Annotated in this window: 104 protein-coding genes, 2 tRNA genes and 3 pseudogenes (1 of these 109 running past the window's edge); 17 read left to right on the top strand and 92 right to left on the bottom strand. The window is 59.3% G+C overall.

Annotated features, from left to right (window positions below; genetic code table 11):
• The 61 genes and pseudogenes from motD to ACCD02_RS15115 all read right to left on the bottom strand — a co-directional run.
• Positions 1-156: the start of a flagellar motor protein MotD gene (gene motD, locus ACCD02_RS15415; protein ID WP_413303231.1), read on the bottom strand. The gene continues 732 nt to the left of window position 1, outside the view; 156 of the gene's 888 nt are visible here — the first part of the coding sequence; its start codon is at positions 154-156; its stop codon lies beyond the left edge, outside the window.
• 5 nt (positions 157-161) lie between these two features.
• Positions 162-902 (bottom strand): flagellar motor protein, encoded by a 741-nt coding sequence (locus tag ACCD02_RS15410; RefSeq protein ID WP_259105409.1) that lies wholly within the window; start codon positions 900-902, stop codon positions 162-164.
• Entirely contained in the window at positions 902-2,065 is a 1,164-nt protein-coding gene (locus tag ACCD02_RS15405; RefSeq protein WP_413303229.1) for a protein-glutamate methylesterase/protein-glutamine glutaminase, read from the bottom strand. The genes ACCD02_RS15410 and ACCD02_RS15405 overlap by 1 nt, the downstream gene beginning before the upstream one ends.
• 53 nt (positions 2,066-2,118) lie before the next feature.
• A complete protein-coding gene (locus ACCD02_RS15400) occupies positions 2,119-4,404 on the bottom strand; it encodes a chemotaxis protein CheA (protein ID WP_413303227.1) in 2,286 nt (761 codons plus the stop codon).
• Between the two features lie 33 nt (positions 4,405-4,437).
• Entirely contained in the window at positions 4,438-5,226 is a 789-nt protein-coding gene (locus tag ACCD02_RS15395; protein ID WP_413303225.1) for a protein phosphatase CheZ, read from the bottom strand.
• A gap of 19 nt (positions 5,227-5,245) precedes the next feature.
• Positions 5,246-5,620 carry a chemotaxis response regulator CheY gene (locus tag ACCD02_RS15390; RefSeq protein WP_259105415.1) on the bottom strand — a complete coding sequence of 125 codons (375 nt, stop codon included), beginning with the start codon at positions 5,618-5,620 and terminating at the stop codon, positions 5,246-5,248.
• A gap of 258 nt (positions 5,621-5,878) precedes the next feature.
• On the bottom strand, positions 5,879-6,622 hold the full coding sequence (fliA, locus tag ACCD02_RS15385) for an RNA polymerase sigma factor FliA (protein ID WP_259105417.1): 744 nt from the start codon (positions 6,620-6,622) through the stop codon (positions 5,879-5,881).
• Positions 6,619-7,452, bottom strand: coding sequence for a flagellar synthesis regulator FleN (gene fleN / locus ACCD02_RS15380; protein ID WP_259105418.1), 834 nt, complete (start codon positions 7,450-7,452; stop codon positions 6,619-6,621). The genes fliA and fleN overlap by 4 nt, the downstream gene beginning before the upstream one ends.
• 115 nt (positions 7,453-7,567) lie before the next feature.
• Positions 7,568-8,896 (bottom strand): flagellar biosynthesis protein FlhF, encoded by a 1,329-nt coding sequence (gene flhF, locus ACCD02_RS15375; RefSeq protein ID WP_413303222.1) that lies wholly within the window; start codon positions 8,894-8,896, stop codon positions 7,568-7,570.
• A gap of 11 nt (positions 8,897-8,907) precedes the next feature.
• Positions 8,908-11,037, bottom strand: a complete 2,130-nt coding sequence (flhA, locus tag ACCD02_RS15370; RefSeq protein WP_413303219.1) for a flagellar biosynthesis protein FlhA — start codon at positions 11,035-11,037, stop codon at positions 8,908-8,910.
• A 285-nt stretch (positions 11,038-11,322) separates the two neighbouring features.
• Positions 11,323-12,459: a flagellar biosynthesis protein FlhB gene (gene flhB, locus ACCD02_RS15365; protein WP_413303217.1), complete on the bottom strand. Its 1,137-nt coding sequence runs from the start codon at positions 12,457-12,459 to the stop codon at positions 11,323-11,325.
• 1 nt (position 12,460) lies between these two features.
• Complete coding sequence (fliR, locus tag ACCD02_RS15360) at positions 12,461-13,246, bottom strand: flagellar biosynthetic protein FliR (RefSeq protein WP_413303214.1); 786 nt, start codon at positions 13,244-13,246, stop codon at positions 12,461-12,463.
• A 6-nt stretch (positions 13,247-13,252) separates the two neighbouring features.
• Entirely contained in the window at positions 13,253-13,522 is a 270-nt protein-coding gene (gene fliQ / locus ACCD02_RS15355) for a flagellar biosynthesis protein FliQ (RefSeq protein ID WP_259105430.1), read from the bottom strand.
• A 172-nt stretch (positions 13,523-13,694) separates the two neighbouring features.
• Positions 13,695-14,453: a flagellar type III secretion system pore protein FliP gene (gene fliP, locus ACCD02_RS15350; RefSeq protein ID WP_413303211.1), complete on the bottom strand. Its 759-nt coding sequence runs from the start codon at positions 14,451-14,453 to the stop codon at positions 13,695-13,697.
• Complete coding sequence (fliO, locus tag ACCD02_RS15345) at positions 14,453-14,956, bottom strand: flagellar biosynthetic protein FliO (protein WP_413303208.1); 504 nt, start codon at positions 14,954-14,956, stop codon at positions 14,453-14,455. Before fliO ends, fliP begins: the two co-directional genes overlap by 1 nt.
• The gene (gene fliN / locus ACCD02_RS15340; protein ID WP_413303206.1) at positions 14,957-15,421 is read right to left on the bottom strand and encodes a flagellar motor switch protein FliN; all 465 of its coding nucleotides are present in this window, start codon (positions 15,419-15,421) and stop codon (positions 14,957-14,959) included.
• A gap of 62 nt (positions 15,422-15,483) precedes the next feature.
• Positions 15,484-16,452, bottom strand: a complete 969-nt coding sequence (gene fliM / locus ACCD02_RS15335) for a flagellar motor switch protein FliM (RefSeq protein WP_259105439.1) — start codon at positions 16,450-16,452, stop codon at positions 15,484-15,486.
• Positions 16,453-16,461: 9 nt separating this feature from the next.
• Positions 16,462-16,965, bottom strand: coding sequence for a flagellar basal body-associated protein FliL (gene fliL, locus ACCD02_RS15330; RefSeq protein ID WP_413303203.1), 504 nt, complete (start codon positions 16,963-16,965; stop codon positions 16,462-16,464).
• Between the two features lie 311 nt (positions 16,966-17,276).
• Positions 17,277-18,770: a flagellar hook-length control protein FliK gene (locus ACCD02_RS15325; RefSeq protein WP_413303201.1), complete on the bottom strand. Its 1,494-nt coding sequence runs from the start codon at positions 18,768-18,770 to the stop codon at positions 17,277-17,279.
• 90 nt (positions 18,771-18,860) lie between these two features.
• A complete protein-coding gene (locus ACCD02_RS15320; RefSeq protein ID WP_413303427.1) occupies positions 18,861-19,175 on the bottom strand; it encodes an Hpt domain-containing protein in 315 nt (104 codons plus the stop codon).
• An 81-nt stretch (positions 19,176-19,256) separates the two neighbouring features.
• On the bottom strand, positions 19,257-20,963 hold the full coding sequence (locus ACCD02_RS15315) for a SpoIIE family protein phosphatase (protein WP_413303199.1): 1,707 nt from the start codon (positions 20,961-20,963) through the stop codon (positions 19,257-19,259).
• 3 nt (positions 20,964-20,966) lie between these two features.
• Positions 20,967-21,269: an STAS domain-containing protein gene (locus ACCD02_RS15310; RefSeq protein ID WP_413303196.1), complete on the bottom strand. Its 303-nt coding sequence runs from the start codon at positions 21,267-21,269 to the stop codon at positions 20,967-20,969.
• Positions 21,270-21,470: 201 nt separating this feature from the next.
• A complete protein-coding gene (gene fliJ / locus ACCD02_RS15305; protein ID WP_413303194.1) occupies positions 21,471-21,920 on the bottom strand; it encodes a flagellar export protein FliJ in 450 nt (149 codons plus the stop codon).
• Between the two features lie 6 nt (positions 21,921-21,926).
• The gene (gene fliI, locus ACCD02_RS15300) at positions 21,927-23,285 is read right to left on the bottom strand and encodes a flagellar protein export ATPase FliI (protein WP_413303192.1); all 1,359 of its coding nucleotides are present in this window, start codon (positions 23,283-23,285) and stop codon (positions 21,927-21,929) included.
• Positions 23,275-24,087 carry a flagellar assembly protein FliH gene (gene fliH / locus ACCD02_RS15295; protein ID WP_413303190.1) on the bottom strand — a complete coding sequence of 271 codons (813 nt, stop codon included), beginning with the start codon at positions 24,085-24,087 and terminating at the stop codon, positions 23,275-23,277. The genes fliI and fliH overlap by 11 nt, the downstream gene beginning before the upstream one ends.
• A gap of 43 nt (positions 24,088-24,130) precedes the next feature.
• Positions 24,131-25,147, bottom strand: coding sequence for a flagellar motor switch protein FliG (fliG, locus tag ACCD02_RS15290; protein WP_259105455.1), 1,017 nt, complete (start codon positions 25,145-25,147; stop codon positions 24,131-24,133).
• A complete protein-coding gene (fliF, locus tag ACCD02_RS15285) occupies positions 25,140-26,933 on the bottom strand; it encodes a flagellar basal-body MS-ring/collar protein FliF (protein ID WP_413303187.1) in 1,794 nt (597 codons plus the stop codon). Before fliF ends, fliG begins: the two co-directional genes overlap by 8 nt.
• 14 nt (positions 26,934-26,947) lie before the next feature.
• Positions 26,948-27,274, bottom strand: coding sequence for a flagellar hook-basal body complex protein FliE (gene fliE, locus ACCD02_RS15280; RefSeq protein ID WP_259105458.1), 327 nt, complete (start codon positions 27,272-27,274; stop codon positions 26,948-26,950).
• Between the two features lie 266 nt (positions 27,275-27,540).
• A complete protein-coding gene (locus ACCD02_RS15275; RefSeq protein WP_413303425.1) occupies positions 27,541-28,956 on the bottom strand; it encodes a sigma-54-dependent transcriptional regulator in 1,416 nt (471 codons plus the stop codon).
• Entirely contained in the window at positions 28,953-30,164 is a 1,212-nt protein-coding gene (locus ACCD02_RS15270; RefSeq protein ID WP_413303184.1) for a sensor histidine kinase, read from the bottom strand. The genes ACCD02_RS15275 and ACCD02_RS15270 overlap by 4 nt, the downstream gene beginning before the upstream one ends.
• 124 nt (positions 30,165-30,288) lie before the next feature.
• Positions 30,289-31,764 carry a transcriptional regulator FleQ gene (gene fleQ / locus ACCD02_RS15265; protein WP_413303181.1) on the bottom strand — a complete coding sequence of 492 codons (1,476 nt, stop codon included), beginning with the start codon at positions 31,762-31,764 and terminating at the stop codon, positions 30,289-30,291.
• A 166-nt stretch (positions 31,765-31,930) separates the two neighbouring features.
• A complete protein-coding gene (gene fliT / locus ACCD02_RS15260) occupies positions 31,931-32,227 on the bottom strand; it encodes a flagellar protein FliT (RefSeq protein WP_413303179.1) in 297 nt (98 codons plus the stop codon).
• Between the two features lie 10 nt (positions 32,228-32,237).
• Entirely contained in the window at positions 32,238-32,636 is a 399-nt protein-coding gene (gene fliS, locus ACCD02_RS15255) for a flagellar export chaperone FliS (RefSeq protein ID WP_413303177.1), read from the bottom strand.
• Positions 32,637-32,794: 158 nt separating this feature from the next.
• On the bottom strand, positions 32,795-34,270 hold the full coding sequence (gene fliD / locus ACCD02_RS15250; protein WP_413303175.1) for a flagellar filament capping protein FliD: 1,476 nt from the start codon (positions 34,268-34,270) through the stop codon (positions 32,795-32,797).
• 80 nt (positions 34,271-34,350) lie between these two features.
• Positions 34,351-34,755 (bottom strand): flagellar protein FlaG, encoded by a 405-nt coding sequence (locus tag ACCD02_RS15245; RefSeq protein ID WP_413303172.1) that lies wholly within the window; start codon positions 34,753-34,755, stop codon positions 34,351-34,353.
• 72 nt (positions 34,756-34,827) lie between these two features.
• Positions 34,828-35,676, bottom strand: coding sequence for a flagellin domain-containing protein (locus tag ACCD02_RS15240; protein ID WP_259105470.1), 849 nt, complete (start codon positions 35,674-35,676; stop codon positions 34,828-34,830).
• Positions 35,677-36,046: 370 nt separating this feature from the next.
• Complete coding sequence (locus tag ACCD02_RS15235; RefSeq protein WP_413303169.1) at positions 36,047-36,898, bottom strand: flagellin domain-containing protein; 852 nt, start codon at positions 36,896-36,898, stop codon at positions 36,047-36,049.
• 318 nt (positions 36,899-37,216) lie between these two features.
• Complete coding sequence (locus ACCD02_RS15230) at positions 37,217-37,474, bottom strand: hypothetical protein (protein WP_413303167.1); 258 nt, start codon at positions 37,472-37,474, stop codon at positions 37,217-37,219.
• The gene (locus tag ACCD02_RS15225; protein ID WP_413303165.1) at positions 37,471-38,766 is read right to left on the bottom strand and encodes a motility associated factor glycosyltransferase family protein; all 1,296 of its coding nucleotides are present in this window, start codon (positions 38,764-38,766) and stop codon (positions 37,471-37,473) included. Before ACCD02_RS15225 ends, ACCD02_RS15230 begins: the two co-directional genes overlap by 4 nt.
• Before the next feature lie 55 nt (positions 38,767-38,821).
• Entirely contained in the window at positions 38,822-39,748 is a 927-nt protein-coding gene (locus tag ACCD02_RS15220) for a ketoacyl-ACP synthase III (RefSeq protein ID WP_413303162.1), read from the bottom strand.
• 415 nt (positions 39,749-40,163) lie between these two features.
• The gene (gene pseI, locus ACCD02_RS15215) at positions 40,164-41,216 is read right to left on the bottom strand and encodes a pseudaminic acid synthase (protein ID WP_413303160.1); all 1,053 of its coding nucleotides are present in this window, start codon (positions 41,214-41,216) and stop codon (positions 40,164-40,166) included.
• Between the two features lie 36 nt (positions 41,217-41,252).
• Positions 41,253-42,296: pseudogene (gene pseG / locus ACCD02_RS15210) on the bottom strand (UDP-2,4-diacetamido-2,4,6-trideoxy-beta-L-altropyranose hydrolase); the annotation flags it as partial.
• On the bottom strand, positions 42,293-43,003 hold the full coding sequence (gene pseF, locus ACCD02_RS15205; RefSeq protein WP_413303157.1) for a pseudaminic acid cytidylyltransferase: 711 nt from the start codon (positions 43,001-43,003) through the stop codon (positions 42,293-42,295). The pseudogene pseG and the gene pseF, both read right to left, overlap by 4 nt.
• 2 nt (positions 43,004-43,005) lie before the next feature.
• Complete coding sequence (pseC, locus tag ACCD02_RS15200) at positions 43,006-44,163, bottom strand: UDP-4-amino-4,6-dideoxy-N-acetyl-beta-L-altrosamine transaminase (RefSeq protein WP_413303155.1); 1,158 nt, start codon at positions 44,161-44,163, stop codon at positions 43,006-43,008.
• Positions 44,160-45,161 carry a UDP-N-acetylglucosamine 4,6-dehydratase (inverting) gene (pseB, locus tag ACCD02_RS15195; protein WP_413303152.1) on the bottom strand — a complete coding sequence of 334 codons (1,002 nt, stop codon included), beginning with the start codon at positions 45,159-45,161 and terminating at the stop codon, positions 44,160-44,162. The genes pseC and pseB overlap by 4 nt, the downstream gene beginning before the upstream one ends.
• A gap of 28 nt (positions 45,162-45,189) precedes the next feature.
• The gene (locus ACCD02_RS15190; protein ID WP_413303149.1) at positions 45,190-48,117 is read right to left on the bottom strand and encodes a TIGR00180 family glycosyltransferase; all 2,928 of its coding nucleotides are present in this window, start codon (positions 48,115-48,117) and stop codon (positions 45,190-45,192) included.
• A gap of 68 nt (positions 48,118-48,185) precedes the next feature.
• Positions 48,186-48,920 (bottom strand): cephalosporin hydroxylase family protein, encoded by a 735-nt coding sequence (locus ACCD02_RS15185; RefSeq protein ID WP_413303147.1) that lies wholly within the window; start codon positions 48,918-48,920, stop codon positions 48,186-48,188.
• An 18-nt stretch (positions 48,921-48,938) separates the two neighbouring features.
• On the bottom strand, positions 48,939-50,006 hold the full coding sequence (locus ACCD02_RS15180; protein ID WP_413303144.1) for a class I SAM-dependent methyltransferase: 1,068 nt from the start codon (positions 50,004-50,006) through the stop codon (positions 48,939-48,941).
• Positions 49,996-50,853 carry an NAD-dependent epimerase/dehydratase family protein gene (locus ACCD02_RS15175; RefSeq protein WP_413303141.1) on the bottom strand — a complete coding sequence of 286 codons (858 nt, stop codon included), beginning with the start codon at positions 50,851-50,853 and terminating at the stop codon, positions 49,996-49,998. Before ACCD02_RS15175 ends, ACCD02_RS15180 begins: the two co-directional genes overlap by 11 nt.
• Before the next feature lie 208 nt (positions 50,854-51,061).
• Positions 51,062-52,318 carry a methyltransferase domain-containing protein gene (locus tag ACCD02_RS15170; RefSeq protein ID WP_413303139.1) on the bottom strand — a complete coding sequence of 419 codons (1,257 nt, stop codon included), beginning with the start codon at positions 52,316-52,318 and terminating at the stop codon, positions 51,062-51,064.
• The gene (locus ACCD02_RS15165) at positions 52,315-52,875 is read right to left on the bottom strand and encodes a dTDP-4-dehydrorhamnose 3,5-epimerase family protein (RefSeq protein WP_413303136.1); all 561 of its coding nucleotides are present in this window, start codon (positions 52,873-52,875) and stop codon (positions 52,315-52,317) included. Before ACCD02_RS15165 ends, ACCD02_RS15170 begins: the two co-directional genes overlap by 4 nt.
• Complete coding sequence (gene rfbG, locus ACCD02_RS15160; protein ID WP_413303133.1) at positions 52,872-53,954, bottom strand: CDP-glucose 4,6-dehydratase; 1,083 nt, start codon at positions 53,952-53,954, stop codon at positions 52,872-52,874. The genes ACCD02_RS15165 and rfbG overlap by 4 nt, the downstream gene beginning before the upstream one ends.
• The gene (gene rfbF / locus ACCD02_RS15155) at positions 53,936-54,709 is read right to left on the bottom strand and encodes a glucose-1-phosphate cytidylyltransferase (RefSeq protein ID WP_413303130.1); all 774 of its coding nucleotides are present in this window, start codon (positions 54,707-54,709) and stop codon (positions 53,936-53,938) included. The genes rfbG and rfbF overlap by 19 nt, the downstream gene beginning before the upstream one ends.
• Before the next feature lie 223 nt (positions 54,710-54,932).
• A complete protein-coding gene (locus tag ACCD02_RS15150) occupies positions 54,933-58,511 on the bottom strand; it encodes a glycosyltransferase (RefSeq protein WP_413303127.1) in 3,579 nt (1,192 codons plus the stop codon).
• A 103-nt stretch (positions 58,512-58,614) separates the two neighbouring features.
• Entirely contained in the window at positions 58,615-60,264 is a 1,650-nt protein-coding gene (locus ACCD02_RS15145; RefSeq protein ID WP_413303125.1) for a flagellar hook-associated protein 3, read from the bottom strand.
• A 12-nt stretch (positions 60,265-60,276) separates the two neighbouring features.
• On the bottom strand, positions 60,277-62,346 hold the full coding sequence (gene flgK / locus ACCD02_RS15140) for a flagellar hook-associated protein FlgK (RefSeq protein WP_413303123.1): 2,070 nt from the start codon (positions 62,344-62,346) through the stop codon (positions 60,277-60,279).
• Between the two features lie 10 nt (positions 62,347-62,356).
• Entirely contained in the window at positions 62,357-63,598 is a 1,242-nt protein-coding gene (flgJ, locus tag ACCD02_RS15135; protein WP_413303120.1) for a flagellar assembly peptidoglycan hydrolase FlgJ, read from the bottom strand.
• Between the two features lie 10 nt (positions 63,599-63,608).
• Positions 63,609-64,718, bottom strand: a complete 1,110-nt coding sequence (locus ACCD02_RS15130) for a flagellar basal body P-ring protein FlgI (protein WP_413303117.1) — start codon at positions 64,716-64,718, stop codon at positions 63,609-63,611.
• 13 nt (positions 64,719-64,731) lie between these two features.
• Positions 64,732-65,445, bottom strand: a complete 714-nt coding sequence (gene flgH / locus ACCD02_RS15125; protein ID WP_413303115.1) for a flagellar basal body L-ring protein FlgH — start codon at positions 65,443-65,445, stop codon at positions 64,732-64,734.
• Between the two features lie 103 nt (positions 65,446-65,548).
• On the bottom strand, positions 65,549-66,337 hold the full coding sequence (flgG, locus tag ACCD02_RS15120; protein ID WP_413303113.1) for a flagellar basal-body rod protein FlgG: 789 nt from the start codon (positions 66,335-66,337) through the stop codon (positions 65,549-65,551).
• 47 nt (positions 66,338-66,384) lie between these two features.
• Positions 66,385-67,122, bottom strand: coding sequence for a flagellar basal body rod protein FlgF (locus ACCD02_RS15115; RefSeq protein ID WP_413303111.1), 738 nt, complete (start codon positions 67,120-67,122; stop codon positions 66,385-66,387).
• Between the two features lie 241 nt (positions 67,123-67,363).
• Here ACCD02_RS15115 and ACCD02_RS15110 point away from each other — a divergent pair, with 241 nt between their 5' ends.
• Positions 67,364-67,540, top strand: a complete 177-nt coding sequence (locus ACCD02_RS15110; protein ID WP_413303109.1) for a hypothetical protein — start codon at positions 67,364-67,366, stop codon at positions 67,538-67,540.
• Positions 67,541-67,613: 73 nt separating this feature from the next.
• Here ACCD02_RS15110 and ACCD02_RS15105 read toward each other — a convergent pair whose 3' ends face one another.
• The 7 genes from ACCD02_RS15105 to ACCD02_RS15075 all read right to left on the bottom strand — a co-directional run bounded on the left by ACCD02_RS15105 (position 67,614) and on the right by ACCD02_RS15075 (position 74,567).
• The gene (locus ACCD02_RS15105) at positions 67,614-69,068 is read right to left on the bottom strand and encodes a flagellar hook-basal body complex protein (protein ID WP_413303108.1); all 1,455 of its coding nucleotides are present in this window, start codon (positions 69,066-69,068) and stop codon (positions 67,614-67,616) included.
• A gap of 375 nt (positions 69,069-69,443) precedes the next feature.
• Positions 69,444-70,784, bottom strand: coding sequence for a flagellar hook protein FlgE (gene flgE / locus ACCD02_RS15100; RefSeq protein WP_413303106.1), 1,341 nt, complete (start codon positions 70,782-70,784; stop codon positions 69,444-69,446).
• Between the two features lie 28 nt (positions 70,785-70,812).
• Positions 70,813-71,502, bottom strand: coding sequence for a flagellar hook assembly protein FlgD (locus ACCD02_RS15095; protein ID WP_413303103.1), 690 nt, complete (start codon positions 71,500-71,502; stop codon positions 70,813-70,815).
• 15 nt (positions 71,503-71,517) lie between these two features.
• Positions 71,518-71,961, bottom strand: coding sequence for a flagellar basal body rod protein FlgC (gene flgC, locus ACCD02_RS15090; protein WP_259105521.1), 444 nt, complete (start codon positions 71,959-71,961; stop codon positions 71,518-71,520).
• 3 nt (positions 71,962-71,964) lie between these two features.
• Positions 71,965-72,375, bottom strand: coding sequence for a flagellar basal body rod protein FlgB (gene flgB, locus ACCD02_RS15085; RefSeq protein WP_259105523.1), 411 nt, complete (start codon positions 72,373-72,375; stop codon positions 71,965-71,967).
• 387 nt (positions 72,376-72,762) lie between these two features.
• Positions 72,763-73,590, bottom strand: a complete 828-nt coding sequence (gene cheR / locus ACCD02_RS15080) for a protein-glutamate O-methyltransferase CheR (protein WP_413303101.1) — start codon at positions 73,588-73,590, stop codon at positions 72,763-72,765.
• Positions 73,591-73,634: 44 nt separating this feature from the next.
• Positions 73,635-74,567: a chemotaxis protein CheV gene (locus tag ACCD02_RS15075; protein WP_413303099.1), complete on the bottom strand. Its 933-nt coding sequence runs from the start codon at positions 74,565-74,567 to the stop codon at positions 73,635-73,637.
• 80 nt (positions 74,568-74,647) lie between these two features.
• On the opposite strand from ACCD02_RS15075, the gene flgA reads away from it, so the two are divergent.
• The 4 genes from flgA (at position 74,648) to ACCD02_RS15055 (ending at position 77,229) form a co-directional block, all read left to right on the top strand.
• Positions 74,648-75,406 carry a flagellar basal body P-ring formation chaperone FlgA gene (flgA, locus tag ACCD02_RS15070; protein WP_413303096.1) on the top strand — a complete coding sequence of 253 codons (759 nt, stop codon included), beginning with the start codon at positions 74,648-74,650 and terminating at the stop codon, positions 75,404-75,406.
• Positions 75,407-75,564: 158 nt separating this feature from the next.
• A complete protein-coding gene (flgM, locus tag ACCD02_RS15065; protein ID WP_259105762.1) occupies positions 75,565-75,885 on the top strand; it encodes a flagellar biosynthesis anti-sigma factor FlgM in 321 nt (106 codons plus the stop codon).
• A 50-nt stretch (positions 75,886-75,935) separates the two neighbouring features.
• Complete coding sequence (locus ACCD02_RS15060) at positions 75,936-76,400, top strand: flagella synthesis protein FlgN (protein WP_413303094.1); 465 nt, start codon at positions 75,936-75,938, stop codon at positions 76,398-76,400.
• A gap of 82 nt (positions 76,401-76,482) precedes the next feature.
• Positions 76,483-77,229, top strand: coding sequence for a flagellar brake protein (locus ACCD02_RS15055; protein ID WP_413303091.1), 747 nt, complete (start codon positions 76,483-76,485; stop codon positions 77,227-77,229).
• A gap of 77 nt (positions 77,230-77,306) precedes the next feature.
• Here ACCD02_RS15055 and ACCD02_RS15050 read toward each other — a convergent pair whose 3' ends face one another.
• Together ACCD02_RS15050 and ACCD02_RS15045 are read right to left on the bottom strand one after the other, a co-directional pair.
• Positions 77,307-78,632, bottom strand: a complete 1,326-nt coding sequence (locus ACCD02_RS15050) for an MFS transporter (RefSeq protein WP_413303089.1) — start codon at positions 78,630-78,632, stop codon at positions 77,307-77,309.
• A 53-nt stretch (positions 78,633-78,685) separates the two neighbouring features.
• The gene (locus ACCD02_RS15045) at positions 78,686-79,927 is read right to left on the bottom strand and encodes a glutamine synthetase family protein (protein WP_413303422.1); all 1,242 of its coding nucleotides are present in this window, start codon (positions 79,925-79,927) and stop codon (positions 78,686-78,688) included.
• Between the two features lie 359 nt (positions 79,928-80,286).
• Between ACCD02_RS15045 and ACCD02_RS15040 the strand changes: the two genes are divergently transcribed.
• Positions 80,287-83,838: a glycosyltransferase gene (locus ACCD02_RS15040; protein ID WP_413303087.1), complete on the top strand. Its 3,552-nt coding sequence runs from the start codon at positions 80,287-80,289 to the stop codon at positions 83,836-83,838.
• Positions 83,839-83,970: 132 nt separating this feature from the next.
• Here ACCD02_RS15040 and ACCD02_RS15035 read toward each other — a convergent pair whose 3' ends face one another.
• Genes ACCD02_RS15035 through ACCD02_RS15020 form a run of 4 tightly spaced genes read right to left on the bottom strand, consistent with a single transcriptional unit; the run spans position 83,971 to position 87,909 of the window.
• A complete protein-coding gene (locus ACCD02_RS15035; RefSeq protein WP_413303085.1) occupies positions 83,971-84,693 on the bottom strand; it encodes a TylF/MycF/NovP-related O-methyltransferase in 723 nt (240 codons plus the stop codon).
• On the bottom strand, positions 84,690-85,556 hold the full coding sequence (locus ACCD02_RS15030) for a hypothetical protein (protein WP_413303082.1): 867 nt from the start codon (positions 85,554-85,556) through the stop codon (positions 84,690-84,692). Before ACCD02_RS15030 ends, ACCD02_RS15035 begins: the two co-directional genes overlap by 4 nt.
• A 59-nt stretch (positions 85,557-85,615) precedes the next feature.
• Positions 85,616-86,308, bottom strand: coding sequence for a sensor histidine kinase (locus ACCD02_RS15025; RefSeq protein ID WP_413303080.1), 693 nt, complete (start codon positions 86,306-86,308; stop codon positions 85,616-85,618).
• Entirely contained in the window at positions 86,305-87,909 is a 1,605-nt protein-coding gene (locus tag ACCD02_RS15020) for a response regulator (RefSeq protein WP_413303078.1), read from the bottom strand. The genes ACCD02_RS15025 and ACCD02_RS15020 overlap by 4 nt, the downstream gene beginning before the upstream one ends.
• A 462-nt stretch (positions 87,910-88,371) precedes the next feature.
• On the opposite strand from ACCD02_RS15020, the pseudogene ACCD02_RS15015 reads away from it, so the two are divergent.
• Together ACCD02_RS15015 and ACCD02_RS15010 are read left to right on the top strand one after the other, a co-directional pair.
• Positions 88,372-89,154 (top strand): annotated as a pseudogene (locus tag ACCD02_RS15015) (MCP four helix bundle domain-containing protein); the annotation flags it as partial.
• The gene (locus tag ACCD02_RS15010; protein ID WP_413303420.1) at positions 89,149-90,012 is read left to right on the top strand and encodes a methyl-accepting chemotaxis protein; all 864 of its coding nucleotides are present in this window, start codon (positions 89,149-89,151) and stop codon (positions 90,010-90,012) included. The pseudogene ACCD02_RS15015 and the gene ACCD02_RS15010, both read left to right, overlap by 6 nt.
• Before the next feature lie 150 nt (positions 90,013-90,162).
• Here ACCD02_RS15010 and ACCD02_RS15005 read toward each other — a convergent pair whose 3' ends face one another.
• Positions 90,163-91,296, bottom strand: a complete 1,134-nt coding sequence (locus ACCD02_RS15005; RefSeq protein ID WP_413303075.1) for a lactonase family protein — start codon at positions 91,294-91,296, stop codon at positions 90,163-90,165.
• Between the two features lie 71 nt (positions 91,297-91,367).
• A complete protein-coding gene (locus ACCD02_RS15000; protein WP_413303073.1) occupies positions 91,368-92,666 on the bottom strand; it encodes an MFS transporter in 1,299 nt (432 codons plus the stop codon).
• A 321-nt stretch (positions 92,667-92,987) separates the two neighbouring features.
• Here ACCD02_RS15000 and ACCD02_RS14995 point away from each other — a divergent pair, with 321 nt between their 5' ends.
• On the top strand, positions 92,988-93,812 hold the full coding sequence (locus ACCD02_RS14995) for an NAD-dependent epimerase/dehydratase family protein (RefSeq protein WP_413303071.1): 825 nt from the start codon (positions 92,988-92,990) through the stop codon (positions 93,810-93,812).
• A 255-nt stretch (positions 93,813-94,067) separates the two neighbouring features.
• On the opposite strand, the gene ACCD02_RS14990 is transcribed toward ACCD02_RS14995, so the two are convergent.
• From ACCD02_RS14990 to ACCD02_RS14960, 7 genes are all read right to left on the bottom strand, one after another.
• Positions 94,068-94,682 carry a LysE family transporter gene (locus ACCD02_RS14990; RefSeq protein ID WP_413303068.1) on the bottom strand — a complete coding sequence of 205 codons (615 nt, stop codon included), beginning with the start codon at positions 94,680-94,682 and terminating at the stop codon, positions 94,068-94,070.
• Between the two features lie 157 nt (positions 94,683-94,839).
• A complete protein-coding gene (locus ACCD02_RS14985) occupies positions 94,840-95,634 on the bottom strand; it encodes an AraC family transcriptional regulator (protein WP_413303066.1) in 795 nt (264 codons plus the stop codon).
• Between the two features lie 250 nt (positions 95,635-95,884).
• On the bottom strand, positions 95,885-96,403 hold the full coding sequence (locus tag ACCD02_RS14980; protein ID WP_413303063.1) for a GNAT family N-acetyltransferase: 519 nt from the start codon (positions 96,401-96,403) through the stop codon (positions 95,885-95,887).
• A gap of 8 nt (positions 96,404-96,411) precedes the next feature.
• Positions 96,412-96,894 (bottom strand): copper chaperone PCu(A)C, encoded by a 483-nt coding sequence (locus ACCD02_RS14975; protein ID WP_413303061.1) that lies wholly within the window; start codon positions 96,892-96,894, stop codon positions 96,412-96,414.
• A complete protein-coding gene (locus ACCD02_RS14970) occupies positions 96,894-97,499 on the bottom strand; it encodes an SCO family protein (RefSeq protein WP_413303058.1) in 606 nt (201 codons plus the stop codon). The genes ACCD02_RS14975 and ACCD02_RS14970 overlap by 1 nt, the downstream gene beginning before the upstream one ends.
• A 181-nt stretch (positions 97,500-97,680) precedes the next feature.
• Positions 97,681-99,789, bottom strand: a complete 2,109-nt coding sequence (locus ACCD02_RS14965) for a TonB-dependent copper receptor (protein ID WP_413303055.1) — start codon at positions 99,787-99,789, stop codon at positions 97,681-97,683.
• A 125-nt stretch (positions 99,790-99,914) separates the two neighbouring features.
• Complete coding sequence (locus ACCD02_RS14960) at positions 99,915-100,349, bottom strand: DUF2946 domain-containing protein (protein ID WP_413303052.1); 435 nt, start codon at positions 100,347-100,349, stop codon at positions 99,915-99,917.
• A gap of 412 nt (positions 100,350-100,761) precedes the next feature.
• Here ACCD02_RS14960 and ACCD02_RS14955 point away from each other — a divergent pair.
• Positions 100,762-101,559: pseudogene (locus ACCD02_RS14955) on the top strand (MCP four helix bundle domain-containing protein); the annotation flags it as partial.
• Complete coding sequence (locus tag ACCD02_RS14950) at positions 101,542-102,414, top strand: methyl-accepting chemotaxis protein (protein ID WP_413303417.1); 873 nt, start codon at positions 101,542-101,544, stop codon at positions 102,412-102,414. The pseudogene ACCD02_RS14955 and the gene ACCD02_RS14950, both read left to right, overlap by 18 nt.
• Positions 102,415-102,536: 122 nt before the next feature.
• On the opposite strand, the gene ACCD02_RS14945 is transcribed toward ACCD02_RS14950, so the two are convergent.
• From ACCD02_RS14945 to ACCD02_RS14935, 3 genes are all read right to left on the bottom strand, one after another.
• Positions 102,537-103,769: an MFS transporter gene (locus ACCD02_RS14945; protein ID WP_413303049.1), complete on the bottom strand. Its 1,233-nt coding sequence runs from the start codon at positions 103,767-103,769 to the stop codon at positions 102,537-102,539.
• Between the two features lie 36 nt (positions 103,770-103,805).
• Positions 103,806-104,375 (bottom strand): TetR/AcrR family transcriptional regulator, encoded by a 570-nt coding sequence (locus tag ACCD02_RS14940; protein WP_413303047.1) that lies wholly within the window; start codon positions 104,373-104,375, stop codon positions 103,806-103,808.
• 173 nt (positions 104,376-104,548) lie between these two features.
• Positions 104,549-105,448: a LysR family transcriptional regulator gene (locus tag ACCD02_RS14935; protein ID WP_413303045.1), complete on the bottom strand. Its 900-nt coding sequence runs from the start codon at positions 105,446-105,448 to the stop codon at positions 104,549-104,551.
• Positions 105,449-105,566: 118 nt separating this feature from the next.
• On the opposite strand from ACCD02_RS14935, the gene ACCD02_RS14930 reads away from it, so the two are divergent.
• Both ACCD02_RS14930 and ACCD02_RS14925 read left to right on the top strand, forming a co-directional pair.
• Entirely contained in the window at positions 105,567-107,039 is a 1,473-nt protein-coding gene (locus ACCD02_RS14930; protein WP_413303043.1) for an MmgE/PrpD family protein, read from the top strand.
• Positions 107,040-107,414: 375 nt separating this feature from the next.
• Entirely contained in the window at positions 107,415-107,624 is a 210-nt protein-coding gene (locus ACCD02_RS14925) for a DUF2188 domain-containing protein (RefSeq protein WP_413303041.1), read from the top strand.
• 77 nt (positions 107,625-107,701) lie between these two features.
• Here ACCD02_RS14925 and ACCD02_RS14920 read toward each other — a convergent pair whose 3' ends face one another.
• The 4 genes from ACCD02_RS14920 to ACCD02_RS14905 all read right to left on the bottom strand — a co-directional run bounded on the left by ACCD02_RS14920 (position 107,702) and on the right by ACCD02_RS14905 (position 111,160).
• On the bottom strand, positions 107,702-107,956 hold the full coding sequence (locus tag ACCD02_RS14920; RefSeq protein WP_413303039.1) for a DUF1652 domain-containing protein: 255 nt from the start codon (positions 107,954-107,956) through the stop codon (positions 107,702-107,704).
• 200 nt (positions 107,957-108,156) lie between these two features.
• Positions 108,157-109,452 carry an MFS transporter gene (locus ACCD02_RS14915; protein WP_413303038.1) on the bottom strand — a complete coding sequence of 432 codons (1,296 nt, stop codon included), beginning with the start codon at positions 109,450-109,452 and terminating at the stop codon, positions 108,157-108,159.
• A 42-nt stretch (positions 109,453-109,494) separates the two neighbouring features.
• Entirely contained in the window at positions 109,495-110,634 is a 1,140-nt protein-coding gene (locus ACCD02_RS14910; protein ID WP_413303036.1) for a mandelate racemase/muconate lactonizing enzyme family protein, read from the bottom strand.
• Positions 110,635-111,083: 449 nt separating this feature from the next.
• Positions 111,084-111,160, bottom strand: a tRNA-Arg gene (locus ACCD02_RS14905).
• Between the two features lie 321 nt (positions 111,161-111,481).
• Here ACCD02_RS14905 and ACCD02_RS14900 point away from each other — a divergent pair.
• The 3 genes from ACCD02_RS14900 to ACCD02_RS14890 all read left to right on the top strand — a co-directional run bounded on the left by ACCD02_RS14900 (position 111,482) and on the right by ACCD02_RS14890 (position 112,623).
• Positions 111,482-111,706 carry a hypothetical protein gene (locus ACCD02_RS14900; protein ID WP_413303034.1) on the top strand — a complete coding sequence of 75 codons (225 nt, stop codon included), beginning with the start codon at positions 111,482-111,484 and terminating at the stop codon, positions 111,704-111,706.
• 30 nt (positions 111,707-111,736) lie between these two features.
• Positions 111,737-111,922: a PA3371 family protein gene (locus ACCD02_RS14895; RefSeq protein ID WP_413303032.1), complete on the top strand. Its 186-nt coding sequence runs from the start codon at positions 111,737-111,739 to the stop codon at positions 111,920-111,922.
• Between the two features lie 368 nt (positions 111,923-112,290).
• Positions 112,291-112,623, top strand: a complete 333-nt coding sequence (locus tag ACCD02_RS14890) for an Arc family DNA-binding protein (protein ID WP_259105592.1) — start codon at positions 112,291-112,293, stop codon at positions 112,621-112,623.
• Positions 112,624-112,758: 135 nt separating this feature from the next.
• On the opposite strand, the gene mgtE is transcribed toward ACCD02_RS14890, so the two are convergent.
• Positions 112,759-114,201, bottom strand: a complete 1,443-nt coding sequence (gene mgtE, locus ACCD02_RS14885; protein ID WP_413303030.1) for a magnesium transporter — start codon at positions 114,199-114,201, stop codon at positions 112,759-112,761.
• Positions 114,202-114,521: 320 nt separating this feature from the next.
• Here mgtE and bamE point away from each other — a divergent pair, with 320 nt between their 5' ends.
• Complete coding sequence (bamE, locus tag ACCD02_RS14880; protein ID WP_413303028.1) at positions 114,522-115,028, top strand: outer membrane protein assembly factor BamE; 507 nt, start codon at positions 114,522-114,524, stop codon at positions 115,026-115,028.
• Positions 115,029-115,117: 89 nt separating this feature from the next.
• Here bamE and ACCD02_RS14875 read toward each other — a convergent pair.
• Positions 115,118-115,194: transfer RNA gene (locus tag ACCD02_RS14875), tRNA-Arg, on the bottom strand.
• Positions 115,195-115,343: the final 149 nt, after the last annotated feature.

Raw genomic sequence — 115,343 nt, 5'->3', positions numbered from 1 at the left:
CAGCGCCTCGGAGAGAATCTTGTACTTGCCTTCGTTGAGGGACGAAATCGAATACATCACCACAAAAAAGGCAAACAGCAGGGTGATGAAGTCCGCGTAGGACACCAGCCAGCGCTCGTGATTCTCATGTTCTTCGGGCGGTCGACGTCTGGCCATGAGCCCTACTCCATGAAGCCTTGCAGCTTGAGTTCGATGGAGCGAGGGTTTTCACCTTCGGCGATGGACAGCAGCCCTTCCAGAAGCATCTCCCGATAGCGGGACTGGCGCATGGCAATGGACTTGAGCTTGTTGGCAATCGGCAACAGGATCAGGTTGGCCGAGGCCACGCCGTAGATGGTCGCGACGAAGGCCACGGCAATACCGCTGCCCAGCTGGCTCGGATCAGCCAGGTTGCCCATCACATGGATCAGGCCCATGACCGCACCGATGATGCCCACGGTCGGCGCGTAACCGCCCATGCTCTCGAACACCTTGGCCGCATGGATATCGCGAGTTTCCTGAGTGATGAAATCCACTTCCAGAATGCTGCGAATGGCCTCCGGCTCAGCGCCGTCCACCAGCAGTTGCAAGCCTTTGCGGGCATAGTCGTCAGGCTCGGTGTCGGCGACCGACTCCAGGCCCAGCAAACCTTCCTTGCGCGCGGTCATGCTCCAGTTGATCACCCGGTCGATACCGGCCGGCAGATCGATGCGTGGCGGGAAGAGAATCCACAGGAGTATCTGCACGGCGCGCTTGAACGAACTGAGCGGCGTCTGCAACAGCGAGGCCGCCAGGGTCCCGCCAAGCACGATCAGGGCAGCCGGACCGTTGAGCAGAGCACCAACATGTCCGCCTTCGAGAAAGTTGCCGCCGACAATCGCCACGAACGCCAGGATGAGGCCAATCAGGCTGAGTACATCCATCAGATACAGGCCTCGACCAGGTGTTTACCGATTTCGTCCAGGCTGTACACCGCGTCGGCCAGGTCCGCCTTGACGATGGCCATGGGCATGCCATAGATCACGCAGCTGGCTTCGTCCTGGGCCCAGATGTGGCTGCCGCCCTGCTTGAGCAGACGCGCGCCTTCACGGCCGTCGGCGCCCATGCCGGTGAGAACCACCGCCAGCACTTTGTCGCCGTAGGATTTGGCCGCCGAGCCAAAGGTGATATCCACGCACGGCTTGTAGTTCAGACGCTCATCGCCGGGGAGGATTTTGATCGTGCCACGGGCATCGACCATCATTTGTTTGCCGCCGGGCGCCAGCAATGCCAGGCCGGGACGCAGGACATCGCCATCCTCGGCCTCCTTGACGCTGATGCTGCACAGCTTGTCCAGGCGCTCGGCAAAAGCCTTGGTGAAGGCCGCAGGCATATGCTGGATCAACACAATGGGTGCCGGAAAACTGGCGGGCAATTGAGTCAGGACCCGCTGCAGCGCCACCGGGCCACCGGTGGAAGTACCGATCGCCACCAGCTTATAGGCCTTGCGCTTGGGTGCGGGCGACGACGGCGCGTGCTGCGCGGCAGGCGCAGGATGATGAGCATGACTGTGGCTGCTGTGGACAGCAGGGGCCGGAGCTGACGTACGCGACGGGATAGAACGCGACGGGGCCGGGGCTGCCGTTCTCGCCGCTGGCGCAGCTGCAACAGGTGCCGCCGTCGGTGCATTGAAGCCACTGAAACGGCGATTACTGCGCGAGATACTGTGGACCTTCTCGCACAGCAGTTGCTTGACCTTCTCGGGATTGCGCGAGATGTCTTCGAAATTCTTTGGCAGGAAATCCACCGCGCCGGCGTCCAGAGCGTCCAGCGTGACGCGGGCACCTTCGTGGGTCAGCGAGGAGAACATCAAGACCGGAGTGGGACTGCGTTGCATGATGTGGCGCACAGCGGTGATGCCGTCCATCATCGGCATCTCGTAGTCCATCGTGATGACATCGGGCTTGAGCAGCAGCGCTTGCTCGATCGCTTCCTTGCCATTGGTCGCCGTACCGACGACCTGGATGTTGGGGTCCGAAGAGAGAATTTCCGTAACACGGCGGCGGAAAAAACCGGAATCATCCACCACCAGGACCTTGACTGCCATAAACACTCCAAAGGGCGCCACGGGCAGCATTCAGGCTGCCCGCGCTCCCAGAATCAAATACGCCGTGCGGCGTAACGCTTGAGCATGCTCGGTACATCGAGGATCAAGGCAATACGGCCATCACCGGTAATGGTGGCGCCCGACATGCCCGGCGTACCTTGGAGCATCTTGCCCAGCGGTTTGATTACCACTTCTTCCTGGCCGACCAATTGATCGACGACAAAGCCGATGCGCTGCGTGCCGACCGAAAGAATCACGACGTGGCCTTCGTGCTGTTCCTCATGCGCCGCCGAGCTGATCAGCCAGCGCTTGAGGTAGAACAGTGGCAACGCCTTGTCGCGCACGATGACCACTTCCTGACCGTCGACAACGTTGGTCGTGGACAGGTCCAGGTGGAAGATTTCGTTGACGTTGACCAGCGGGAAGGCGAAAGCCTGGTTGCCCAGCATGACCATCAGCGTCGGCATGATCGCCAGGGTCAGCGGCACCTTGATGACGATCTTCGAGCCCTGGCCCTTGGTGGAGTAGATATTGATCGAGCCGTTGAGCTGGGCGATCTTGGTTTTCACCACGTCCATGCCCACGCCGCGTCCGGAGACGTCGGAAATCTCGGTCTTGGTCGAGAAGCCCGGAGCGAAGATCAGGTTGTAGCAGTCGCTGTCGCTGAGGCGATCGGCTGCATCCTTGTCCATCACACCGCGCTTGACCGCGATGGCGCGCAGCACTGTCGGGTCCATGCCCTTGCCGTCGTCAGAAATCGACAACAGGATATGGTCGCCTTCCTGCTCCGCCGAGAGCACTACCTTGCCGCCGCGCGGCTTGCCCGAGGCTTCGCGTTCTTCCGGGGTTTCGACACCGTGGTCGACCGCGTTGCGCACCAAGTGGACCAGCGGATCGGCCAGGGCCTCGACGAGGTTTTTGTCCAGGTCGGTCTCTTCCCCGACCAGTTCCAGGTTGATTTCTTTCTTCAGTTGCCGGGCCAGGTCGCGAACCAGTCGCGGGAAGCGACCGAACACCTTCTTGATTGGCTGCATGCGGGTTTTCATCACCGCGGTCTGCAGATCTGCCGTTACCACGTCAAGGTTGGACACCGCCTTGGACATGGCTTCATCGCCGCTGTTGAGCCCCAGACGCACCAGACGGTTACGCACCAGTACCAGCTCGCCAACCATGTTCATGATTTCGTCGAGACGGGCCGTGTCGACTCGTACCGTGGTCTCGGCTTCCGACGCCGGTTTTTCCGGTGGCGCGGCAGCGGGAGCGGCAGAGGCAGATGCACGGGCAGGAGCTGCTGCGGGTGCAGCAGCCTTGGCCGGTTCAGCCTTTGCTGCTGGCGCAGCAGCCGCTGCCGGTTTGGCGGCGGCAGCGGGAGCGGCAGCCGGTTTGGCCACTGCTGCTGGCGCTGCGACGGCGGCAGGTTCGAACTTGCCCTTGCCGTGCAGTTCGTCGAGCAGATTTTCGAATTCGTGGTCAGTGATTTCATCACTGGCCTTGCCGGCAGCGGCAGTGGCAGCGGGTGCGGCGACTACAGGCGGCGCTGTCGCAGCGGCATCAAAGGAGCCCTTGCCGTGCAACTGATCGAGCAAGGCTTCGAATTCTTCGTCGGTAATATCACCTGACTCGGGCGCACCGGCAGCCGGTGCAGCGGGCTTGTCTGCGACCGGTGCGGCAGATATCGCATCCGGGGCAAACTGGCCTTTGCCGTGCAACTGGTCGAGCAGGGATTCGAATTCGCTGTCGGTGATTTCGTCGCTGCCAGCCGCAGCAGCATCCGGAGCCGCCGCTACAGAAGCAGCAGGCGCCGCCGCTGCAGCCTTGGCCGCATCAAGGGAATCGAGCAGTTGCTCGAATTCATGATCGGTAATTTCGTCGGAAGCAGCTTCGACAGGGGCGTCTTCAGCCACTGGAGCCACAGCAACCGGTTCCGGTTCCGCGGCAACGTCCGCCGAAGCCGGTTCGGCCAGGCGAGCCAAGGCAGCAAGCAGCTCAGGGGTGGCAGGCGTGACGTCCGTGCGCTCACGCACCTGACTGAACATGCCGTTCACCGCATCCAGTGCTTCAAGGACCACGTCCATCAATTCCGAGTCGACGCGACGCTCACCCTTGCGCAGGATGTCGAACACGTTCTCGGCGATGTGACAGCACTCCACCAGCTCATGCAGCTGGAGGAAGCCGGCGCCCCCTTTTACAGTGTGAAAACCGCGAAAAATTGCATTGAGCAGGTCTGCGTCATCCGGTCGGCTTTCCAGCTCGACCAATTGTTCAGATAACTGCTCCAGAATCTCGCCGGCCTCTACCAGAAAATCCTGAAGGATCTCTTCATCGGCGCCGAAGCTCATTGGGGTGCTCCCTAAAATTAACCGTCAACAGACCTAGAAGCCCAGGCTCGATAGCAGATCGTCTACATCGTCCTGTCCCGATACAACGTCTTCACGCTTATCGGCATGAATCTGCGGACCTTCACCCTGGGACAGATGTTTTTCTGGATCATTTTCTGCACGGATAGCGTCTTCGTCGTGTTGGATACCCGCAAAACGATCGACTTGACTGGCCATCAGCACCAGTTTGAGCAGGTTGCTTTCGACTTCCGTAACCAACTGCGTAACCCGCTTGATCACCTGACCGGTAAGGTCCTGATAATCCTGGGCCAGCAAAATATCGTTGAGATGAGCAGCAACCAGCGTCGTTTCCTTCTCGCTACGCGACAGGAAACCATCCACCTTGCGTGCGAGCTCACGAAACTCTTCGGCGCCGATTTCCCGGCGCATGAAGCGTCCCCATTCCTTGCTCAATTCCTTGGCATCGCTGCTGAGGCCGTGCATCAGCGGCGTGCTTTGCTCCACTAGATCCATCGTGCGGTTGGCCGCGCCTTCCGTCAGCCGGACAACATACGACAGGCGTTCGGTGGCATCAGTGATCTGTGACACTTCCTCGGCTTGCGGCATATGCGGGTCAATCTGAAAATTGACAATCGCACTGTGCAACTCACGGGTCAGTTTGCCGACTTCCTGATACAGGCCGCGGTCTCGGGTCTGGTTAAGCTCATGGATAAGTTGCACGGCGTCGCCGAACCTGCCCTTTTCAAGGCTGCTCACCAACTCATGTGCATGTTTCTTCAGGGTCGACTCGAAGTCGCCCATTGACGAATCTTTGTGCTCCATAGCGCCCTCGCGGCCTACATCAGCTATTTACGCGCTCAAAGATTTTTTCGATCTTTTCTTTCAGCACCTGAGCAGTAAACGGCTTGACCACATAGCCATTCACACCGGCCTGCGCGGCCTCGATAATCTGTTCCCGCTTGGCCTCGGCAGTCACCATCAACACCGGCAAGTGACGCAGGCGCTCATCGGCACGCACCTGGCGCAGCAGATCGATACCGGACATGCCAGGCATGTTCCAGTCGGTCACCAGAAAGTCAAAAGCGCCGCTTTGCAGCATGGGCAGGGCTGTCACCCCGTCGTCTGCTTCAGACGTGTTGGTGAACCCCAGATCACGCAACAGGTTTTTAATGATCCGCCGCATCGTTGAAAAATCATCAACGATGAGGATTTTCATGTTCTTGTCCAATTCGACCTCCAAGCAGTCTTTAACGCATTCAGTACCTGAACGCGCTGTTAAATCTAATTACCGGCACAGCTCACCGGCTGCACTAAACGACGACGGGCTTGGCAAATAACAGGTGTCGAGCCCAAGGGCAACTACATTTGAAGGTCCCCCGCGACCCGCTCCTGCCTTTTCTATCTTCTTACCACGCAACGCTTTGCACAGCCGACCCACAGATTCGACGAAACCCAAGGCTTCGCCAGAAATCTGTCAGCGCGCTCGCCACTCCCCCAAACGCCCTCGCAAGCGAGCTGCGCACTGACTGTGTAACTGGCTGACTCGCGATTCGCTGACCCCCAGGACCTCTCCGATTTCCTTGAGATTCAGCTCTTCGTCATAGTACAGCGCCAATACCAGCCGCTCACGCTCCGGCAGGTTGGCAATCGCGTCTGCCAACGCGGCCTGGAAACGCTCGTCTTCCAGGTCGCGCGACGGCTCAAGTGATCCGCTTGCGCCGTCCTCGTGCAGCCCCTCATGCTCTCCGCCGTCCTGTAACAGGTCGTCGAAACTGAACAGGCGACTGCCCAAGGTATCATTCAAAATCCCGTAATAATCATCGAGACTCAATTGGAGTTCGGCAGCAACCTCGTGATCTTTAGCGTCACGACCGGTTTTCGCTTCAATTGAGCGAATTGCGTCACTGACCATGCGTGTATTTCGGTGTACCGAACGAGGCGCCCAGTCACCCTTGCGCACTTCATCGAGCATTGCACCACGGATGCGAATGCCCGCATACGTCTCGAAACTGGCGCCCTTGGTGGAGTCGTACTTGGTCGACACTTCCAGCAGACCGATCATGCCGGCCTGGATCAGGTCCTCGACCTGAACGCTGGCAGGCAGACGGGCCAGCAAGTGATAGGCAATACGCTTGACCAGAGGGGCATAGCGCTCGATCAGCTCATACTGCGAATCCTTGGATGCCTTGCTGTACATACGATAGCCACTCGCTGTCATTGAACCGGTCCCGCGCTGGTCTGATGGACAAGGCGTTCGACGAAGAACTCCAGGTGCCCACGAGGGTTGGCGGGCAACGGCCAGGTATCGACCTTCTGGGCAATGGCCTTGAACGCCAATGCACATTTGGAGCGCGGGAAAGCCTCATAAACGGCGCGCTGCTTCTGCACAGCCTTGCGCACACATTCATCGTAGGGCACGGCACCGACATATTGCAGCGCCACATCAAGGAAACGGTCAGTAACCTTGGTCAGCTTGGCGAACAGGTTGCGCCCTTCCTGTGGGCTCTGGGCCATATTGGCCAGGACCCGGAAACGATTCATGCCGTAGTCGCGGTTGAGCAGCTTGATCAGGGCATAGGCATCGGTGATGGACGTCGGCTCGTCACACACCACCAACAGCACTTCCTGGGCCGCACGGACGAAGCTGACCACCGATTCGCCGATCCCGGCGGCGGTGTCAATCACCAGCACGTCGAGGTTATCGCCGATATCGCTGAACGCCTGGATCAGGCCGGCATGCTGCGCAGGCGATAGGTGAACCATGCTCTGGGTGCCGGAAGCGGCCGGCACAATACGAATGCCACCCGGCCCCTGCAACAACACGTCGCGCAGCTCACAGCGGCCTTCGATGACATCGGCAAGCGTACGTTTGGGCGTCAGGCCCAGCAGTACATCGACGTTCGCCAGGCCAAGGTCGGCATCCAGCAGCATGACGCGCCGGCCGAGCTCAGCCAAGGCCAGTGAAAGGTTCACTGACACGTTAGTCTTACCGACGCCACCCTTGCCGCCGGTCACCGCGATCACCTGTACGGGATGCATGCTGCCCATGTTATCTCTTTACCTTGTCTTGCTTAGACCGAAGCCACGTTGCGGGCTGCACGTTCAATGAAGAACAGTGCCTGGCAGACCATCGATGCAGATACATTCCTGTGTATTGCCTCACTCAGCCCACTCTCTTGCTGGGGTTGTGATACAGATCGGCAAACATGTCAGCCATAGCTTCCTCGCTAGGCTCTTCCTGCATCTGCACGTTCACCGCACGGGTCACCAACTGGTGCCGACGGGGCAGATGCAGATCGTCTGGTATACGTGGCCCGTCAGTGAGATAGGCCACGGGAAGTTCGTGACTGATCGCCAGGCTCAGCACTTCGCCAAGGCTTGCGGTCTCGTCGAGTTTGGTCAGGATGCAACCGGCCAGGCCACAGCGCTTGTAGCTGTGATAGGCAGCGGTCAGCACCTGCTTCTGGCTGGTAGTGGCCAGGACCAGATAATTGCGTGCCTTAATGCCGCGACCGGCCAGGCTTTCCAGTTGCAGACGCAGGGCCGGATCGCTGGCTTGCAGGCCGGCGGTATCGATCAGCACCACGCGCTTGCGCAGCAACGGTTCCAACGCCTGTGCCAGGGACTGGCCCGGATCGACATGGGTCACCGGCACATTGAGGATACGGCCCAGGGTCTTGAGTTGTTCCTGGGCGCCGATACGGAAACTGTCCATACTCACCAGCGCGATGTTCTGGGCTCCGTACTTGAGCACGTAGCGTGCCGCCAGCTTGGCCAGGGTGGTGGTCTTGCCCATGCCGGCAGGACCGACCATGGCAATCACCCCCGCCTCTTCCAGCGGCTCGATTTCCGGCACCACGATCATCCGCGCCAGATGCGCCAGCAACAGGCGCCAGGCCTGACGCGGCTCATCAACATCCGGGATCATCGCCAGCAGGTCGCGCGACAGCGGGCCGGACAGGCCAATTCGTTGCAAACGGCGCCACAGGTTGGCCTGCTGCGGGCGACTGCCCTGCAACTGGGTCCAGGCCAGGGAGCCGAGCTGGACTTCCAGCAGTTCGCGCAGGCCATTGAGTTCGGAACGCATGGATTCGTAAGCGCGTTGGCCACCACTCGGTTGCGCAGCGGCAGGTGCGCTGGAATAAGTAAGCGGACGTGGCGGCTCTTCGAGGGTCGGTTCGATATGGGTATCGGTGGCGTCCAGCGGCAAGCCGGCGAACAACTGGCGGTTGGTCGCACCGACCTCACCACGGTTGTTCAGCTCGGCCTGGGCGGTCACGATGCGCGACTGTGTCTTGCGCAGCTCGTCTTCGAGCTCGATGTTCGGCACACGCGGCGCCAGCGCCGAGAGTTTGTAATCCAGCGCGGCAGTCAGCTCGACACCACCAGCAATACGCCGGTTGCCGATGATGGCCGCTTCAGCGCCCAGCTCATCACGAACCAGTTTCATGGCCTGACGCATATCGGCGGCGAAAAATCGCTTAACTTGCATGACTCACTACCTCAGCCGTTGGGCCCGACAGTCGCTACGATTGTGACTTGCTTGTTGTCAGGAATTTCCTGATACGCCAGGACATGCATGTTCGGTACGGCCAGACGGCCAAAACGCGAGAGCATGGCACGTACGGGACCTGCGACCAGCAGTATCACCGGCTGCCCCTGCATTTCCTGACGCTGGGCAGCTTCGATCAGTGAACGCTGGAGCTTTTCAGCCATGCTTGGCTCGAGAAGAACGCCTTCTTCCTGACCCTGACCAGCCTTCTGCAAACTATTGAGCAATATTTGTTCCAACCTTGGCTCCAGCGTGATGACAGGCAGCTCCGGCTCAGTCCCTACAATGCTTTGCACGATCGCGCGACTCAGGCCGACCCGCACTGCAGCCACCAAAGCGGCGGTATCTTGACTCCGCGCCGCATTGTTGGCGATTGCTTCGGCGATACTGCGGATATCCCGCACCGGTACCTGTTCGGACAACAGCGCTTGCAAGACCTTGAGCAGCGCCGACAGCGAAAGAATCCCCGGCACCAGCTCTTCAGCCAGTTTCGGCGAGCTTTTGGACAGCAATTGCATCAGTTGCTGCACTTCCTCATGGCCGATCAGCTCATGAGAATGCTTGTAGAGAATTTGGTTCAAGTGCGTCGCGACCACGGTACTGGCGTCCACCACCGTGTAGCCGAGAGATTGTGCCTGGGGCCGCTGGCTGATCTCGATCCACACCGCTTCCAGACCGAATGCCGGATCCTTGGCAGTGATACCGTTGAGCGTGCCGAAGACCTGGCCAGGGTTGATCGCCAGTTCGCGCTCGGGATAGATCTCGGCCTCGGCCAGGGTCACGCCCATCAGCGTCAGGCGATAGGCGCTGGGCGCCAGATCAAGGTTGTCACGGATGTGTACGGTGGGCATGAGGAAGCCCAGCTCCTGGGAGAGCTTCTTGCGCACGCCCTTGATCCGCGCCAGCAACTGCCCGCCCTGATTGCGATCCACCAGGGGAATCAGGCGGTAGCCTACTTCCAGGCCGATCATGTCGATGGGCGTCACGTCATCCCAGCCCAGCTCCTTGGAGTCCTGGACCCGGGTCGGCGACGGCAGCAGTTCCTGTTGACGCTGAACCTCGGCCAGGGCCTGGACCTTGACCATGTTCTGCCGGCGCCACAGCATATAAGCACCGCCCAGCGCCAGCAGGCCCATGCCCAGGAAAGAGAAGTGCGGCATGCCGGGCACCAGCCCCATGACGATGATCAGGCCCGCAGCCACGACCAACGCCTTGGGCGTGGAGAACATCTGACGACCGATCAGCTTGCCCATTTCTTCCGAACCGGAAGCACGGGTCACCATGATCGCTGCCGCAGTGGACAACAGCAGTGATGGCAATTGCGCCACCAAACCGTCACCGATGGTTAACAGTGCATAGGTCTTGGCAGCATCGGCGAAGGTCATGCCGTGCTGGAAAATACCCACCAGCATGCCGCCGATGAGGTTGATGAACAGAATCATCAGGCCCGCGATGGCGTCACCGCGCACGAATTTGCTGGCACCGTCCATGGAGCCGTAGAACTCGGCTTCCTGCCCGACTTCCAGACGGCGGGCCTTGGCCTGGGCCTGATCGATCAGACCGGCGTTGAGGTCGGCGTCGATCGCCATTTGTTTACCGGGCATGGCATCGAGGGTAAAGCGCGCGCTTACCTCGGAGATCCGCCCGGCACCCTTGGTGACCACGACGAAGTTGATGATCATCAGGATCGCGAAGACTACGCCACCCACCACATAGTTGCCGCCGATCACCACTTCACCGAATGCCTGGATCACCTTACCGGCAGCCGCGTGGCCATCCTGACCGTGCAGCATGACCACCCGGGTGGACGCCACGTTCAGGGCCAGGCGCAACAGGGTGGCAACCAGCAGGATGGTGGGGAAAACCGAGAAATCCAGAGGCCGCAGAGCGTACACGCAGACCAGCAGGACGACGATGGACAGGGCGATGTTGAAGGTAAAGAACACGTCGAGCAAAAACGGCGGCACCGGCAACATCATCATGGCCAGCATGACCAACAGCAACAACGGTACGCCGAGCTGACCCTTGCCCAGGCCAGCCAGATTGCTGCGTGCGCTACTGATTAATTGAGAGCGATCCACCGATTCATACCTGCGTGCTAAATCAAAAACTTGACGCTAGAAGCGACCTGATCAAGTTATTGCAAGAAGCTGTCCAACTATGCAGGAGAAAGCTGTAGGAAATGTCCACTGGCCACACTCCAGGCGGGCAGGAGTGACTGTGGGAGCGAATTCATTCGCGAAGGCGGTATTACAGGCTATGAAAATGCGTTGAATGTACTGGCCTCTTCGCGAATGAATTCGCTCCCACAGAATCTGCTCCAAGACAATCCGCGCCACAATTGCCGTCACCAACATGCGGACGCCTCAGGAATCGCGCTGCAGATCCGGCGGAATGCTGATATCGCCCAGTGGCGTAGGCCGCTTGCCGCGACCGGCGTGGAATTGACGGATCTGGTAGACATAGGCCAGCACCTGGGCCACCGCCAGATACAGCCCCGACGGAATCTCCTGATCCAGCTCAGTGCTGTAGTAGATCGAACGCGCCAGGGCCGGCGATTCGAGGATCAGGACCTGATGCTGGGCACCGATTTCGCGGATTTTCAGGGCGATGAAGTCCGTGCCCTTGGCCAGCAGCATCGGCGCCCCCCCCTTCTCCGGGTCGTACTTGAGCGCCACGGCAAAGTGGGTCGGGTTGGTGATGATCACATCGGCATCCGGAATCGCCGAGAGCATGCGCCGCTGCGATAGCTCCTGCTGCAACTGACGAATGCGTTGCTTGACCTCGGGGCGGCCATCACTGTCCTTGTGCTCGTCACGAATTTCCTGCTTGGTCATCAACAGTTTCTTGTGCGCCTCGTAGATCTGGAACGGCACGTCCGCCGCCGCGATGATGATCAATCCGCAAGCCATCCACAGGGCGCTCCAGCCTACCACCTGCAGGCAGTGGGTAATGGCCTGCTCCAAGGGCTCATAACCAATGGTCATGAGGTCCTTCTGATCCTTCCTGAGAACCACCACTGCGACCGCGAGAATGATGCAGAACTTGGCCGTGGACTTGAGCAGCTCAATCAGGGCGTGGACCGAGACCATGCGCTTGAGCCCTGCCAAGGGGTTCATACGGCCAAATTTGGGCGCCAGCGCAGAGGGAGAAAACAGCCACCCGCCCAGCAGAATCGGGCCGATCAGCGCCGCCAGCACCATGGTCAGCATGAACGGCTGCATGGCCACCAGCGCTTCCTTGACTGCGGCCAGCAAATACCGGGTCATGTAGGTGTGATCCATGATCATTTCGCGGCTGATGGTCAGACCGTTACGCATCACCGTCATGAACATCTGCGCTATGCCAGCGCCGAACACCAGCAGCCCCCAGGTCCCCGCAATCATCAACACCAGATTGCTCAGCTCCTTGGAACGAACCACCTCACCTTTTTCACGGGAATCCCTGACCCGTTTGTCCGTGGGTTCCTCTGTCTTGTCCTGGCCATTCTCGTTCTCGGCCATATCAGCGGGCTCCGACCATGCTTCGCAGGTACTGCAAGGCATCGACGGCCAGCGGCCGGTATTGATTGAGAATTTCCGCCATGCTGAGCCAGAGGATCAGCATGCCGAGCACCAGGATCAGCGGGAAACCGATGGAGAAGATATTCAACTGCGGTGCCGCCTTGGTCATCACCCCAAAGGCTATGTTGACGACCAACAATGCGGTGATGGCCGGCAGCACCAGCATCAAACTGGCTCCCAGCACCCAGCTCAGGCGCATGACCAGTTCCCAGATGTTGGCAACATCGAAAGCCTGACCCACCGGCAGGGTGGTAAAACTCTCCACCAGTACCTCGAACACCACCAGATGGCCGTTCATGCCAAGGAATACCAGGGTCACCATCATGGTGAAGAATTGCCCGATCACCGCCACCGAAACCCCGTTGGTGGGGTCGACCATGGAAGCGAAGCCCATACCCATCTGAATCGCCACGATCTGCCCGGCGATCACGAATGCCTGGAAGAACAATTGCAACGACAGGCCCATGGCCGCACCAATGATGATTTGCTCACCGACCAGCAGCAGCGCGCTCAGGTCCAGCGCCTGTACCGGCGGCATGGGTGGCAGGCTGGGGGCGATGGCAACGGTGATCGCCAGGGCCGCGTACATGCGTACGCGTCGCGGCACCAGGGTCGTGCCGAAGATTGGCATGGTACTGAGCAGGGCAATGATACGAAAAAGCGGCAAAAGAAAGGCGGCGACCCACGTACTGATCTGGGTATCGGTCAACGCCAGGACGGAGGGCACGGCTGATCAGCCGATCACGTTCGGAATGCTGCCGTACAACGACAGGATATATTCCATGAACATCTTCAGCAGCCAGGGACCGATGACGATCAGGGTGATCAGCATCACCAGCAGGCGCGGCAGGAAGCTCAGGGTCTGTTCGTTGATCTGGGTCGCAGCCTGGAAGATCGCCACCAGCAGGCCGACCAACAGACTGGGTACGACCAGAATGGCAACCAGCATGGTCGTCAGCCACAGGGCCTGGCGGAAAATATCGACGGCAACTTCCGGTGTCATGAGACCACCCTCTTACCAAAACCAACATGATTATCTGAATAAAAGAGGTTTCTCGCAGGAGCTGCCGAAGGCTGCGATAAGGTCCGCAGGACCTTCCCGGGATTAGCGCCGGGCGCGCTGCGCACGCCATCGCAGCCTTCGGCAGCTCCTACTGGGCCGAGGCAAAACTCGATCATGGCGACACACCACCAAAACTACTGGCCAGGGTGCCGATGATCAACGCCCATCCATCAATCAGCACGAACAGCATGATCTTGAACGGTAAGGAAATGATCAGCGGGGACAGCATCATCATACCCATGGCCATCAGCACACTGGCCACCACCAGATCGATGACCAGGAACGGAATAAAGATCATGAAACCGATCTGGAACGCGGTCTTGAGCTCGGAAATCACGAATGCCGGGACCAGAATATTCAGTGGCGCCTGATCCGGCGTGGCGATATCAGTGCGCTTGGACAGGCGCATGAACAGCTCCAGGTCACTGGTGCGGGTCTGCGCGAGCATGAAGTCCTTGATCGGCACCTGGGCTTTTACAAAAGCATCCTGGGCCGTCATTTTCTCGGCCAGATAAGGCTGCAGGGCGTCCTGGTTAACCCGGTCGAACACCGGCCCCATGATGAACAGGGTCAGGAACAGCGCCATGCCGGTCATGATCTGGTTGGACGGAGTCTGTTGCAGGCCTAGGGCCTGACGCAGAATCGAAAAGACAATGATGATCCGGGTAAAGCTGGTCATCAGCATGACGAACGCCGGGATAAAGCTCAGCGCGGTCATGATCAGCAGAATCTGCAGGCTGACCGAATATTCCTGCTGGCCATTGGCGCCGGTGGCCAGAGTGATCGCCGGGATCGACAGCAGGTCAGGCCCGGCGGCAAACGCCGTGGGCGCAGCCAGAATCAGCAACAGCAGCAATAGAATGCGCGACATCACTTCTTGTCGTCCTTTTGATCCTTGCCCAGCAGCTCCATCAGGCGCTGGGCGAATTCCTGCGTCGCAGGCTGCTTCACCGGAGCCGTCACCGACTCCTTGAGCACGTGCAGCGGTGTGATCCGGCCCGGAGTGATGCCGAGCAAAATCTGCTCGTTACCGACCTGTACCAGTACCAGACGATCCCGCGGACCAATGGCCCTTGAGCTGAGCAACTCGATGAGCTGCCCATTGGCCGGACCGACCCGCTGGACCCGACGCATCGCCCAGGCCAGCAGGAAAATCAGGCCGATCACCAACAACAGTCCGAGGACCATTTGTGTCAGCTGGCCACCCAGCCCCGTACTCATGGCCGCAGCCGACGGCGCGACGGCTGGCGTGGCTGGCGCTACCACTGGCGCGGCAGCAACCGCAGCCGGCGTCGATGCCACAGGTTCCGCCGCGCCCGCCAATAATGGCAGGCACAGGGACAGGGCCAGAAGCACACCCGGAAAACGCCTCACTCAGCGCAACTTCTTGATACGTTCGCTCGGGCTGATCACGTCAGTCAGGCGAATGCCGAACTTCTCGTTGACCACCACCACCTCGCCATGGGCGATCAGGGTGCCGTTGACCAGTACATCCAGCGGCTCGCCCGCCAGGCGATCCAGTTCGATGACCGAACCCTGGTTGAGCTGCAACAGGTTGCGGATGTTGATATCGGTGCTGCCCACTTCCATGGAGATCGATACCGGAATGTCGAGAATCACATCCAGGTTAGGGCCATCCAGAGTGACCGGACCGTTGTTCTTCGGCACGCCACCGAACTCTTCCATCGCCATGCGATTGGAAGAAGAGTGTCCTTCATCAGCTGCCAGCAATGCGTCGATATCTGCCTGACCGCCTTCACCGGACTCACCCAGTGCAGCCGCCCATTCATCAGCCAACGCCTGATCTTCTGCAGACGTGATTTCGTTTTCATCAGCCATCGGTTGTCCTCGACAAGCATTAATTCATGGTCATAGCAAAATAACGGTACAGGCCGGAAGGCTCAGCGCCGCTCTATCGGTTCTATTACCTGCAGGGCCAGGTTGCCTTTGTGCGAGCCCAGCTTGACCTTGAACGACGGTACGCCATTGGCGCGCATCACCAGGTGTTCGGGCAGTTCCACGGGAATCACATCGCCAGGCTGCATATGCAGGATGTCGCGCAGCAGCAGTTGCCGTCTTGCGACCACGGCACTGAGCGGCACGGCCACATCCAGCACGTCTTCCTTGAGCGCCTTGACCCAGCGTTCGTCCTGGTCGTCCAGATCCGACTGGAAACCGGCGTCGAGCATTTCACGCACCGGCTCGATCATCGAATACGGCATGGTCACATGCAGATCACCGCCGCCGCCGTCGAGTTCGATATGGAAGGTCGATACCACCACCGCTTCGCTCGGGCCGACGATGTTGGCCATGGCCGGGTTCACTTCCGAGTTGATGTACTCGAAGTGCACTTCCATGATCGCCTGCCAGGCCTCCTTGAGGTCGATGAACGCCTGATCCAGCACCATACGCACGACACGCAGCTCGGTGGGGGTGAACTCACGACCTTCAATCTTGGCGTGACGGCCGTCACCACCGAAGAAGTTATCCACCAGCTTGAACACCAGTTTGGCGTCAAGGATGAACAGTGCCGTGCCGCGCAGCGGCTTGAGCTTGACCAGGTTAAGACTGGTCGGCACGTACAGCGAGTGGATGTACTCGCCGAACTTCATCACCTGTACGCCGCCCACTGCCACGTCCGCCGAACGGCGCAGCAAGTTGAACATGCTGATACGGGTGTAGCGGGCAAAACGCTCGTTAATCATTTCCAGGGTCGGCATGCGCCCCCGGACAATCCGGTCCTGGCTGGTCAGGTCATAACTTTTGATGCTGCCAGGCTCGGCAGCGCTCTCGGTCTGGACCAGCCCGTCGTCGACGCCATGCAAGAGGGCGTCGATTTCATCCTGGGACAGCAGGTCTTGCACGGCCATGTCGTGGTCCTACTGCAATACGAAGTTAGTGAACAGCAACTGCTCAATGACAGTCTTGCCGAGTTCTTTCTGCGCGACTTCCTGCACGCTGGCGGTGGCTTTCTGGCGCAGCATTTCCTGGCCGATCGGCGTCGACAGCTGCTCGAAGGGCAGGCCTGCGAACAACATCACCAGGTTATTGCGAATAACCGGCATATGCACTTTCAGCGCTTCGAGGTCCGCCGCATTGCGCGCCAGCATGGTGATGCTCACCTGCATGTAACGTGTGCGTCCACCTGAGTTGAAGTTGACAACGAAGGCCGGTGTCAGTGCTTCGAACACCGCCGGGTGCTTGGCGTTAGCCTCAGCGGCGGCAACGGCGGCAGGGTCGGGCTTGCTGTCAGCCTTGTGTACAAAGTACCAGGTCGCACCTACCGACAAGCCGATGGCCAGCAGAAAGGCTACGACGGCAGCGATGATGAGCTTGAGTTTGCCTTTGGATGCGGGGTCTTTAACTACTTCGCTCTTCGCCATGCCAATAATCCGTCACTATTCGAGGGGTTCGCTGATGCGTGACAGAGGGGCAGCAAGTGTTATGCCAGAGTAATCAAATTCCTGAGCAATTAAAGATGAGGGGACAATCCGGAGGCAGAGCAGCAGACTGAAAATGATCAATGCAAGCGCATTGTGGGAGCGAATTCATTCGCGAAAGCGGCATTTCAGGCAATGAAAATTTGTCAGTTGTCCCGGCCTCTTCGCGAATGAATTCGCTCCCACATTATTCGATTACACCCTGTCGCCTGGCTATAGCGCGACAGAGTGATATCCGGATGGCGTTCAATTGATCAGGCGTAGTAATCCACTTCACTGGTACCGATGACCCGCGTTGCCGGCTGATTCAACGGAATCGCCGCATCGGCGATGGCCGCATCATCAGTAGATCCGTCACCCGAACCGGAACCACCCGTACGCCCCCCCGAACCGGAACGCTGGGCGTTGGCGGCCTGCTCCTCCTGGGCCTGCTGTTGCTGGGATTGCTGGCGCGACTGATCGGAAACGCTCACATCCACCTGCCCCAGCCCCTGCTGGTTGAATGAATCACGCAACTTGCCCATCTGGCTTTCCAACGCCTCACGAACACCCACGTGGGCACTCATGAAGGTCACCTGGGTCTGTTGGTCCTGGGCCATGTTGACACGGATGTCCAGACGACCCAGCTCAGCAGGCTCCAGTTGAATCTGTGCCGACTTGAGATTCTGGCTGGACAGATACATGACTCGATCCACTACACCTTCGCTCCAGCCGCTCTGGTGCATGGCCAACGGCTGGTTGATCAGCGGCGCAGCGGTTGCAGCCGCTGGCACCCTGGCTTGCTGTGCAGCCTGACTCATTGCCGCCAGGCGATCGGCAAAGTTATCTACGCGAGTATCGGTAGCCGCGGCCTGACCATCCTTGAGCCCGTCGTCGATTATGCTGCCGAAGGATTTGTCGCTGCTCTCCGTACTGCTTTTCTGCACCGGCAACTGGTCAGCCAGGGCTGTCAGGTTATTGGCGACATTCTGCGAGGGGTCGACATTGCCAGTATCGGCCGGGCTCTTGCCGGTCTTGGCCGTGGTGGTGGTCAGTTGCGCAGTCTGCGTCGTGGATTGCGCCTTGGCGCTGGCGTTCTCCAGTGCCAGCTGCACGGCAGACAACCCTTCAAGCGGGTCGGCATAAGGGTCGAACGGTTTCTCCCCGGTAGGCGGCGTGACCTGGGCAACAACCGGTTCTGCAGTGGCCGCCTGGGAAACGGTGACTGCCGCAGCAGTCGCAGCAGCACTCGCAGCATCAGTCGCCGACTTCGGTGCTACCTCCACCACCGGCTCGGTGACTGGCTGCGCGGCGGCCTGGGCGGCAAGTGCCAGCAAGGTAGGGTCCTGGGTCGGATCAACTGTCGGCAGCGTCGGCTCGGGTGCCACTTCAGTCAGCAGAGAAGGATCGACCGGCGCATTGTCGCTGTCGCCGCTTTGTTGATCCGAACTTGCTACCGGCGTGACAGGCAAGGTATTGCCGCTATCGGCAACCGTCGACTGCGTGGACGCCGTCTTGTCGTCACTGGCAGGCTTGTCCTTGTCGGCCACCGCCTTGCTCTTTTCAGCGGGCGCCTTGTCACGCACGGTCTTGCTCGGCGTGTCACGCTCGTCCGTCGACTTGACCCTGGCCTGCTTGGAGTAGACGTCGGAGAAGCTGGAAGCATTGTCCTTGCTGGCTTCTACAGTTTTGTTCGACTGGATGGCCGAGGCGGTCTTGGTCGCGGCCGTCGCATTGGTCTGAAGAAGGGCATTGGGGGCAAGTGGCATGTTGGTCTCCGCATGAGCAGCTGGTTACCGGAACTGATAGCAAACTCCGGGCCAGTTTCAGCATCAGAGTTTTAAACGCCGGCTAAATACTCAGGGCTGAGCGGTGAGCAACTGCCGCTCGGCATCGAACAGCCGCCGTACCGTGGCGTATTCATTGACGATACTGCCAATCAACTCGACGAGGCCGGCAACCTCTTGCTGACGAGCTCGCTCTTCCAGTTGGCGGCATAAATCGGACAGGCGCATAGCCCCCATATTGCTGCTGCTGCCCTTGAAGCTGTGAGCGGTCATGCTCAGCTCCTGCAAATCCATGTCAGGACCGCTGGCAGATTGACGCAGCGCAGAGATACGCTGCTCGGCATCGCGCATAAATACGTCGAGCAAGGTGACGTACTCCCCCTCCATGACTTCCTGCAAGGTGTTGAGCACGCTGTAATCCAGATGAATGATCGACACTTGTTCACTCCTTGATCAAGAATCCGGGGATTATGCCACCTCGCCCCAGACAAACTCCACACAGGCAGTACGCCCATCCGTGGACCAGTGCGAGCAATCGCTCAGCTCGCGAACCAGGCGCAAACCACGCCCGTGCAACTCATGGACAATGGGCGGTCGCGCCAGAAGGTTTTCAGCATCGAATCCCGCCCCGCTGTCCTCCACCCGGATTTTCAGGCAGCCCCCCTCGCCAAGGGCAGACACATCAATGTGCAAGCGAATAAACCCGCTGTCCAATTGCGCGAGACGGCTGTCGCGCTCCTGATAATAGCGGGCGAAACCGGCGCAATCGCGCTTCCATGCAGAGTCGAGCCCCAGCACACCATGCTCCAGGGCGTTGCTGTACAACTCACTCAGCACACTGAACAGCTCACTGCTGCGCGAACGCAGGCCACGGACTTCCAACAATAGCTGAAGCAATCTGGGCAAGGGATTGAAGCGACGCAACGTCGAACCGCGAAACTCAAAGGTCAAGGCCCAATCCATCGGACTGAACTGGCCATCGTCATGCAGAGCCTGTCGGTGCCCCTGCGTCGAAGGCAGAGTCAACGAACCGATTTCCACCATGCTGACGTCGTCACGTGCCTGACCACCGAATGCATTGAGCGCCAGTTGAATCTCGTCGATCAGCAGATGCGGCTCGTGATTGGCGTCGAACACCTCATGCAGGCGTTGAACACCGAACAATTGCTCGCGCTGATCGCGTGTCTCGAGCACACCGTCAGACAGCAGGAACAACCGGTCTCCCGGATGAAACGGATGGACCTCAGTCGCCGCATCGAAAGCCTCGGCGCCAAGAACGCCCAGGGGCAGATGCCGGGAAACCAGTGGTATCCGCCCACCTCCGGTCGCCGCGAGCAGGTAACCGTCAGGCAGGCCGCCATTCCAGACCTCTACCTGACACAGACGAAGATCCAACGACACCAGTGTGGCGCAGCAGAACATATCCACCGGCAGGATACGCTTGAGCTTGATGTTCATCTCACGCAGGATTTCGGCCAGTGCGTAGCCTTTGCCGGTCATGCCGTAGAACACTTCGGCCAACGGCATTGCGCCAACGGCCGCCGGCAGCCCATGCCCGGTGAAATCCCCCAACAACACATGCATATCGCCAGCAGGCGTATACGCCGCCAACAACAGATCGCCGTTGAACAGCGCGTAGGGGGATTGCAAGTAGCGGATATTCGCGGCGTCCAGGCAACCGGCGTGGGCAACCTGATCGAACACAGCCTTGGCCACACGCTGCTCATTGAGCAGGTAGTCATGGTGACGGGAGATCATGTCCCGCTGGCGCAACACCGTCTCCTGCAACAGACGCAGCCGGTTCATCGCGTTGATTTTCGCCGCCAGCACCACCGGGTTATAAGGCTTGGCGATGAAGTCGTCGCCACCGGCATCCAGACACCGGGCCAGGGCTTCGCCTGAAGTCAGCGAAGTGAGGAAAATAATCGGTACCAACGACTCGCCAGCCTTTTGCTTGATACGTCGGGCCGCCTCAAAGCCGTCCATAACGGGCATCAAGGCATCCATCAATACCATGTGCGGGCGCTCGGACTCGAACATCGCCACCGCTTCGGCGCCGTTGCCCGCGCTGAGCACGCGATGCCCCTGGCGATGCACGATAGTCGACAATAACAGGCGGTCGCTGGCGTTATCGTCAGCGATAAGAATGCACAGAGGCCCCGATGAACTCTGCATCGGTCAACCTATGTGGAAGAGTTTCGAGAAATTGGAGATGGTGAGGATCTTGCGCACATCGCTACTGCAATTGACCAGGCGGATTCGCGCATGCTCGCCACCGGCGTGATCGCGCAACAGCAACAGCATGCCCAGGGCCGAACTGTCGAGAAAGTCCACCGCCCCCAAGTCAACGTTATAGCGCTGCACGGTCTCCAGAGACTCATAGGCATTGCGAAAATCGTGATGAGCCTTGAAATCGAAAGATCCCTCGATAAAGATCGTCAACTCCTGAGCATCAGGAGACAGCAGGGAAGTTACCGGCATCGAAAGTATTCCTGAAATGAATGACCGTCGCCTGAGGAAGGTGTAGCACCGTCCTCAGGCGCCAGCAAACCTGATTGAGTGCAGGGCAACGCTGGAGCGAGACTTGCCCGCGAAGGATTCGGCAAAGCCCCTCCTCTGACAAACCGTGTTGACTGGTTTGCGGGCAACCACGCTCCAACGGGTCGACCCTGCGAACAGGTGTTAGAACGGGGAGTGCCGCGGCAAACGCTGGGACAGTTCGTCCAGCAGTTTCTGCTCGCGCTTGTCTTCCAGGGCACGGGCTTCGTCGATATAACGCTGCACCAGTTTGCGCAGCCCCTCGACCCGGGCATAACACTGCTGCCAGGCGTCCCGGGCCTTATCGAGGTTGGCCTGGTGCCAGGCCAGGCTCTGCTTCTGTTGGGCCACGGCGGTTTCGAGCTGATTGAGAAAGCGCTGATAATTCATCAGCCATTCCCCGGAAACACCTTCCGAGCCCTTGCTGATCCACTGCAACTGATAGTCATAGCGAAAGCGTTCCAGCTCAGCGAGTTTTCCTTCGGCGACGCGCACCTGCCCCTGGAAATGTCCCAGACGCTGGGCAGCGGTACGCTCTGCCGATTCCGCCATTTCGACTACCGGCGCCAGGCGTGTTGCGCGACTCTGAGCCATGGTTTATCAACCGCCCGGTGCAGGGCCGAATACGGCGGCCAGCTGCGTGCGACTGGCCTCCAGACTTTCATTGTCGTTGAGGCCCTGACGCAGATAACGAACCAAAGCCGGATGCAGGGAAATCGCCGTATCGGTTTCACGATCGCCACCGGCGACATAGGCACCGACACTGATCAGGTCGCGAGCCTGCTGATAGCGCGACCACAACTGCTTGAAATATTGAGCCCGGGCCATGTGATCGGCATCGACCACTGCCGGCATGACCCGGCTGATAGAGGCTTCGATATCGATGGCCGGGTAATGCCCCTCTTCGGCCAAGCGCCGCGATAATACGATGTGTCCGTCGAGCACGCCCCGGGCCGAGTCGGCAATCGGGTCCTGCTGATCATCGCCTTCGGACAGCACCGTATAGAAAGCAGTGATCGAACCACCACCAGCCTCGGCATTACCGGCGCGCTCTACCAACTTGGGCAGACGGGCGAATACCGACGGCGGATAACCCTTGGTTGCCGGCGGTTCGCCAATGGCCAGGGCGATTTCCCGCTGGGCCTGGGCGAAACGGGTCAGGGAGTCCATCAGCAACAGAACATTCTTGCCCTTGTCGCGAAAATATTCAGCGATACGCGTGCAATACATCGCCGCGCGCAGACGCATCAATGGCGCATCGTCGGCAGGCGATGCCACTACGACCGAGCGCTTGAGACCTTCTTCACCAAGGATATGCTCGATGAACTCCTTCACCTCGCGGCCCCGCTCGCCGATCAGGCCAACGACAATGATGTCGGCTTCGGTAAATCGGGTCATCATCCCCAGCAGCACACTCTTACCCACGCCGGTACCGGCGAACAGCCCGAGGCGCTGGCCGCGGCCCACCGTCAATAATCCGTTGATGCAGCGAATCCCCACATCCAGCGGCTGGCTGATGGGGTTGCGTTTGAGTGGGTTGATCGTCGGGCCGTCCATCGGCACCCAGTCTTCGGCCTTGAACTGGCCGCGCCCGTCCAGTGGGCGACCTGCGCCATCAAGGACTCGCCCGAGCATCGACATGCCCATGGGCAGGCGCCCGGTATCGGCCAACGGCACGACTCGCGCGCCCGGAGCGATACCAGCGACGCTGCCGACGGGCATCAGGAACACCTTGCCGCCGGAGAAGCCCATAACCTCAGCTTCGACCTCGACCGGGTGATGGCTGTCATCATTGATCACCACACAGCGGCTACCCATGGCGGCCCGCAGACCTTCGGCTTCCAGGGTCAGGCCGACCATGCGCAACAGGCGCCCTTCCACCACCGGCTGGGCAGGCAGGGAAATGGCTTCGGCGTAGGAGCCGAAACGTTTGCCGAAACTGGTGCGATCAAGTTGCATCGTTGGCCTCTGTGGCCGCTTTTGAATGCACGTCGGTGACGGGTGCCTCAAGATTGACATGCACATCGGCTGGCGCCGGGTGCATGGCCTGCTCCAGCTGCTGATCATGCAAACGGATAAACGCCTGGGCAATGCGTGTCTCGATACTGGCATCAATGCGGCTGTGCTCGGTTTCGATACGGCAGCCACCTGGCAGCAAGGTGTCGTCCTCGAGAATCCGCCAATTTTCCTCATGGCGTTCGCGCAACGCCTTGGCCAGGAGGAAGTCCTGGGGATTGACGAAGATGCGAATGTTATTGGCCCCCATGGGCAGCAACTTCAGGGCATCACGCAAGACGTGGGCGATCTGCTGCGAGTCAGTCTGCAGCTCACGCTGAATCACCTGCCGGGCGATATGCTCGACCAGCCCGATGATGTGCTTTTCGATCTGCGCATCCTGCCCGGCGATGGGCTCAAGCAGGTGCGTCATCAATTCTTCCAGGCTGGCGAGCTTGGCCGCCAGAGCCACCTCGGCTTCCTGGCGAACCTTGAGCTGGGTGCTGTGGAAGCCTTCTTTCTCGCCCGTGGCAAAGCCTTCATTCCAGGCGTCCTGGCGAATGCTCTCCAACTCTTCGAGGGTCAGTGGCTGGACCTCCTCCAGCGGCACTTCCTCGCTTTCGGCCGGCTCTTCAATAACCGGCTCAGGCTCGGGTTCAGGCTCCGGGACATGCGGGTCGAAACTGGGCAAAGACCATACGTCGAGGCCAATAAGGTCCTTGGCCCGGATCAGCTCGCTGGCCGGTTCTTTTCTGGAGCTGGACATGCAGAATCCTTAGAGCGCGGTCATGCTGAAACGTCAACAGAACCTAAATCATTTCCTCGCCGCCTTTGCCGCCGAGAACGATCTCCCCGGCCTCGGCCATACGGCGGGCAATGGTGAGGATTTCTTTCTGTGCGGTTTCCACGTCGCTGACTCGCACCGGACCCTTTGCTTCCAGGTCGTCGCGCAGCAGCTCGGCAGCACGCTTGGACATGTTCTTGAAGATTTTTTCCTTGATCGCTTCGTCCGAACCCTTGAGGGCAAGGACCAGCACGTCCGAGGACACTTCGCGCAACAGCGCCTGGATGCCGCGGTCGTCGACGTCGGCCAGGTTGTTGAACACAAACATGAGGTCTTCGATCTGTACCGACAGGTCCTCGTCGATCTCGCGGATCGAGTCCATGAGGGTGCCTTCGACGGAACTGTCGAGGAAGTTCATGATGTCGGCAGCACGCTTGATACCACCCAGCGTGGTTCGCGAAGTGTTGGCGTTGCCGGAGAACTGCTTCTCGAGAATCTGGTTCAGCTCTTTGAGTGCCGCTGGCTGCACGGTATTGAGCGATGACACGCGCAGGATGATGTCCAGGCGCACCTTGTGATCGAAATGTCCGAGCACTTCGCCGGCCTGGTCCGGGTCCAGATAAGCGACGACGATGGCCTGAATCTGCGGGTGCTCGTAACGGATTACGTCGGCGACCGCGCGTGGCTCCATCCATTTCAGGCTGTCCAGACCGCTGGTGTTGCCGCCCAGAAGGATGCGGTCGATCAGGCCGTTGGCCTTGTCTTCGCCCAGTGCCTGGGTAAGCATCTTGCGGATATAACCGTCGGAACCGACGCCCAGGCTGGTCTGATCGCCGACGATGTCGACGAACTCGCTCATCACCTCTTCGACCTGCTCACGATGCACGTTGCGCATCTGGGCCATGGCCACGCCGACCTTCTGGACTTCCTTCGGCCCCATGTGACGCAGCACCTGGGCCGCATCGGTTTCACCCAGCGACAGCAGCAGCACGGCTGCCTTGTCGACTTTGGTCAGCTTGGTTACGAGCGCACGATCATTCATCTGCGTTAATCCACTCTTTCACGACCTGGGCCACACGACCCGGGTCTTCGGCCACCAGACTCTTGATTGCGTTCAGCTGTGCGTCATAACCCTCGCTCGGGCTAGGCAACAGAATACTTTGCGGACCACCCAGGCTGACCCGGTCGTTGGACAATTCGCCGTCCATACCGATGCCGCCCATGCCGCCACCCAGCTCGGAATCGCCGAAACCATCGAGGTTTTTGCTCTTCGGATTGGTGATGTTGTTCAACACCGGACGCAACACACCGAAGACCAGAATCAGGATGAAGATGACGCCCATGGCCTGCTTGACGATGTCCCAGAACCAGGGTTGCGAGTAGAACGGAATATCCGGGATCACTTCGCCGCGCTCGGTGGAGAACGGCACGTTGACCACGCTTACGCTGTCGCCACGGCTGGCGTCGAAACCGACGGCATCCTGCACCAGACGGGTAAAGCGCGCCAATTGGTCGGCGGTCCATGGGGCACGGGTGGTTTCACCGTTGGCCGCATTGACCTTGACCTGATCGTCCACCACGACCGCAACCGACAGGCGGGTCAGACGACCCTGCTGCTGCTTGGTATGGCTGATGGAACGGTCCAGTTCAAAGTTCTTGGTCGACTGCACGCGCTTGTCGGCCGGGTATGGCGCCAGAGCTGGCTGGCCGGTAGCCGGATCCATGATCTGCTGACCGTTGGCGTCAACCAGTGGCTGGCCCGGAGCAATGGCCGGCGCTGCACCACCTGCTGCACCACCGGTAGTCTGCGGCGCGGTCGCCGGACCCGGGGGCTGGTTGCTCAAGGCACCCGGCACGCCCTGCGGGCCGGAACTGGCAGAACGTTGCTCATTGACCGACTGCTCGCTGCGCAGCGCCGGTTGATCCGGGTTGAAGCTTTCGGCTGTCGATTCGACGGCACTGAAATCCACATCCGCCGACACTTCAGCCTTGTAGCGATCGTTGCCCAGCACCGGCTGCAGGATGTTCTGCACTCGTTGTGTGAGCATGCCTTCCATACGCCGGGTGTAATCGAACTGCTTGCCGGCCATGGTCAATTCGGAATTTCCGACCATATCGGAAAGCAGGTTGCCTTTCTGGTCGACGACGGTGATCTGCGACTTGCTCAGCTCAGGCACACTGGTAGCGACCAGGTTGACGATGGCCATGACCTGGCTCGGCTCCAGCGAGCGACCGGCATAGAGTTCAACAAGAATCGAAGCGCTGGGCTTGCGTTCGTCACGCACGAACACCGAGCTTTTCGGAATGGCCAGGTGCACCCGTGCAGCCTTGATGTTGTTCAGGCTGGAGATGGTCCGTGCCAGTTCGCCTTCCAGCCCGCGACGATAGCGCGTGGCCTCCATGAACTGACTGGTACCCAGGCCCTGGTCCTTGTCAAGGATCTCGAAGCCGACGTTGCCGTCGTTCTGGGAAATACCGGCACCGGCGAGCTTGATCCGCGCACGGCCGACGTCCTCGGACTTGACCAGCAAGGCGCCTGAATTGGGTTCGACCGTGTAGGGAATATCCGCCTGGGCCAGGGTGTCCATGACCTGCTTGGCATCCATTCCGGTCAGGCTGCCATAAAGCGGCTTGTAATCAGGCTGCTGGGACCAGAGGACCACGGCAAAGCCAATCGCCACGCTCGCGGCCAGGCCGACCATAAGGCCGACCTGACGCAGCATGGTCATCTCGGAGAGATTTTCCAGAAACGCCATGCCGAACAATGGCGGCTTGCTGGATGGGGCGCCCGACTTGGCCGGTACGCTATCGGCGATTGCATCTGCCATGACTCAATACGTCCTTAAACCGGCATCTGCATGATGTCTTGATAAGCCTGAACCAGCTTGTTGCGCACCTGGGTCAAGGCCTGGAAGGAGACGGCGGCTTTCTGCGACGAGATCATCACGTCGGTCAGGTCGACACCGGTCTTGCCGATTTCGAAGGCGTTGGCCAACTGGCTGGACGCCTGTTGCGTGTCGTTGACCTTGTTCACGGCCTGACCCAGCATGTCGGCAAAGCTGCTGCCGCCCACGTTTTGCGCTTCGGTAGTCTTGGGTGCAGACATCGCTTCCATTTGCATGGAGCGCATATCCAACATCAAGCGATTAAATTCAACACCTTGGCTCATGGACGTATCTCTCGTTAAGGCCGCAATTTTTTGACACCGATCAAGCGGTCACTAAAGTCATAGCAACAAGAGTGCCAGCTAAATAAAGGCAAAAGGCCATCTTTGAACTTAAAACCGTCATCGCGGCATGGCTCACACCGCACGACAACCCGAGCGTCTCGATGCATTGCGCCACAGCCCCGTAAAACCCTGGCCTGCAGCGCGAGCATAATTTCCGGCAACCCTGCTCTACGATGCACGCAGGGACAAACTCTATCGAACGCACATTACGTAGCGAATAAATAACCTTCTACATCCATGCCCGCGTCGCGCATCTGTGCCAGCTTGTAGCGCAGCGTACGGGGGCTGATCCCCAGACGTTCGGCAGCTTCCTTGCGACGCCCGCGCTCGGCGCGCAGGGTGTCGATGATCATCTGAAACTCGCGCCGACGCAGATCGTCACCCAGACCACCCGCCGATTCTCCGGCGTTCATTTCTACAGGCAAGCTATCTGCCCCCACAGCCACAGCCTGAGGAGCAGTCACGATTTTTGGCAATGGCGCGCAAGTCACCGGCCCCACCAGACAAAAGTCTTCGGCCTGGATAATGCCGCCCTGCTGCAAAATCAGCGCACGTTGCACAGCGTTATCCAGCTCGCGCACATTCCCCGGCCAAGCGTAACCCACCAGACAAGCCTGAGCATCGGCCGATAGTCGTACCGGTGCATGTTTCATTTTATTGACATGCTTGGTCAGCAAACGCTCGGCCAGTGGCAGAATGTCGGCAGTTCGTTGACGCAGCGGCTGCCAGGCAAGCGGAAAGACGGAAAGGCGGTAGTAAAGATCCTCACGGAAACGCCCCGCCGCCACTTCACCGGCCAAATCGCGGTTGGTGGTTGCCAGTACGCGGATATCCAGATTGATTGGCTTGCGCGCGCCGACCCGCTCCACTTCCCGTTCTTGCAGCACCCGCAGCAACTTGGCCTGCAGGCCCATGGGCATTTCTGAAATCTCGTCGAGCAGGATAGTCCCGCCATCGGCCTGTTCGAACTTGCCCGCCTGAGCCGCAATGGCACCGGTAAATGAACCCTTCTCATGACCGAACAGCGTCGCTTCGAGCATGTTGTCGGGAATCGCCGCACAATTGATGGCAATGAAGGGTTTGTCGGCCCGGGGCGAGTTCTGATGAATAAAGCGCGCAAGGACTTCTTTGCCGGTGCCCGACTCGCCAGAGATCAGCACCGTCGAATCGCTTTTCGCCACCCGACTGGCCAGATTGAGCAACTGCGCACTGGCAGGCTCGACCGCAATCGGCCCTTCGCTTTTATCCACAGGCCCAAGAAATCCCAGGGCATGACGCGCCACCAGGGCCAGCAGGGCTTTGGGCTCGAAGGGCTTGACCAGATAATCGACGGCCCCCTGACGCATGGCGTCCACGGCGCGATCCACCGCGCCATGGGCTGTCATCAACAGCACCGGCAATTGCGGATAGCGGCTGCGCAAGGCGCTTAGCAGCTGATGACCATCCATGCCTGGCATATTGACGTCACTGAGCACCAGACTGAAGGGCTCATCGGCAGCAGCGCTCAAGGCCTCTTCGGCCGAACCTACGGCGTGATAGTCATGACCGGCCAGCTCCAGGGTTTCCCCCAACGCCTCGCGTAGCGCCCGATCGTCCTCGACCAGCAATACCTTGATCATCAGTGTGTGTCCGCCGCATTGGCCGGGATCAATGGCAAAGTCACAATGGCGCAAGTACCGCGCCCCGGACGCGAGCGGTACTGAACGATACCCTGATGAGCACGGGTCACGGCCATCACCACCGCCAGACCAAGGCCGGTGCCGGTGGTTTTAGTGGTAAAGAACGGCTCCCCCATGCGCGCCAGCGCGCCAGCATCGATACCGCTGCCGTTGTCGCTGACGCACAGGCGCAACGTACTGCCCCGGGTATAGGCGTGAATCTTCAGGCGCGCGGGCGCTCTGCTGGCCTGGATGGCATTTTCGATCAGATTGAGCAACGCGCCGACCAGCGTGTCACGATTGCACAGAAGCTCGCCATCACGGCTGTCGCACTGCCAGCGTACCTGGACATCCTGCACATGGGTCTGCGCGGCAGTCTGCAGGGCCTGAAACAACGCATCAGGCGGCAGGCGGTCAGTCAGTGGCAGCTCACCGCGGGCAAATACCAGCATATCCCGCACCTGATGCTCCAGTTCATGCAGGCGTTCCTTCAGGCGTCCGGCAAAGCGCTGTTGCGTAGCCGCCGGTAGCTCCTGCTCCAGCAGGTGACTGGCATAGATCAATGCGGCCGACAGCGGCGTGCGGATCTGATGGGCCAGGGACGCAACCATACGCCCCAGGGAGGACAGACGCTCATGGCGCGCGAGCTGATCCTGCAAATGGCGGGTTTCCGTCAGGTCGTTGAGCAATACCAACTGACCCGGTTCGGCGTCCAGCGAACGAGTGGCAATGGATAGACGGCGGCCATCCTTGAGAGAGACTTCATGCCCGTCATCCTCGCGAGGCGCAAAGCAGCGACTGATCACATGGCGCCACAGCTCACCAATCAGTGGCTGACCCAGAAGATCCACCGCCGCCGGGTTGGCCTCGCGGACCATGCCCGAACCGTCGATCACAATCACTCCGCCCGGGAGCAGATCCAGCAGGTTCTGCAACTGATAGGCCAGGCGTTCCTTTTCCGCCAGTTCCTCCATGCGCTGAGCACTGACCACGGCCAGCTCGCCTTTGAGTTCGGTGACCCGGGCTTCCAGCAGGCTGTAGGAATCAGTCAGTTGTGCCGACATCTGGTTAAACAGCAGGAAGGCCTGCTCAAGCCCTTGTCGGCTCTCCAGCTCAGGGCATGGCTGGGCTTCACCGGTAAGATCGGACGACGACTGGGCGGCCTGGGACATAAATAATCTCTCACGTGGCGAACCGTCATTAAACGGTATGTTCAGATAGAGACTTAGCAATCCCCGTGCCGAAAAAAAACCCCTGAAAATTCAGAGGTTTGATTTTTTACCCATCACTCAGGCGTCAATCATCCGCCTGTTCGTCGCCTTCACGCCGACTCATGCCGTACTTGCGCATCTTCTCCACCAGGGTGGTACGCCGGATGCGCAACCGTTCGGCGGCGCGCGCAACAATGCCGTTGGCATCGTCCAGCGCCTGCTGGATCAGCCCCTGCTCCAGGCCGCCCAGGTAATCCTTGAGATCCAGCCCTTCCGGCGGCAGCATCGCCCCGGTGGCAAAATTCGGCGTGTGATCGTTGATTGCCACGCGCTCTTCCAGATCGCTACGCAGGCTGTCGACCATCTGCTCGTCTTCATCGTCGACATAACGAAACTTCTTCGGCAGCTCGGACACGCCAATCACGCCATAGGGATGCATGATCGCCATGCGCTCTACCAGGTTGGCCAGTTCGCGGACATTGCCCGGCCAGCCATGGCGACACAAGGACATGATCGCTGCCGAATTGAAACGGATGGACCCACGTTTTTCATGCTCCATGCGCGAAATCAGCTCGTTCATCAGCAGCGGGATATCTTCCACGCGCTCGCGCAACGGTGCCATTTCGATCGGGAACACATTGAGGCGGTAGTACAGATCTTCACGGAAGCTGCCCGTTTCGATCATGGTTTCAAGATTCTTGTGGGTCGCGGCGATGATCCGCACGTCGACGCTCTGAGTCTTGTTGCTGCCTACACGCTCGAAGGTGCGCTCCTGCAGCACGCGCAACAACTTGACCTGCATGGGCAGCGGCATGTCGCCAATTTCGTCAAGAAACAGGGTACCGCCGTTGGCCAGCTCGAAGCGGCCGGCGCGACTGGTGATGGCGCCGGTGAATGCGCCCTTCTCGTGCCCGAAGAGCTCACTCTCGAGCAGTTCGGCCGGAATGGCACCGCAATTTACTGGAACAAAAGGCGCGTCGCGACGCTTGGAGTGATAGTGCAGATTACGCGCCACCACTTCCTTGCCGGTCCCGGACTCGCCAAGGATCAATACGCTGGCATCGGTGTCGGCAACTTGCTGCATCATCTGCCGCACGTGCTGAATCGCCCGACTGGTGCCCACCAGGCTGCGGAACAGGTTCGGTTCACGATGACGGCCACGCTCGCGGGCCTGATCGTACATTTCGCGGTAGACCTGGGCACGGTGCAGGGCATCCAGCAGTTTGCTGTAGCTCGGCGGCATTTCCAGGGTGGCCAGGACCCGGCGGCGGAGGTCTTCGGGGAGGTCGACGGAAGAATTTTCGCCCATCAGCAAAACAGGAAGGAACTCATCCCATGCAGCGATGGTCTTAAGGAGTCCTTGGAGACTGCCTGGCGCGTTGACGCTGCCGACCAGTACGCAAAGGACTTCGCGGGTAGACGCCAAGGAACCGACAACCTGCTGCCAGTCTTGACTGGAACAGGACAAATTTTCTTCGCCAAGAAAATTCAGAATGACCGCCAGATCGCGGCGGCGCTGGCTATCGTCATCGATCAGCAGAATCTTGATTTCACGCCACATGCAATAGCAACTTCCCTAGTCAACTCGATGCCCATCGAGACGGGCAAGCTTGGCGACCCTGCCAAAAGGGCTCGGGACACGCCAGAAAATAGTAACACCACTAGTTAAGTTATAAAACCACGCACAGTCAAATTTATGGCGCAGATCTATTCGATTATCTTTTCTATTAACCGAACAGATGATAAACCTTGGCGGCATTCTGCCCATTGCGCACCTGCGCCATTTCATCGGCAACCGCTTGACGCTCACCGGTGGCAACGTCGATCAATTGACGATAAACCCCCAGTAACTCCTCCAGATTGCTGCGAAGTTCCGGCTCGTTCTGCGCACCTTCGCTGATCACATCATCAACACAGGCACGGCAGGCCAGATCAAGTTTGACGATCGCCTCCCAGTCACGCTCGGCCAGTGCATCCACCAGCGCCTCACGGGTTTCTTCGATACGCTTGAGCGCAGCACTCATGACTTTCTCCTCAGATCGCCGGCGGCGCCTGGTCCGCAATGGCATCCCAGCCTTCCTTGACAGTGGTCAGCAGACTGCTGACTTCATCGAGGATGCGCGGGTCGCTCTTGATATTGGCTTCAGCCAGACGCTGCATCATGTACACGTACAGGTTATCGACACGGGCCAGGGTTGCTGCCTGGTTTTCCATGTCCAGCCCTTCACGCAGGCCACCGACAATGCCAATGGCCTTGCCGATCAGGACGCCCTTGGTCGGGATATCCTTGCGCTGGATAGCGCCCTTGGCCTGCGCGATACGGTCAAGCCCCGCCTCCATCAGCATCTGCACGAGACGGTGCGGGCTGGCTTCCGAGGTCTGAGCATGATTGTTGACTTTCTGGTATTGCCGAAGGGCTAACATCGGGTTCATGTTCTACCTCATTAAACTGCGAAAATTCATGTAACCACTGTGTCGCATAACCAGTGTATCGACGCAACACAAGAAAACTTTAGCTCGTCTCCTAAAGCCAAAAACCCGACACGCGATGGGCGCTGCCGGGCTTTTGTTTGCCGCCAGTAAACTAAAGCTTAGCTGGAGCTCTGCTGTGCGTTCAAAGAGGAGAAGAACGAAGTGATGCTGGTGTTGGTCGCTTTCAACTGCCCCACTACCAGATCCATCGCGTTGTACTTGGCCGTAAGGCTGCTGGTCAGGTTGGTAGTCAACAGATCCAGTTGGGCCTTCTGCTTGTCCACATCGTCCTGCTGCTTGTTCAGCTGCGTGGTACGGGTATCAAGGATGCCGCCGGTCTGGGTGTATGGCGTGAGGACCGACGTCATACGCTTGGACAAACCAGAGGTGGTGTCACTGAACAATTGCTGGATCTGGCCACCCAGGTTCTTGCTCATCGCAGCCGTGAACTTGGTGCTGTCAATGCTCAGGGTACCATCACCTTGGGCAGTGTTAACGCCCAACTGCGACAATACGGAGAGCGCGCTACCAGGGCCTGGACTCACCAACTGCTGCCGCAGATCGGAGAGCAGGTTACGAGGCATCGAATCGCCCGTGTAGGGCGCTGCTACTGTCAGTTGGCCCGTGGTCGGATCAGTGGTAGCCGTAGTCAGGCTGTTGATCGTCTTGACCAGGGCATTATAGGAATCGACAAACGACTGCAGTGACGTTTGCAGGCCGCTGGTGTTGCTGGCGACTGTGATAGTCGAGTCAGCACCACTAAAAGTACTGACACCATGACTATCAGTCGTCTGCGTACCGGCTGACAACAAATTGAACGATAAACCACCAATTGCTTTATCGATCGTATTGCTTTTGCTGGTGATTGGCAGACCATCGACGGTCAGCGAGGCGTCGGTCGCAGCCGCACCAATAATGCCGGCGCTACTGGCCGAAGTCGGATCAAGGGTGCTCCCTGCGGTAATCGTGAAGCCGGCGATATCACTGGAGGTGGTGATATCGGAGCCCGCGCCGGTAACAGGGTTACCTGTCTTGACATCGACGCCACTGAACACCAGCCGAGAACCATTAGAGTCGGTCACAACGTTGGCACTGATGCCGCTGGTATTTGACTTGGCGTTGATCTGGTCGCGAACCGACTGCAGGGTCGCATTCGCGCCAACAGTAAAGCTGGTGGAAATGCCATTTTGAGTGACAGTGAGGTTGCCACTCGGAATAGCACTCGTCGCGCCACCGGAAAAAGCAGCGGTGCCGACTTTGGAAGCGGTGGCCAGCGAATTCACATGGATCTTGAACGTACCAGCAACTGCAGTGTTACTGGCCGTTGCGGTCAGCGTACTGGTATTGCTCGACGTCGCTGCATAGGCGTTGAAAGCACCTTTAGTGACATCGCCAAGATTGGTCAAACTCGTCTGGAAGGTGGTCAGGGCGCTTTTCAGCGTCGCCGCCGCAGAAATCTTGGTGCTGATCGCCGTAGTGGTCTTGCTGATCTGGTCAGTCTTGGCCTGGGTCTGAGCGGTGACCAGTACCTTGACGATGTCGCCAATGTTAAGACCAGAACCTAAACCGGTAGTAGACGTAATTGGGCTTGCCATGTGGATCTCCTTTCAGTTTTCGTCGATCTTTTGACAACAGCGTCAGCCAAAAGATACCAGATGCATCTTTCACGCCAGTTTCAAGCTTTGGCTTCAAATAACAGACTGTGCGCATTTTGCAGACTGTCTGCGATTTTCAGCGCTTCAGCCGATGGAAGCTGTCGAACCACTTCACCCGTGTCGCTGGCAATGACCTTGACGACCACCTTTCCGGATTGCTCGTCGATTGAAAACTCGAGATTGCGCTGGATCGATTTGACGAACTTGTCGATTTCCTGCACGGCGGCTTTCAATTTTTCGGCGCTTTGCTGTGCTTCTTTCTTCGAGTCATTACTTTCCGACGAATCCGCTGACGACTGGGCAACAGGTGCCGGAGCCGAGACGGGGGCGGATGCGACTTGAGGTGTCGCGACCGGCTGTTCTGTTGCAACTGGAACCGGTTTTACGACTGGGTAAGACAAGTTCAGATTGGTACTCATGTCCATATCCACTACCTCGCAAAGTAAAAAAGCGGGAGAGCACGCAAGCATACTCCCCCGCTAAAACTCATTCCGATATTACTGAAGCAGTTTCAGTACAGCGGAAGGCAGTTGGTTAGCTTGGGCCAGGACGGAAGTCGAAGCCTGTTGCAGAGTTTGCTGTTTGGTCAGGTTAGCAGTTTCCGCTGCGAAGTCGGTGTCTTGGATACGGCCCAGTGCAGCAGTGGCGTTCTCGTTGACGTTTTGCAGGTTGGAAATGGTGCTGGTCAGACGGTTTTGCGAAGCACCCAGGTTTGCGCGAGTGGCGTTGATCGCTGCCAGAGCGGCGTCAATTGCGGTGATCGCGTTGTCGATGTTGGTGCTGGCAGTAGCGCTGGTACCGGTGATCGAAACAGAGCTCGAAGCAACCGACAGGCTGGCGGCGTCGAATTTGCTGCTCAGAACCAGGTCAATGTGGTTAGCCGAACCGGTGTTCGAACCAACTTGCAGAGTCATGGTACCGGCCGAACCGTCCAGCAGGTTTTTGCCGTTGAGGTTGGTCGAAGCCGAGATACGAGTCAATTCGTCAGACATTTGACCGAATTCAGCGTTCAGAGCGGTACGGTCTGCAGTGCCGTTAGTGTCGTTTCGCGACTGTACTGCCAGTTCACGCATACGTTGCAGAATGTTGGTCGATTCTTGCAGAGCGCCTTCAGCGGTCTGAGCCATCGAGATACCATCGTTGGCGTTTTTGATTGCTACTGTCTGGCCGCGGATCTGAGCGGTTTCACGAGTGGCGATCTGCAGGCCGGCTGCGTCGTCTTTTGCGCTGTTGATTTTCAGACCGGAAGACAGACGAGTCATGGAAGTCGACAGTGCGTCGGATGCTTTGCCCAGGTTTTTCTGAACGGCCAGGGAAGCAACGTTAGTGTTTACGCCTAAAGACATGATGAATTCCTCATTGGTTGGGTGCTGCGGCTATCCGGCCCTGGCAACCGCCGGGTTGGCCTAGAGAACCTTCGTAATAGTTATCGTCGGGAGTGCGGGGACCTTGAGGGCTTTTTTCAAAAATTTTGCCATCACCACGACATCCCGACATTTGTCGGTGTCGCCATCCCCCTTTCTCCCTTATTTTTCAACCAGTTGGCAGCTTGTGCCGGTTGAATGCCAATGAGGTTCTGTAGGAGCTGCCGAAGGCTGCGAACGAACGTTGCGGGGTAAACCGCCATCGCAGCCTTCGGCAGCTCCTACAGTAAATCATCGAAAGCGCAGACCGAGGCTAGTGTTCCTATATAAAAGCCTCGGTCGCGCCTTCTCTCTATTGCAGTAGCTTCAACACCGCCGCCGGCAGCTGATTGGCCTGAGCCAGCACCGCCGTCGACGCCTGTTGCAGGGTTTGCTGCTTGGTCAGTTCAGCTGTTTCGGCAGCGAAGTCGACATCCTGAATCCGCCCCAGGGCCGCGCCAGCATTTTCATTCATGTTCTGCAGGTTCGAAATAGTACTGGAGAGACGGTTGGTAACGGCTCCCAGTTCGGCACGTGTCGCATTGATCTGAGTAAGCGCGGCATCAAGTGCGGTGAGAGCATTGTCAATATTGGTATGGGCTTCGGCATTTGTTGCGCCGCTGAGCCCGGCAACAGTACTGGCAACCCCTAGACTGACAGCATCGAATTTTTTATCCAGAGTCACTGATACGCGGTTGACCTCACCGACCTCAGCGCCTACTTGAAACTCCATGATTCCAGCGGTGCCGTCCAACAGCTTTTTGCCGCCAAGGTTGGTGTAGCCGGTGATGCGGGTCAACTCGTCGCTTTTTTGTGCGAACTCCTGATTTAATGACAGACGCTGCTCGGATCCGTAGTTGTCATTGCGCGCCTGCAAAGCCAAACCACGCATGTGCTGGACAATTTCACTAATCTCCCTGAGCGCCCCTTCTGCCGTGTTCGCCATGGAAATAGCGTTATTGGCGTTTCTGATCGCGATTCCCTGTCCGCGAACCTGGCTCTCCATTCTTGCGGCGATCTGCATCCCCGCTGCATCGTCCTTGGCGCTATTGATGCGCAGACCGGATGACAGTCGTGCCATGGAAATCGATAACGCATCACTGGAGCGATTCAAATTCTTTTGCACAGTCAAAGAAGCAATATTGGTATTAACAGTCATAGCCATTGGAAAGTCCCTCGTCATGAAACGGCTGGCTTTCAAAACAGGGCGAAGTCCATTTCACCCGAAAGCCTACAGTCCATTTATCGACTTGTTTTTCAATGACTTAATGGAACCAATTCACAAATTCGCTACAACATACAATTGCCATCACGACATTTGACGGGATAAAAAACAACTTCACCTTTTGAATTTAAAGGCTTTTCCAATACTGTTTTTTTTCAAAAAAAAATGGTCGATAAAATTAATGCTCGACCACTCATTTAATATTCCTACAGACACTTTGTAAGACGTTTCCGAAATAAAATAAGGACAACCGCCTAATCAGCCCCGCAAAAATTCCACCCACTCATATTCCATGTAATCCGCCAACGCCAGCCAATCCTGCCGCTGCTGACACTCCAGCATTCGTTCCAACAGCTGCGTCCCGTACTCCCGTTCGGCGATCGGGCGCTCAGCCAACATTGGCATGGCACTCTCGAAAAGCTCGACCATTTCCAGCGCCGCTTCGATATCCCGCCCCAGGCGAAATAGCTGGGCACATTGCCGGGACGCAGTCACAAGTGAAGACAGGTCAGTCATGCCGGAGTCCATTCAGGGTCGAAGCCAGTGCCTGTGATCAGGGCACCATCGCGGCTGGTATTGAAAAATTCCACTTCCGGGTGCAAGGCGATATAGCGCTCGAGCTCGATCAGGTAGCTGCGGAAGTTCAGCTGGGTGCGTACGCGGTTTCCGCGTCCATCCAGCAGCCAGTGGCGGGACTGGTGCAACTTCGGCCCCAGGGTGCCATCGACCCAGCCGGTATGAGTCTTGTCGTTGGGAAAGGCGAAATCCGCGCCGAACAGGGTGATACGTGCGGCACCCATGCGCACCGCCAGATCGATCGCCGGATGGATCACGCTGCCACCCACATACAGTTGGCCCTTGGGCACTTGCTCACGAACGCTCTTATACAGCGGGCTGTATGAGTAGCAGGCATACCGGGGACCTTTCCAGGTGCCCAGCAGCGTCGCGTCGATCCGGGGCATGTAAACCAGCGATACCTGCGCTGAACCATACACGGGCAGATGCCAATGGGTGATGCGGTGATCGATGCTGACGACGATATCCGGCGCGATGCCGCTATTGAGCAGGGGCACATAGGCCGTATCGACACAGATGAACAGCGGTCGCTCAGGCAGGCCACGGGTTTCCAGCAGCCGTGGCAGATGCTGGGCCAGGCTTGGCCCCGTGGCGATCACGAAGACTTCCCTGCCCGGCTGGCTGCCAAACAGGTCGGCGACATCGGCATCCTGGCGCAGCAAATCCATGCCCTGGGCCAATTGCTCAAGGATCAGCGGATCTTCGGCAGAGAAATCGCGATTGGTAAAGGTCAGGTGGATCTCGCTGATCAGCCGATCACGAATCCGCGCATTGAAATCGTCGGCCAGGACCAGTTCGGCAGGCAGGGCAAAGAATGGCAGGTTGATTTCCCGGTGATCGCCGGCGTAAGACAACTCGACCCGGGGGTCGCTCAGCCAGTCGTCCTGCTCGAGCAATTGCAGGACCAGGGTGAAAACCGCGCCATTGAGCACATAGACATGCAAGCGCTGCAGCGTGGCTGATGACAGGGCAACACGTTGCAGATCACCCAGGCCACAGCCGTACAGATGCAGCACCGGGCTTTCGGGCGGCAGGCTGTCGGCCTGCAGCTGCGCTTCCTTGATACGGTCATGGCGGCTGGTCAGCTGGATGCCGTCGATACTCAGGGTCGAACCCTGGCCGTTGACCAATTGCGCGTCGAGCACGTCCGGATCTTCGGCCAGCAGACGCTGCAACAGGTCAGGCCAACGTTGTTCCAGTACGGCAATATTGCGCTGGAAAATCTCGCTCATAGATCTCTCATAACAAAACGGCGACATTTCTGTCGCCGCTCTGGGGTGTTCAGGATCACTGACGATAAATGATTGCCGACCCCCAAGACAATCCGACACCGAAGCCACTGAGGGCAACACGCTTCCAGGTGCTGTTGTCCAGATGCTTTTCCAGCAGCAGCGGAATGCTCGACGAGACGGTATTACCGGTTTCGAGCATGTCCTTGACGAACTTCTCAGGCTCCCCCTCGAAGCGGCGTGCCACGGCATCGACAATCGCCGCACTGCCCTGGTGAATGCAGAACGCATCGATATCGGCACTTTGCAGCCCCGACTCGTCGAGCAGTTCGTGCAAGTGCGCCGGAACCTTGATCAGGGCGAAGTTGAACACCTGACGGCCGTTCATGAAGAACACACCGTCATTGACCTTCAGGTGCGGCGCACCGGAACCGTCGGTACCGAATTTTGCCTTGCCCAATTGCCAGACCGCATCCTCGCCCATCCAGGTGGCGGTGGCGGCATCGCCGAAGAGCATGGTGGTGTTGCGGTCTTCGGGGTCGACGATTTTCGAATACGGGTCAGCGGTGACCAATAGACCGTTTTTCAGCCCCGTCGCTTCCATGAAGCCCTTGATCGCGTACAACCCGTAGACATAACCGGAGCAGCCCAGGGAGATATCGAACGCCGCCACGTGAGTCGGCAGGCCCAGTTTGTCCTGGACGATGGCCGAGGTATGCGGCAGACCGTCTTCGTCACCGTTCTGGGTGATGACAATCAGCGCATCGATGGATTCACGCTTGAGTTGCGGGTTGCTGGCGAACAAGGCGTTGACCGCCTCGACACACAAATCGGAAGTTTCCTGGGCTTGATCCTTGCGCGGCAGAAAAGCGGAGCCGATCTTGCCGAGAATGAACTCATCATCCTTGCCGAATTTGGCGCCCTGCGCGTAGTTGTCAATGCCGGCCGTGGGCACATAACTCGCTATGCTTTTTATGCCAATCATCATGGCTTCCCAATGTGAAAAACTTGAATATCACCACTCTCAGATGGAGAGGCATTGCAGATCAGAAGGCTGCGGGACGGCCCGGATTGACTTCAAAACGTCATGAAATCGGCCAAGCGTCGACCTCGCCCGCGAGCACGATACAGTGAAGATGCCCTTCGTGACTCATAGGTCACTAAGTTTTATACGCTTTTCACGAATCGACTGACAATGGTAGGTGGGCAGATCCTACGCAAAGGTGATGGGTGACGTCTGCGGGAGCACCAGGCAAACGACTATTGTGGGACCGGCTTCAGCCGGGAAGACGCCGGTATGAGCAACAGATTTCTATCACCTGTCATAGGATCTTCCCGGCTAAAGCCGGTCCCACACAGCCAATTCCAGTTATTGGCCCGGCAAAGTCAGCGGGCTGCGTCTATTGGACCGCATCCCAACTCAACGCCGTCCCCCGCTTAAGCGCCTGCCGTGCCGTACGTCCGATCACCGCGTCGATATGCTTGGGCGCCAACCCCAGGCCCGGTCGGATGGCGCGCACGTTATCCTTGCTGAACACCTCACCCTCGACCATATCCCGTACTACATAGAGCGAGCGCCGATACTGCAGGGAATTGCGCTCGGCCTGAGTGGCACCGTATTGCACGTGACCCAGGCCCTGCCATGCGCGCTCGGTCTCGATGACCAGACTGGCCATTTCCGCCGGTTCCAGAGAGAAGCTGGCATCAACGCCGCCATCGGCGCGATCAAGGGTGAAGTGTTTTTCGATGACCGTGGCGCCCATGGCCACCGCCGCCACCGAGACACCGACGCCCATGGTGTGATCGGACAAGCCGACCTCGCAGCCAAACAGCTCGCGCAAATGGGGAATGGTGCGGATATGGCTGTTCTGCGGTGTCGCCGGGTAGGTGCTGGTGCATTTGAGCAACACCAGATCGATACAGCCCGCCTCTCGCGCCGCCCGTACGCTTTCATCGAGTTCAGCAATGCTGGCCATGCCGGTAGAGATGATCATCGGCTTGCCGGTGGCCGCAACGCGGCGAATCAAGGGCAGGTCGGTGTTTTCGAAGCTGGCGATCTTGTAGGCCGGGACATCAAGGCTCTCGAGAAAATCGACAGCGGTTTCATCGAAAGGCGTGGAGAACGCCAGCATGCCCATTTCCTTCGCCCGAGCAAATATCGGCGCGTGCCATTCCCAGGGCGTATGGGCCTTTTCATAAAGCGCATAGAGCGAGGAACCGGCCCACAGGTTGTTCGGGTCCTTGATAAAGAACTCGCCCTCGTCGATATCCAGGGTCATGGTGTCGGCGGTGTAGGTTTGCAGCTTCAAGGCATGGGCCCCGGCCCTGGCCGCCGCTTCGACGATACGCAGTGCCTGATCGAGGGACTGGTTGTGATTGCCGCTCATTTCAGCGATGACAAAGGGCGGCGCGTCGGGACCGATCGAACGTGAACCTATCTTGAAACTGCTCATTGCGCTGTACTCGTTGAAGATTCAGGGGTGCGCCAGCAAGGCTTCGGCGACGCGCCGTGCACCGTGCCCATCGACCAGTTGCCGGGACTGGCGGGCAAAGCTGCGGCGCAGCCAAGGATTATCCACCAACAGGCCGATGGCTTGCTGCAAGCGCTCGACACTGACCTGCTCACTGGTGCCGAGATAAAGATGCATGCCCGCCTCGGCCAGCAACTCGGCATTGCGTTGCTGATTGGCCGCCACGGCGACACAGATGGTCGGCAGGCCGAACGCGGCGCGCTCCCAGGTAGTGCCGCCACCGGCACCGATAAACAGGTCGGCCTCGGCCATCAAGGAGGCAAAGTCGCTGACATGGGTTTGCAGCCGCCAGTTGGAACGGCCTTCGGCCAGTGCCTGCATGGTGACCCAGGCCGGGTTGCCGAGCCCGGCGATGAAGTCCACCTCCAGGCGCGGAAAATTCATCATCGCTTCCATGGCCTGGTAGGTCTGGCCGACGGCATCGAAGCCGCCGAAATTGACGATGACTCGCCGCACGCCGGGCTTGATCGCCACCGGCTCGCACTGGAACGCCTCGCGCATCAGCGCGTAGTGCGGGCCGAGCAGGGTACGACAATGCTTGTCGATCCAGGGTGCGTAGGCCTGATCGGTGCCGGAAAAGTTTTGGTCCAGCAGCAGATCCACGGCATGGCGGCGGTTGGCCAGATCGTCGATGGCCATCAGTTTCGGCGCGAAACGCCGCGCCAGGGTTTGCCAACGGGCATCCAGCGCATAGTGATCGACGATCAACCAGTCGAAGGCAGCTTCATCGGCCAACACCGCACTCAGGGCGTCGATATCGGCCTGCCAGGGCAGCAACGTCTCGATATCGGCCTCAGGCGCCTCATCGGGGTAATGCCCCGGCAGGCCATAGGCGGTAAAGCCCTGTTCACGCAGGCGCTCGAGCAGATGACCCGACAGCTCCCGACAGACGAACACCACTTCGGCGCCCTGATCGCGCAAGGTTCGGGCCAGGGTCAGGCAACGGGTGATGTGACCGCTGCCGATGGCCAGTGAGGCATCCGCCCGGACCAGTATTCTCATCCGTGCAACTCGCCGCTGGCCAGCAACGCCGTATACATGTATTCGGCGCGTATCCAGTCTTCCTCGGTGTCGATGTCCTGCACCAGATGCCGGGGCAAAATGATCGGCACGCCCTGGGGCGAAAACACCGGGTCGCCTCGTAGCCAGGCGGCGCTGCGCCCCCAGTAGAACTGCCCGGCATCCTGATAGGCCTGGGGCAAATCCTGGGAGCGCACAGCGCTGAATTCGGGATACATCGGCTCGACGCCACCCGACGGCTCCAGCACCAGCGCCCGTTGCACCGGGAAGGCAAAGGTACAGGCCGAGAAGGCATAAAGCTTGTCGAGTGCGCCTTCAAGAACCTGCAAGCCCTGACGCAGATAACGCGCACGCAACAAAGGCGCCGTGGCGTAGATGCAGCAGGCGAAGTCGAACGTCATGCCTTGCTCGGCCAGGGCCTGCACGGCATGGCGAATCACCGGGCTGGTGCCGGTGTGGTGATCAGCCAGCTCGGCCGGCCGGATGAACGGAACATCGGCGCCATGAGCCAGGGCGACCTCGGCGATCTCCGGGTCATCTGTACTGACCATGATCCGTTCGAATACGCCGCTGTCCAGGGCTGCGCGGATCGACCAGACGATCATCGGTGCGCCATTGAAGCTTTTAAGATTCTTGCGCGGTATGCGCTGGCTGCCCCCACGGGCAGGAATGATCGCGACGGCGCTCATGGTTACCTCACTAGATGTTGCAACTGCCTGATGACAATGTCCTGCTCCGCTTCACTCATCGCCGGATAGAGCGGCAGAGTCAGCGCCTGCCCGTAATAGCGCTCGGCCTCGGGGAAGTCGCCGGGAGCAAAACCCAGGGCGCGATAATACGGCTGCAGATGCACAGGAATGTAATGCAGGTTTACCCCAATTCCAGCTTCGCGCAGAGCTTCGAACACTTCGCGATGGCTTTTGCCGATACGCCCGGTCTGCAAACGCACCACATACAGATGCCAGGCCGACTCGGCTTCGGGCTGGGGCGCAGGCAGTTGCAGGGGCAGCCCGGCGAGCAGGCTATGGTAACGCGCCGCCAGTTCGCGACGACGCTCGACGAATGCCGCAAGCTTGCCGAGCTGGGACAACCCCAGCGCCGCCTGCATATCGGTCATGCGGTAATTGAAGCCCAGCTCGACCTGCTGGTAGTACCACGGCCCGTGACTGGCTTCGTCCATTTGCGCAGGGTCGCGGGTCATGCCGTGGCTGCGCAGGCGACGCAGGCGCTCGGCCAGCGCGGGGCGATTGGTCAGGACCATGCCGCCCTCGCCCGTGGTGATGATCTTCACCGGATGGAAGCTGAACACCGTCATCGCCGCATAGTCGCCACAGCCCACCGGACGCCCGGCATAGCGGGCCCCAACGGCATGGGAAGCATCCTCGATAACGATGAATCCGTAGCGCTCGGCCAAGGCGGCGATGGCACGCATATCACAGCTCTGGCCGCTGAATGCCACCGGAATCAGCACCTTGGGCAGGCGTCCCTGCTGCTCGGCCTGCTCCAGCTTGTACGCCAGGGCCTGGACATCGAGATTCCAGGTCAGCGGGTCAATGTCGACAAAATCGACGCTGGCCCCGCAAAAGCGTGCGCAGTTGGCCGAGGCCAGAAAGGTGTTCGGGCTGGTCCATAGCCAGTCGCCCGGCCCAAGGTCGGCTGCCAGACAGGCGATATGCAGGGCTGCCGTGGCGTTGCATACCGCCACCCCATAAGCCGCTTCGCAATGCCCGGCAACCGCCGCTTCGAAACGCTCCAGAGTCGGCCCCTGGGTCAGCCAGTCCGATTCGAGCACCCGCACGACAGCGTCGATATCCGCCTGATCCAGACTCTGCCGACCGTAGGGAATCATGGCTTGATATCGGCGTGAAGGGCCGCGATCTGTTCGACCGTGAGGAAATGCGGGTTGGTGTCGGAGCGGTATTCAAAATCATCGGCCACCGCCCTGCCCTGCTCGCCCATCCCGTCGAGGCTGAAATCGGCGTCGACGTTATTGAAGCGGATCGACGGCACGATGGTGTAGTGGTCCGCGAATTCCAGGGTCATGCGTGCATCGTCCAGCGGCACCATCAGTTCATGCAGCTTTTCCCCGGGACGAATCCCGACCAGCTTGTGCGGCAGGTCGGCGGCCATGGCCTGGGCCAGGTCGAGGATGCGGATGGAGGGGATCTTCGGCACGAACACTTCGCCGCCCTGCATTCGCGCAAAACTCTTCATCACGAAGTCCACGCCGTGTTCCAGACTGATCCAGAAGCGCGTCATGCGCACGTCGGTAATCGGCAACTCGCTGGCACCCGAGGCAATCAGTTTGTTGAAAAACGGTACGATGGAGCCCCGTGACCCGGCCACATTGCCGTAACGTACCACGGCAAAACGGGTGGCCTGATCACCGGCGATATTATTGGCGGCGACAAACAGTTTGTCGGACAGCAGCTTGGTCGCGCCGTACAGGTTGATCGGGCTGGCGGCCTTGTCGGTGGACAAGGCAATCACGCCCTTGACGCCATTGGCGATGGCTGCGGCAATGATGTTTTCCGCACCATTGACGTTGGTGCGGATGAACTCCGTCGGGTTGTATTCGGCAGCCGGCACATGCTTGAGCGCCGCAGCATGGACCACATAGTCGATGCCGCGCATGCCCTGATGCAAACGCTCGGCATCGCGCACATCGCCCAGGAAGAAACGCATGCAGGGTTCGTTGAACTCCTGCTGCATCTCGTACTGCTTGAGCTCGTCCCGGGAGAACACCACCACCCGCTTGGGCTGGTAGCGCTCAAGCAGGATGCGAATGAATTTGCGCCCGAACGAACCGGTGCCGCCTGAAATAAAAATCGATTTGCCGTTGAACATCCCTTGAATCCTTTGACCGAGAACGGCCTTAAGCGAGCAACTGTGCCCAGTCGAGACGGCTGTCGCGATCCAGAGTGAAGCCCTTGCCGGTCAGGGCCAGGTTCTTGTTGTAGGCCAGGTCGTGATCGAACGCCCCCGCCCACTTCTCGCGTAGCGCAGCCAATGCCTGCGGGGCCTCGGGCAGATTGCCCGGATGGATAACCTGGACCTTCGGCGTCCACACTGTCAGGAAACCGAGCTGGGCGACTTTCAGGCACAGGTCGACATCGCTGTAGCCGTCGACGAAGCCCTCGTCCAGCCCCTCGACCGCGTCGAACAGTGACTTGCGCACCATCAGGCAAACTCCGGACACCGCAGAATAGTTCTGCTCGACCTGCAGACGGCTCATGTACCCCGCCGCATCCTTGGCCGCACCGATGAACGCCGAGCCGACGCCACCGCGCATACCAAGGATCAGGCCAGCCTGGGTGGTGACACCGTAGCCATCGATCAACTTGCCACCGACTACGCCGACTTCCGGGCGTTGAGCCTGGTTAAGCAGCAATTCGAGCCAGTTGGCATTGACCACTTCGCCCTCATTTTCCAGCAGCACCAGGTATTCGCCCTGAGCATGGGCACAGGCCAGGTTCTGCAAGGCCACGCTGTTGAGCGTCTGCTCGCTGCGAATCACCCGGACGCGGCCACCCTGGCGTTCCAGAGCGTCCAGCCATTGGCTGGCCTCGGCGGACTGCTGCGGGTTGGCGGCGACCAGCACTTCATGGCGCGAATAACGAGTGCGCAGTTGCACGCCGGTCAGGCAGCGTTGCAGCAACTCCAGGTCGTCATCCAGATGCAGGATGATCGACACCAGCGGGCGCTCGGCATGGCGGTAATCCACATGCCAGGTGCCCGGAGCCCCGGCGCTGACCTGGGCGCGATAGCCACGACCGGACAGGTGACGCAAAAGGGCCTGGCGCTGGTCGGCATTTTCTTCTTCCAGGTCCTGGGCCTGGCAGATCAACAGCGGCTCGTCCATATGGGCCAGCCACGACAGGCCGCCCTTTTCGATGATGCGCAGCAGCAGTTCGAATTCCATTGCCTGCTTGAATTCAGCGGAGTAACCACCGGCATCGAGCAGCACATCGCGACGGATCAACCAGTGGCGGGCCATCAGGTTTGGCGCGCTTTGCAACAGGTCGAGGTTGAAGCCAGGACGCAGCACGTCACGCAGCTCGCCGCCTTCCTGACGCTGTATCTCGTCTGCCGCCACCGCGCGGCACTCGGGTGCGCCGAGCAGTTCCAGGCTGGCGCGCAACAGGCCGGCCTTGGTGAACTGATCTCCGGCCTCGACCAGCAGCATCCAGTCACTGGTGGACTGGCGCACGACCTGATTGAGCTTGTCGATGTAATTGCTCGGGGTGACACGGATAAAGTGCAGGGTGTTCTGCGCCGTGGTCAGAGCCAGCGGCTCGCCGGTGGTGAATACGACAATTTTGAACGACTTGCAGTGGCCTTCCACCAGGCTGTCGAGGGTGGCCTGCAATTTGTCGATATCGTTGTCCAGATCCTGTATCAGGATGCCGAACTGCAGCTTGTCCGTACGCTCGGCCAGGGCGAGGCTGATAGCTTGCAGTTGCTCCGGCTCGGGCGAACGAGTTTCCAGCCAGCTCAGCAGATGCCCGGAAGGCGTTGCCGGGAAACCGTCGCCTGCAAGCGCCTTGGGGACTTCCTGCAACTGTTCGGACCAACCGGCCAGCTCTTCGACCAGATTTTCTTCGTCAGTCTGCTCCAGGCGTTTGGCCAGGCTGTCCACCACCTGCCGATCGAACGGGTTCTGATCGAAGGCCTGCCAAAGGCGGCTGATGATGGTTTCATCGGTGTCGTTATCATGCAGGCGCAACAGCTCGGCCTGACGGACCCAGACGCCCTCCAGTTCCTTGAGCTGCAAGCGACCGGCCGGCATGGCATGGATCATGAACTCGATGGCCGTCAACTGATCGAAAAACGTCTGGTTGTAGAACGGCATCTCGACATATTGCCGCGGCCCGAACTTGCGGGCCGGGCCATTGAGTGGATTGGTCCAGGTCGAATCCCAGAGATATTCCACCGTCAGTCCGACGCGGTTCTGCAGGGACTCGAGCATGACCGCAAAGCTTTCCAGGACGAAGGCCTTGGCCTGATCCGGGTCCAGGCCCTTGATCGCAGTCGGCTGCCCGGCCAGCCACTCGGCGAAGCGTTCGCGTTCGAGTACGGAAGGGTTATCGGTAAAGCCAAGCACCGTCATGACGTCGGTATTGTGCTCCGAGCCTTCGATGTTCAGTTCACGCAACACATAAGGGACAGGCAGAATCCGCGCCTTGCCATTGGCCAGCATGAAGTAAGCATGGCCGATTTCATTCCATTCGAAACGCGTGTTGGCCGGCAGCGAGGAGAACCATTGCAACTGCAGGGACGTCTTCGTCACCGCGTAGAACGGCGGGATGTACTGACTCAGAAAATCGAGCACACGCTCCTGCGGCACAGGTGAGGAATAATCTTCCTGGACCTTCTTGTCGCGGCGATAGAACCCCACACGGTTGGCGTGGGCCACGTACATCAGGCAATAGCCGTGGCAGATGCTGTAGTCGGGGTTGCGATCCAGGTATTCAACCGATTCGGTCAGGGCATCGAATTGCAGGAAGTCGTCGTCGGCGGCGAACACCATGTAAGGCGTGGTGACCTTGCTCAGGCCGTAGGTGATTTTGTCCTGAACAGCCGAGTAGGAAAACTCGGGCACGTGGCGATAATCGACCCCAGGATACAGGTCGATGTTTTCCACCGGCGCCAGCGAAGAATCCAGCACCATCACCGTACAAGGGTAGGCGCTGTAGTACTGGATGGCCCGACGCAGGAAGACCGACCGATTGTGGCTCAACAGCACAATGGTCAGGCGCTCGCGCAGGTATGTCGCGTGTTCAGAATCGTAATTGCCTTGCATAACTTTCCCCACAACCGTTCGAATCGGCCTTTGTCCGGCCAGACCTGTCTTTTGACGAAACCGACTGCTTATTTGACCCGGCGCAGGTAGCCATCCGGAGCAACCGTGATCAGCAGTTTGTTCTGCATCTCGTAGTCGATTTCAAAACTGTCGTTTTCCTTGAGGAACTGCCAGACCGCAGTCTTGGGGTTATCGCCAGGGCCCCACGGGCGATCCGGAAAGGCGTCGGCCGGCATATCTTCGACGATGGTGTCCATGACCACGCAGTAGCTGTCGGCAGACACCAGCGGCGAGTACAGTCGCAGCTCTTCGAGGACGTGATCGTGGGTGTGGTTGGAGTCCAGTACGACGATGACTTTCTTGCCAGCGGCGATTTCACGCACCTGCTCGACAGTCGACAGGTCGATGCTGGAACCTTCGATCATGCGGATACGCTTGCTCATCGGGTGGGACTCGATGGCCTCGCGGTTGTGCGCACGAATATCGCGATCGATACCCAGTACTTCACCATGGCCCTGCAATTCCAGCAGCGAGGCGTAATAGATGATCGAACCGCCGTGGGCGATACCGCACTCGATCACCAGATCAGGCTTGAGGCGCCAGATCAGCTCCTGCATGGCCAGCATGTCCTGGGGCAGCTGGATGATGGGGCGGCCCATCCAGGAATAGTGGTAGGTGTACTTGTGTCGGGCCGACTCGTTATAGAAATCCCGGGCCAGGTCCTTGACTTTTTGATCGGCACCCTGGGCGGCGATCTCTGCCTTGCATTCAGCCTCGAACTGCTGGGCTACTGTCTTGTTCATTTTTCTGCCTCGACGAAATTAGAAAGAATGGGTGTCCACGGCGTGATAGCTGTAGCGGCCGTCCGACATGCGCTTGATCTCCTCCAGGTAACGGGAGTTCATCACAAACAGGTTGGCACCTTCGGGCAGCGTCAGCCGCGCCTCTTCGGGCGAGGACACGCGCAGGCCGCTCAAGGGCAGGTAGCGCCCCTGCTTGGCCGGGTTGATATCGATCACCTGATCCACCGCGACACCGGCGCGCTGGAGGAACAACGAATAGATCACGCCCTTGGACGCTGCGCCCCAGATGGCCGAGCCACGCTCGGGTGCCGCCTGGATGATCTGCACGGCATGCTCGATGCTGTGCAGGAAATCCGTCGGCATCTGCACCCGAGGGCCGGGTTCCAGCGGCGCCTGACGCAGGCTGGCCAGATCGGCGACCACATACAAATATTGACCGCCGAACAGATGTCCTGCTTCCAGTACGGTGCCGAACAGGCGACGGAAGTCTTCGATGCGGAAGTAATTGACGTGCTCGTAGAACACGTCGAACCACACGCGGTTTTCCAGGATCCAGTCCAGGCACGGCACTTCGATGTAGATCAGGCCGCCCTGATTGGCGGCGGCGATTTCGCCCAGAAACGATAGCGGATTACGAATATGTTCCAGCACATGACGCATGATCACGGCATCGGCAGTCAGCCCGGAGTCACGGGTGAACGGCGCCTTGATCACGTCCGGGCTGTTGCCCTCGTAAGCCGGGTCGATGCCGACGATGTTGTAACCATGCCCTCGCAGTTGCTCGAGAAAATAGCCCTTGCCGCAACCGACTTCGATCAGGCTGCGCCCGCTGAAATGTTTGGCAACCACGCCCTCGACGGCTTCCAGGTGAGCCTTGAAAGCCGGGGACAGCGCTTGCTCGTTCTGATAATCGCTGTCGTAGCTGAGCAGGGCCGGATCGAATGCCTGGTTATGCACCAGGCCGCTGTGCTCGTCCTGGACCAGCAGCATGTCACCGCTGGCCGAAGCCCTGGCGGTGGTGGCGTCGGCGAATGTACGGTTCTGCAAGACCGGCAGGCCTGCGGCGCGGTACAGCTCATAAGCCATGGTCGGCTCCCAGCAACTGATTGAGTAGCGTCGCATCGCCCCAGAACGCCAGGGGCTCATGCACGGAATAAGGGTAGTGACCGAGGTTGAGATCAATGGCGCCACCGCGCTGGCGGATATGGGCTTCCACCAACGCCCGCACCGAGACTGGCCGGCCGCTGCAGCAGTTGATCACGCCATCGAACGACGATTGCCCGATCAGCCCGGTCAGACGCGCGGCGGCGTCTTCGATGGCGAGATAATCGCGCAACTGTTCGCCCGCCGACATATTGAAGCGCGCATCCCCGGCGTCCAGGGCCCGGTCCAGTGCCGCCAGCAGGCTGTTGGGGTTCTGCCCTTCGCCATGCAGGTAAAACAGCCGCGCCCATTGCAAAGTGAATGGCGTCTGTTTCTGCAGGGCCTGCAAGAACAGGCGCAGGGTGTTCTTCGCCAATCCGTAGGGGTTACCCGGCAAGACAGCCATGGACTCGTTCAGGCAACCATCCTGCATGCCATATTCGAAACAGGTGCCGGTAACCAGCACCTGAGCGACACCGGCTTCGACCGCCGCCTTGATAAAGGCATAGTCGGCTGGCAGGTTATGCTCGAAATGGAACAGCCCCTGATAGTTCGGCAAACCCGGCCAGGCCAGATGAGCGAGTACATCGACACCGGCAACCAGATTAGCGACATCCAGATCTGCATCATGGATATCGGCGGCAATGAACTCCACCTCAGCGAACCACGGCATGCGCCGCGCCGTATCGGGATTACGCGAAACCGCCCGCACCTTGCAGTCCTGCCTGAGCAAGGCGGCAACCAGATGACGGCCGACGAAGCCGGTGGCGCCAGTGACGAGTACGTTCATGACAGCATCCTCGACACTGATCGTTGGAGCGAGATCGATGGAGACGAAGGTGGGAGCCATTTGTGTGGGAGCGAATTCATTCGCGAAAGCGGTATTCCAAACGATAAAGCTATATCGACTGTACAGTCCTCTTCGCGAATGAATTCGCTCCCACTGAGTTCTCTTCTGTGGAGTTCGCTCCCACCCTGATCTTGCGCGGCATGGCTGCTCATAACAGCGTCAACTCAGGAACGGCAATGACGAAGCGCCCGCCCCAGTCTCGCACCTGCGCCTGCTGTTCGCTGACTTCATGCAGCAGGTTCCACGGCAGGACCAGCAGGTAGTCCGGCTTTTCTTCGGCAATACGCTCGGGGGAAACCACGGGAATCCGGCTGCCCGGCAGGAACTTGCCCTGCTTGTGCGGGTTTGCGTCGGCGACCCAGGCCAGCAGGTCTGGCTTGACCCCGGCATAGTTGAGCAAGGTATTGCCCTTGGCAGCGGCACCATAACCGGCAACGCGCTTGCCTTCGGCCTTGGCCTGCAACAGGAAGCCGAGCAACTGGTGTTTGATACGCTCGGCTGCGGGCGCCAGGGTGGCGTAGAACGCGGTGGTCATGACCCCGGCCTCACGTTCTTCATCGAGCAGCGCCTGCACGGTGGCCTGTACCGGGCGGCTCTGGTCATGCAGGCCCAGACCGTCGAGGCGCAATGGCTCGACGCGCTGGACAAACACCCGCAGCGAACCGCCATGGGTCGCCAGGCGACTGACGTCGAAGACTTCCAGACCATTGCGTTCGCACAGGGTCTTCACCGCTGTCAGCGACAGGTAGGAATAGTGCTCGTGGTACAGGGTGTCGAACTGATGATCAGCCATCAGCGATAATAGATGCGGAAACTCGAAGGTCGCCACGCCGGTGGGCTTGAGCAAGGTGGCGAAGCCTTGCAGAAAGTCGTTGATATCCGGGACATGGGCCAGCACGTTATTGGCCGCCATCAGGTCGGCAGACCAGCCATCAGAAACCAGACTTTCAGCGGCTTCACGACCGAAGAACACTTCACGGATCTCGAGGCCCTTTTCCCGCGCCGCTGCGGCGGTGCTGCGGGTCGGTTCGATGCCCAGGCAGGGGATATTGCGCGCCGCCACGAATTGCAGCAGGTAACCGTCATTGGCGGCAATTTCCACGACACGGCTGTCGGCGCCGAGGCCGAAGCGCTCGACCATTTCATCGACATAGCGTTCGGCATGGGCCAGCCAGGAGCTGGAATAGGAACTGAAATAGGCATAGTCGGCGTCGAACAGACTTTCGGCGCTGGTGTAGTCTTCGGTCTGCACCAGCCAGCACTGCTCACAGACGCCCACTTTCAGCGGCACCCACTGCTCGGCCTGGCTCAGTTGCTCCGCACGCAGATAGGCATTGGATGGCGGCGAAGTGCCCAGGTCAATCAGGGGCAAGGTCAGATGGGCGCCACAACCTCGGCAATTCATACACGCACTCCAGCAAAAGTCGCGTCCAGCAGCGGATGACCGGCATCGCGCGCCGACAAATTCTTGACGGCCAGAGGCCACTCGATGGCCAACCGTGGATCCAGGGGCGACAGCCCGCCCTCATGCTCCGGCGCATAATCGGCGCTGTGCAGGTAGAGCAATTCGGCGTCGTCGGTCAGGGTCTGGAAACCGTGGGCAAAACCGGCGGGTAATAACAGACTCCGACCGTCCCCGGCTTCCAGGCGTTCGGCGTGCCAGCACAAGAAGGTGGCCGAATCCGGGTTCAGATCTACCGCCACATCCCATACTGCGCCGCGCAGGCAGGTGATCAGCTTGGCTTCAGGCTGGGCGGCGGTCTGATAGTGCAGACCTCGCACGCTGCCCTGCTCCCGGGTCACCGAATGGTTGATCTGGCGGATATGAAAGTCACGGCCGAACGCGCTCAGGCTGCCCTCGCAGAACAACCGCGAGAACTGCCCGCGCGCATCGGCGTGGCGCTTGTGCTGCAGGCTGAACAGGCCGGGCAACGGCAAGGCCTGCAAGTGCAGGTCGCTCATGAATGCTCCCGGTACAGGTCCAGTTGCTCAAGCGTGAAGGCGCGCATGTCCTGCCCGGCCTGCCAGGCCAGATGCCAGTCCAGGGTGTGGCGCAGGCAATCCTGCAACGACCAGCGCGGCTGCCAGTCCAGACGCTGACGCGCACGACTGCTGTCCAGGCGCAACAGGCCAGCCTCGTGCAGATCGCTGCTTTCCACCTGCAGGCCCGGCGCATCGGGCCAGCGCTCTGCGAGGATCGAGACCACCTGGCCGACGCTGCACATATCATTGTCACCGGGGCCGAAGTTCCAGGCACCGGCATACTCCGGACCGTGCTCATAGAGCGCCGCAGCCAGTTGCAGGTAACCGGCCAGGGGCTCCAGGGCATGCTGCCAGGGGCGCACGGCCTGGGGATAACGCAAGGTCACCGGTTCGCCTGCGGACCAGGCCTTGAGCACATCGGGGATCAAGCGTTCGGGGGCGAAGTCACCGCCACCCAGCACATTGCCCGCCCGTGCCGTAGCCAAGGCCAGGCCGTGCTCGGCGTATTTGTCAGCGGGGAAAAACGATGCTGCATAGGACTGTGCCAGCAGCTCGCAGCAGGCCTTGCTGCTGCTATAGGGATCATGGCCGCCGAGAGGTTCGTTCTCGCGGTACGGCCACAACCACTCCTGATTGGCGTAGACCTTGTCAGTGGTCACCAGTACGCAGGCGCGCACACCACCAACCTGACGAATCGCTTCGAGCAGGTTGAGGGTGCCCATGACGTTGCTGGAATAGGTGCCCAATGGATCGCGATAACCCTCGCGCACCAATGGCTGGGCCGCCAGGTGCAGGACGATTTCCGGTTGCGCCTCGGCAATCAATTCCAGCAAGGCGCCAAGATCGCGCAGGTCACCGCGCTGATCGTCGATGCCCTCCTCGACCCGGGCCAGCTCGTAGAGAGCAGGTTCGGTATTAGGCGCCAGGGCAAAGCCGGTAACCTGGGCGCCCAGGCCTTGCAGCCAGAGCGCCAACCAACTGCCCTTGAAGCCGGTGTGGCCGGTCAGCAGTACACGTTTACCCTGCCAGAACGCGGCGGTCAGTCCCATTGTTTCCATGGGGCCTCCCCTTTCTGCCAGAGTTCTTCCAGATAATTCTTGTCGCGCAGAGTATCCATCGGATGCCAGAAGCCTTCGTGTTGAAAGGCGCGCAACTGATCCTGTTCGGCCAGACCAATCAGCGGGCCAGCTTCCCAGGTGGTGCTGTCATCATCGATCAGCGGCAGCACCGACGGCGACAGCACAAAGAAACCGCCATTGATCCAGCCGCCATCGCCACGGGGTTTTTCGGTAAAGCCCAGCACCCGGTCGCCATCCCGATCCAGCGCGCCGTAGCGTCCCGGGGGTTGTACGGCAGTGACTGTGGCATGTTTGCCATGCTGCAGATGGAAATTGACCAGGGCACTGATATTCAGGTCCGAGACGCCGTCGCCGTAGGTGAAACAGAAGGCTTCTTCGTTTTCCAGATAACGCCGGGCACGCAGTAGACGCCCGCCGGTCATGGTGTCTTCGCCAGTGTCAATCAGGGTGACGCGCCACGGCTCGCTGTAGTTCTGATGCACATCCATACGGTTGTTGCGCATGTCGAACGTCACGTCGGAGGTGTGCAGGAAATAGTTGGCGAAGAAGTCCTTGATGGCATAGCCCTTGTAGCCCAGGCAGATCACGAAATCATGGATACCGTGGGCCGAGTACTGCTTCATGATGTGCCAGAGAATTGGCTTGCCGCCAATCTCGATCATGGGCTTGGGTTTGAGATGCGACTCTTCGCTGATGCGAGTACCGAGACCACCCGCGAGAATGACTACCTTCATCTGGTTCCCTTCTTGTTCCACAGCACCCTGCCAACTCGATGTCGAGCCGCACACGCCGGAAAACCGGCATGGCACTCGCCGGTTCGCGACGGAAATGCACGATTTATGGCGATCTTTGGGGAACTTGCAGGAAACGCGCCAGCTCGGATTGCCCGAGAGGCAAATACCGGCCCCGCAGGAGCCGGGCAAGCCTCGCTCCTACGAAACAGGTTCAGTCAGAAAATCAGTCTTCCAGCCACCCATGCACCCAGTGATGCAGGTTGTCACCCCGCAGCATGAAGTCACGATGCACGGCTTCACGCAGTTGGTCACCCATGCGATAGCTGGCATCGGGGTCAGCCAGATGCATGCGAATGGCCTGTATCCATTCCTCGGTACTGTTGCTCATGACCCGTGTGCAGGGCAGGAAGTCCTGATAAGCGCGGGTATTGGTACAGACCACCGGAAAACCGCACGCGCCGTATTCCAGCAGGCGCAGGTTGCTCTTGCAGTCGTTGAACAGGTGGAACTCCAGCGGAGCCACCGCCAGATCGAGGTTGAGGCTGGCCAGTTTCGCCGGGTAACTGGCCAGGGGGATCGAGCCATGGAATTCGTGGACATAAGGCCGCAGCTTGTCCGGGCACATACCGAAGAACACCCACTCGACTTCGTCGGCCAGTTCACGCACCACGTCGGCAATGATCTCCAGGTCACCGGTGTGACTGGTGCCGCCGCCCCAGCCGACCCGAGGTTTTTTCGCCATCCGCCGTTTGCCGCGCAGGTGCTCCCACATTTGCGGGGCGAGCATATTCGGCACAACCCGAATGTCGTGATGCATTGACGACAGCGCATCGCCCAGGGCCGGGGTCGAGACCACTACACGATCACACAGGGCGATGGCTTCACGCATGTATCTGCCGGTTTCAGGAGGCATGCCACGGGCGTGGGCGTTTTTCTTCGGTACGTCGATGACGTAGTCATCCAGCTCGAAGATGCGACAGGCATTGGAGTAACGCTTGAGGGATTCGACCTCGCCGACGGAGCCATCGCCATAGCGGCCCTGGAACACGACAACGTCAGGGGAATGACGCTCGATCTCATGCAGCGGTGGCAGCTCGTAAGTGATGCGGCCAACGATCCGGCCGACGGCCTCCAGTTCGATAAAGGGCTGCACCACGCGATAGTGACCGATAGCCGAGGTATTGATCGGCAGGGCCAGGACAAAGGGCAGCGAGTGCCGGGTGAACGGGCTCCAGCCACTGCGCAGGCCCGGCTCCAGGTTGAAACTGCTGCCGGTGAGTTTGAGGTTGGTGTTGTAGGCCGGGTCCCGGGCGATGATCGGCATCCAGCGTTCATAAACGGCTTTCTGTTCTTCGACCTGACGCTGATAGCGAACCAGATCATCCTCGGGCGTCGGACGCGCGCCGATCACCATCTGTGCATAGGGGGTCCAGACCACCAGATGACCGCTGCGGCGGATTCGCAGACACAGGTCTACCCCCCAAAGCAGTTCGCTGAAACCTTCGTCCATGCCACCCAGTTGCTCGAATAGTGGCTTGTGCACGATCAGGCAGTCAGTCCCTACGGCACTCAGGTCGTGATCGATCTGCAAGCGCTGCATATAGCCGTCGGCCCGCGCCGACTCGCCGAAAAAGTGCAACCCGGCCGGCCCCTGCAGACCCAGGGTCAGACCAGCGTGAATGACCACGCCATCAGGATTGAACCATTTGCCTGAAACCGCACCGACCTCGGCGCGCTGGGCATGGTTGAGCAAGGCGTCCAGCCATTGTGGCTGAGTGATCACGGCATAAGGCGTGAGCATCAGCAGGTACTCGCCACGAGCCTGCTGCGCGCCCAGATTGTAGAGCTGCGCGGCGTTTTCGGACGCCGGGGTGTACATGACTCGCACCTTGTCACCGCCGACCCGGGCCATGCCCTCGAGCCAGGTGCAGGCGTCGGCCGAGGTGCTGCCGCTGTCGATGATCAGTATTTCGTAATGGCTGTAGCTGGTTTTCTCCAGCAGCAATTCGACACAGCGCTGCAGCGCAGCAAGCTGATCCTTGTGCTGGATCAGGATTGACACCAACGGATGCGCTGCGTGCAGATAGTCGATGCGGTTGATCAACGGCAGCGTGCCGCGCTGCATGCTGAATTCGATGCCGCAGCGCTGCAAGTGATTGCTGACGATCTCAGCGTTGAGCGTTGGCAGTTCCGGCAGGGCCAGCCATTGCAGGAAGCTGAATTGCGATGAAACCAGGACTTCGGCGACCCGCTCGACCACATCGGTATCGGCCCGCTCGATCATCCGCCACAGTGCGTCATGAGCGGCCAGGGTCGCGTACTCCACGGCGAAGCCCCCGGCAGCCAGGAACGGTTCGCGGCGCAGCGCCATGGCACGGCCGATATAGGGATAACTGCGCAGGAAGTCGAGGTTGAAGTCAGGCTTGAATACCGGCTGGGAAGACTCACCGTCGAGCAGGGCATCTTCGTCGCTGTACAAACACTGCAGTTGCGGGTTGTTGACGATGCGGTCGGCCAGGACCAGCAACGCCGTATCGATCAAACGGTCGCCCGCGCGCAGCAGGTAGAACCAGTCCGCGCCGTCCAACTGCGGCAGGATGCCATTGATCTGGGCCAGGCCATCATCCTGCAGGGGCAGGCTGAAGATATGCCCGTCAAGCCCGCCTTCGGTACAGGTCGCCGAGAGAACCAGTACCAGCTCCGGCGGATAGTGCTGTGCCGCCAGGCTGTCCAGGGTAATGTTCAAGGCCGCATTGGCGTTGCCGTCATTGATGATGATCGGCACGATTTTCGGCTGGATCGGCCAACTGGCCAGAGTGTCCGGCAATAGCTTGAGCTGCACCGCGCTCATGCTGCGACACGCCAGCCACTGGGCATAGACCTCGGCGAAACTGTCGCTGGAGGTGCCGACTCGCATCGGAATAATAGCCTGGCGGTTACCCAGGTTGCGGTTCAGCGCCAGCTCTTGCCAATCCCGTGCGCCGCCCGCGGCGTTATCCAGCGTGACATAACGCGCCCAGCCAATGGCTGGCGCGTCCTCACCACTGCGCGCCTTGAGCATCTCGACCAACAGGTCGAGCTCGTCGGGCACCAGGATACGCGCTTCCTGAAGATGACTGAGGCGCTCGGCATGCACCCGCTCGGCACTCAGGATGGTGTTGAGCATGGCCACATTGCCCCGGCGCAGCAGGCAGACATAAAGCGCCAGATCGACCATCGCAGTGAAACCAGGCTTGGACTGTATCAGGGCGGGCAGGAAATCCTGCACATCGGCACGGCGAAACAGACCGCTGCTGAACCCGCCCAGCACGTTGAACGGAAAGCCTTCGAACAACGACAGCAGATCGTCGCCCTTGAAGATCCCGGCGGTGTACAACAGCGGCGTATTCTCCAGGCGTGTGGGCAGCTGGATATCATCGGCGTCCCAGAGAAAACGCTGGGCAAAGGCCATGGTCACATCGGCATGCTCGATCAGCACCTCAGCCTGCATTTTGACGCAGGCCGGAAACAACAGGTCGTCATCACAGAGAAACTTGATGTACTCGCCCGATGCCTCTTCCAGGCAGGTCAGCAGGTTGCCGGTAAAACCCAGGCGCTGAGAATTGCGCATATAGCGCAAAGGCACCTCGCAACCGACCGTGAGTCGCTCGACGATTTCACGAATGTCATCACCCCGACTGTCATCGCAGACAATCACTTCGATATTGGGATAGTTCTGGGCGATCGCGCTGTGCAACGCTTTCTGGAAAAAACGGGAGTTATAGGCGGGGATGACGATGCTGACGAGAGGCACTGAATTCACGGCGGGGGACTCACGAGCGGCGGGCACTCACTCAAACGAGTGAGCACCCCTTAACCGCTGAAAAAGAAAACGGTCGATGCTCGGTCAAACCAGGCAACGCCTGTTACAGCTTGCTGAACAGGTTCAGCGAAGACATGCGGGTGAACACCAGTTGCGAGGCGGTCAGCATGGTCTGTTGCAGAGTCAGGCGGGCGATTGACTCTACAGGGTCGGCGTTGACGATAGAGGCCTGTTCCAGGGAGTTGTTGCTCGACAGCGAATCATTGGTAGTACCCTGGTCGGTGGCGGCGTTCTGCCGTGCACCACCGGCCGAAATCGTCGAACCAAGCTGTTCCATGGCACTCTTGATGTTGCCCAGAGCCGAGTCCATGGACGCACGCAAGGACTGGGTGGCGGTGACATTGCCATCTGCCGGAGTCGACAGTGCCTTGATCGCCGCCCCCAGCGTGTTGAGCACGTTCTGGGTCTGTGTGGTATTGGCCTGTACCGCGAATTGATCGGTACCACGAGGGGTACCGGCCAGGGTAAAGGTCACACCGGCCGCTGTCGCGGTAGGTGGCGTGCCGCTGATGGTACCGGTGCCCACTGGCGTGGCGCCGGCCACATAAGGTGCGGCATACAGGCTGAACGTGGTGCTCGGGTCGGTAGCCAGGGCCGGAGGCGCAGGCGAATCGAAACGCAGCACCGCGCCACCGCCAGCCGGGAAGGCATTGTTGTAGGCGGTCTGGTTAGTCACTGCAACCTGGGAAACCACCGTCGTACTCGGGTTACCGGCGCTGCGGGTTGTGGACACAGTGCTGGGCGTCAGGCTCAGGCTGAACGAGTGTGGCGCGACTGGCGGGACCGCACTGGGATCACCGGCCAAAGCCAGGCTTTCAGTTGCCGGGCTGGCTTTATCGGCATCGGTCAGGTTGATGTTCAGGTTCAGTTCCAGGCCACGGAAAGTGATGGTCTGGTTACTGGCGTTGGCCGGGTTGAAGGCGCCGCCCTGGCTGACTTCAGTGGTCACGTCATTGCCGCTGGCATCGACGATCTTCAGCTGGCTGCCGCTGGTGAACGTGATTTCATAAGGCTGGCCCTGGGCAAACGTCGCCTGATAGGCCGTAGCATTGGTCACGATGCCGCCGGACAGCACGGCCTTGCCGTCATCCGCACCGCTGCCGGTCCAGGTAGTGGCCGTACGGGTAGTGTTGACCGCCTGCTCGAAGGCATCCCAACCAGTGGAGTTGCTGGCCAGGGAAATGCCATCACCTACCGACAGCTTGATCTGGGTCTGGTCGCCCTGATAGCTGTAGGTGCCATCCGCGCCCATGGAATAAGGCGGGGTCTTGGCCTTGGAGCCAGAAAAAATGTAGTCGCCATTGGCGTCCTGGCTATTCATCAGACCGAGCACGGTGGCCTGGATCTGCGCCAGCTCGTCGGCATTGGCCTTGCGGTCGGCATCGGTCTTGGCACCGGTACTGGCGTCGATAATCAGTTCCTGCGCACGCTGCAGAGAGTTCTGAATACCGGTCATGGCCGTTTCAGCCTGGGTGGCGTTCTGATTGATCGTGTCGATATTGGTCTTGTACTGGCTCAGCAGCGCATTCTGCTGGGTCAGTTGCAGGGAACGGGCCGCACCGACCGGATCATCCGCCGCCGTATTGAGTTTGACCTGGCTCGACACTTCCTGGTTGGTGGCGATGACGTTGGCGTAGTTGCGCTGATAGTTGGCAGCGCTGACTTCGTAAAACTGAGCAGTTGAGATACGCATGTCTACGACTCCTTACAGGCTGTTGATCAGCGTGCTGAAAATGGTTTGTGCGGCCTTGATGATCTGCGACGAGGCGGTGTAGTACTGCTGGTACTTGACCAGGTTGGCCGCTTCTTCATCGAGGGACACGCCAGACACGCCATCACGCGCGGCCTTGGCACTGGCAACCACGGCAGTAGTCGCCGTGACATCGCTCTTGCCCTGGGCAGCCTTGGAACCGGTACTGGACACCAAGGCACCATAGGCACCGGACATGCTGTTGCCCGTGCCGGCCGCGCCGATGTTGACCGTGGATTTGGTTTGCAACGCCAGAACAGCGGTGGAGTTACGGTTGTCGGCCGAGCCGGCAGCGGTCAGGCCGATGCTGAAACTGTCATTGGCGGACGGCGAACCGGTCACCGTGGTGCTGATGGACAGGGTCTGCTTGGCACTGGCCGAGTCGGTGTAACCCAGGTCGAAAGTCAGGGTATTGCTCTGCCCCGGAACGATGGTGCCGGTAATGGCCACCGCTGGCGTGGCATTGTTCATCACCGCGTTGCCCTTGGCGTCGAGCAGGCTGTAGGCCTGGGTACCGTCGGCTGCTACCGCACCGAACACTACGCGCATCGGCGTCGCACCCTTCAGCGCGCTCTGCAGGTCGGTAGTGGCGGTAGCGTTGTAGATATTGGACTGCGTATTGAGCACCGGCTGGGTGAAACCGGCGTTGCCCTTGTTGGCACCGCTGGCCGTACCGCTCAGCGGGGCTGCGGCCGCGATGTCCTTGGGGTCGGTCATGGTCGTGGTGATACCGCCCGCTGCATTACGGGTCGGCGTCACCTTGAAGGTATCGCCAGCCTGCAAAGGGGTCGCCGTCGGCGTCTGCAGGGCGAGCTGGAAGCCGTCGAAAGACTTGGGCGGGTTATCGCTGATCTTGCCGGTGCCGACCAGCGCGCCGTTGGGCAACGAACGCACGGTGTAGTTATCGGAGTCGGAGAAGGTCACCGAGTAGTCACTGGCGGTCAGCTTGCTGGTGTCGCTGATCTTCACATCCAGGTTGCTGGAACCCGCGGTGTTACCGACCTTGCCGATGCTGCGCTGGCTGGTCATGCTCGGATCGTTGATGCTCTTGAACAGGGCGGTGCCGAAGTCACCGTTGGCATCGATACCCTGCTGCAGCTGGCTATTGACCGTGTCGGACAGCGCCAGGGCCACCTGGCCCAACTGGTTGACGGCCGGGGTCAGCACGTCACTGCGATAGCGCAACAGGCCGCCCATGCTGCCGCCACTGACCACCGACGTGACGTCCGTGGTGTTACCGGCACCATAGCTGATCTTCACAGCGAACTGGGTCGGATCGTCGGAACTGGGGCCGGTGCTCATCTGAAAGGATGTGGTGCCACTGACCAGGGACTGACCATTGCCGACATAGACGTCGTAGTTGCCGTTGTTTTCAACGACCTTGGCGCCAACCAGTTCGTTGAGCGAACGTACCGCCTCGTTGCGCGCATCGAGCAGGCTGTTGGGGTTGGTGCCTCCAGCCGAGGACGCAGTGATCTGCTTGTTCAGGCTGGCAATGGAAGCGGCAATGGAGTTGATCTGGTTAACCTGATCGGTCAACTGGGTGTTGATGGTCGAATTCTGATCGCTCAATTGCGAGGACATGGAATTCAAGCGCGCGGTCAGGGCCTGTGAAGTGGTCAGGAACTGCGAACGCGCATTGCTATCGGTGGCCGACGTCCCGACCGCCTGCATCTGGCTGAAGAAGGTCGCCAGGGTGTTGGCGATACCGGTACTGGTATCGGACAACAGGCTATCGGTCTTGCTGGCCTGGGCCGAGTACGCCGTGGCGTCGGCGCCCAGGGCCGTAGTCGATTGCAATTGGCTGTCCAGGTAGCTGTTGTAGATGCGTCGCACATCAGACAGCGTGGTGCCGGTACCGATATAGCCGATACCGATGCCGATGTTCTGCTGCGCAGAGGCAGTCGTCATCACCTGCTGACGCGAGTAACCCGCGGTATCCACGTTGGCCGTGTTGTTACCGATGGTGTTGATCGCCGCACTACTGGCAGTCAGCCCTGAGAGCCCAATTGAAATCAGTGACATGATTCAAGCCTTATAAAGTCGTGGAAGAGCCCGGTGCTGCTGCGTAGTTCTGGTAACTCTTCATCTGCTTGGCAATTTGCGAAATCTTGCTGGCGTAGTCCGGATCGGTCGCGTAGCCAGCCTTCTGCAACTCTTTTACAAACTGTTCTGGGTTATCGGCCGCTTTCACCACACCTTGATAGCGATTGTTGTTTTGCAACAGGCTGACCAGGTCATGGAAGCTGTCGGCATAGGTGGTATACGAGCGGAAGTCCGCTGTTTCTTTGACCATCTTGCCGTCGCGGAATTCGCTGGTAATGGCCCGCGCCTCAGGGCCTTGCCAGCTGCCCTGAGCCTTGATGCCGAACAGGTTGTGACTGCTGCTGCCATCCTGGGCACGCATGATCGATTTGCCCCAGCCGGTTTCCAGCGCCGCCTGGGCAACCAGTACCGTCGGGTCGACGCCAATCCGCGCTGCGGCGTCCTTGGCCAGGGGCAGCATGGTGGCCACGAATTCGTCGTGATTGCTGAACGCGCTCTTGGCTGGTGCCAGGGGCGGCTGGGCAATGGTGCGCTCGTAGCGCTTGTCGGTGCCGGCCAGGGTCGGGTCCGACGTCCAGTCGCCGTTGTTGCGGCGCGGTGGATTGATACGGTTTGCCTGAATATTGGCGCGGGACGCCTGATCGACGATTTCGCCGGTGCTCGGCACGATACCGGCCAGCAGACGATCGGTCAGCGAACTCGGCAGCGACAGACGACGCGCGTTGAGCGCGGCAACATCGTTGCGCGGTACACCGGACGCCGCAGCGGCCTGATCCGCCGCCGAAGAACGTGTGGCCCACAACGGACGCTGATAGATGCCGGTGGCCAGGCCGGTCTTCGGCGCCACCGCCTGGGCTTCGCCTGCGGCATCGCTCGGCGCGGCCGGCGCTGGCTGTGCGCCCTTGTTCTTGGACAACTGGCGCATCAGCACGTCTTGCAGGCCGATACCGTTACCCCGTGTCGACAGGGTCACAGCAAGTTGCTGGTCGTACATTTCCTGATACTGGCGCGACTCCGAGGTATTCAGCGGATTGTCCTTGGCCAGTACTTCGTTGGCTGAACGCATGGCCTTGAGCATCTGGCTGACGAACAGTGACTCGAATTCCTGGGCAACCTTCTTCAGATTGCCTTCGCTGTCCCGGTCGCCGTTCTTCAGCGCCGCCAGGCGATTGAGGTCGGTGTACGCCCCCGAATCGACAGGGGAAGTCACGCTGGTCTTGGGCATATCCATGGACGCGTCCTCAGATCACGATCAGGTCGGCTTGCAAAGCGCCGGCCTGCTTGAGGGCTTCGAGGATCGCCATCAGGTCGCCGGGCGCTGCGCCCACCTGGTTTACCGCACGGACGATCTCATCCAGGGTTGTGCCAGGACCGAACTTGAACATCGGGTGCAGTTCCTGCTGAGCATTGATCTTCGAGCGCGGCACGACCGCAGTCTGACCACCGGACAAGGCGCCCGGCTGGCTGACAATCGGATCTTCGGTAATGGTCACGGTCAGGCTGCCGTGGGTAACGGCGGCCGGCGAAACCTTGACGTTCTGACCGATCACGATGGTGCCGGTACGGGAGTTGATGATGACCTTGGCCGCCGTCTGGCCCGGATCGACCTCCAGGTTTTCCAGGATCGACAGATAGTCGACGCGCTGCCCCGGATCCAGAGGCGCAGTGACGCGCACCGAACCGCCGTCCAACGCCTGGGCAACGCCAGGGCCGAGCATATCGTTGATCTTGTCTACGATGCGCTTGGCCGTGGTGAAGTCGAAGCGATTGAGGTTAAGGGTCAGGCTGTTGCCCTGATTGAACCCGCTGGGTACGGCACGTTCCACCGACGCACCGCCGGGAATGCGACCCGACGACGGTACGTTGACGGTGATCTTGGAGCCGTCACGACCCTCGGCATCGAAGCCGCCTACCACCAGGTTGCCCTGGGCGATGGCGTAGACGTTGCCGTCGACACCCTTCATCGGCGTCATCAACAGGCTGCCGCCGCGCAGGCTTTTCGAGTTACCGATGGACGACACGGTGATGTCGACCATCTGCCCAGGCTTGGCGAACGGAGGCAGATCGGCATAGACAGCTACGGCCGCGACGTTCTTCAGCTGCACGGTACCGGAACCGGCAGGCACCTTGATACCGAACTGCGCCAGCATGTTATTGAAGGTCTGCAGCGTAAACGGCGTCTGGGTGGTCTGGTCACCGGTGCCATTGAGGCCGACCACCAGACCGTAGCCGATCAGTTGGTTGGTCCGCACGCCGGAGATGCTGGCGATGTCCTTGAGCCGTTCGGCGTGAACGCCGAAGGCTGTGGACAACAGCAAGGCCGCCGCTATCAGTTGCTTGAGCTTGATCATGTTTATCCCGCTATCAGAAAGGGAACAACGGGCTGAGGAAGAACCGATCGAACCACCCCGGCTGGCTGGAATCGGCAAACGACCCAGTACCTGAATACGTAATGCGCGCATCGGCGACGCGAGTCGACGAAACGGTGTTGTCGGTGGCGATGTCATCAGCGCGGATCAGCCCGGCAATACGCACCAGCTCCGCCCCGGTATTGAGCGTCATCCACTTCTCACCACGCACGGCCAGAATGCCGTTGGGCATCACATCGGCCACCGTCACGGTAACCGAACCGGTCAGGCTGTTGCTCTGCGCGGCCTTGCCATCACCCTTGGTGGTCCGTGCGCCGTTGTAACCGACACCCAGACTCAGATCACCACCCCCCAAAGGATTATTGGTGGTTGCGCTGGTGCCGAACAGCGAGGTCAAGCCAATGCTGTTGCTGCTGTTCTTGGTCAGGCCGTTACTCGCAGCCTTGCTTGCAGCCGTATTCTCGGACAGGGTGATGGTGATGATGTCACCGACCCGGTACGCCTTGCGGTCGCCATAGAGGTTCTGTTCGAAACCGGCCTGATAGATCGAACCGTTGTTCGCGGCCGCTGGCAATGGCGTGCGGGGCAACACCGGCGAGTAAAACGGGTCATTTGGCTTTGGATCAGGCGCAACGCATCCTGCGAGCAGAGCGATTCCACAAAGAGGAGCCACCAACAGGGAAAGCCGTACAACAGGACGCCGTTTCATGACACTCGAACCTCGCGGTGTAGCAGACGCCCGACGGGCGCCGTGTGTGATCAGTTGTAGCGACAGCCCCAGCGCCTTGACGAAGAGCCGGGCTGTCAGGTCGTTACAGGTTTTGCGTAATGTTTTGCAGCATCTGGTCCGCAGTGGAGATCACCTTGGAGTTCATCTCGTAGGCACGCTGAGTGGTGATCATGTTGACCAACTCTTCAACGGTGCTGACGTTGGAGTTTTCCAGGGTGTTCTGCAGCGTCGTGCCCAGACCGTTCAGGCCCGGAGTACCGACCTGCGGCGCGCCGCTGGAAGCGGTTTCCAGGAACAGGTTGCCACCGTTGGCCTGCAGGCCGGCCGGGTTGATGAAGTCAGCGGTCTGAATATTGCCGATGATCTGTGGCGTTGCCGGGTTGGCAGCGGTCGTGATCGACACGGTGCCATCCTGACCTACGGTAAAGGTCTGGGAGTTCTGCGGCACGACAATCGCCGGTTCCAGGGCATAACCATTGGCGGTGACGATCTGGCCGTTGCTGTCCAGGTGGAATGTGCCGTCGCGGCTGTAGGCAATAGTGCCGTCAGGTTGACGAATCTGGAAGAAACCACGGCCATTGACGGCCAGGTCCAGCGGGTTGTTGGTGGTTTGCAGGCTGCCGGCAGTGAAGTTTTTCTGCGTGCCGACGATGCGCACACCGGTACCCAGTTGCAGACCGGACGGCAGTTCGCTGTCCTGAGTCGACTGGGCGCCTGGCTGACGCTTGATCTGGTACAGCAAGTCCTGGAACTCGGCGCGATCACTTTTGAAACCGGTGGTGGACACGTTGGCCAGGTTGTTGGAAATGGTCGTCAGGTTGGTGTCCTGAGCGGCCAGACCGGTTTTGGCAACGTAAAGTGCTGGAAGCATTCTGTCTCTCCTCAGGCGCCTGATTATCGACGCCGACTGTCAATGGTTTAGCTCTGCAAGACGCGCGCCATAGATTGATCGTTGTCTTCGGCGGTTTTCATCATCTTGACGGACAATTCGAAATTCTTGGACAAGGTCATCACTGCGGTCATTTCTTCGACGGCGTTAACGTTGCTCGCCTGAAGAAAGCCGGACTCGACCTGCACATTGGCATCGACGGCTGGCGCCGTGCCATCCTTGGTGTGCATCAGGCCATCGGGACCTTTTTCCATATTCTTGATATCGGGATTGACCAGCTTGAGGCGGTCGATCTGGGCCATGACCTGCGGGCTCTCACCCAGGGAGCGGACACTGATCGTACCGTCGGCACCGATCTCGATCTGCTGCTGGGGCGGCACGGCAATCGGCCCGCCATTGCCCAAGACCGGCAAACCATTGCCAGCCCGCAACACCCCGAGGCCATCGATATTCATGCCGGCGGAGCGGGTATAAGCTTCTTTGCCGTCCGGTGTCTGCACGGCAATCCAGCCATCGCCCTTGACGGCAACATCAAGCTCCCGACCGGTCTGGACCATGGCACCGCCGGAGAAGTCGGTACCGGGACGTTCACTCATGGCATAGGCGCGCGACGGATTGACCTCGCCGAAAACCGGCATCGAGCGAGCCTGTTCCAGGTCGCGCATGAAGCCGTTAGTCGAGACGTTTGCCAGGTTGTTGGCATGGGCCTTTTGCGCAACGGCGTTTTCAGACGCCCCGCTCATCGCCACGTAAATCAACTTGTCCACAGTAGTCCTCCTCCGACAGACGCTTGCCGCCTGTAGCTGTTCTATATAGGGCAAAGCAATATTTGAACCAACTTATCAAGCTTGATACAAAAGCGTTGATCCCCAGCATTGACGGGGCTGCGCCGCCCTACGAAAAAACGACGGGCAAACCTTGGGCCCAAGAGCGCCAAAAAAACTGCATGGCGATGCCGGACCAATCCTTGCAGGGACTCATGGCAGATAACCGCTTTCAGGAACGCCAATGTCTCGCCTTATCACCCTTCTCGCCTTTAGCCTTGCCTTGGGCACCGCCGCTGCCGCGCCTGCCTACTACTACCGATGGCAGGGCGACAACCGGATTGTCTGCGCCCAGAGCAGCCCCGGCCCGGGCTGGACACGCTTGCACGGGGCATTCGTCAAGTCGGATTGTTCGGTCTAGACGGCCCCGGCAAGTCGGCACCGATGAAACAACACTCAACCCACTGAATCAGCCGAACTCTGTGCAAGCGAATTCATTCGCGAAAGGACCGGCACATGCGCTGGATACTCACTGCCTGGAATCCCGCCTTCGCGAATAAATTCGCTCCCACAAAGTGACTCCCAACCTGCTTGCTCCCGCCCAGCGTCCCGGACTTGGGGGTGTCATAGCTGGCAGCGCCGGAGGCATAGGTCTCGCGCCAGCGTGTACCGTCCAGCGGTTGCAAACCTTGCATGTTGGCAAAGCTGGCCAGCATCACTTGCCCGACGTTGCGATACAGGCCATTGCTGAACGCCGCGCGCAACATGCCATCACCGTCAACTTTTATGCCGCTGATACTTCCCGCAGCGTAGCCATCTATCTGTGGCGATGAACGATTGTTCTTGTTGTTGTATTGAGTCAGCCGGGTCAGATCGATGGTCAGCCCGTCAGGACTGGCCTGGGCCCCGTTGGGCACCCATTTCTGGTTGAGGGCTCCCGGATTATCCACCCTGGCCGGAATCCAGCCATCGAGCGCCAGCTTTGTGTTCTGCACCATCATGCCGTCGCTGGCGAAGAGCGTGCGCAGCGACCCGTCGCTGTCGAACATGATGCTTGCCGTCAAAGGATCCGTACGCCCCGGATCAAGGGGATTACGCCCGTTAATCAGCAGGTGCAGCGTCCAGCTGTTGGCGCCATCCTTGACAAAGTAATGGCTGAGCTGATGCCTGTTGCCCTGGCCGTCGTAGATATCGCTGGAAAAAGTTTCGTTGTACGAGTTGGTGTCGGCCGTACTGAAAGTACGGACCATACGGGAAATGACCGGATCCCCATCATCAATGCCAAGGAGGGCGCCGTCGCTCAACTCCAGAGGGATCACTGAATCCCCCGGCGCCGGGCTGGCGACCCAGGAATTATTGACCTGCATGGCCGGCCTCCAGCTCTCCACGGTGAATTCCCGGGCCGTGGTTTTCTTGACATGGGCGATATCTCCGGCCAAAAGCATCTGATGGCCGGCGTCGTGACTGATGGTGACCATCACCGGCTCACTGGAAGTCGGATCAACAGGATTGCGACCATCGATCAGGGTACGCATGGTCCATTGCCCGGACGCGATGCGAGTGAAGTAGTTTTGCAGCTCATGCTCGGTACCTTCGCCATCGGTGACCTTGCTGCTGAGCATCCGACTGTATGAGGCCGGATTGGCCGGATCAAAGACCGGAGCACCGCTATGGATTTCATCACGCAGATCCATCCCGCTTACATCCCCCTCGACCAACGGCATAGCAAGGGTGTCCACCACCGGAGTCGCGGCAGCCGCCCAACCGCCATTGGCCTGGGCGGCAGGCTGCCACCCCTCTAGATGCAATTCTTGCTTGAAACGAGTACCCAGACGCTTGCCATCACCGAGCAGGGAAAGACTGCCGTCCGGGTCACGGGTAATGGTCGCGGTCAACGGCGTAATCCGCTGAAAATCCGCCGGGTTGCGACCGTCAATCAACGTATGCATCAACCAGCGGTTATCGTCGGTTTTGACAAAGTACTACCGGCCACTTGCATGCGCTTTTGCGCAGCCTGTAATCCTGCCAAGGGAATATTGAATGACATGAACACTCCTGAGCCGTATCACACGGCGCTTCCATTGATGCGATCATTTAATTACCCCCTGCAAGCCCGAGTTCCAAGTATCAACTCAAGCCCTGCCAAAGAGAGGGCGACTTTTATTCTCGCAGCATTGAAAGTAGGAATTTTCTATATATAGAGTGGGATATATCTATAAAATCTTATTTTATAAAACACTTATCAAACACTTCAAAAACGTCAGATTTCGGACAAAAAAAAGCCCCTTCGCAAAGGGGCTTTTTCAGCAGTTCTACGCTTACACTTAGCCAACCATCTGGATAGTGGTCTGCATGACAGTGCTTTCAGTCGAAATGGTTTTCGCGTTCGCCTGATAGTTGCTCTGCGCCTTGATCAGGTTGACCAGTTCGCTGGTCAGGTCGACGTTGGAATCTTCCAGCGCCTGCCCCTGAACATAACCCAAAGTACCGCTCTGCGGTGCACCGCTGACCGGCACACCGGAAGCGTAGGTTTCACGCCAGTTGGTACCGCCGGCCGGTGACAGGCCCTGAACGTTGGCGAAGTTGGTCAGGGATACCTGGCCGATCACCTTGGACTGACCGTTGGTGTAAGTGGCGAACAGGTTGCCGGTCTGATCGACGCTCATGTTACTGATCTGGCCAGTGGCATAACCATCCTGGCTCTGGCTGATCAAGCCGGTTTTCGAAGCGGTCTGGCTGGTGGCAATCATATCCAGCTTGATGCCGGTCGTGCCATTGGAGTCAGCCCCGTTCAAAACCCAGGTAGCCGTGGTGCCGGTACCCTGCTGCACACCCGGTTTCCAGCCAGTCAGCTGGAAGGTGCCATCGGTATTGAGCTTGAGGTTGGCGGAGTCGGTCGGCTTGCCGGTACCCGACGTGATCAGGTTGCCCGAGGAGTCGAACGTCAGCGTATTTTTATCAGGTACCGGCGGAGTCGTAGTCGGGTCATTAATGCTGCGACCATCGACCAGAGAGTACATATCCCAGGTGTTGGTGCCGGTTTTCACGAAGTACTGATCCAGGGTGTGGGCATTACCCTGGGTGTCATAGATCGGAGTGCTGTACTTGGTGTTGTAGCTCTTGGTCACCGTCGGATCGAACGTGGCGATCTCTGGAAGCGCTTCCGTCGAGTTCAGGTTGGACTTGTTGGTGATCTGGGTAGTGGTTTGTGGCGCCTGGTTCGACGAGTCGACACGCAGGTTGGTCAGCGCACCGACCACCACGTTGCCGTTGGCGTCGACGTTGTAGCCTTGCAGGTTATTGCCAGCACTGTTGACGACATAGCCGTCTTTGTCAGTATGGAAAGCACCGGAACGGGTATACAACTTCTCGCCGTTGTTGCTCAGCATGAAGAAACCGTTGCCCTGGATGGCCAGGTCGAGGCTGTTGGCGGTGCCAGTGGTCAGGGAACCCTGGGTGAACTGCTGGGCGACGGCCGCAACAGTCACGCCACTGCCGACGTTGGTATTACCGGAAGTACCACGAATGGATTGCGCGTACTGGTCGGCGAACTCGACACGGGATGCCTTGAAGCCGGTGGTCGCAACGTTGGCAATGTTGTTGCCGGTAACGTCCAGAGCCTTGTTTGCTGCGTAGAGCCCGCTAAGACCGATGTTGTAAGACATGTATCACTCCTCTGCCGTCGAGCCGGCTCTAAATTCCGATGGTTTGGACTTGGGACAGGGCAATGCTGGTGCCGCCCGCCAGGTTGAGCGTCATGCTGCCGCCGTTGGTCGCAGTGGTAACGCTGTTGACGGTTGCCGGCAGGTAGGTCACCAGACCCGTGCCCGCACCCTTGATCGTGCCGTTGGCCACGAAGCTGTAGTTGCCGGCTGCCAGGGTATTGCCGGAGCTGTCTTTGCCATCCCACGTAAACGAGGTGGTACCCGCCTTCTGCGGCCCCAGGTCGATGGTGTCGACCAGGGTGCCCGTCGAGTCACTGACTTTGATGGTGGTCGCAGTAGTGGTATCCGGAATGACCACCGAACCGGCCATTTCCTTGCTGGTATCGACATAGGTCGCGCCAGCATCGACGATCACCGAACGGCCAACCAGGGAAGAAGCCTGCAAGGCCTGGGACGACTGATAGCTGCTCGAGATCGAGTCCACGGAAGAAGTCAGGTTCTGCATGCTTTCCAGGCTGCTGAACTGCGCCAACTGGGACACGAACGCGGTGTTGTCCTGAGGGCTCAACGGATCCTGGTTACGCAACTGGGTAGTGAGCAGCTGCAGGAACGCATCCTTGCCCAAGGTGGAACTGCTTGAGTTGGGGACAGTCGGCGTCGGGTTCTGCAAGGACTGCAGAAACGGGTTTGCCGCTACATCGTTATTAACGGTACTCATCTATTGCGCCCCTTGTTACTGACCCAGAGTCAGTACTTTCTGCATCATTGTCTTGGCGGTATTCATAATGTCCGCGTTGGTCTGGAACGAGCGGCTGGCGGAAATCATGTCGGCCATCTCCTGAACCACGTTGACGTTCGGGTAGTACACGTAGCCGTTCTTGTCCGCTGCGGGATGGTTGGGCTCGTAACGTGCTTCCAGGTTCGATGGGTCTTCGACGATGCCGGAAACCGATACGCCCTGCCCCGCTTCACCCTGGTCCTGGAACAGCGAGGTGCCGCCGGCGCTCTGGCTCTGCTGGAACACGGTGGCGAACACCGGGTGCCGGGCACGGTAGGTCGTATCCATGCTCGAAGACACGGTCTCGGCGTTGGCGATGTTACTGGCAGTGGTGTTCAGACGCGTGGTCTGGGCACTCATGCCGCTGCCGGCGATATTGAAAACATTGGCTAGAGACATGAATTACTCCCCGCGCAGGGCTGCTACCAGCCCTTTGAATTTGCTGTTGAGCAAGGTGAAGCTGGCCTGGAACCCGACAGAGTTCTGTGCGTAGTTGGCCTGCTCAACCTGGGCGTCAACGGTGTTCTGGTCCAGGGACGGCTGTGACGGCGTACGGTACAGCAAGGTGCCATCACCTTCGCTGTCGACGTTTTCCGCTTCGATGTGACGACTGTTAGTGGTGGCCAGGGAGAAAGTACCGTTCTGGCTCTTTTCGCTCTGGGCGGCCAGCACCGAGGAGAAATCCAGGTCGCGGGCCTTGTAGTTCGGTGTGTCAGCGTTGGTGATGTTGTTGGCCAACACCTCTGCGCGCTGCGCACGGAAGCTCAATGCCTTCTCGTGGATACCCAGTGCTTTATCGAAGTTGATGCTCATGTCGGGAAACCTTTGCCGGCTGACCTGATTGACGTACCAGAGATATAGCAATCAACGTGCCAAACCGCTTCGGGCCTGTATTCAAAGGATTTTTCCTACGCAGGCGGGTGGCAATGCCAGAAAAGCGGCAAGTGATTTCCGCCTGACAACGGCAAAGCGGCAAGGGTGGCGTCGTTTTTCTGCCAGAGGCTTTGCCGGTTATTTCACGGTCAAAGCCGAAATGAATTGGAACAGGTTTCTTGTCGGAGCTGCCGAAGGCTGCGAAAGCGATGTGTCAGACAGACCCAATCGCAGCCTTCGGCAGCTCCTACAATCGGCGCCGCACCTGATTACAGTCACCCACAAAAAAAGAGACCCTGAGGTCTCTTTTCTGTACATCCACCAGCATCACTTGGCCTGGTAGATGATACCGGGGCTGCATTGCACCATCTGATAATGAGTCGGCAAACCATTCAGGGCTTCCGATGCCCCGAGAAACAGGTAGCCTCCCGGTTTCAGGGTGCTGTGAATACGCATCAGAATGTCTTTCTTCACTTCGGCCGAAAAATAGATCAGCACGTTGCGGCAAAAGACGATATCGAACTTGCCCAGGCTGGCGTAGCTATCCAGCAGGTTGAACGAGCGGAATTCGACGCGACTCTTGATCGGAGCCTTGATCACCCAGCGCCCCGGCGACTTGACGTCGAAGTAGCGCTGCAGTCGCTCCGGCGACAGACCGCGAGCGATTGCCAGACTGTCGTACTCACCCGCCTTGCAGTTGGTGAGCATGGTACTGGACAGGTCCGTGGCAATAATCTGCGCGCCAGACCTGAGCGCACTGGGATTGCTGCGCTCGAACTCATCGATCGACATCGACAGGGAGTACGGCTCCTGCCCCGAGGAACATGCAGCCGACCAGATGCGCAAGCGCTGGCCGGGGCTTGCCTTGATCATCTCGGGAAGCACCTTGTTCTTGAGCACCTCAAACGGATAGGTATCACGAAACCACAGGGTTTCGTTGGTTGTCATCGCATCCACTACCTGCTCGCGCAAACCACTGCGCGGCTGGGTCTGGATACGCTGGACCAACTCGCCCAAGGACTTGATACCCTGCTGCTCCATCAGCTTGTTGAGACGGCTGGAGACCAGGTACTGCTTGTTTTCACCGAGCAAGATGCCACAGGCTTTTTCCAGGAAACCCCGGAACTGTTCGAAATCCAAATTAGCCGTAGACAAAGATGCCGCCTCTCAAATCATATGAACCACCAGGAGCGACGCTCCTAGCTGATATCTGCCGCCTTGATCCGGTCAATGACCCTTGCCGCAAGGTCGTCGGGCCGGAACTTGGCCAGAAAGTCATCAGCACCAACCTTCTTGACCATCGCCTGGTTGAAAACGCCAGACAGAGAAGTATGCAGGATGATATGTAGCTTTTGCATGCGGGGATCATTTCGAATCTCCGCAGTGAGGGTATAGCCATCCATCTCCGGCATTTCAATGTCGGAGATCATCATCAGGAATTCTTCTTCCGGTTTTTTCCCCTCGGCCACCATCTGTTTCAGGTAATCCAGGGCCTGGCGCCCGTCATTCAGCGCCGTGACTTCGACACCGACGGTTTCCAGGCAACGGCTGACCTGCTTGCGCGCCACCGACGAATCATCGACCGTCAGGACCCGCAGGGAAATGGCCTTGTGTTGCGTTTCGGCGTCGATCACACCGACGGAAATGGACTCCGACATGGGCGCCACTTCAGCCAGGATCTTCTCGACGTCGATGATTTCCACCAACTGGTTATCGACCCGGGTCACTGCCGTGAGGTAGTGATCGCGGCCAGTGCCCTTGGGAGGTGGATGAATCTCTTCCCAGTTCATGTTGACGATGCGTTCTACCGAATGCACCAGAAAACCCTGAACCTTGGTGTTGTACTCGGTAATGATGACAAACGCATTGTCGAGCTGAGTCTGCCCCGGCAAGCCGGTTGCCATCGCCAGGTCGAGAATCGGAATCGTCCCCCCGCGAATATTCGCGACTCCCCGCACTACCCGACTGGATTTAGGCATGATGGTAAGTTTGGGGCATTGCAGCACCTCCTTCACCTTGAACACGTTAATCCCATACAACTGCTTGCCGTCCAGACGGAACAACAGCAGCTCAAGGCGATTCTGCCCCACCAGCTGAGTGCGCTGGTTCACCGAATCCAATACACCCGCCATGCCGCACTCCTTCATCCAAAGCGACCAACCACCGATGCGCCAAACAGGGCAAGCGGCACGAGCCTTGCTTTTTATACGTCATGAACGCGAAAACGACAATTTCCCGACACAGCACTTTTGAAAAATGCCGCTTATTTTGCGTCAGCGTGGCCTTGTGCCTGTTCAGCCTCGACAGCCAAGGCCAGACAGACACTGCCACCTTGCCTGAACAGCTTATCGGCGTCACGCAGGGGTTTCTTGAGTTCACAGTGGAAGACTATTTGGCGACCAATCAAATTGATGGGCGCTATCAGATCGAAGTCAAGAACCTCGACCCGCGCCTGCGCATGCCCGGGTGCGACAAGGATTTGACAGCTACGCTGGAAAGCCCGAAACCCGTGGGGCGCGTCACTGTAAGAGTGCGTTGCGAGGGGGCCGGCCCCTGGACGGTCTTCGTGCCTGCACAAGTCCATCTTTTTCGCAATGTCGTGGTCACCGTACGGCCGCTCAATCGCCTGGCAATCATCAGCGAAGAAGACGTCGCCATCCGCGAACGGGATATCGGCCAGTTGGGCCAGGGCTTCCTGTCTTCGCTGGACCAGGCAGTCGGGCAGAAATTGCTCCGACCAACGGTTGTCGATCAGGTATTGGCGCCCAACTTCGTCGAACAGCCGGAGATGGTACACAAGGGCGACCAGGTGGTGATTACCGCCCGCAGCGGCAGCCTGTCCGTGCGCATGCCGGGGGAAGCCTTGTCCGACGGCGGTTTCAACGAACAGATTCGGGTCAAAAACCTCAACTCGCAGAGGGTGATAAAAGCCAGCGTCACTGGCCCCGGGCAAGTGGAAGTCGCCATGTAAATCACTCGGAGACTGGCGCACAACCCACGTTTTTCCTAGACTGGGAACCTGATCCGGCCATGCGCGGTCCATTTGAAACGGATTTCGCATCTAGCCTAAAGTTTTTTCTGGGTTGGTCGAAAACATGGCAAGCGTCCAATTACCCAGAGGTTTTCATCATGGTCATCGACTTCAGTCGTCTGAATAATGCTCCATCCGTTGGAGGCACCACACGCACCAGCAGCGGCAAAGAAACCGGCAAGACCGATACGCAGGCAACAGGCAGCGCATCGAGTGAACAGGTCAGCGGCAGTGGTGAATCCGTTCACTTCAGCAGCGAGGCCCAAAAATTGCAGAAGGTTACCGACACCCTGCGCGATCTGCCCACCGTCAACAGCAGCCGTGTGGCTGAGTTGAAGCAGGCCATCGCCGACGGCAGCTATAAAGTCGACAGCAATCGCGTCGCCAGCAAGCTGCTCAATTTCGAAGCTCAGCAATAGCCCGAAAAGCTTGCGCTGGAATTATGGACGCTTAAAAACCAGAGCATGCGATGCAAGACACTACTTTGCTTCAACTGATCACTGACGATATCGTCCCGGCACAGCAACTGCTGGGCCTGCTCCAGGCTGAAACACTGGTCCTGCATGGCCGCGATATGTTCGAAATGGAAAATATCCTGGCCCAGAAACAGGCGCTGGTGATTGTCCTCGACCAGCATGGTCGCAAGCGCAGCCAATTATTGGCCAGCCTTGGCCTGCCCCCGAACCGCAATGGCCTGGTCGCACTCGCCGCCCAGTCATCCATCGGTGAGCAATTGATTGCCGCAGGCGATGAGCTTAGCGACCTGCTCGCTCAATGCCAGGTAGCCAACGAGAACAACGGCAATCTGATCCAGCTGCAACAAATCAGCACTGCCCATCAACTCAGGATTCTGACCGGCGAAACACCTACGCTGTATGACAGCCGTGGGTCGACTGCTGGCAGATCGAAACCACGCCCGCTCAGCCAGGCGTAACTTCCTGTATCAAGGCGCCGTGCATACTGGCAAAATGCCTGCTATTGCGTTGCTGTCGTATTTTGCCTGGAGATGGAAAAAAGTGAATGGCTCAAGCGCGGAAGATGCTCCGCAGCCCCCAAAGGTTCTTACCACTCCTTTGGAAATTGCCGCTAACCTGCGGCAGCTACTCGAAAGTCATGATCCACTGATCATTACTTTTCATGAGCGTTCTCAGCGCTTTCAAAGCTATGTCATTGAGGTCGACCGCGACAGCGATGTGCTTGCGCTCGATGAAATGATTCCCCGTGATGGCGAGCGCTACCTGGCAGCCGGTGAGCCCTTCAAGGTCGAAGGCTTCCACGATGGCGTGCGCATTGCCTGGGAATGCAGCGAACAGTTGGAAATAGTCGACAGCGACAGCCAGCGCTTCTATCGCGGCTCGCTCCCCGAAGAAATCGTTTACCACCAGCGTCGTAACGCCTTTCGAGCGGCCTTGAAGCTGGCTCAACTGGTCAATATCCAGATGGATGGCGACAAGCTCAAGAAGCCGCTGGCCGGCAAGCTCCTGGACATCTCGGCAACCGGCGCCAAGCTGCGTTTCGATGGTGATCTCTCGGAAAGCATGCAATTGGGTCAGGTCTACGAGCGCTTCCTGGCGAAACTGCCATTCGGCAATATGACCGCTCCGGTCGAACTGCGCTACCTGCACTTCGAAGAGCGCTTCAACACCACCTTCGCCGGTGTACGCTTCCACAACATGAGCGGGCTGGTGCAGCGTCAGGTCGAGCGTTTCGTGTATCAGTTGCAGCGTGAGGCACGTCGCTTCGATAAAGACGACGATTTCTGATTCACGCATTGACAAAAAAGGGGCTGCCATATGGCAGCCCCTTTTTTATGCGTCCCGGATGCACCTGGCAACAGCGATCAGACCGCTTTCTCGGTCTCGACCACAGGCTCCGCAACCTCCGGCTCGACAACCGGCTCGGCAGCGGTCTGCATCTGATCCTGCACCACCTTCTCATCCACCCGCGGGTCAAGCGCCACCACCAGCGGCGAGGCACACATGCTGTCCGGCATGGCCACATGATGCAGCGGCGCATCCTCGACCTGATGCAGGTTGGTGACCGCCTTCGGACGGATTCGCCAGACCAGCATCAATGCCACGAACGCATCGAAGGCATACAGCATATTGCTGCCGAACGACTTCATCAGCACGCCGGTGAGCAAGGGGCCGACACTGGCACCAATGCCGTAAGTCATCAGCAGCATGGCGGTGAGGGAAACCCGGCGTTCGCCTTCGATATGGTCGTTGGAGAACGCCACCGCCAGTGGATAAAGGCCGAACAGCAGCAACGAGGCGGTAAAGCCCAGGACAAACATCACCTCCAGCGGCAAATGCGGGATAATTGCCAGCGGTAACACCGCGACGAACAGCACCCCGGCAAAGCCACGGATCAGCTTGGCCCGGTCGTAACGGTCCGACAGTCGCCCCAACGGCCCCTGCACCAACAGCCCGGCAAGAATGCAGCAGCCCATGAACCAGCCAATCTCTTCGGTGGACAGGCCCTGTTGCTGCGCATACAGCGGCGCCAGGCCGTAGAACGAACCGAGCATCGAGCCGGCGCACAGTACCGTCGTCAGGGATTGCGGCACCCGCTTCATGAAGAAGCGCGGTTCCAGTGGTGCCGGATGCATGGGCGCAGGGTGAATGCTGCGGGTCATGGCCACCGGCACCAGGCACAGGGCGAAACACAGGGCGACCAGCATCAGCAATTCAAGCCCCAGATGCGGATGGACCACCAGGATCAACTGGCCCAGCACCAACCCCAGGTACGACGCGATCATATAGCCGCTGAACACCGTACCGCGTTGCTTGGCGTCGGCCTGCTCATTGAGCCAGCTCTCGATCACCATGTACTGGCACATCATTCCGAGGCCGACGATAAGGCGCAGGAACAGCCACGCCGGCAGCCAGTCGATCAGGCCGTGACCAAGCACCGCAGCACTGACAATACCGGCGCAGGTCGCGTAGGCGCGGATATGCCCGACCCGGCCGATCAGGCGGTGGCCGATCTTGCCGCCCAGCACCAGGCCGAAATAGTTGGCCGCCATCAAGCCACCGACCCACAGTCCATCAACGTGATCGGCCGCCAGGCGCAGGGCCAGGTAGGTACTCAACAAACCCGAGCCGATCAACATCATCAGCGAGGCGAAATACAGCGCGCGAAAGGACTTCCAGATTTGACGCATGGACTTTCCAATAAAAGAGGCCCTCTGCTGAGTGGCCTCCAAACAACGGGTTTTTAAGCCTGGGCAGCCAGCACGCGGCGTTCCCAGGGGGTAATTTCGTCAAAGAAACTGGTCAGTTCCAAGACTTTAGAAGCAATGTAGCCTTCGACAAACTCGGCGCCGAACAATTCTCGAGCCAATTGACTGCGCTTCAGACGCTCCAGAGCGTCGTGCAAGGTACATGGCAGCGACAATTCATCCGGCACAGTGAAATCGCCCTGAATCGGCGGCGTCGGTGCAAGCGCCTGCTCGATGCCATGCAGGCCCGCCGCCAGGCTGGCAGCGATGGCCAGGTAAGGGTTGGCGTCAGCGCCGGGCAGGCGATTTTCGACACGCCGGGCTATCGGCGCACTGGCCGGGATCCTTAGGCCCGCTGAGCGGTTATCGTACGACCAGCAGGCGTTGTTCGGCGATGCAAACGGATGGCAAAGGCGCTGGTAGGAATTGACGTTCGGGGCAAACAACGCCGTGAACTGTGCCAGACACGCCTGCTGCCCGGCAATGAACTGATGGAACAGCGCCGTCGGCGAGCCGTCTGCGGCGCTGAACACATTGCGCCCGCTGGTCGAATCGACCACGCTCTGGTGGATATGCATCGAACTGCCCGGCGTGTGCGCCAGCGGTTTGGCCATGCACACCACGGTCAGGCCATGTTTGAGCGCCACCTCTTTGAGCAGATGCTTGAACAGGAAGGTCTGGTCTGCCAGCAGCAATGGGTCGCCATGCAGCAGATTGATCTCGAACTGGCTGACGCCCATCTCATGCATGAACGTGTCGCGGGACAGGCCCAGCGCCGCCATACAGGCATAGACCTCCTGAAAGAACGGGCGCAGACCGTTGTTCGAGCTGATACTGAACGCCGAATGACCGTCCTCGCGGCGCCCGTCCAGACCCAGGGGCGGCTGGAAAGGCTGGCGCGGGTCGGGATTGGGTGCGAAGACGAAAAACTCCAGTTCCGTAGCCACCACCGGCGCCAGGCCGCGCGCGCCATAACGGGCAATGACATTCTTCAACAGGGTGCGGGTCGACAGCGGCGAGCCGCCGCCACCGAGTTCCTCGGCGTCGCAAATGGCCAGGGCGCGAGGCGGCTCGCTCCAGGGCAGACGATGGATATGCCGGGGGTCAGGGACCATGGCGACGTCGCCGTCGTCGCTGCCGTAGAACCGCGACGGTGGATACCCGCCCATGATGCACTGCAACAGGACTCCGCGCGCCAGCTGCAGACGTCGCCCCTCAAGAAAGCCTTCGGCGGTCATGACCTTGCCCCTTGGCACGCCATTCAAATCAGGGGTAACGCATTCAATTTCTGCAACACCAGTCAGGCATTGAGCAAGAGAATTGTGGCCATCGCTGGTCATGACGCAGATCCTTGAAAGTAAGACAGGCCGCCCGGCGGCAAGGTGTACAAAATACGCAGCAGGCGTTCGAAATTTCAAGCACGACTAATGGATATTCTCCACCCTGCCATCGGCTTGAGAAAAGCTATTACAGATGATTGCTGTTTCGGCCGATAACCGCTCATCTGGCCGAGTTATTGCTTCTGCAACATCCGCAGATCAACCGCCGGTTTAGTGGCGGCTATCGCTGCTTTTTCTCGAATTTTCTGGATGTATGCATGGACTCCACCCGACTGGTCAGTATTGTCATCCCTGCGTTACGCGCCGATTTCCTTGAACAGACCCTGGCCAGCGCCTTGGCGCAGACCCACTCTGACTGCGAGATCGTGATCTGCGATGACAGTACCCATAGCGCTGTAGAGGATATTGTCGAGCGCCTGCGCCCGACGACCACCCTGCCCATCCGCTATCTGCGTAACGCTGTCGCGCTGGGTGAGACAGCCAGCCTCGGCCTGGCCATCGCGCAGGCACAAGGGCCGTATATCAAAGTTCTGCAGGACAGCGCCCTGCTCGCTCCGACGTGCGTCGAGCGCATGCTGGGCGCTCTGCAGCAACATGACAGCGCCAGCCTGGTCACTTCGCGACGCCAGTGGATAGACACTCTGGGCCGCCCCGTCGAAACCCTGACCGTAGAGAACCCGCTGTTCATTCAGGACGCCATGCTCGACAGCAGCGATACCCTGGCCTTTTTAGCTGAACATGCCTGCAACTTCATCGGCGAACTGGGCAGCGTACTGTTTCGCCGCAACACCTTCCTCGCACTGGGCAAAACTGCTTTCAGCCTTAATGGTGAATCGCTGCCTGCCATCGGCGAACTGCTGTTGTTCACCAACTTGCTGCGCAAAGGCCACCTGATCATGCTCAGCGAGCCCATGGTGACCAGTCGCCTGATTCCAGCTCATGCCGATGCCCCCCTGCCCGCCGTGCCGGGCCTGCATACCGAGGAACACATCCAGTTTCAGCGCCTGATGCGCGAAGCCGGGCTGAGCGCACCACTGCTGATCAACCATCTGGTCAAGGGCGTAACCCTCAGCGCTGCGCAGACCGTGCGGCACTACAACCTGCTCGTCAGTTCCTGGCAGCCCGAGTTGATCCTAAGCCCTGAACAGGTCGAGAACTGGCAGAACGGGCGCCTGCCCAATGCGACCCAGCTGCCGCTGATCGAAGACTACCTGGCGGCTCCCCAGAACCATCAGGCCCTGCTGATCGTCGTGTTCGATGACTCCGGCAGCAATCATGCACTGGATCACACCCTGGCCAGCCTGGAAGGTCTCAGCCCTCAATTGCCGGCCCTGGAAGTCGTGGTGGTCTCGCCTCGCCATGTGCTGCCAGCCACATCATTCACCGGCAGCCTGACCCTGCACCAGCACAACAGTAGCGACCGCGCTTCGCTGATGAACCAGGTGATTGATCGCTTCGCCTTCGACTGGGTGATGTTCACCGAGGCGGGCACCCGCTTCACTCCGTTCGGGCTCGCTGCCGTGGCGATCAGACTGGCGACCTCGCTGCACTGTCGCGCCCTGTTCGCCGATGAAATGTATCGCGATCAACTGGGCCAGATGAGTTCGGCCATGCGTCCGGACCTGAACCTGGACTACCTGCTCAGCTTCCCGCTGATCATGGCCGGGCACTGGTTCTTCCGTCGTGATGAACTGTTACAGCTCGACGGCTTCGACCCAACCTATTCCGGGGCTGCGGAATTCGACCTGATCCTGCGCCTGATCGAGCGCGACGGTCTGAAAGACATCGAGCATGTCAGCGAGCCGCTGCTGGTGCGGAGCACTCCGGTGCCGGACGACAACCCCCATGAGCTGCGCGCCCTGCAACGCCATCTGCAGGTACGTGGCTACCCCGACGCCCAGGTGCTGCACAGCGTGGCGCGCCGCTATCACGTGCAGTACGGCCATAAAGCCCGGCCGCTGGTGTCAATCATCGTGCCGACCAAGGACCAGCTGCCGATGCTCAGGCGCTGCGTCGACAGCCTGCTGGAAAAGACCCTGTACCCCCACTACGAGCTGTTGATCGTCGACAACAACAGCGAAACCCCGGAGGCGCTTGAGTGGTTCGCCAGTATTGATGCACTCAACGATGACAAGGTGCGCATCCTGCGTTACCCGCTGCCGTTCAACTATTCCGCGATCAATAACATGGCTGCGCGCCAGGCCCGCGGCGAATATCTGGTTCTGCTCAACAACGATACCGCAGTAGTCCACGGTCACTGGCTGGACGAGTTGCTCAACCATGCCCTGCGCCCGGAGGTCGGCACCGTCGGCGCCAAATTGCTGTTTACCAGTGGTCGCCTGCAACACGCCGGTGTCCTGCTGGGGTACAGCGGTCCGGCCACGCATATTTTCGTCGGCGACAGCATGTACACGGCGGGCTATATGCAGCGCGCCCAGGTGGATAACAATTACAGTGCGGTCACGGCGGCCTGCATGATGATCCGTCGCTCGATCTACGAAGAGGTCGGCGGCCTCAACGAGCAGGACTTCACGGTTTCCTACAACGATGTCGACCTGTGCATGAATATCGGCGCCCTGGGCTATCTGCACGTATGGACGCCGCACTCGGTGCTGATCCACGAGGGCAGCATCAGCCAAGTGAGCATGGACACCGATAAAGGCAAGGAAAAGCGTCGGCGCTTCGAGGCCGAGCAGGCGGCCATGTACCGCAAGTGGCTGCCAGTGCTGGCTAATGACCCGGCGATCAATCGCAACCTGGCAACCCACATCACATCCATCGAACTGGAAAGCCTGAGCCAGACCTGGCAACCCATGCCGTGGCGGCCGTTGCCGGTCACCCTCGTGCATCCCGGCGGCTCGGAAGAAATTGCCAGCTACGGCCTGATTGCACCCTTCCTGCAGTTGCGCGACGCTGGCCTTATCGATGGCTCGATCAGCACCCGCACGCTGTCGGTTATCGATATGGAGCGCTACAAGCCGGATGTACTGGTGTTCCAGTGCCGCCTTGATCAGCCGCTGCTCGACGCCATGGAACAGGCCCGGCGCTACTGTGGCGCCCTGATTATCCTGGAACTGGGCGAGCTGCCGATCGAACTCGCCGCGGTCGGCCACGACCCGGACAATCGTTATGAGGCGGCCTTCGAACTGCTCCACGCCATCGTGCGCCATGTCGACCGTGTCATCGTGCCTACCCAGGCCCTGGCGCAAATCGCCCGGGGCCTGCATAGCGATGTGCGAGTCATTGAACACCGTCTGGATAGCAACAACTTCCCGGCCATCACTGCGCGCACGGCCAATGCCAGACCGCGCATCGGTTTGCTGGGCAGATCCTGTCAGATTGAAGACTTGCAGGAATTGTTACCGACCATGCAGGCCCTGGCTGATGAGGTGGACTGGATCATGATCGGCAACTACCCGCCCGCTCTGCGCGAACTGCTGTGCGAAGTCCACGATGACAACGAATCCCACAGCCTGCCGGGCCTGCTCGCCAGCCTCAATCTTGACCTGGGCCTGGCCCCGGCCGTGCAGAATCTGTACAGCGACTGCAAGAGCAACCTGGCCCTGTTGCACTTCGGCGCGGCAGGCATTCCCGTGGTCTGCAGCGATGCGCGCTGCCACGACGGCGACTTACCGGTAACCCGAGTCAGGAATGGCAGCGATGAATGGCTGTCGGCCATCGCCGCCCATATCAACGATCCGCAAGGCGCAATCAATCTGGGACAGCAGTTACGCAGGCAGGTGCTCAGGGACTGGACCTGGCAACAGGCTCATCTGCTGGCGTGGGGAGAAGCGTGGCTGGTGCGGTAGACAAGGCTGCGGATTTGCGGGACCGGCTTTAGCCGGGAAGGCAATGTGACAGGTGGAGATATGTATCGCTCCTGCCTTCGTCTTCCCGGCTAAAGCCGGTCCCACATGAACCGCATCTACAAATGTTTCGCGTCAGATGCGGAAATAACCCACGCACGAATCAAACGGCAGGCGCTTGAGCTCGACCTTGTTCAGGTCCAGCACTTCGCGCAAGGCGCTGGTTTCACCGGGGAAGTTACGATAGGCCACTTCGTCCAGCACCACGATGGCGCCCTTGGGCATGTACGGCAGGAAGGTTTCCAGCGCGACCTTGGTCGACGAATACAGGTCAGTGTCGAGGATCAGCATCGCCACTACCAGGTCCGGGCGGGTTTTCGGGAACGCCGGGACAGTCTCCATGATGTCGCCCTTGATGATCTCGCAACGCGGGATACGGTTGACCGGACGCACCAGGTCGTTGGCATCGATCATGTCCTGGATCAGCGACTCGTCGGTGTCGGAGAACATGGTTTCGTTAATATCGCTCGGGTCTTCTTGCGCGTCGATACTGGCAAAGCCGGAGAAGGTGTCGAAGCCGATGATCGAGCGATTAATCGCATAGGGCTCGAGGATCATCGACAGTTGCATGTAGAGCATCAGCGAGTTGCCCTTGTACACACCGCACTCGATGATCGCGCCAGGAATGTCCTGGACCATCTTGAACAGCTCGATACGCGACAACGCAGCCGTGACCGCAATACGGTTGGCAAACACGAACGGTGCGTCGGCGACGTATTGGGAATCCACGCGCTTGAGCACATTGGCGCGTTTTTCGTTGTACTCGGCCTCAGGCCCGGTAAGGCGGCGCTTGGTCATTGGTTGACTCCCTGGAATGACGAAAAATCGTGGAGGTGAAAGAGGTCCTTGTAACCGGCCTCGGAATCCTTGACACCGCTGTCGACGTTGACCGCACCGCGCCCGCTCAACAGATCAGCGATGTGCAATAAACGGAAATCGATACTGAAACGGGTTTCGTTGGTGTGATTGGCTACGGTGCCATGCAGGTGTGCCCCGGAGAAGGTCAGCATCTCACCGGCATTGCCGGCAATGCGCAGCTCCGAAGCGGTGGAAATCTCTTCCAGCGGCAGCGGATGAACCCGGACTTCTTCGGTGACATTGCTGCCAGCCAGAGGACGCTGCACGTTGATCCAGTCGTTCAGGCTCCAGTCCACAGACGAATTCTTCACCGGCGTGGCAAAGTAACCGGCGTTGATCATCATGGTCTGTCCGGGCTCGATGGTGTAGACCGGCATCCAGGTATTAATCTGCGACTGGGCGCTGCCGTACCAGGTATCCCGGTGCGGCTTGTAGGCGTAACTGACGCCCGCGTGCAGGTATTCGTAGTTGGGCACTACGCGCAGGCGCGGTACATCGAACAAGTATTCATTGGGGTCGATACCGATTTCCAGGGCAAAGCGCCGGATCATCTCCTTGACGTCCTGGCAATTGGTGAACTGCCCCTTGAGCCGGGTAACCAAGCGGATGAACTCGGTGACCGGCATTTTAGTGTGCAAGGCCTTGTGGTCGGCCTCGCCGTCGAACGCTGCGGTAATGCTCTGGCGGGCGAAAGCGCACAGTTCGGCCGGAGCCTGAAGGGCTGTATCGAGGAAAATATCCCCGGCGTAGACGCGCTCCTTGAAATCAGCCTTCTTGTTTAGTTGGTTGATGTACAGATTCACGGTTTTGCTCCTTAAGGCCGATCCTGGGTAATCATCGGCGGCCCGGGGAAAAACTGAAGTCAGGGCAGATAGATACTGAACAGCCCGCCACCCAGCGTGCCGCCATTGCTGATCTCGATATGCCCACGCACGCCATTGCGCTCGTGGCGCCGGGCGATATGAGTGGAGAAGTACAGGCCAAGGCCGGTGCTGCCGCTACGCTGATTGATGCCCTGCACGTACTCGACCTGGGTACCGATCATGTACTCTGGATAGCCGGGGCCATCGTCGTTGATGCTGATCACCAGTTGCTCGTCCTCTTCCCGGGCGCTGATCTGGATCGCGCTGCGGGCAAAACGAATGGCATTGATGATGATATTGGCCACCACCGAACCGATCAGCTCGCGGTCAAAAAAGCCCAGGGGGCTGACGCACGCGACCTCATAGCTGGCAACGATGCCACGGCTTTCCAGCACCTCGCGATGATGGGCCAGTTGCGCCTCGATAAAGTCGTCCAGCTCGTGATAGTCAGGGCGCAGTGGCAGTTGGTTGACCCCCATCTTGTACAGCCCCAGCAACTGCACGAGCATGCCGTTGAGGTGGGCGAACTCATAATCGATCACCGCGCCTTCCGGGGTCTTGCGTTGCTCCGCTGGCAACTGGCCCAACCAGTCGCTATGGGCGTGCATCAGGGTCGCCAGAGAGTTCTTCATGTCATGCACGGTGGAGGCGATCACCATGGAAAAATCCAGCCCCGAATCCTGCTCACTCATGTAGCAAACGCCTTGCTCTGCAACTTCTGGAAACGCTCGAATCGAGCATCGGTGTCGGGCATCTTGCCGACCATCTTCAGACAGGCCTGACACTCGGCCAACTGCTGCGGGTTGAGATTCTCGACCTTAAGGTGCAGCAAGGACTGCGCCATATTAAGGGCAATACTGATGTTTTTCGGTTGTAGCGCCAGGGCCTTGCGAAACAACTCCTGAGCCTCGGCGAGTTGACCGGCCTTGTAGCTGCGCACGCCTTGCAGGTTGAGGTCGATGGCGGTCTTGTTGGCGCCCAGGATCGCCGGATCATCGGTCTGACGCGCAATGCTCTGCATCACGGTCGGATCGTCGCCGTAGATTTCCGCACAGTTCTTGAGCAACCCCGAGCTGGCGTCTTCTTCCCCCAGGTTTTTCAACTGCGACGCTACGGCCAGGGCGGCATCGGCACTGAGAAACTGCTCCATGCCAGCCAGATGTTCCATGGCCGAGGCAGTCAACTTGGCGGCCATTTCCGGGTCGCTGCGCTGCACGCTGGTGGCCTTCATCAAGCGGGCGCGTACCTGCAGGCCGGGATCGTCGGCGTTCTCCTTGGCCACTTCGCCAAGGGCCTGATTGATCTCCACCCGGGAGCGGGCATCCAGGCCCTGGTCACCGCCCTTGCTGATCAATGCCTGGGCCAGGCCCAGATTGGTTTCGGGGTCTTTGAAGCGCGAGAACTGCCCTTGCGACACCGCCTGGCGATAGGCCTTGGAGGCGCTTTCAAAATCTTCGTTGTCCAGCGCAAGTTTGCCCAGCATGCGCTGACGGCGCACAGCCAGGGGCGACAGGCGCACCGCGTCTTCAAGGACCTTCTGTGCACGCTTGAGATCACCAAGGGCGACCAGGGAATCGGCCAGGCCATCGAACAGCACCGGCATCATCGGGAATGCCTTGACCGCCTGCTCAAAGACCGTGTGGGCTTCAGCGTTCTTGCCCCGCTTGAGCAATACCTTGCCCAAGGCCGCGTAGGCCCAGGGCTGTGGTCGATCGGCAAGGATTTTCTTGAGGAAATTTTCCAGGGTCTCGTGCTGGTTCAAGTCACGCAGGGCATCGGCGCGAAAGCGCAGGCACAACGGTGCGAAGCGCGGGTCTTTCTGTGACAGCGCGGTACAGGCCGCCAGTACTTCGGCAGGCTTGCCGCGGTCCAGCGCCTGCAGGATCGGCTTGAGCAGGGTCTTGCGCTGGACCAGTTTTTCCAGACGCTGAGCCAGACCCGCGCGGTTGAATGGCTTGGTCAGGTAGGCATCGGGCTCCCATTCCAGGGCGCTCATGACCATGGCCTGGCTGTTCTCGGCGGTGACCATGATGAACACACTTTCATAGCTGAGCAGGCGCTCGGTCATCAGGTCTTCGAGCACCTGCTGGCCATTCTTCTTGCCGTCGCCGAGGTTGAAATCGTGAAGGACAAAATCATAGCGTTTCTGCGAGCACATCTTCAGCGCTTGCTCGCCGGTGTCAGCGGTATCGACTTCCTTGACTCCCAGCTCACGCAGCATGGAGCGGACCGAACTGCGGAAATCAGAAAAATCATCGACGATCAGAAACTTTTTTTCGTTGTACGCCAGCATCGAGATTCCTGTTCTGCAGATAAGTATGGAAGGTGAGCCCTAGGGCAAAGGCATAACGGGTTCAGCTTCCCTGCGCCAGTGAGCGCGCAGATTCCGGCTATTGGCAATTTGATATCGGCTGATTTTACACGAACTGAATCACCTCTTGCCTGTCGAGTACCTTAGGTCGGCTACAAGGGTTTTCCTGAGGCATCCAAAACGAAATTATAGGGGCTTTACCCCATGTGCAAGGTACGAGTTCTCAGATCCGCCCCGTCTCTCGCGCGCCTCGCCAATCCCAGCCAGCAAAAGGCAGCATCATTGTGTTGAAAGCTATGGCGCCAAGCTTCTCATCGGGTTTGCCAACTTTTTCTCAATTCGGCGAAAAAACGGACGACATCTATAGGAACACGTCTTCACTGACGAAACGTGGTCACCTCCGACTCGGTCGGGGCAAGCGCCAGGCATTCAGGGATTTCTTCGATGAGTTGGTTAAATCAGGCAAAAATCGCGACCAAACTGCTGATCGCGTTCGTGTTGTGTGCGGTGATCACGCTGATTGTCGGGGCATTGGGCAGCCGCGGTATCACACGAATTTCCGAAAACATGAACGAAGTGTTCACCAACAACGTTTATTCCGTGATTAAAAGCTCAGAAGCCAAGTCCCGGGCCATTGCCCAGAACCGCGACCTGTACCGTGCGCTTTCGGCGGCGGCGGAAGATCGTCCACCGGCCGAGATAGACGCCATCATCAAGACACTCAAGGAGAACCAGGCCCTGAGCGAAAAAGCCTTCAAGGACTATCGCACCACCGATCTGGCTGACGACGAACGCGCCGCCGGAGACCAATTGGAGAAAGACTGGCCGGTTTATCAACAGCAGATCGGCGCATTTCTCGACAAGCTCAAACAGGACGATCTCGGCGGTTCCCGGCTGCTGCTCAGCGCCGACGTGGAAAAACTGTTCCAGAGCATTCTTGCCGAGCTGAACATCATCGTCGACTCCAATAACCGGCAGATCGACGAAAGCGCCACAGAAGCCAAGAATATTGCCAGCTCGGCCAATTGGGTCTTGTACTCCGGCATCGCCGTCGCCTTTCTCGCCGCCATCGCTCTGGGCCTGCTGATCACCCGCATGATCAGTCCGCCCATTACCCAGGCCGTTGGTTTTGCCCAGAGCATTGCCGCCGGCGACCTGACCCAACAGATCAAATCCGCCAGCACCGATGAAACCGGTCAGTTGCTCAACGCGCTGAACGCCATGCAAGGCAGCCTCAAGGGAACCCTGGCGCAGATCGCCGCCGCATCGACGCAACTTGCATCTGCGGCGACCGAACTGAGCACTATCACTCAGGACAGCAGCCATAGCCTCAACCAGCAGAACGCCGAGATCCAGCAAGCGGCAACGGCAGTGACGCAAATGACCACGGCGGTCGAGGAAGTCGCGCGCAACGCCATCTCCACCTCAGAGGCGTCTTCCGCTGCCAGCTCAGAGTCCGCCACCGGGCGTGATCAAGCCCGGGACGCTGTCGCGGCAATCACCAACGTCAACACGGAAATCAACAAATCCACAGGCCTGGTGGAAACCCTGGCCAGGCAGGTTCGCGATATCGGCAAGGTACTGGAAGTGATTCGCTCGATTGCCGAGCAGACCAACCTGCTGGCGCTCAACGCTGCCATCGAAGCGGCACGGGCCGGTGAACAGGGCCGCGGCTTTGCCGTGGTAGCAGACGAAGTCCGCGCCCTTGCCGCCCGCACCCAGGCCTCGACCACGGAAATCGAAAGCATGATCAGCGCCGTGCACAACAGTGCCGACCAGGCCGTCGCCGCCATGGGCAACAGCCGCACCCTGGCCGCCGATACACAGGAACTGGCCAAGGCCACCGGTGAGTCTCTGGAACGCATAGCCGCCAGCGTCGCGGGCATCAACGACCGCAACCTGATCATTGCCAGTGCCTCGGAAGAACAGGCTCAGGTCGCACGGGAAGTGGATCGCAACCTGATCAATATTCAGGATCTGTCCAACAACACTGCTGAAGGTGCCCGCTCGAGCAATGCCGCCAGTCAGGAGCTGTCGAAACTGGCCAGTTCGTTTGATGCGCTGGTGGCGCGGTTCAAACTCTGAATCCTGTCAGGCCTTGCCGGATCCTCTGCGGGATTACTCCCTGTGGGACCGGCTTTAGCCGGGAAGACGACATTACAGGCGATATACATCTATCGAATGTACCGACCTCTTCCCGGCTGAAGCCGGTCCCACAGCAGCACATCGCCCCACTTACAAGCCGGGCATATGCAACATCTCGATCCACAATGCGCCTTTGCCCGACGGCGCTTCACTGACCCGTTTCAGCGCACCTTTGTCACCGATGGCATAACTGCCCACCGTGGCGCTTTTCTCCCCCGTTACCAGCAACCAGCGACCATTGGCGGAAAGAGCGATATTGCGCGGCTGCTTTTCCTCGACCGGATAGTTACCGAGAAAACTCAGTTGACCGCTGGCAGGTTCCAGCTGAAAGGCTGAGACACTGCTACTGGTGCGCTCGGTCATGTACAGCAACGTGCCGTCGGCGGAAATACGCAGGTCCGCTGCCCAGATGCGTGGTGTCGGGTCATCTTTGAGATCGTTGTTGCTGGCATCGCGTACTTCACCGTGGGCCAGATTCAGGCTCGCCGGAATACCGTCGGCCACCGCCACCTGAGTCAGGGCTCCGCTGTCCGGATCGATGGCAAAACTGGTCACCGTGCCGCTCATTTCGCCAACCACATACAGGTACTTGCCATTGGGCGCGAAGGCCAAATGGCGCGGACCGGTCTTGGCGGGCACGCTGACGAAACCTGTGCCGATGGGGGTCAGGCTGCCGGTCTTGGCATCGAGGCGATATTGCAGGACATGATCGGCGCCCAGGTTACCGGCGTAGACAAAACGATTGCTCAGGTCCGTGCGGATCGAGTGAGCGTGTGGACCAGTCTTGACCGTATGGATCTGCTCGCTGGGGCGGGTTCCACCGTCGATGGCCTGAACACTGAGCAAGTCAGCGCCATACGAGGCACCGAGCAGGAAATGTCCGGAGCGATCAACGCAAAGGTATGCAAGGCTGTCAGCCAGCGGCGCCTTGCTGATGGCCTGCAAGTGCCCGCTTTGCGGATCGATGCTGAAGCCCTGCACCTGAAACGGCTTGACCCGTTGAGCGGCGAACAACACCCTGCCATCCGGGCTGATGGCCAGGGGATTGACCTGATCACCCACCAGCGTCTGCTCGATCAGGCTCAGGGCACCGGTGTTTTCATCGAGCTGATACTGGGTGACCAGACCGTCGCCGGGGCTGGAGATATAGGCAAAAGTGGCCGCGTGAACGTTGACGGCCAGGGTGCAGGCCATGACTGCCGCGAGAATTAGGGGCTGTTTCATGGAAGGTCCTTCTTATTGTGGGAAAAAACCAATGACCGCCCTCATGGTGAAGACGGTCAGCAAGAGTAATGTCAGACCGCAGGCTCGGGCGAAGTGCCCTTTGGCTCGATAGTCGGCCCGGCCGGGCGTACCGCTTCACGGGCAACCGTGAGGATCACACAGGCAGCGACGATATCGAAAATCGCCAGCACCACGAACAGCGGACTGTAGCCGATCTTCGTCACCATGATGCCGAACACCAGGGTGAACAACGCAGCGCCGAGGAAACCGAACATCCCGGCCAGGCCCGTGGCGGTGGCCACTTCGTTCTTGCCGAAGGAGTCGGAAGTGATCGAATACAGCGCCCCGGACAACATCTGGTGGGCAAAACCGCCGGCACAGAGCAAGGCAATCGCTGCATAGGGGCTGCTGACCAGGCCGACACAGGCCGGGCCGATCATGCACAGCGAGCCTGTGAGCATCACCAGTTTGCGCGAGGTGAACAGCGACACCTTCAGATAGCGATGGAAAATCGGGCTGAGGTAGCCACCCAGTACCGAGCCCAGATCCGCCGCGAGAAACGGCAGCCAGGCGAACATGGCGATTTCCTTGATATTCATGTGCCGTTCGGTCATCAGGAACAAAGGAATCCAGGCGTTAAACGTCTGCCAGGCCGGCTCCGAGAGCACCCGCGCCAGGCCAACCGCGAAGAAATTGCGCTTGGTGATGGTTTTTTTCCAGTCGGCTTTCTCGGCCACCGCGTCACTGAAATGAGCTTCCTGGCCTTCGAGGATATAGGCCCGCTCGGCTTCGCTGATGGAGCTTTGCTGAGGGCGCTTGTACAACCAGATCCATAGCAGCGTCCATAAGCCGCCCAGTACGCCGACGACGATAAACGCCAGTTGCCAGCCGCTGTTGAGGATCGACCAGACCACCAGTGGCGGCGCCAGCAAGGCGCCGAGGGACGAGCCGATATTGAACCAGCCGATGGCCACGGAGCGCTCCTTGGCCGGGAACCATTCGGTCACCACCTTGACCCCGGCCGGATAGCCCGCCGCCTCGGTAAACCCGAGCAGGCCACGCAGGAAAGCCAGACTCTGCCAGCCGGTAGCCAGGGCGGCTGCGGCACACATCGCCGACCAGGCCAGGGCAAAAATCGCCAGGCCCATCTTGGTGCCGATGGCATCGATAATGTAGCCAGCCACCGGCTGCATGAAGGCATAGGCCATCTGCCAGGCAATCACGATATGGGAATATTGCTCGGTCGAGATATCGAGCTGAGTCATCATGGTGGGCGCGGCCACCGACAGCGTGTTGCGCGCCAGATAGTTGATCACCAGGCCGCCGGACAGCAGGCAGACGATCCACCAACGCATTCCTTTCACTTTCATGTTTCACCCGATTATTTTTTTTGAGAGGTGATAGGCAGCGCCATGACCGGTGAGGCAGGCCCGCAGTTATACGTCATCGTATGAGATAAAACGAAGCCATGCGAAACATTTTCTTACATTTACCCGTGACTCGCAGAATAGGGCCACGACTAACCTCAAGACCAGCAGGCTATTGAGAATAATTTGTCACCATACGGTGACAAATCCACACCTGATCATTCGACTTCATTGGCCGAATCTGAATGATTGACAAGGCCAATCAACAGTCGATTTAATTAAGTCGTACGACAACCACAATAAAAACCCGAGGATTCACCGGCCATGACCACTTCTTCATCCCCTACCCCTTTTCCGCGCCTGCTGCTGACCGGTGCCGCCGGCGGCCTTGGCAAGGAACTGCGTCAGCGTCTAAAGCCTTTTTGCGAGGTCCTGCGCCTGTCCGACATCGCCGAGATGGCCCCGGCGGCGGATGCCAGCGAAGAAGTCCAGGTCTGCGACCTGTCGGATAAACAGGCCGTCGATCAGTTGGTCGCCGGTGTCGATGCCATCGTGCATTTCGGCGGGGTGTCGGTAGAGCGGCCATTCGAAGAAGTGCTCGGCGCCAATATCAGCGGGATATTCCATATCTACGAAGCGGCGCGCCGTCATGGCGTAAAACGCGTGATCTTCGCCAGCTCCAACCACGTGATCGGCTTCCACAAGCAGGACGAAATTCTTGACGCCCACAGCGCCAAACGCCCTGACAGCTACTACGGCCTGTCCAAGGCCTACGGCGAAGACATGGCCAGCTTCTACTTCGACCGCTACGGCATCGAGACCGTGAGCATCCGCATCGGCTCGTCTTTCCCCGAAGCGCAGAACCGCCGCATGCTCTGCACCTGGCTGAGCTATGAGGACCTGACACAGCTGATCGAGCGCTCGCTGTTCACCCCCAACGTCGGCCACACCATCGTCTATGGCGCCTCGGCGAACAAAGTCACCTGGTGGGACAACCGCTTCGCCGCGCATCTGAACTACCAGCCCAAGGACAGCTCGGAACAATTCCGCGCCAAGGTCGAAGCGCAACCGATGCCGGCAGCGGATGATCCGAGCATGGTTTATCAGGGTGGCGCGTTTGTGGCATCAGGGCCGTTCGAGAGCAACTGACCCCGAACGCCATGCAAGACTTTGTGGGAGATTCTATGTTTGCTGTAAAGCCAGAGTAGCCCCTTCGCGGATCCGACAATATTCACGCACTACTGTGGGAGCGAATTCATTCGCGAAAGCTTTATTCCGGACGCCGCCAATGTGTTGGATGTACTGGCCCCTTCGCGGATGAATCCGCTCCCACAGATTCGATGATATTCACGCACTACTGTGGGATTTATCCGCTCCCACAGATTATCCGAACCCGTCTTGGCGCTACAAAACCCCACGCAACGCCAACCCCGCCAGATACATCAACGCCAACCCGCACACGCCGTAACTGACCCGCTGCCAGCGATCCGATGCCGACTTGCGCAGCAACTCCACCAGCCCCGCAGTCAAGAAGCAGCACAACACCGACGCCAGCATGAAACCGCCGAAGAAGGTCAGGGTCTGGGCATGGCTCGGCGTATCGCCAACGATCCCTGCCAGCGCGGTGCCGAGCGCGCCCCAATAAACAATGTTCTTCGGATTGGTCAACGACAACGCCGCACCGACCACCAGGGCACTGCGCCCGCTCCCTGCCGCACCGCTATCCGCCACCGGCAGCCGCCAGGCATCGCGCAGACTGCCAATCCCCAGCCAGGCCAGGTACAGAGCACAGGCCAGCCCCAGGGGCAGCCTGACCTGAGGGTATTCAAACAGCAGCGCCAAACCGGTGAGGCCAATCACCGCCCATAACGCATCCCCCAGCAACGAGCCGACCTGCACACAGAGCGCCGGTGCAAAACCGTGCTGCAAGCCACGGCGCAGGGTCTCGGCGAGGATCGCGCCGGGGGACAGGCAGAACACCACGCCGAAGACAAAGGCGCTGAGGAAAATGGTTAGCATGGGCAACATTCACCGTACAGAAACTAAGACGACAGCCCGTTGGAGCCGGGCTTGCCCGCGAAATGGGCGATGCGGTGTATCAGGATGGCCGCGTCAAGGCCATCGCGTGCAAGCCTCGCTCCAACGGGCTCTGTCTGTCTTGAACCAGATTGCAGCCTCAGCCCAATACCGCCCGCTGAAATGCCCCAGGCGCCATGCCGTAGGCGGCACGGAAATGCCGGTGGAAATGACTCTGATCGGCAAAACCCAGCTCATGGGCAATGACCACGGCGGGTAATCCGGCGCGCAGCATGCCCCGGGCGCGCCGGGTTCGCAGCTGCATTGCCCACTGACGGGGCGTAAGGCCGGTGCCTTTCTGGAAGGCGCGCAACAACTGAAATTTCGATACTCCGAAGGCTGCGCTCAGCAGCTCCAGATCAGGCGTGTCCTGCAAGCACTCGGCGAGCCATTCCTGCACCGACGTCACCAGCCCCTGATCCGCCTGCACGGTAACCGGCAAGCGCGTCCGATTGCATGCCAGCACATCGGCCAACGCCATCAGCAACTGCTCTTCGGCCCGCTCACGCAAAAAAAGGTCTGCCGAAAATGCCCCCTGGATCGCCCCCGCCAATGCCCCGGCCAATTGCGGCGAATGACAAAGCGCCCGCTCGAACTCCACGCCCGGCACACCCAGACCCGCCGCCAGTTGCTCCTGACGGACATACAGCCCGACATAACTCCACGCTTGCCCGGTCTTGGCACCGCCACCCTGAATCTGTCCGGGGTTATAGAAAGTGATATCGCCACGGCTCGCATGAAAAGTTTGCCGGTCCAGCCAGACATGCTCCTCACCGCTGAGATTGACACCAATCACACACTCGTCATGACTGTGCCGGGCGAACTGCATGCCTACGCTTGAGGCACTGCACAGTTCATAGGGACCGAGCTGGGCTTGGTGAAGGGTGTCAGTCATGGCGGCTGTCATTGGCGAGGTAATGGCGAAACAGGCTAGCGTCTGGCGCTGTTTTTGTAACCTGCAAAAACAACCTGGCCTTGCGGATTGGAATGAGGGTTTGCAGGCGCCGGCTTGCTGGCGATCGAGTGCGAAGCGCCCGCAATAGCGTCGGTGACTCACTTGACGCCATCGCCAGCAAGCCGGCTCCTACGGGCCCTGAGCTAGCTGCACGAAAGCGCCGTGTCAGGGCGCATCCTTCAGGATGGCACTAGCGCCCAACCCGATACACCAGACTCTGCGCCTGCCCCGGCACATCATCCAAAGTATCCACCAACTGCATGCCGACCTTCTCCAGCACCTTGATCGAGGCCATATGAGCGGGCCTGACCACGGCGAAGACTTCCGGCACGGCCAGTTCAGCGAAGCCGTATTCCAGCGCCGCGCGGCTCAGCTCCGTGGCGTAGCCCTGGCCCCAGGCCGAGGCGGCGAAGCGGTAGCCGAGGTTGAGGCGTTCGGCGTCCAGGTACAGGCGTGCATCGAGGCCGCCGAAGCCGATGATCTCGTCGGGGTTGACGATGGTGGCGATGGTCCATTGACCGTAGCCCTTGTCGCGCCAGTGCTTGAGCCAGGTGTCCAGCAGCGCCTCGGCCTTGTGGATATCGGCCAGGGGCCCGGACGGGTTGAACTGGTTGGTGGCCGGGTCGCCGTAGATGGCGAACAGGCTGGCCAGGTCATCGAGCCGGGGTGGTCGCAGGATCAGGCGGGAGGTAGTGCGCTGCTGGGTCATGGCTTTGCTCAGTTCATTTTCATTGTGCCGTGGTCGTGCATATCGCCGTGATCATCGGTGGTCAGGGCACGGGCGGTGGCATCGACCTTGATGGAAGTTTTCAAGCCCTGGGCATCTTCGACGACCAGGGTCAGGGGCACATGATCGCCCTCCTTCACCTGTGCCGTCAGGTCGATCAACATGACGTGATAGCTATTGGTGTCCAACACTACCGGTTTGCCTGCGGGCAGCGCTACCGACTCGACTTCCTGCATGATCATCACGTCGTTTTTCATGCTCGACTGATGGATCTGCACGATCTTCGCCACCGGCGATTGCACGCTGAGCAGCTTGCTGTCGGCACTGGCAGTGATGGTCATGAATGCACCGCTGGACGCTTGCCCTTGTACGGTGGCGCGGACCCAGGCATTTTCGACTACGGTCTGCGCGGCAGCATGGCTGGCCAGGGTCATCAGGGAAAGGCTAAGCAGCAGGTTTTTCAGCAGGTTCATCAGCAGACCTCCATCAGGGTAAGCAAATCTTCGGTGCATTCTTGGGCGGTGAGGGACGGCGACAGGCTCAGGCGCATGACGCCCTGGGTGTCGAAGATGTAGCTGGTAGCCGTGTGGGACATGGTGTAGGTCGAACCGTTGGGGACCTTTTCGTAGAACACGCCGAACTCCTTGGCGGTGGCGGCGGTTTCTTCCAGGGTGCCGTAAAGGCCGACAAAGGATGGATCGAAGGCCTTGACGTAGGCGTTGAGCATCTCCGGCTTGTCCCGCTCCGGGTCCACAGTGATGAAGATCACCTGCAGCTTGTCGCCGTCGCGGCCCATGAGTTTCTTGATTTTCGCCGCCCGGGCCAGGGTCGTCGGACACACGGCCGGGCATTGGGTGAAGCCGAAGAACACCATGGGCATCATGCCGCCGAAACTCGACAGGGTACGGATGCGGCCCTGTGGATCATTGAGCCGGAAGCTGCGTCCGGTGATCTTGTCGCTCATGTCCTTGCCGTACTTGAACGCCAGTTTGTTCGAATCATCACAGCCGGCCAGCAGGCCCAGGCTCAGTACACTCAGGCCTCCGATAAGTTGGCGCCTGGTCAGTAGCGTATTCATTCGCTGTTTCCTCAATAACGTGCGCGAAGGCAATCTGTGGGGGAATTGTGGGAGCGAATTCATTCGCTAAAGCGGCATTCCAGGCGACAAATATCTATCGAAGGTACCGGCCGCATCGCGAATAAATTCGCTCTCACAAAAAACCAAATTAATTCATAGAGTTATAGTTGTTTGACTCGCACTAAAAACTGAAATCCACCTTGGTCCACAAGGTCCTTCCCGGCTCATTGAGGGCCTTGTCACCGGGGAAACCAAATCCCGCATCTCCCGCCAGGTTCAGGTGCTCGGTGTAGTTTTTGCCGAACAGGTTATCGACTCCGGTACTGACCTTGAGCTGCTTGCTGAGCTTGTAGCTGCCATTGAGGGAGAACACGCCGAAGCCAGCGCTCTTGCCGAAGTCCTGGCCGACCACGTTGCCCTTGCCCACGGCGACGCGATCCTGTGCTGCCACCACACGCCACAAGGCGCCGGCGCTCCAGACATCCCGCTCGTAGGTCAGGCCAAGCCTGCTTTCCAGCGGTGGCATTTGTGGCAAGGCCTGGCCATCGGAGCTGTTCTTGCCCCAGGCGTAGGCCAGGGTGGCGTCGGTCTTCCAGTTGGGCGCCAGGCGCCAGGCAGCACCCAGTTCCCCGCCCATGATCCGCGCATCGACGTTTTGCGTGCGTGAACTGCTCATGCCCATCATGTCGGTGCTGTAGTCAAACAGGATGAAGTCGCGGACCTGGCCGACATAACCCGAGGCCCAGGCCTGCAGATCGTCGCCGTTGTACTGCGCGCCGAAATCCAGCTGAGTGGTTTTCTCTGGTTTCACCCCGTCGAACGCATTGCGCGAACCGCTCGGCCCGCTACCTGCGGAGAACAGCTCCCAGTAATCGGGGAAGCGCTGCACATGACCGATACCGGCGTAGAGCGTGGTCGGCGAATCGGCCAGATCGTATTCGTAGCGGGCAAAACCGCTGGGCAACGTGTCGGCGCGAGTGTCGTCGGCGGTCGGGTTGGCCCGGCTCATACTCATGCTGCTGATCGATTGCCGGTAGTCCTTGGCCGAGGCCCGGTCCAGACGAGCACCGGTGACCACACGGTTGCGCTCGGCGGCATACCAGGTCATTTCGGCGAAGGCGCCGTAGTTGTGCTCGACGGCGTCCTTGTTCCAGGCAATGGCATCGGTGTCGGTGTAGACATTGGTCATCATGTTGTAGCTGGAATTACGCGTGCGATGCTCGCTGCGCAGGGCATCGACGCCGGTGACCAGCTCAACGTCCGACCACTTCCAGGTCGCAGCCAGGCGTCCCCCCATGGTCCGCCGATCGACCTGTGACGCCATGGGCATGGCCATGGCGCTGCTCGGGTCCGGCGTGCGCAGGCGGAAGTTGTCCATGATGTGATCGGCGTAGTTGTAGTAGACCTGCGCTTCGAACTTGTCGAGCACGCCGCCGAGGTTGCGCTTCTCGAATTTCAGGCCAAGGCTTTCGCGCTCCAGTTGCGAGCTGTCCATGCCCCGGCCGCCCAGGCGCGCCTCACCGTTACCCTTGCCTGCCGTGAGCTCGACGAGAGTGTCCTCGTCCGGTGTCCAGCCCAGGGCGACATCACCGTTCCACTTGTCCCAGCGCGACGGCACCGTATGGCCGTGGCCGTCCTTGTAATCGTCGGCCTCCGACTGATTGCCCACCACCCGCAGATAGCCCTGCGGGCCGCCGACGGCACCATCGAGGACCTTGTCGAAGCGGCCGTTGGAACCTGCCAGCACGCTGCCATTGAGACGGCCGCCCAGTTCGCCGAAATGCTCCGGCCCCCGCTCGAACAGCACCGTGCCCGCCGAGGCGCCCGGCCCCCACTGCACAGTCTGCGGGCCTTTGATCACGGTGAGTTTGTCGAAGGTCTCCGGGGCGATATAGGAGCTGGGTGCGTCCATCCGATAAGGGCAGGCGCCGAGCATCAGGCCGCCGTTGGTGCGCAGGTTCAGGCGCGAACCGAACATGCCGCGCAGCACCGGGTCGCCGTTGGAACCGCCACTGCGAATCGCCGAAAAACCGGGGATGGTCTTCAGGTAGTCAGTACCATCACTGGCGGGGACCGGCTGCCGGGCTTCCTTGGGGTTAGTGACGATGGTCAGGGGCGAACTTTGTTGCACCGCCGTGATCACCAACGGCGAAAGGCCCAGGGGTTGCGGGGTATCGGTATCGTCGGCCTGAGCCAATACGGGCAGGGCCAGAAACAGACAAAAGGCCTGGCGCCAGCGCAGATGCGGCCGGGCAAGGGTGAACAGCGGCTCGTTCTTGGTCGAGTACATGGCAGGTATTCCGGAGCAAGTCAGGCGTCCGAGCGCGGGCATTCACCCACCGACTGCGACACGCACAATGCGACGTCGACTCGGGGGCAGCCACGCTCAACAGAGATTGCAGTGCAGACGACCGCTCAGGGGGCCTGGGGGACGAGTCCGGGGAAGCTGTGACGCGAAGGAATCCGGCAGAACCGGTAGACGGCAGGCAAGCGTGGCCGCGTGCGGCGAATCAACCAGCCCAGGCCGATGAAGAACAGCAGCGACAGGGTCAGCGTGCCGGCAAAGGCACAGTCAGTCATGGACATTTTCATGATCAGGGCATGCTCGCCCATTTTGGCCATGTCCATGCCGGGCATCGCCATTTTCGGCATGGCCATGGTCGACATATCCATGGCGGACATGTCCATGCCGTCGGCGCCATGCTGATCGCCACAATCCATGGCCGGGTCGGCGGCAGAAAACGCCTTGAGCATCTGCCCGTGACCCAGACCGCACGCGAGCCCGCTGAACAGGATGAAGCTGCACAGCATCCAGGCAAGGAGGGATCGATGGGTTCGGGCGAAATTCATGGCCGGGGAATTTAGCACTGTCGGGCCCGACGAGACACTGCGAAATGGTCGCAGAACAGGCAAGCATACCGCCCGGTGTCGGCCAACGCCTTGCCTGACTGAGCCGCGCGACCGGGTGCGACAAAATCGCACAGGTTGATCCGGCTCACTTGCAGAGACCTGGCAGTGTCCATGTTGTCGTAGCGAGACCAGCACTGATCGTCATAACAATAAAAACAATAAAATTCATAAGGTTACGACTTGTCAGGCAATTGCAGCGCAAGAGCCTGTCCTGGTCTTTGTTTCATCACTAAGTGCGCCCCTACTCCCCCGCCGTCTTGAGTTGCGGCACATCGTCTACTTGCGTCTCAAGACTGTCGTCGTACGACCGATACTTATTAAAATTTTTCATCTTTCTCCCCGCTCGCACGGAATGCGCCCCACTCCCCTGGAAAAAACTATGTCCCTTCGATCCATGAACATTGCCCCTCGCGCATTCCTGGGCTTCTCTCTGATCGGCGCACTCATGCTGATTCTTGGCATCTTCGCCTTGTCGCAAATGAGCAAAATCCGCGACGCCGGCGATCAGGTCGCAAAAAACAGTGTGCCAAGTATCCAGAACCTGGATGCACTTACCGTGACCGGCATCCGCCTGCGGGTACTGTCCTATCGCCTGCTGACCAACCGCGATGCGGCGGTACAGGACAACACCATCGCCTTGTTCGCCACTCGCAACAAGCAGATCAGCGACGCCCAGGCGGTCTACGAAAAACTCATCGCATCCCCGGAAGAACAGACGGCCTACGCCGACTATGTGCGGCTGCTGGGTGAGTACCGACAGATCGAGGCACGTCTTATCAGCCTTAGCCGCGCGGGCAATGTCGAGGAAATGACCAAGCTGCTCAATGGCGAATCCTCAAGCAACTCTGACCAGATGAATACCGTGCTGGCCAGGCTGAACGAGATCAACAGCAAGCAGTTGAAGACCACCAATGACAATGCCGCCGACCAGTATTCTTCGGCATTCAACCTGGTGGTGGGCCTGCTGATCGTTGCCACGGTACTGACCATGCTGTTCGCCTGGCTGCTGACCAACAGCATCACCCGGCCGATTGCCTCGGCCCTTGAAGCGGCAGAGACCATTGCCGAGGGCAACCTGACCCGTGCGATCAAGGTCGACGGCCGTGATGAAGCCGGTCGCCTGTTGCTGGCGATGGACAAGATGCAGGAGAAACTGCGCGATACCTTGATGCGCATATCCGGCTCGGCAACGCAGCTGGCGTCGGCGGCCGAAGAGCTCAATGCGGTTACTGAGGAGGGTGCACGGGGCATGGCCCGGCAGAACAACGAAATCGAACAGGCAGCCACCGCTGTCAACGAAATGACCAGTGCCGTGGAAGAAGTGGCGCGCAACGCGGTGAGCACCTCCGAAGCCTCAAAGCACGCCACCACCTCGGCAGGCGACGGCCGTGATCTGGTCCAGGAAACCGTCACGGCCATCGAACGCATGAGTGCTGATGTGCAGAGCACGGCCAACCTGGTCGGCAATCTGGCGGATGAATCCCGGGATATCGGCAAGGTGCTGGATGTGATCCGCGGCCTGGCCGATCAGACCAACCTGCTGGCGCTCAACGCGGCCATCGAGGCGGCACGCGCCGGTGAAGCCGGGCGCGGTTTTGCCGTGGTGGCCGATGAAGTGCGGGCCCTGGCCCATCGCACCCAGCAGTCCACCAGTGAAATCGAACGCATGATCGGCAGCATCCAGGGCGGCACCGAGCAGGCCGTTAACTCGATGCGCAACAGCACCGAACGCGCCGAGTCGACCCTGAGCATCGCCAAGGGCGCAGGCCTGGCGTTGGACACCATCAACACGGCGATCGTTGAAATCAACGAGCGCAACCTGGTCATCGCCAGCGCCGCCGAAGAACAGGCGCAAGTCGCCCGCGAGGTGGATCGCAACCTGGTCAATATCCGCGACCTGTCCGCGCAATCGTCGGACGGCGCATCCCAGACCAGCGCCGCCAGCAGCGAGCTGACCCGCCTCGCCGTTGATCTCAATGGCATGGTTTCACGCTTCAGTCTGTAAGCGGCATCGATTGACGCGATCTGCCAGCACCTGCGTTTGAGCGTGCAACTTGAACAACCGGCTCGACTGCCGCTGCGCAGCACCAGCGAGACAGTCTTGCCCGGTTGTGCCACAAGTCCTGTTCACAATGATGACGTGCAAGGCTGCGCGGTTTCGACTGCGGCGTGCCGGGCTTCACCGGGCAGCATCAGCGTCAGCACGACAAGCATCACCGCCACCACACCAATCACCCCGTAGACCCCGGCAAAGCTGCCGCTATGACTGGCCAGCAGGCCCGCGCCATAGTTGCCGAGCATGCCGCCAGTGCCCTGCATCACGTTGGCGATGGCAAAGATGGCCACGGCCATAGAGGCGGATGTCGCGAGCTTGGATACATAGGCCGGAATCAAGCCGAAGATCGGGTAGAACGCCGCCGAGAACAACACCCCCGCCACCAACGGCCAGTAACCAGCGGGCTGGAACACAAAAATCAGCGCCGCCAGCAGCACACTGATAAACACCAGCACCATGGTCGTACGCAGGCCGATACGGTCCGAGAGCATGCCCACCGCCAGGCCGGCAAACATGCCGACAAAGCCTATGGCCGCCCAGATTTGCGCGGTGTAGGACACATCGAAACCCAGCTCGCTGCGCAGGTAGGACGACAGGTAGTTCTGAAACGGAAAGGTGGAAAAACCCATGAGGAAATTCATGCCCCAGACGATCAGCACCCACGGTTTGATCCAGTCAAGAAACCCCAGGCGCTTGAAGGAAGCAGGGGCAATCGTCACAGGCGCAGGCTCGACAACCTCATTGCCGAACAGCCCGCTGCGCTTGAACGTCCACAGCACCATAACGCTCATGACCACGGTCAACACCCCGACCCACCACCAGACCATCCGCCATTCACCCTGAGGCGCATAAACCGGCACCAACAGGCTGTTGACGAACACGCCATAACTGGTACCACTGGAAACCAGGCCCATGGCCATACCCCGATAGCGCCAGCTCACCACTTTCGAGACCACATCGACCATGGGCACGAAGATGGTAGCCGCAGTGGCCGCCAGCAGGGTCAGCAGCGCGCCGATCAACAGGATATTGTCAGTCAGTGGAATCAACATCAGCGCAACGGCGCAGACCACTCCCGAGACAAAGATCACCCGACCGCCGCCAATTCGCGGCGTCAGCCATGCCGCCAGCAGCGCCGCGGCCAGATAGCCGCACTGCCCCGACGCTGTAATGGCGCCGACCCAGGACAGATCAAAGCCCAGGCTGGCGCGCATGTCCGGGACGAGTTGGGCAAACAGGTAGATACCAAAACCGAAGGTGGCGCCGACCAGGCCCGTCAACAACACCACGATTGCAGCGTTCATGCGCATCACAGCCTCCTTTGCAGGTACGTGTCTGATTCAGTGGGAAGCGTTGTTGATCAACTCACTGGCCAACTGACGGGCCACATCGAAAACGCCGTCATCGTTTTCCAGTGCGCCGGTCAGAAAGGCGCCTTCGAGCAGCAGGAACAGGCGCTGAGCAACGAGTTGGGGATCGTTCAGACCCGCTGCCGTAGCCAGGTTCAACAAATGCGCCCTGACACTCTGTTTGTGCCGGGCCACAGCCTGGCGCACCGGATGATCGCGCTCGGGAAACTCGGCGGCGCAATTGACGTAGGCACAGCCTCGGGCATTGCCCTTGAGCAGCCACTCCCGGTACAGATCGAACAGCCCTAGCAGTTTTTCTGCTGGCCCGGCAATGTTGTCGAGGCTGGCATCCACCGCCGCGTTCCAGGCTTCGTTGCGCTGGTCGAGGTAGGCGACGATCAGTTCGTCCTTGGAAGCGAAGTGTGCATAGAGCGTCATTTTCGACACTCCAGCGTACTCGGCGACGGCGGCAATGCCGGTGGCATGGATACCGTCGCGCAGAAACAGTTCGGCGGCTGCATTGACCAGGCGTTGATTGTTGTCGGCAGATTTACTGTTCATTCGGATTCACCTCTGGGCAGAACTATACTGACCGGTAAACCTAATAACAGCATAAAAACGTTTCCTGCGCACCTTTCGGCGATATTCATCCGATAAACGTCATTGGCGAGCAAGGACCTGTCAGCCGGGCACTACCGACTCCTGATAACAGTTCGCCTTATGAAAGGTGCCATCTACTGGCGGCTTTTTTCGTTGATAAGCTCATAAAGCTGCTGTGCCGCCGCCGACAACACCCGACCACGTCGCCGAATCAGTCCTACCGTACGGCTGACCACCGGATCGACCAGCTGCACGCTGACCAATAACGGGTGATCGTCTTCCGGCATGGCCAAACGCGGAACCGCGGCAATGCCCACTCCCGCCTCGACCAGGCTGACCACGCTCATGACATGCCGCACCTCGCAGAACGCTCGCGGCAGATCCGGGATATCCGCCAGGGCCAGGTCCAGCAGGAAACGGTTGCCGCTGGCCTTGGCCACGCTCATGTAATCGTACTGCCCCAGCTCGCTCCAGCTGACATGCTCGCGACTGGCCAACACATGATCACGGCGACAGGCCACCACGAAGGCCTCTTTCAGCACCGGCTGAAACTCGATATTGGCCTCCTGCACGCCGATGTAGTTCAGGCCGAAATCGGCTTCACTGCGAACCACGCTGGACAGCACCTCACTGGCGCCTTCATCCATTACCCGGATGAGGATGCGCGGGTATTTTTCATGAAACTCGCGCAATACCTGCGGCATGAAATAGCGCACCACTGACGGTACGCAAGCCACCGTGACCTCGCCGTTCATGCGCCCCGCCACCTCGCCCAGGCCGAGCAATGACTCGTCCAGGCTATTGAGGATATCCCGAGCCTTGCGCGCGAAATCCCGACCAAAAGCCGTCAGGTCGACCCGCCGCGTGGTGCGTTCGAGCAAGCGCACACCGAGCTTGGATTCCAGCTTGGCGATGCGTCGTGACAGGGCCGGTTGCGACAAATGCAAATCGTGGGCAGCAGCGCTGAAAGTGCCCAGTTCGGCGACCGCGACAAAGGCCCGCAGGTCGCTCATTTCCAGATTCATGTTCGCCATGCATAGATCCATAAGATTATTGCAATTCTCATGCTAGCACCGTGACGCCATGATTGGCCCGTGCTGCCCTGCGAGCACGTGCAAACAGACAATCATAAATAATGGAGCACACCTTCCCATGAGCACGATCAATCGCCGCGGCCTGCTGAAAGCGGGCGCATTTGCCTCGATTGCCGCAACCGCTTCGGGCATTTCCCTGTCCGCCCTGGCGCAAGGAGAAACCATCAACAATCCTGCCCAAGCCCCCGCCGCGCCGGAACCGGTGACCCGTATCCTCGCGCACTACCTGGTCAACGCCCGTTATGAGGATCTGCCAGCCAATGTCCGTAAGGAAGGCACTCGCACTCTGCTCAACTGGGTTGGCGTGGCCGTGGGCGGTTCCCGTCACGAGACCGTCGAGCGGGCACTGTCTGCCCTCAAACCCTTCTCCGGGCCCGCCCAGGCCAGCCTGCTGGGCCGCTCGGAACGCCTGGACATCATGAACACCGCGTTCCTCAATGGCGTGGCCAGCCATATCTTCGATTTCGACGACACGCACCTGAAAACCATCATCCATCCCGCTGGCCCCGTGGTCTCGGCAATTCTGGCGCTGTCCGAATACCATCCGGTGTCCGGCAAGGATTTTCTCAATGCCCTGATACTGGGCGTGGAAACCGAATGCCGCATCGGCAACTCGGTATACCCGAACCACTACGACGTCGGCTGGCATATCACCGGCACCGCCGGGGTGTTCGGCGCAGCGGCAGCAGCCGGGAAGATTCTCGGCCTGAGCGAGCAACAGATGGTCTGGGCCCTGGGCCTGGCCGCATCGCAACCGGTGGGCCTGCGCGAATCCTTCGGCTCGATGAACAAGAGCTTCAACCCCGGCCGGGCTGCCAGCAACGGCCTGTTCGCCGCACTGCTGGCGGCGAAGGACTACACCAGCTCGGACGGCATGATCGAAGCCAAGCGCGGCTGGGCCAATACCATCAGTACCAAGCAGGATTACCGGGAAATCACCGAAGGCCTGGGCCAGCGCTACGAAGCGGCGCTTAACACCTACAAGCCGTTCGCCTGCGGCATCGTCATTCACCCGGCACTGGATGCGGCGATCCAGTTGCGCAATGAGTACAACCTGAGCGAGGACCAGATCGCCCGCATCGACCTCAAGGTTCACCCGCTGGTCATCGAACTGACTGGCAAGAAAACCCCGAAAATCGGCCTGGAAGGCAAGTTCAGCATCTACCATTCGGTGGCCGTGGCCATCATCGAAGGCGCCGCCGGGGAGCGCCAGTACAGCGACCGCGCGGTCAACGACCCCAAGGTCGTCGCCCTGCGCGAACGAGTCGTCGCAACGATCGATCCGGCTATCAAGCCGGAGCAGGTCGATATGACCATCACTCTGAAAGACGGACGCACGCTGCATAAATATATTGAGCATGCGATGGGCAGTCTCGAAGTGCCAATGAGCGATCAGCAACTGGAAGCCAAATTCAGCGACCTGGCCAAAGGCATCCTGCCCGACGCCCAGGTGCGCAAGCTGATCGACACTTGCTGGTCGGTGGAAAAACTCGAGAGTGCAGCACAGATTGCCAAGGCGGCGGTGGTGTAGTTTTTTCCTCTTATGGCCTGTAGGAATTGCTTTTGCGGGACCGGCTTTAGCCGGGAAGGCGATGTGACAGATGATGGAAATATCTAGTTTCTGCCTGCGCTTTCCCGGCTGAAGCCGCTCCCACCAAAAGCCATCGATTCAGACCCAAGCCAGCGAGGTGGTGACTCATCTGGCGTTCTACGTCGGCTGGCCGAAAGCGATGTCTGCCGTGCCGGTACTCAGGGAAGTCTTCGCGGCCCGGGCGATCAAGGACTAACGTCCAACACTTGCAACTACCGACGAAAGGTACGACCGCTGGGCACGCTCGGCAGAACGAGCAATGGCGGATCCCCTCCAACAAGCACGCCCGACATCTGGCGGGCACAGGAGGTGATCATGATTGCTCCAACGCTCACGAAGATTCATATGAATGGCTATGAAGTGATAAGTGCCAGTAGCGGTGATTGGCGAGTCTGTACCAAGTCTGACCGGCTGGGTTCTTTCGGTTCTCGAGAGGAAGCCCTGGCCTTCGCCGCATCGTTGCCTGGCTACAAGGAAAAACCGGCGCAAACGCCACACGCGCAACAGCCGTCGCAGCTGCATTGACCCCGGCCTGCCGGCCGCCGTAACAGAATGGCCGCGAGCAGTGCTCGCGGCCATTGTTCAACGGGTTATAGCTCTGCTCACGCCTGCACACGCTCCTGGATGGTGAGCCGCCCGAGCCGCAACTCTTCCTTGAGTTCGGCCACAAGGGCAGCGATGGAGCGGCTGCTGGCCAGCGATGCGGAATCGATACCCGTTACGGTAAGTTGCTCCTCGGCGTTCTCCGGGCTGGTCAATTGAATCGTCATGCTGCCGTCGGAACTGATGGTACAGGCGCATTTTGTCGGTAGAAACGCCGCTTCAATGATGTGACGTAACTCCAGGCTGGAGATCATTTCGGGCCTCGCTTTTTATTGAATGGATGCCTGAGGTATCAGTCCGAAAATTATAATCACATCAATGCGGTTTGTTGACGCCGGAAATACGTCAATAACGTTCACTCTTTGACCTGCTGTCGCCTCACTCCATACCTTCGAAGATGTCCGGATACGCAAAGCTCGCCCCCTGCGCGATCCGCTCCAGACCGGCGAGGGTATCAGTCGGACACAGGCGCCTGACCGGTTACAGGGCCCGACGCCCGATGGTTCACCCCCTTCACCGCCAGCACCACTACCGCCATCCCTACTCCACAAACGGCGGCCGAAATGACGAAAGCGACGTTGTAACCGCCACCGTACTGCACCACCAATCCGGTCAAGGTCGGCGCAATGATGCCGGCAAGATTGGCCAGCAGGTGAACGAAGCCTCCGGTGCCGCCGACACGGTTCTTCGGCACGATATCCTGAATGAGCCCCCAGCAAATCTGCGGGGTCACAAACAGGAAAATACTGGACACGGTGATACAGGCAACCGCCATCCCCAACGAAGCCACCTGTGTGGTAATCAGTACACAGGCCGCCGCAACACCCAGGCCTACTGTGAGCATGATTTTGCGGGCGCGAATCACGTTGTCCAGCTTCCTGCCCAATACATCGGTGACATAGCCACCGCCCAGAAAGCCCACTGCCGCGCCCAGCCAGGGGATCACCCCGATGATGCTCATGCTTTTGATATCCAGATGCTGATAATCCATGAAATAGCTGGGCAACCAGGTCAGGAAAAAGTACAGCACGTAGTTGAAGCAGAAGAACGCAGTCGCCACTGCCAACACCGGTGCCGAGAAAATGTAGCTGAACAGGCTGCGGCCCTCTGCGACACTTTCCACCAGCACTTCTTCGCGGCTGACCCTGATCAACTCGCGCTCGGCAGGGGACACTTTCGGATGCTGCTCGGGCGAGTCCTTGAAAATCGTCAGCCAGGCCAATAGCCATAAGATCCCAAGCACCGCGATGACGATGAAGGACACACGCCAGCCATAGTTGTACGCAACCAGGCCTACCACCGGGCCGGCCACCGCCGCACCCAGAGGTTGACCGCAGTTGGTAAGCCCCAGCGCCAGCCCCGCTTCTTCCCGGGGAAACCAGTTAGTAATGGCTTTATTGGTGGTGGTGCCCATGGGCCCCTCGCCCATGCCGAACAACACCCGGAAAATCAGCAACTGCACGTAGCCGGTAATGACTGCAGTCAAACCACAAAAGACCGACCAGCCGCCCGCCGCCCAGGCGAACACCTTTTTCGGCCCGTACCTGTCGGCCGCCCATCCACCAATAAAGCACAGCGCGCAATAACCGATGAAAAAGGCGCTGAAGATAAAGCCCATCTGCGCATCATCAATGTGCAATTCGCTCTTGAGCAGCGGCGCGACCACTGAGAGCGCTGCACGATCCAGGTAATTGAGCATGCCCGCAAAGAACAGCAGGCCGGCGATGTACCACCGATAGTTGCCTTTCATTTTTCTATGGCCTTTTTTATCAAGAGAAACAGCAGCGCGGACTTACACGATCAGAGCACGCTCGACGCAATAGTCCTCGATCACCTGTACATCAGGAGCAAAACCCAGACCGGGGACAGAAGGCAGATCCATGCGCGGCGTGAATGCCAGCGCCGGATACAGCAGGCGCTCGAATTCAATGAATGGCACTTCCACTGCCACTTCTTGAGGCAGCAGAGTGCACAGGTGCGCCACCGCCAGCAGCCCGGGTCCAAAGTAGAAACAGTGCGGCACTACCTTCACACCGTGCTCCCTGGCCAGGGCAAAGACCTGGAGCATTGCCCCTATGCCGCCGATTTTCGCCACGCTGGGCTGCAGGACATCGACCGCCTGTTGCTCAAGCAATGCTTTGATGCCTTGCACTCCGGGAGCATTTTCGCCGGCGGACAACGGCACGCCTTCACGGCGCACCAGGGCCAGGCCGGCGACATCATCGGGTGGCCAGACGGGCTCTTCCAGCCAGGTTAATTCCAGAGACTTGAGTTGCCGGGCGATATCCCTGGCTTCGGGCACCGACCATGGGCAATTGACGTCGACCATCAACTCACCCGCCGCTACGGGCAGCGCCGAGCGGGCCGCAGCAATGGCGTCGACCCGGGTTTCGTGAAGTTTGATCTTGCGAAAACCCAGCTCCCGGGCACGGCTGACCTGGCGATGCACCTCGGCCGGATCATTGCCATAACTGACCAGGCTGGCATACAGCTCCAGCGTACGCGCCGTCCCACCCAACAGTTGATAGAGCGGCACACCGGCCTGCTGAGCGGCGAGGTCCCATAGCGCAACATCGATACCAGAAAGTGCGTAGACCATGGCCCCGGTTGAGCCGAAACCGTGTAGCGCGCGCCTGGCCTTTTCAAGGGTCTGTTCACGCTCGGCAAGCCGCGTACCGATAAACATCGGCCCGACGACATCAGACAAGGCTTTGAAAGTGACAGGATTGGAACCATGCCCGAACGCCTCACCCCACCCCACCATTCCGGTATCAGTGGTGACTTTGAGCATCAGGCTTTCCATCCTGCGGTGAGTCGGCGAAGCAGCGTTGAACGCATCGTCGTCCTTGGCCTGACCATGGTTATGGCGCTGTACGGCACCGGCAGTGAACGGCATGCTGATACGGATGATTTCGATACTATGAATGATCACAGCTCGCTCTCCCCCAGTGTTATTGGATTTGTGGGCGTGAAAAAGAACTCATACGTTATCGTACAACTATATAGAGAACCATGAAACATTTTGAAATCTTCGCGCGGCAAGCGCGTTACTCACAGTCGCGCCGGGGCAACAGGATCTTCCGCCGACTCACGTCATTCAGCCTCGCCTCGCTGCGCCCGACTCGTTCAAGCAGGACAAGCCAGGCGGCTGATCGTCGCCTGGGCGTGAGTCAGGATTCTCCGCTTAGCGTCAGCATGTAATTGCCAGGGTCGCCGTAGTAGCTACTGCTCGCTGAGCCCAAAGGACGGGCCACCCGACGCAGTCGTTGGCGGTTATGATCATGATCTCGCCGATTGTCAGGTGCCTGTTTGAAGCAAGCATCCACAGCACTGCGGCGAGTTGCACGAGGAGAAAGGCTGGTAGCGCAAGCCCTTGAAGAATGGTGTCCCAGGGCAGGTTCGAACTGCCAACCTTCCCCTTAGGAGGGGGATGCTCTATCCAATTGAGCTACTGAGACACTGAGCGCTGGACTGACACACGAATGGCATCAGTCAGAACGGCGTGCATCTTAGCGATAAGGGCCGGTTTTGTCATGTTGTCATTGGCCTGCAGCGCTGTAGTACCTGTCTGAAAGACAGGGCTGCATGACAGCATCGTGCAATTTGCAACACAGCAAAAAGCTATCATTGCAAAACGCAATGCACAGCCGCCCATAAAACAATGCAACCATTTGATTTATATAGATATTTATCTCAAAAAAAATTGGCATGCAGACTGCACTGTTTATCCTCGTGGACACCCCCCCCAAAAAATACAGCATGAAGCGGAGGTACTCGAAATGAACATGCTCCTTTGCGCACTCAACGTCGCAGCCCTGGCTACCTTGGCAACACTGCACTTCTCGGGCACCGACGACCGGAGTGAGCAGGTCATTGTTCAATCGCAACCGCACTTGACGCAACCAGCGACTCGCCTGGCGCTTCGCACTGCGCCTGCAAGCACGCTGCTGGCCAACGATAGCGAGAAGACCACACCTGGCACCACCCAACGCTGGGTTTTCTAGCGTTTTGCCGTCCACGAAGGAGCCTGGGTCATGTCGAAATCCGCCTTGTCGTTCGCGATCCTGACTGCGATAGCCGTCATGGTCAGTTACCTGCTTTCCGATCAGGCACCCGCCATCGTCACCCTGTCCAGAATCATCGCCGGCGTTTTGTTCACTTTGTTTATCCTCGCGTTGATCGTCGGGCGCCGTTTCAAGTTTGATCCGGTCCTGCGCTGAACGGTGCAGGTCCCACACCTTCTTGCCGCGTTTGTCGGCAAATCCTCGTAATTGCCCCGCAACCTTCTACGCTGAAGACACATAGCCATCATCCGTCAAAATGTCTGGCGATTTAAACGGCTGTCAGATGAGCGTTGCTGAGGGTGCTTTGCAAAACCGCTCGCAATTCTGATAATTGGTGCTGGCAAATCGCCGTTACCTGAGTCAATATTTGGTCACAGAATTGACGCCAAGGATCTGGCAGTTTGGGGCATGATGCCGACCTCAATTGACAATCCAGGTTGAACATTTTGCCAATGTGGCTGTCTGAACATGACACCTTGCGGCCAATTGCGAGAACCGCTCCTCTGAACTCACCGGTTAACTATATGCGCCCAATAAAACAGGCTGTTTATTCCAGCCGCACGGCTGACAAGTTCGTTGTACGTCTGCCAGACGGCATGCGTGAACACATAGCTGAAGTGGCGAAAAACCACCACCGCAGCATGAACTCCGAAATCATCGCTCGACTCGAACAGAGCCTGGTTCAGGAAGGCGCCTTTGGCCAAGAGCCAAGCATGCGCCTTGACAGCCCTGAGTTGTCCTTGCACGAACGCGAGTTGCTGCAACGTTTTCGGCAACTGGCCCACCGCCAACAGAACGCTCTGCTTGCATTGATCGCTCACGATACCGAAATGGCTGCAGCAGAAGCCGAAGCCTGATATGCAGAGCTACAACAAAAAGCCAGCAGCGATTGCTGGCTTTTTTGTGCCCGACGCAAACCAACCGCAGCTCAAATAAAAATGCCCCGCATCAAAGGATGCGGGGCATTTTTTGGACCGGGATTAGAGATCCGGTTACATCAGGAAAATCGTCGCCAGGCCCAGGAAGATAAAGAAGCCGCCACTGTCGGTTACCGCCGTGATCATCACGCTCGAACCCATGGCCGGGTCGCGTCCCAGGCGGGCCAGGCCCATGGGTATGGTCACACCCATGAATGCCGCCAGCAGCAGGTTCAGGGTCATCGCCGCAGTCATCACTACACCCAGCGACCAACTGTTATAGAGCAGGTAGGAAACAATACCGATCACCCCGCCCCAAATCACACCATTGATCAGGGAAACCGCCAACTCCTTGCGCAACAAGCGGCTGGTATTACCGGTGCTGACCTGGTCCAGCGCCATGGCGCGCACGATCATGGTAATGGTCTGATTCCCGGAGTTACCGCCAATACCGGCCACAATCGGCATCAGCGCCGCCAGCGCCACCAGCTTCTCAATGGAGCCTTCGAACAGGCCGATGACCCGCGAAGCAATAAACGCAGTGATCAGGTTGACTGCCAGCCACGCCCAACGGTTGCGCAGGGAGCGCCAGACCGAGGCGAAGATATCCTCTTCTTCGCGCAGACCGGCCATGCTCAACACTTCGCTCTCGCTCTCCTCACGGATCAGGTCGACCATTTCATCGATGGTCAGACGACCGATCAGCTTGCCGTTCTTGTCCACCACCGGGGACGAAATCAAGTCGTAACGCTCGAAGGCCTGGGCCGCATCGTAGGCGTCTTCGTCCGGGTGGAAGCTCACAGGATCGTTGGCCATGACCTCGCCAACCTGCTTGTCAGGATCGTTGACCAGCAGGCGCTTGATCGGCAGCACACCTTTGAGAATGCCGTCGTAGTCGACAACGAACAGCTTGTCCGTGTGGCTCGGCAGTTCTTTAAGACGACGCAGATAGCGCAAAACCACTTCGAGGCTGACATCTTCGCGGATGGTCACCATCTCGAAGTCCATCAGTGCACCGATCTGATCCTCTTCATAGGACAGCGCCGAACGCACACGCTCGCGTTGCTGTACGTCCAGAGCTTCCATCAGCTCATGGACAACGTCGCGAGGCAGCTCGGGGGCAAGGTCGGCCAGTTCGTCGGCGTCCATTTCCTTGGCCGCCGCCAACAGCTCGTGATCGTCCATATCGGCGATCAGGGTTTCACGAACCGAATCGGATACTTCGAGGAGAATATCGCCGTCGCGCTCGGCCTTGACCAGTTGCCAGACCGTCAGACGCTCTTCGAGGGGCAACGCTTCGAGGATATAGGCAACGTCAGCAGAGTGCAGGTCATCAAGCTTGCGTTGCAGCTCGACAAGATTTTGCCGGTGTACCAGGTTTTCCACACGATCCTGGTTCTGACCTTCCTGGCGATGAGTCAGGTCTTCGACAACACGCTGGCGCTGCAGCAGCTCGACGACTTGAGCCAGACGATCCTGCAAGCTTTCCTGCGTTTTTTTTACTTCGATTTCGGTCATAGGCGAACTCCACCCCCAGCGGAGGAGCACGCCGGGGGATCAATCAGTTAGTGCATGATTGTTGAATCGTAAGGTCAAGTAACTACTGGGTAAGTCCATGGAGGTTTTCCACAAGCCCCGGCGGGGCTGACGGGCGCAATGATACACCGCTTGGGCATGCCGGAGGCGACAAAATTCAACCTGAAACAAATGCTTGCAACACACACTTGAGTCAACGAAGAAACATTAATAGTGCGACGTTACATTCAGCCAACAAAACACGCTCGCCGGAAAAAAAGCTGTTGGCTAGGCTGTTGCTCTGTCGTCAAGGAGGACGTCGAATGCCAGCCTACAGCCCAGGATTGCTGCTTGCCACCCTGCTTTGCCTGCCTGCCCTGTCCCCAGCCACCACAGTCAATCGTTGCGAAGATGCTCAAGGCCATATCACTTTCACTACCTTGTCCTGCCCTATCAACCACGAACGAACCGTGCAGCATGCCTACAATCCGCCCCCTGGAGGCGGCCTCGCCTTACTGCCACCTGCCGAAAGGCACGAGCGATATAGCAGCAGGAGCATTGGCAGGCCGGCCAGGGAAGAGGAAATTCTGGTTGTCGGCGAATGGCAGGATGGCTGCGGGAACCGCCTGAGCGCCGAACAACGGCGCAAGGCGATCATGAATCGACAGACGCCGCCAGGCATGACCCGCCGCGACGTGGAAAATATGCTGGGCAGGCCCGATACCATTGCCAACCGCAATGGCGAGCTGCACTACACCTACAAGAGCAAGGAAGGCCGCAGCAATAGAGTGGCGTTTGATCAGGATGGGTGCGTGAAGGGTAAGAAATAGCTACAGCAGCTCCTACAAAATCTCATTTCAAATTAAAAAGATGCAAAAAGCAAAAAGCCCATATCTTTCGATATGGGCTTTTTGGTGTATGGTGCACTCGACAGGATTCGAACCTGTGACCGCTCGGTTCGTAGCCGAGTACTCTATCCAGCTGAGCTACGAGTGCAGGTGGTACTTGATAAACCAGATTACCCCTGGTTGAAGCCAGTTATCTACATTACTGTAAACAACCTTGTAAATGGTGCACTCGACAGGATTCGAACCTGTGACCGCTCGGTTCGTAGCCGAGTACTCTATCCAGCTGAGCTACGAGTG

The organism is Pseudomonas sp. Pseusp88 (assembly GCF_047303955.1).
GTDB lineage: Bacteria > Pseudomonadota > Gammaproteobacteria > Pseudomonadales > Pseudomonadaceae > Aquipseudomonas.
This window is presented reverse-complemented; position numbering and strand designations above follow the sequence as displayed.

Bases quoted from the DNA above. Each gene is read 5' to 3' on its own strand.
- ACCD02_RS15410 (WP_259105409.1), bottom strand. From the start codon at position 902: ATGGATGTACTCAGCCTGATTGGCCTCATCCTGGCGTTCGTGGCGATT.
- ACCD02_RS15405 (WP_413303229.1), bottom strand. From the start codon at position 2,065: ATGGCAGTCAAGGTCCTGGTGGTGGATGATTCCGGTTTTTTCCGCCGC.
- ACCD02_RS15400 (WP_413303227.1), bottom strand. From the start codon at position 4,404: ATGAGCTTCGGCGCCGATGAAGAGATCCTTCAGGATTTTCTGGTAGAG.
- ACCD02_RS15395 (WP_413303225.1), bottom strand. From the start codon at position 5,226: ATGGAGCACAAAGATTCGTCAATGGGCGACTTCGAGTCGACCCTGAAG.
- ACCD02_RS15390 (WP_259105415.1), bottom strand. From the start codon at position 5,620: ATGAAAATCCTCATCGTTGATGATTTTTCAACGATGCGGCGGATCATT.
- fliA (WP_259105417.1), bottom strand. From the start codon at position 6,622: ATGACAGCGAGTGGCTATCGTATGTACAGCAAGGCATCCAAGGATTCG.
- fleN (WP_259105418.1), bottom strand. From the start codon at position 7,452: ATGGGCAGCATGCATCCCGTACAGGTGATCGCGGTGACCGGCGGCAAG.
- flhF (WP_413303222.1), bottom strand. From the start codon at position 8,896: ATGCAAGTTAAGCGATTTTTCGCCGCCGATATGCGTCAGGCCATGAAA.
- flhB (WP_413303217.1), bottom strand. From the start codon at position 12,459: ATGGCCGAGAACGAGAATGGCCAGGACAAGACAGAGGAACCCACGGAC.
- fliQ (WP_259105430.1), bottom strand. From the start codon at position 13,522: ATGACACCGGAAGTTGCCGTCGATATTTTCCGCCAGGCCCTGTGGCTG.
- fliP (WP_413303211.1), bottom strand. From the start codon at position 14,453: ATGTCGCGCATTCTATTGCTGCTGTTGCTGATTCTGGCTGCGCCCACG.
- fliN (WP_413303206.1), bottom strand. From the start codon at position 15,421: ATGGCTGATGAAAACGAAATCACGTCTGCAGAAGATCAGGCGTTGGCT.
- fliM (WP_259105439.1), bottom strand. From the start codon at position 16,452: ATGGCCGTGCAAGACCTGCTGTCCCAGGATGAAATCGACGCCCTCTTG.
- fliL (WP_413303203.1), bottom strand. From the start codon at position 16,965: ATGGCGAAGAGCGAAGTAGTTAAAGACCCCGCATCCAAAGGCAAACTC.
- ACCD02_RS15325 (WP_413303201.1), bottom strand. From the start codon at position 18,770: ATGCCACTTGCCCCCAATGCCCTTCTTCAGACCAATGCGACGGCCGCG.
- ACCD02_RS15320 (WP_413303427.1), bottom strand. From the start codon at position 19,175: ATGGAGGGGGAGTACGTCACCTTGCTCGACGTATTTATGCGCGATGCC.
- ACCD02_RS15315 (WP_413303199.1), bottom strand. From the start codon at position 20,963: ATGCAGAGTTCATCGGGGCCTCTGTGCATTCTTATCGCTGACGATAAC.
- ACCD02_RS15310 (WP_413303196.1), bottom strand. From the start codon at position 21,269: ATGCCGGTAACTTCCCTGCTGTCTCCTGATGCTCAGGAGTTGACGATC.
- fliJ (WP_413303194.1), bottom strand. From the start codon at position 21,920: ATGGCTCAGAGTCGCGCAACACGCCTGGCGCCGGTAGTCGAAATGGCG.
- fliI (WP_413303192.1), bottom strand. From the start codon at position 23,285: ATGCAACTTGATCGCACCAGTTTCGGCAAACGTTTCGGCTCCTACGCC.
- fliH (WP_413303190.1), bottom strand. From the start codon at position 24,087: ATGTCCAGCTCCAGAAAAGAACCGGCCAGCGAGCTGATCCGGGCCAAG.
- fliG (WP_259105455.1), bottom strand. From the start codon at position 25,147: ATGAATGATCGTGCGCTCGTAACCAAGCTGACCAAAGTCGACAAGGCA.
- fliF (WP_413303187.1), bottom strand. From the start codon at position 26,933: ATGGCAGATGCAATCGCCGATAGCGTACCGGCCAAGTCGGGCGCCCCA.
- fliE (WP_259105458.1), bottom strand. From the start codon at position 27,274: ATGAGCCAAGGTGTTGAATTTAATCGCTTGATGTTGGATATGCGCTCC.
- ACCD02_RS15270 (WP_413303184.1), bottom strand. From the start codon at position 30,164: ATGTCCCAGGCCGCCCAGTCGTCGTCCGATCTTACCGGTGAAGCCCAG.
- fleQ (WP_413303181.1), bottom strand. From the start codon at position 31,764: ATGTGGCGTGAAATCAAGATTCTGCTGATCGATGACGATAGCCAGCGC.
- fliT (WP_413303179.1), bottom strand. From the start codon at position 32,227: ATGAGTGCTGCGCTCAAGCGTATCGAAGAAACCCGTGAGGCGCTGGTG.
- fliS (WP_413303177.1), bottom strand. From the start codon at position 32,636: ATGAACCCGATGTTAGCCCTTCGGCAATACCAGAAAGTCAACAATCAT.
- fliD (WP_413303175.1), bottom strand. From the start codon at position 34,270: ATGGCAAGCCCAATTACGTCTACTACCGGTTTAGGTTCTGGTCTTAAC.
- ACCD02_RS15245 (WP_413303172.1), bottom strand. From the start codon at position 34,755: ATGGACATGAGTACCAATCTGAACTTGTCTTACCCAGTCGTAAAACCG.
- ACCD02_RS15240 (WP_259105470.1), bottom strand. From the start codon at position 35,676: ATGTCTTTAGGCGTAAACACTAACGTTGCTTCCCTGGCCGTTCAGAAA.
- ACCD02_RS15235 (WP_413303169.1), bottom strand. From the start codon at position 36,898: ATGGCTATGACTGTTAATACCAATATTGCTTCTTTGACTGTGCAAAAG.
- ACCD02_RS15230 (WP_413303167.1), bottom strand. From the start codon at position 37,474: ATGACTGACCTGTCTTCACTTGTGACTGCGTCCCGGCAATGTGCCCAG.
- ACCD02_RS15225 (WP_413303165.1), bottom strand. From the start codon at position 38,766: ATGAGCGAGATTTTCCAGCGCAATATTGCCGTACTGGAACAACGTTGG.
- ACCD02_RS15220 (WP_413303162.1), bottom strand. From the start codon at position 39,748: ATGATTGGCATAAAAAGCATAGCGAGTTATGTGCCCACGGCCGGCATT.
- pseI (WP_413303160.1), bottom strand. From the start codon at position 41,216: ATGAGCAGTTTCAAGATAGGTTCACGTTCGATCGGTCCCGACGCGCCG.
- pseF (WP_413303157.1), bottom strand. From the start codon at position 43,003: ATGAGCGCCGTCGCGATCATTCCTGCCCGTGGGGGCAGCCAGCGCATA.
- pseC (WP_413303155.1), bottom strand. From the start codon at position 44,163: ATGATTCCCTACGGTCGGCAGAGTCTGGATCAGGCGGATATCGACGCT.
- pseB (WP_413303152.1), bottom strand. From the start codon at position 45,161: ATGTTCAACGGCAAATCGATTTTTATTTCAGGCGGCACCGGTTCGTTC.
- ACCD02_RS15190 (WP_413303149.1), bottom strand. From the start codon at position 48,117: ATGCAAGGCAATTACGATTCTGAACACGCGACATACCTGCGCGAGCGC.
- ACCD02_RS15185 (WP_413303147.1), bottom strand. From the start codon at position 48,920: ATGAACAAGACAGTAGCCCAGCAGTTCGAGGCTGAATGCAAGGCAGAG.
- ACCD02_RS15180 (WP_413303144.1), bottom strand. From the start codon at position 50,006: ATGGCTTATGAGCTGTACCGCGCCGCAGGCCTGCCGGTCTTGCAGAAC.
- ACCD02_RS15175 (WP_413303141.1), bottom strand. From the start codon at position 50,853: ATGAACGTACTCGTCACTGGCGCCACCGGCTTCGTCGGCCGTCATCTG.
- ACCD02_RS15170 (WP_413303139.1), bottom strand. From the start codon at position 52,318: ATGAATTGCCGAGGTTGTGGCGCCCATCTGACCTTGCCCCTGATTGAC.
- ACCD02_RS15165 (WP_413303136.1), bottom strand. From the start codon at position 52,875: ATGAGCGACCTGCACTTGCAGGCCTTGCCGTTGCCCGGCCTGTTCAGC.
- rfbG (WP_413303133.1), bottom strand. From the start codon at position 53,954: ATGGAAACAATGGGACTGACCGCCGCGTTCTGGCAGGGTAAACGTGTA.
- rfbF (WP_413303130.1), bottom strand. From the start codon at position 54,709: ATGAAGGTAGTCATTCTCGCGGGTGGTCTCGGTACTCGCATCAGCGAA.
- ACCD02_RS15145 (WP_413303125.1), bottom strand. From the start codon at position 60,264: ATGCGTATCTCAACTGCTCAGTTTTACGAAGTCAGCGCTGCCAACTAT.
- flgK (WP_413303123.1), bottom strand. From the start codon at position 62,346: ATGTCACTGATTTCAATTGGGCTCTCAGGGCTGACTGCCAGTAGTGCG.
- flgJ (WP_413303120.1), bottom strand. From the start codon at position 63,598: ATGGATATGCCCAAGACCAGCGTGACTTCCCCTGTCGATTCGGGGGCG.
- ACCD02_RS15130 (WP_413303117.1), bottom strand. From the start codon at position 64,718: ATGATCAAGCTCAAGCAACTGATAGCGGCGGCCTTGCTGTTGTCCACA.
- flgH (WP_413303115.1), bottom strand. From the start codon at position 65,445: ATGAAACGGCGTCCTGTTGTACGGCTTTCCCTGTTGGTGGCTCCTCTT.
- flgG (WP_413303113.1), bottom strand. From the start codon at position 66,337: ATGCTTCCAGCACTTTACGTTGCCAAAACCGGTCTGGCCGCTCAGGAC.
- ACCD02_RS15110 (WP_413303109.1), top strand. From the start codon at position 67,364: ATGTCTCGCCTTATCACCCTTCTCGCCTTTAGCCTTGCCTTGGGCACC.
- ACCD02_RS15105 (WP_413303108.1), bottom strand. From the start codon at position 69,068: ATGCATACGTTGATTGACGGTCGCAACCCGGCGGATTTTCAGCGGATT.
- flgE (WP_413303106.1), bottom strand. From the start codon at position 70,784: ATGTCTTACAACATCGGTCTTAGCGGGCTCTACGCAGCAAACAAGGCT.
- ACCD02_RS15095 (WP_413303103.1), bottom strand. From the start codon at position 71,502: ATGAGTACCGTTAATAACGATGTAGCGGCAAACCCGTTTCTGCAGTCC.
- flgC (WP_259105521.1), bottom strand. From the start codon at position 71,961: ATGTCTCTAGCCAATGTTTTCAATATCGCCGGCAGCGGCATGAGTGCC.
- flgB (WP_259105523.1), bottom strand. From the start codon at position 72,375: ATGAGCATCAACTTCGATAAAGCACTGGGTATCCACGAGAAGGCATTG.
- ACCD02_RS15075 (WP_413303099.1), bottom strand. From the start codon at position 74,567: ATGGCGGGTGTATTGGATTCGGTGAACCAGCGCACTCAGCTGGTGGGG.
- flgA (WP_413303096.1), top strand. From the start codon at position 74,648: ATGAACGCGAAAACGACAATTTCCCGACACAGCACTTTTGAAAAATGC.
- flgM (WP_259105762.1), top strand. From the start codon at position 75,565: ATGGTCATCGACTTCAGTCGTCTGAATAATGCTCCATCCGTTGGAGGC.
- ACCD02_RS15060 (WP_413303094.1), top strand. From the start codon at position 75,936: ATGCAAGACACTACTTTGCTTCAACTGATCACTGACGATATCGTCCCG.
- ACCD02_RS15050 (WP_413303089.1), bottom strand. From the start codon at position 78,632: ATGCGTCAAATCTGGAAGTCCTTTCGCGCGCTGTATTTCGCCTCGCTG.
- ACCD02_RS15045 (WP_413303422.1), bottom strand. From the start codon at position 79,927: ATGACCGCCGAAGGCTTTCTTGAGGGGCGACGTCTGCAGCTGGCGCGC.
- ACCD02_RS15040 (WP_413303087.1), top strand. From the start codon at position 80,287: ATGGACTCCACCCGACTGGTCAGTATTGTCATCCCTGCGTTACGCGCC.
- ACCD02_RS15035 (WP_413303085.1), bottom strand. From the start codon at position 84,693: ATGACCAAGCGCCGCCTTACCGGGCCTGAGGCCGAGTACAACGAAAAA.
- ACCD02_RS15025 (WP_413303080.1), bottom strand. From the start codon at position 86,308: ATGAGTGAGCAGGATTCGGGGCTGGATTTTTCCATGGTGATCGCCTCC.
- ACCD02_RS15020 (WP_413303078.1), bottom strand. From the start codon at position 87,909: ATGCTGGCGTACAACGAAAAAAAGTTTCTGATCGTCGATGATTTTTCT.
- ACCD02_RS15010 (WP_413303420.1), top strand. From the start codon at position 89,149: ATGCAAGGCAGCCTCAAGGGAACCCTGGCGCAGATCGCCGCCGCATCG.
- ACCD02_RS15005 (WP_413303075.1), bottom strand. From the start codon at position 91,296: ATGAAACAGCCCCTAATTCTCGCGGCAGTCATGGCCTGCACCCTGGCC.
- ACCD02_RS15000 (WP_413303073.1), bottom strand. From the start codon at position 92,666: ATGAAAGTGAAAGGAATGCGTTGGTGGATCGTCTGCCTGCTGTCCGGC.
- ACCD02_RS14995 (WP_413303071.1), top strand. From the start codon at position 92,988: ATGACCACTTCTTCATCCCCTACCCCTTTTCCGCGCCTGCTGCTGACC.
- ACCD02_RS14990 (WP_413303068.1), bottom strand. From the start codon at position 94,682: ATGCTAACCATTTTCCTCAGCGCCTTTGTCTTCGGCGTGGTGTTCTGC.
- ACCD02_RS14985 (WP_413303066.1), bottom strand. From the start codon at position 95,634: ATGACTGACACCCTTCACCAAGCCCAGCTCGGTCCCTATGAACTGTGC.
- ACCD02_RS14980 (WP_413303063.1), bottom strand. From the start codon at position 96,403: ATGACCCAGCAGCGCACTACCTCCCGCCTGATCCTGCGACCACCCCGG.
- ACCD02_RS14975 (WP_413303061.1), bottom strand. From the start codon at position 96,894: ATGAACCTGCTGAAAAACCTGCTGCTTAGCCTTTCCCTGATGACCCTG.
- ACCD02_RS14970 (WP_413303058.1), bottom strand. From the start codon at position 97,499: ATGAATACGCTACTGACCAGGCGCCAACTTATCGGAGGCCTGAGTGTA.
- ACCD02_RS14965 (WP_413303055.1), bottom strand. From the start codon at position 99,789: ATGTACTCGACCAAGAACGAGCCGCTGTTCACCCTTGCCCGGCCGCAT.
- ACCD02_RS14960 (WP_413303052.1), bottom strand. From the start codon at position 100,349: ATGAATTTCGCCCGAACCCATCGATCCCTCCTTGCCTGGATGCTGTGC.
- ACCD02_RS14950 (WP_413303417.1), top strand. From the start codon at position 101,542: ATGGACAAGATGCAGGAGAAACTGCGCGATACCTTGATGCGCATATCC.
- ACCD02_RS14945 (WP_413303049.1), bottom strand. From the start codon at position 103,769: ATGAACGCTGCAATCGTGGTGTTGTTGACGGGCCTGGTCGGCGCCACC.
- ACCD02_RS14940 (WP_413303047.1), bottom strand. From the start codon at position 104,375: ATGAACAGTAAATCTGCCGACAACAATCAACGCCTGGTCAATGCAGCC.
- ACCD02_RS14935 (WP_413303045.1), bottom strand. From the start codon at position 105,448: ATGGCGAACATGAATCTGGAAATGAGCGACCTGCGGGCCTTTGTCGCG.
- ACCD02_RS14930 (WP_413303043.1), top strand. From the start codon at position 105,567: ATGAGCACGATCAATCGCCGCGGCCTGCTGAAAGCGGGCGCATTTGCC.
- ACCD02_RS14925 (WP_413303041.1), top strand. From the start codon at position 107,415: ATGATTGCTCCAACGCTCACGAAGATTCATATGAATGGCTATGAAGTG.
- ACCD02_RS14920 (WP_413303039.1), bottom strand. From the start codon at position 107,956: ATGATCTCCAGCCTGGAGTTACGTCACATCATTGAAGCGGCGTTTCTA.
- ACCD02_RS14915 (WP_413303038.1), bottom strand. From the start codon at position 109,452: ATGAAAGGCAACTATCGGTGGTACATCGCCGGCCTGCTGTTCTTTGCG.
- ACCD02_RS14900 (WP_413303034.1), top strand. From the start codon at position 111,482: ATGAACATGCTCCTTTGCGCACTCAACGTCGCAGCCCTGGCTACCTTG.
- ACCD02_RS14895 (WP_413303032.1), top strand. From the start codon at position 111,737: ATGTCGAAATCCGCCTTGTCGTTCGCGATCCTGACTGCGATAGCCGTC.
- ACCD02_RS14890 (WP_259105592.1), top strand. From the start codon at position 112,291: ATGCGCCCAATAAAACAGGCTGTTTATTCCAGCCGCACGGCTGACAAG.
- mgtE (WP_413303030.1), bottom strand. From the start codon at position 114,201: ATGACCGAAATCGAAGTAAAAAAAACGCAGGAAAGCTTGCAGGATCGT.
- bamE (WP_413303028.1), top strand. From the start codon at position 114,522: ATGCCAGCCTACAGCCCAGGATTGCTGCTTGCCACCCTGCTTTGCCTG.